General features: G+C 34.1%; 114 protein-coding genes, 4 tRNA genes, 1 pseudogene and 4 other annotated features (1 of these 123 only partly in view). Of the genes and pseudogenes, 19 read left to right on the top strand and 100 right to left on the bottom strand.

Translation table 11 applies throughout. The features are described 5' to 3' along the window. Positions 1-267 precede the first annotated feature (267 nt). The 4 genes from A9CBEGH2_RS02330 to A9CBEGH2_RS02315 all read right to left on the bottom strand — a co-directional run bounded on the left by A9CBEGH2_RS02330 (position 268) and on the right by A9CBEGH2_RS02315 (position 2,601). On the bottom strand, positions 268-960 hold the full coding sequence (locus A9CBEGH2_RS02330; protein ID WP_118278016.1) for a transglycosylase domain-containing protein: 693 nt from the start codon (positions 958-960) through the stop codon (positions 268-270). 100 nt (positions 961-1,060) lie between these two features. After that, on the bottom strand, positions 1,061-1,276 hold the full coding sequence (locus A9CBEGH2_RS02325; protein ID WP_115714632.1) for a YneF family protein: 216 nt from the start codon (positions 1,274-1,276) through the stop codon (positions 1,061-1,063). A gap of 81 nt (positions 1,277-1,357) precedes the next feature. Next, the gene (locus A9CBEGH2_RS02320) at positions 1,358-1,684 is read right to left on the bottom strand and encodes a hypothetical protein (RefSeq protein ID WP_115714631.1); all 327 of its coding nucleotides are present in this window, start codon (positions 1,682-1,684) and stop codon (positions 1,358-1,360) included. Between the two features lie 44 nt (positions 1,685-1,728). Beyond that, entirely contained in the window at positions 1,729-2,601 is an 873-nt protein-coding gene (locus A9CBEGH2_RS02315) for a DMT family transporter (protein ID WP_118278017.1), read from the bottom strand. Positions 2,602-2,778: 177 nt separating this feature from the next. On the opposite strand from A9CBEGH2_RS02315, the gene A9CBEGH2_RS02310 reads away from it, so the two are divergent. Further along, positions 2,779-3,354: a xanthine phosphoribosyltransferase gene (locus A9CBEGH2_RS02310; RefSeq protein ID WP_118278018.1), complete on the top strand. Its 576-nt coding sequence runs from the start codon at positions 2,779-2,781 to the stop codon at positions 3,352-3,354. 97 nt (positions 3,355-3,451) lie between these two features. Here A9CBEGH2_RS02310 and A9CBEGH2_RS02305 read toward each other — a convergent pair whose 3' ends face one another. Together A9CBEGH2_RS02305 and traF are read right to left on the bottom strand one after the other, a co-directional pair. Continuing rightward, positions 3,452-3,973 carry an ECF transporter S component gene (locus A9CBEGH2_RS02305; RefSeq protein ID WP_163104179.1) on the bottom strand — a complete coding sequence of 174 codons (522 nt, stop codon included), beginning with the start codon at positions 3,971-3,973 and terminating at the stop codon, positions 3,452-3,454. Then, entirely contained in the window at positions 3,973-4,557 is a 585-nt protein-coding gene (traF, locus tag A9CBEGH2_RS02300; RefSeq protein ID WP_118278020.1) for a DUF6568 family protein, read from the bottom strand. Before traF ends, A9CBEGH2_RS02305 begins: the two co-directional genes overlap by 1 nt. 176 nt (positions 4,558-4,733) lie before the next feature. Between traF and A9CBEGH2_RS02295 the strand changes: the two genes are divergently transcribed. The 3 genes and pseudogenes from A9CBEGH2_RS02295 to A9CBEGH2_RS02285 form a co-directional block, all read left to right on the top strand. After that, positions 4,734-5,078, top strand: a complete 345-nt coding sequence (locus A9CBEGH2_RS02295; RefSeq protein ID WP_118278021.1) for an FtsX-like permease family protein — start codon at positions 4,734-4,736, stop codon at positions 5,076-5,078. A 114-nt stretch (positions 5,079-5,192) separates the two neighbouring features. Next, positions 5,193-5,909 (top strand): helix-turn-helix domain-containing protein, encoded by a 717-nt coding sequence (locus tag A9CBEGH2_RS02290; RefSeq protein ID WP_115714512.1) that lies wholly within the window; start codon positions 5,193-5,195, stop codon positions 5,907-5,909. Then, positions 5,903-6,853, top strand: a pseudogene (locus tag A9CBEGH2_RS02285) (IS3 family transposase); the annotation flags it as partial. The gene A9CBEGH2_RS02290 and the pseudogene A9CBEGH2_RS02285, both read left to right, overlap by 7 nt. Positions 6,854-6,941: 88 nt before the next feature. On the opposite strand, the gene A9CBEGH2_RS02280 reads toward A9CBEGH2_RS02285, so the two are convergent. The 7 genes from A9CBEGH2_RS02280 to A9CBEGH2_RS02250 all read right to left on the bottom strand — a co-directional run bounded on the left by A9CBEGH2_RS02280 (position 6,942) and on the right by A9CBEGH2_RS02250 (position 14,660). After that, positions 6,942-7,970 carry a threonine aldolase family protein gene (locus A9CBEGH2_RS02280; RefSeq protein ID WP_163104178.1) on the bottom strand — a complete coding sequence of 343 codons (1,029 nt, stop codon included), beginning with the start codon at positions 7,968-7,970 and terminating at the stop codon, positions 6,942-6,944. A gap of 330 nt (positions 7,971-8,300) precedes the next feature. Then, positions 8,301-9,851 carry an acyl CoA:acetate/3-ketoacid CoA transferase gene (locus A9CBEGH2_RS02275; protein ID WP_118277092.1) on the bottom strand — a complete coding sequence of 517 codons (1,551 nt, stop codon included), beginning with the start codon at positions 9,849-9,851 and terminating at the stop codon, positions 8,301-8,303. Between the two features lie 44 nt (positions 9,852-9,895). After that, positions 9,896-10,675 (bottom strand): short-chain-enoyl-CoA hydratase, encoded by a 780-nt coding sequence (locus A9CBEGH2_RS02270; RefSeq protein ID WP_115714623.1) that lies wholly within the window; start codon positions 10,673-10,675, stop codon positions 9,896-9,898. 100 nt (positions 10,676-10,775) lie between these two features. Further along, positions 10,776-11,615: a 3-hydroxyacyl-CoA dehydrogenase family protein gene (locus A9CBEGH2_RS02265; RefSeq protein ID WP_118277091.1), complete on the bottom strand. Its 840-nt coding sequence runs from the start codon at positions 11,613-11,615 to the stop codon at positions 10,776-10,778. 61 nt (positions 11,616-11,676) lie between these two features. Then, complete coding sequence (locus A9CBEGH2_RS02260) at positions 11,677-12,699, bottom strand: electron transfer flavoprotein subunit alpha/FixB family protein (protein ID WP_115714621.1); 1,023 nt, start codon at positions 12,697-12,699, stop codon at positions 11,677-11,679. A 13-nt stretch (positions 12,700-12,712) separates the two neighbouring features. After that, positions 12,713-13,501, bottom strand: a complete 789-nt coding sequence (locus A9CBEGH2_RS02255; RefSeq protein WP_118277090.1) for an electron transfer flavoprotein subunit beta/FixA family protein — start codon at positions 13,499-13,501, stop codon at positions 12,713-12,715. A gap of 19 nt (positions 13,502-13,520) precedes the next feature. Then, positions 13,521-14,660: an acyl-CoA dehydrogenase gene (locus A9CBEGH2_RS02250; protein ID WP_118277089.1), complete on the bottom strand. Its 1,140-nt coding sequence runs from the start codon at positions 14,658-14,660 to the stop codon at positions 13,521-13,523. 357 nt (positions 14,661-15,017) lie between these two features. On the opposite strand from A9CBEGH2_RS02250, the gene A9CBEGH2_RS02245 reads away from it, so the two are divergent. Further along, complete coding sequence (locus tag A9CBEGH2_RS02245) at positions 15,018-16,223, top strand: acetyl-CoA C-acetyltransferase (RefSeq protein WP_115714618.1); 1,206 nt, start codon at positions 15,018-15,020, stop codon at positions 16,221-16,223. 157 nt (positions 16,224-16,380) lie between these two features. Here A9CBEGH2_RS02245 and A9CBEGH2_RS02240 read toward each other — a convergent pair whose 3' ends face one another. The 25 genes from A9CBEGH2_RS02240 to A9CBEGH2_RS02120 all read right to left on the bottom strand — a co-directional run bounded on the left by A9CBEGH2_RS02240 (position 16,381) and on the right by A9CBEGH2_RS02120 (position 41,572). Next, positions 16,381-17,106 carry a TrmH family RNA methyltransferase gene (locus A9CBEGH2_RS02240; RefSeq protein ID WP_118277088.1) on the bottom strand — a complete coding sequence of 242 codons (726 nt, stop codon included), beginning with the start codon at positions 17,104-17,106 and terminating at the stop codon, positions 16,381-16,383. 114 nt (positions 17,107-17,220) lie between these two features. Then, positions 17,221-19,947, bottom strand: a complete 2,727-nt coding sequence (ileS, locus tag A9CBEGH2_RS02235) for an isoleucine--tRNA ligase (protein WP_118277087.1) — start codon at positions 19,945-19,947, stop codon at positions 17,221-17,223. Between the two features lie 36 nt (positions 19,948-19,983). Further along, positions 19,984-20,183 (bottom strand) — a binding site (T-box leader). Continuing rightward, positions 20,180-20,647: a DivIVA domain-containing protein gene (locus tag A9CBEGH2_RS02230; protein ID WP_115714615.1), complete on the bottom strand. Its 468-nt coding sequence runs from the start codon at positions 20,645-20,647 to the stop codon at positions 20,180-20,182. It overlaps the preceding feature by 4 nt. 14 nt (positions 20,648-20,661) lie before the next feature. Then, positions 20,662-21,258: a YlmH/Sll1252 family protein gene (locus tag A9CBEGH2_RS02225; RefSeq protein ID WP_232057301.1), complete on the bottom strand. Its 597-nt coding sequence runs from the start codon at positions 21,256-21,258 to the stop codon at positions 20,662-20,664. Between the two features lie 159 nt (positions 21,259-21,417). Then, the gene (locus tag A9CBEGH2_RS02220) at positions 21,418-21,819 is read right to left on the bottom strand and encodes a cell division protein SepF (RefSeq protein WP_115714613.1); all 402 of its coding nucleotides are present in this window, start codon (positions 21,817-21,819) and stop codon (positions 21,418-21,420) included. Between the two features lie 149 nt (positions 21,820-21,968). Next, a complete protein-coding gene (locus A9CBEGH2_RS02215) occupies positions 21,969-22,352 on the bottom strand; it encodes a NifB/NifX family molybdenum-iron cluster-binding protein (RefSeq protein WP_118277086.1) in 384 nt (127 codons plus the stop codon). A 16-nt stretch (positions 22,353-22,368) separates the two neighbouring features. After that, positions 22,369-23,292: a hypothetical protein gene (locus A9CBEGH2_RS02210; protein ID WP_163104177.1), complete on the bottom strand. Its 924-nt coding sequence runs from the start codon at positions 23,290-23,292 to the stop codon at positions 22,369-22,371. Then, the gene (thrS, locus tag A9CBEGH2_RS02205) at positions 23,289-25,022 is read right to left on the bottom strand and encodes a threonine--tRNA ligase (protein WP_115714610.1); all 1,734 of its coding nucleotides are present in this window, start codon (positions 25,020-25,022) and stop codon (positions 23,289-23,291) included. Before thrS ends, A9CBEGH2_RS02210 begins: the two co-directional genes overlap by 4 nt. A gap of 35 nt (positions 25,023-25,057) precedes the next feature. Then, positions 25,058-25,264 (bottom strand) — a binding site (T-box leader). Between the two features lie 85 nt (positions 25,265-25,349). Further along, positions 25,350-26,579 carry an aminopeptidase gene (locus tag A9CBEGH2_RS02200; RefSeq protein ID WP_163104176.1) on the bottom strand — a complete coding sequence of 410 codons (1,230 nt, stop codon included), beginning with the start codon at positions 26,577-26,579 and terminating at the stop codon, positions 25,350-25,352. A 128-nt stretch (positions 26,580-26,707) separates the two neighbouring features. Beyond that, positions 26,708-28,126, bottom strand: a complete 1,419-nt coding sequence (gene pyk, locus A9CBEGH2_RS02195) for a pyruvate kinase (RefSeq protein ID WP_163104175.1) — start codon at positions 28,124-28,126, stop codon at positions 26,708-26,710. A 47-nt stretch (positions 28,127-28,173) separates the two neighbouring features. Next, complete coding sequence (gene pfkA / locus A9CBEGH2_RS02190; protein ID WP_115714607.1) at positions 28,174-29,136, bottom strand: 6-phosphofructokinase; 963 nt, start codon at positions 29,134-29,136, stop codon at positions 28,174-28,176. A 58-nt stretch (positions 29,137-29,194) separates the two neighbouring features. After that, positions 29,195-30,100 carry an AFG1/ZapE family ATPase gene (zapE, locus tag A9CBEGH2_RS02185; protein WP_115716034.1) on the bottom strand — a complete coding sequence of 302 codons (906 nt, stop codon included), beginning with the start codon at positions 30,098-30,100 and terminating at the stop codon, positions 29,195-29,197. A gap of 11 nt (positions 30,101-30,111) precedes the next feature. Continuing rightward, positions 30,112-31,296 carry a DnaD domain protein gene (locus tag A9CBEGH2_RS02180; RefSeq protein WP_163104174.1) on the bottom strand — a complete coding sequence of 395 codons (1,185 nt, stop codon included), beginning with the start codon at positions 31,294-31,296 and terminating at the stop codon, positions 30,112-30,114. Between the two features lie 17 nt (positions 31,297-31,313). Next, positions 31,314-31,892, bottom strand: a complete 579-nt coding sequence (coaE, locus tag A9CBEGH2_RS02175; RefSeq protein WP_118277083.1) for a dephospho-CoA kinase — start codon at positions 31,890-31,892, stop codon at positions 31,314-31,316. Then, complete coding sequence (gene mutM / locus A9CBEGH2_RS02170) at positions 31,889-32,719, bottom strand: DNA-formamidopyrimidine glycosylase (RefSeq protein ID WP_118277082.1); 831 nt, start codon at positions 32,717-32,719, stop codon at positions 31,889-31,891. Before mutM ends, coaE begins: the two co-directional genes overlap by 4 nt. 7 nt (positions 32,720-32,726) lie before the next feature. Continuing rightward, positions 32,727-35,312, bottom strand: a complete 2,586-nt coding sequence (polA, locus tag A9CBEGH2_RS02165) for a DNA polymerase I (protein WP_118277081.1) — start codon at positions 35,310-35,312, stop codon at positions 32,727-32,729. Between the two features lie 60 nt (positions 35,313-35,372). Then, positions 35,373-36,335 (bottom strand): metal ABC transporter substrate-binding protein, encoded by a 963-nt coding sequence (locus A9CBEGH2_RS02160; RefSeq protein WP_115714602.1) that lies wholly within the window; start codon positions 36,333-36,335, stop codon positions 35,373-35,375. A 42-nt stretch (positions 36,336-36,377) separates the two neighbouring features. Beyond that, positions 36,378-37,094, bottom strand: a complete 717-nt coding sequence (locus A9CBEGH2_RS02155; RefSeq protein WP_456298102.1) for a site-2 protease family protein — start codon at positions 37,092-37,094, stop codon at positions 36,378-36,380. Between the two features lie 31 nt (positions 37,095-37,125). Continuing rightward, positions 37,126-37,698, bottom strand: a complete 573-nt coding sequence (locus A9CBEGH2_RS02150) for a M23 family metallopeptidase (protein WP_115714601.1) — start codon at positions 37,696-37,698, stop codon at positions 37,126-37,128. 51 nt (positions 37,699-37,749) lie between these two features. Next, complete coding sequence (gene minD / locus A9CBEGH2_RS02145) at positions 37,750-38,526, bottom strand: septum site-determining protein MinD (protein WP_115714600.1); 777 nt, start codon at positions 38,524-38,526, stop codon at positions 37,750-37,752. Further along, positions 38,505-39,083: a hypothetical protein gene (locus tag A9CBEGH2_RS02140; RefSeq protein WP_118361110.1), complete on the bottom strand. Its 579-nt coding sequence runs from the start codon at positions 39,081-39,083 to the stop codon at positions 38,505-38,507. Before A9CBEGH2_RS02140 ends, minD begins: the two co-directional genes overlap by 22 nt. Continuing rightward, positions 39,056-39,610, bottom strand: a complete 555-nt coding sequence (locus A9CBEGH2_RS02135) for a rod shape-determining protein MreD (protein WP_115714598.1) — start codon at positions 39,608-39,610, stop codon at positions 39,056-39,058. The genes A9CBEGH2_RS02140 and A9CBEGH2_RS02135 overlap by 28 nt, the downstream gene beginning before the upstream one ends. Before the next feature lie 3 nt (positions 39,611-39,613). Next, a complete protein-coding gene (gene mreC / locus A9CBEGH2_RS02130) occupies positions 39,614-40,444 on the bottom strand; it encodes a rod shape-determining protein MreC (protein ID WP_232057299.1) in 831 nt (276 codons plus the stop codon). Positions 40,445-40,500: 56 nt separating this feature from the next. After that, positions 40,501-41,178 carry a RadC family protein gene (radC, locus tag A9CBEGH2_RS02125; RefSeq protein WP_115714596.1) on the bottom strand — a complete coding sequence of 226 codons (678 nt, stop codon included), beginning with the start codon at positions 41,176-41,178 and terminating at the stop codon, positions 40,501-40,503. Then, the gene (locus A9CBEGH2_RS02120) at positions 41,156-41,572 is read right to left on the bottom strand and encodes an SPOR domain-containing protein (protein ID WP_118277078.1); all 417 of its coding nucleotides are present in this window, start codon (positions 41,570-41,572) and stop codon (positions 41,156-41,158) included. The genes radC and A9CBEGH2_RS02120 overlap by 23 nt, the downstream gene beginning before the upstream one ends. Positions 41,573-41,740: 168 nt before the next feature. Between A9CBEGH2_RS02120 and A9CBEGH2_RS02115 the strand changes: the two genes are divergently transcribed. Then, positions 41,741-41,828 (top strand) — tRNA-Ser (locus tag A9CBEGH2_RS02115). Positions 41,829-41,991: 163 nt separating this feature from the next. On the opposite strand, the gene A9CBEGH2_RS02110 is transcribed toward A9CBEGH2_RS02115, so the two are convergent. Together A9CBEGH2_RS02110 and A9CBEGH2_RS02105 are read right to left on the bottom strand one after the other, a co-directional pair. Continuing rightward, the gene (locus A9CBEGH2_RS02110; protein ID WP_115714594.1) at positions 41,992-42,714 is read right to left on the bottom strand and encodes a PHP domain-containing protein; all 723 of its coding nucleotides are present in this window, start codon (positions 42,712-42,714) and stop codon (positions 41,992-41,994) included. A gap of 10 nt (positions 42,715-42,724) precedes the next feature. Beyond that, positions 42,725-43,561: a DegV family protein gene (locus A9CBEGH2_RS02105; protein ID WP_115714593.1), complete on the bottom strand. Its 837-nt coding sequence runs from the start codon at positions 43,559-43,561 to the stop codon at positions 42,725-42,727. A gap of 112 nt (positions 43,562-43,673) precedes the next feature. Here A9CBEGH2_RS02105 and A9CBEGH2_RS02100 point away from each other — a divergent pair. Both A9CBEGH2_RS02100 and A9CBEGH2_RS02095 read left to right on the top strand, forming a co-directional pair. Further along, positions 43,674-43,749 (top strand) — tRNA-His (locus tag A9CBEGH2_RS02100). Positions 43,750-43,780: 31 nt separating this feature from the next. Beyond that, positions 43,781-43,856: transfer RNA gene (locus tag A9CBEGH2_RS02095), tRNA-His, on the top strand. Between the two features lie 186 nt (positions 43,857-44,042). On the opposite strand, the gene A9CBEGH2_RS02090 is transcribed toward A9CBEGH2_RS02095, so the two are convergent. From A9CBEGH2_RS02090 to A9CBEGH2_RS02065, 6 genes are all read right to left on the bottom strand, one after another. Beyond that, positions 44,043-44,744, bottom strand: coding sequence for an ABC transporter permease (locus tag A9CBEGH2_RS02090; protein ID WP_163051332.1), 702 nt, complete (start codon positions 44,742-44,744; stop codon positions 44,043-44,045). Further along, positions 44,745-45,596 carry an ABC transporter ATP-binding protein gene (locus A9CBEGH2_RS02085; protein ID WP_163051330.1) on the bottom strand — a complete coding sequence of 284 codons (852 nt, stop codon included), beginning with the start codon at positions 45,594-45,596 and terminating at the stop codon, positions 44,745-44,747. A 103-nt stretch (positions 45,597-45,699) separates the two neighbouring features. Further along, positions 45,700-46,446, bottom strand: a complete 747-nt coding sequence (locus A9CBEGH2_RS02080) for a LytR/AlgR family response regulator transcription factor (RefSeq protein WP_158572228.1) — start codon at positions 46,444-46,446, stop codon at positions 45,700-45,702. A gap of 11 nt (positions 46,447-46,457) precedes the next feature. Next, positions 46,458-47,825, bottom strand: a complete 1,368-nt coding sequence (locus A9CBEGH2_RS02075) for a sensor histidine kinase (protein ID WP_163104173.1) — start codon at positions 47,823-47,825, stop codon at positions 46,458-46,460. A gap of 321 nt (positions 47,826-48,146) precedes the next feature. Next, positions 48,147-48,752 (bottom strand): hypothetical protein, encoded by a 606-nt coding sequence (locus A9CBEGH2_RS02070; protein WP_115714588.1) that lies wholly within the window; start codon positions 48,750-48,752, stop codon positions 48,147-48,149. Positions 48,753-48,755: 3 nt separating this feature from the next. Further along, a complete protein-coding gene (locus A9CBEGH2_RS02065; protein WP_118361118.1) occupies positions 48,756-48,962 on the bottom strand; it encodes a hypothetical protein in 207 nt (68 codons plus the stop codon). A gap of 128 nt (positions 48,963-49,090) precedes the next feature. Here A9CBEGH2_RS02065 and A9CBEGH2_RS02060 point away from each other — a divergent pair, with 128 nt between their 5' ends. After that, entirely contained in the window at positions 49,091-49,384 is a 294-nt protein-coding gene (locus A9CBEGH2_RS02060; RefSeq protein ID WP_115714586.1) for a phasin family protein, read from the top strand. After that, positions 49,374-50,975 carry an ABC1 kinase family protein gene (locus A9CBEGH2_RS02055; protein WP_118361120.1) on the top strand — a complete coding sequence of 534 codons (1,602 nt, stop codon included), beginning with the start codon at positions 49,374-49,376 and terminating at the stop codon, positions 50,973-50,975. The genes A9CBEGH2_RS02060 and A9CBEGH2_RS02055 overlap by 11 nt, the downstream gene beginning before the upstream one ends. Before the next feature lie 53 nt (positions 50,976-51,028). Here the strand turns inward: A9CBEGH2_RS02055 and A9CBEGH2_RS02050 are convergent, their stop codons facing one another. The 14 genes from A9CBEGH2_RS02050 to A9CBEGH2_RS01985 form a co-directional block, all read right to left on the bottom strand. Continuing rightward, positions 51,029-51,757: an NAD-dependent protein deacylase gene (locus A9CBEGH2_RS02050; protein WP_115714584.1), complete on the bottom strand. Its 729-nt coding sequence runs from the start codon at positions 51,755-51,757 to the stop codon at positions 51,029-51,031. A gap of 5 nt (positions 51,758-51,762) precedes the next feature. Then, positions 51,763-54,792 carry an AAA family ATPase gene (locus A9CBEGH2_RS02045; RefSeq protein ID WP_163104172.1) on the bottom strand — a complete coding sequence of 1,010 codons (3,030 nt, stop codon included), beginning with the start codon at positions 54,790-54,792 and terminating at the stop codon, positions 51,763-51,765. Further along, positions 54,782-55,906: an exonuclease SbcCD subunit D gene (locus A9CBEGH2_RS02040; RefSeq protein WP_118361126.1), complete on the bottom strand. Its 1,125-nt coding sequence runs from the start codon at positions 55,904-55,906 to the stop codon at positions 54,782-54,784. Before A9CBEGH2_RS02040 ends, A9CBEGH2_RS02045 begins: the two co-directional genes overlap by 11 nt. A gap of 47 nt (positions 55,907-55,953) precedes the next feature. Beyond that, positions 55,954-56,730, bottom strand: coding sequence for a hypothetical protein (locus A9CBEGH2_RS02035; protein ID WP_118277073.1), 777 nt, complete (start codon positions 56,728-56,730; stop codon positions 55,954-55,956). Between the two features lie 123 nt (positions 56,731-56,853). Then, positions 56,854-57,672, bottom strand: coding sequence for a MetQ/NlpA family ABC transporter substrate-binding protein (locus A9CBEGH2_RS02030; RefSeq protein WP_321191707.1), 819 nt, complete (start codon positions 57,670-57,672; stop codon positions 56,854-56,856). A 131-nt stretch (positions 57,673-57,803) separates the two neighbouring features. Then, positions 57,804-58,475: a methionine ABC transporter permease gene (locus A9CBEGH2_RS02025; protein WP_118277071.1), complete on the bottom strand. Its 672-nt coding sequence runs from the start codon at positions 58,473-58,475 to the stop codon at positions 57,804-57,806. Then, entirely contained in the window at positions 58,469-59,497 is a 1,029-nt protein-coding gene (locus A9CBEGH2_RS02020) for a methionine ABC transporter ATP-binding protein (protein WP_115714578.1), read from the bottom strand. Before A9CBEGH2_RS02020 ends, A9CBEGH2_RS02025 begins: the two co-directional genes overlap by 7 nt. A 40-nt stretch (positions 59,498-59,537) precedes the next feature. Then, positions 59,538-59,788, bottom strand: a binding site (T-box leader). A gap of 55 nt (positions 59,789-59,843) precedes the next feature. Beyond that, entirely contained in the window at positions 59,844-60,308 is a 465-nt protein-coding gene (locus A9CBEGH2_RS02015) for a DUF4352 domain-containing protein (RefSeq protein WP_115714577.1), read from the bottom strand. Positions 60,309-60,366: 58 nt separating this feature from the next. After that, positions 60,367-61,095 (bottom strand): imidazolonepropionase, encoded by a 729-nt coding sequence (locus A9CBEGH2_RS02010; protein WP_118361130.1) that lies wholly within the window; start codon positions 61,093-61,095, stop codon positions 60,367-60,369. A gap of 296 nt (positions 61,096-61,391) precedes the next feature. Next, positions 61,392-61,967: a DUF2238 domain-containing protein gene (locus A9CBEGH2_RS02005; RefSeq protein ID WP_456298101.1), complete on the bottom strand. Its 576-nt coding sequence runs from the start codon at positions 61,965-61,967 to the stop codon at positions 61,392-61,394. A 76-nt stretch (positions 61,968-62,043) separates the two neighbouring features. Continuing rightward, positions 62,044-63,531: a nicotinate phosphoribosyltransferase gene (locus A9CBEGH2_RS02000; protein ID WP_118361134.1), complete on the bottom strand. Its 1,488-nt coding sequence runs from the start codon at positions 63,529-63,531 to the stop codon at positions 62,044-62,046. Then, a complete protein-coding gene (locus A9CBEGH2_RS01995; RefSeq protein WP_118361136.1) occupies positions 63,531-64,160 on the bottom strand; it encodes a cysteine hydrolase family protein in 630 nt (209 codons plus the stop codon). The genes A9CBEGH2_RS02000 and A9CBEGH2_RS01995 overlap by 1 nt, the downstream gene beginning before the upstream one ends. 362 nt (positions 64,161-64,522) lie before the next feature. Then, complete coding sequence (gene feoB, locus A9CBEGH2_RS01990; protein WP_118361138.1) at positions 64,523-66,601, bottom strand: ferrous iron transport protein B; 2,079 nt, start codon at positions 66,599-66,601, stop codon at positions 64,523-64,525. Then, entirely contained in the window at positions 66,598-66,825 is a 228-nt protein-coding gene (locus tag A9CBEGH2_RS01985; RefSeq protein ID WP_115714571.1) for a FeoA family protein, read from the bottom strand. The genes feoB and A9CBEGH2_RS01985 overlap by 4 nt, the downstream gene beginning before the upstream one ends. Positions 66,826-67,008: 183 nt before the next feature. Here A9CBEGH2_RS01985 and gdhA point away from each other — a divergent pair, with 183 nt between their 5' ends. Continuing rightward, on the top strand, positions 67,009-68,340 hold the full coding sequence (gene gdhA / locus A9CBEGH2_RS01980) for an NADP-specific glutamate dehydrogenase (protein ID WP_115714570.1): 1,332 nt from the start codon (positions 67,009-67,011) through the stop codon (positions 68,338-68,340). A 69-nt stretch (positions 68,341-68,409) separates the two neighbouring features. Here the strand turns inward: gdhA and gmk are convergent, their stop codons facing one another. Further along, positions 68,410-68,976, bottom strand: coding sequence for a guanylate kinase (gene gmk / locus A9CBEGH2_RS01975; protein ID WP_115716031.1), 567 nt, complete (start codon positions 68,974-68,976; stop codon positions 68,410-68,412). Positions 68,977-69,168: 192 nt separating this feature from the next. Here gmk and A9CBEGH2_RS01970 point away from each other — a divergent pair, with 192 nt between their 5' ends. Then, the gene (locus tag A9CBEGH2_RS01970) at positions 69,169-70,830 is read left to right on the top strand and encodes an Rqc2 family fibronectin-binding protein (protein WP_115714569.1); all 1,662 of its coding nucleotides are present in this window, start codon (positions 69,169-69,171) and stop codon (positions 70,828-70,830) included. A 75-nt stretch (positions 70,831-70,905) separates the two neighbouring features. On the opposite strand, the gene A9CBEGH2_RS01965 is transcribed toward A9CBEGH2_RS01970, so the two are convergent. Beyond that, positions 70,906-71,319: an FMN-binding protein gene (locus A9CBEGH2_RS01965; RefSeq protein WP_115714568.1), complete on the bottom strand. Its 414-nt coding sequence runs from the start codon at positions 71,317-71,319 to the stop codon at positions 70,906-70,908. 278 nt (positions 71,320-71,597) lie between these two features. On the opposite strand from A9CBEGH2_RS01965, the gene A9CBEGH2_RS01960 reads away from it, so the two are divergent. Continuing rightward, positions 71,598-72,863, top strand: a complete 1,266-nt coding sequence (locus A9CBEGH2_RS01960; RefSeq protein WP_118318219.1) for a cation:proton antiporter — start codon at positions 71,598-71,600, stop codon at positions 72,861-72,863. Between the two features lie 86 nt (positions 72,864-72,949). On the opposite strand, the gene asnA is transcribed toward A9CBEGH2_RS01960, so the two are convergent. The 8 genes from asnA to A9CBEGH2_RS01925 form a co-directional block, all read right to left on the bottom strand. Beyond that, positions 72,950-73,966 (bottom strand): aspartate--ammonia ligase, encoded by a 1,017-nt coding sequence (gene asnA / locus A9CBEGH2_RS01955; RefSeq protein ID WP_115714566.1) that lies wholly within the window; start codon positions 73,964-73,966, stop codon positions 72,950-72,952. Between the two features lie 71 nt (positions 73,967-74,037). Then, complete coding sequence (locus A9CBEGH2_RS01950) at positions 74,038-74,358, bottom strand: (Fe-S)-binding protein (RefSeq protein ID WP_115714565.1); 321 nt, start codon at positions 74,356-74,358, stop codon at positions 74,038-74,040. A gap of 17 nt (positions 74,359-74,375) precedes the next feature. Beyond that, on the bottom strand, positions 74,376-74,540 hold the full coding sequence (locus A9CBEGH2_RS12320) for a hypothetical protein (RefSeq protein WP_164503356.1): 165 nt from the start codon (positions 74,538-74,540) through the stop codon (positions 74,376-74,378). A 3-nt stretch (positions 74,541-74,543) separates the two neighbouring features. Beyond that, a complete protein-coding gene (locus tag A9CBEGH2_RS01945; protein WP_118276717.1) occupies positions 74,544-75,125 on the bottom strand; it encodes an electron transport complex protein RnfA in 582 nt (193 codons plus the stop codon). 3 nt (positions 75,126-75,128) lie between these two features. Next, positions 75,129-75,788 carry an electron transport complex subunit RsxE gene (gene rsxE / locus A9CBEGH2_RS01940; protein WP_115714563.1) on the bottom strand — a complete coding sequence of 220 codons (660 nt, stop codon included), beginning with the start codon at positions 75,786-75,788 and terminating at the stop codon, positions 75,129-75,131. 13 nt (positions 75,789-75,801) lie between these two features. Further along, positions 75,802-76,320 (bottom strand): FMN-binding protein, encoded by a 519-nt coding sequence (locus tag A9CBEGH2_RS01935; RefSeq protein ID WP_118276718.1) that lies wholly within the window; start codon positions 76,318-76,320, stop codon positions 75,802-75,804. Between the two features lie 12 nt (positions 76,321-76,332). Continuing rightward, a complete protein-coding gene (locus A9CBEGH2_RS01930; protein WP_115714561.1) occupies positions 76,333-77,853 on the bottom strand; it encodes an RnfABCDGE type electron transport complex subunit D in 1,521 nt (506 codons plus the stop codon). 15 nt (positions 77,854-77,868) lie between these two features. Beyond that, positions 77,869-79,161 carry an RnfC family protein gene (locus tag A9CBEGH2_RS01925; RefSeq protein ID WP_115714560.1) on the bottom strand — a complete coding sequence of 431 codons (1,293 nt, stop codon included), beginning with the start codon at positions 79,159-79,161 and terminating at the stop codon, positions 77,869-77,871. 215 nt (positions 79,162-79,376) lie between these two features. Here A9CBEGH2_RS01925 and A9CBEGH2_RS01920 point away from each other — a divergent pair, with 215 nt between their 5' ends. Beyond that, a complete protein-coding gene (locus A9CBEGH2_RS01920) occupies positions 79,377-80,492 on the top strand; it encodes an FAD:protein FMN transferase (protein WP_157964915.1) in 1,116 nt (371 codons plus the stop codon). A gap of 74 nt (positions 80,493-80,566) precedes the next feature. Here the strand turns inward: A9CBEGH2_RS01920 and A9CBEGH2_RS01915 are convergent, their stop codons facing one another. The 3 genes from A9CBEGH2_RS01915 to A9CBEGH2_RS01905 all read right to left on the bottom strand — a co-directional run bounded on the left by A9CBEGH2_RS01915 (position 80,567) and on the right by A9CBEGH2_RS01905 (position 84,663). Beyond that, positions 80,567-83,191, bottom strand: a complete 2,625-nt coding sequence (locus tag A9CBEGH2_RS01915; protein WP_118361142.1) for a valine--tRNA ligase — start codon at positions 83,189-83,191, stop codon at positions 80,567-80,569. Then, a complete protein-coding gene (locus A9CBEGH2_RS01910; RefSeq protein ID WP_118361144.1) occupies positions 83,175-83,732 on the bottom strand; it encodes a GNAT family N-acetyltransferase in 558 nt (185 codons plus the stop codon). Before A9CBEGH2_RS01910 ends, A9CBEGH2_RS01915 begins: the two co-directional genes overlap by 17 nt. A 27-nt stretch (positions 83,733-83,759) precedes the next feature. Beyond that, positions 83,760-83,969: a binding site (T-box leader), on the bottom strand. Between the two features lie 115 nt (positions 83,970-84,084). Continuing rightward, entirely contained in the window at positions 84,085-84,663 is a 579-nt protein-coding gene (locus tag A9CBEGH2_RS01905) for a LysM peptidoglycan-binding domain-containing protein (RefSeq protein ID WP_115714556.1), read from the bottom strand. Positions 84,664-84,751: 88 nt separating this feature from the next. Here A9CBEGH2_RS01905 and A9CBEGH2_RS01900 point away from each other — a divergent pair, with 88 nt between their 5' ends. Next, positions 84,752-85,387 carry a hypothetical protein gene (locus tag A9CBEGH2_RS01900; protein WP_118361146.1) on the top strand — a complete coding sequence of 212 codons (636 nt, stop codon included), beginning with the start codon at positions 84,752-84,754 and terminating at the stop codon, positions 85,385-85,387. A gap of 44 nt (positions 85,388-85,431) precedes the next feature. Here the strand turns inward: A9CBEGH2_RS01900 and yihA are convergent, their stop codons facing one another. From yihA to hpf, 6 genes are all read right to left on the bottom strand, one after another. Continuing rightward, positions 85,432-86,022: a ribosome biogenesis GTP-binding protein YihA/YsxC gene (yihA, locus tag A9CBEGH2_RS01895; RefSeq protein WP_118276723.1), complete on the bottom strand. Its 591-nt coding sequence runs from the start codon at positions 86,020-86,022 to the stop codon at positions 85,432-85,434. Continuing rightward, a complete protein-coding gene (lon, locus tag A9CBEGH2_RS01890) occupies positions 86,019-88,343 on the bottom strand; it encodes an endopeptidase La (RefSeq protein WP_118361148.1) in 2,325 nt (774 codons plus the stop codon). Before lon ends, yihA begins: the two co-directional genes overlap by 4 nt. A gap of 60 nt (positions 88,344-88,403) precedes the next feature. Beyond that, entirely contained in the window at positions 88,404-89,681 is a 1,278-nt protein-coding gene (gene tig, locus A9CBEGH2_RS01885; RefSeq protein ID WP_163104171.1) for a trigger factor, read from the bottom strand. 39 nt (positions 89,682-89,720) lie between these two features. Further along, positions 89,721-90,449 (bottom strand): DUF3196 family protein, encoded by a 729-nt coding sequence (locus A9CBEGH2_RS01880; RefSeq protein ID WP_118276726.1) that lies wholly within the window; start codon positions 90,447-90,449, stop codon positions 89,721-89,723. Positions 90,450-90,625: 176 nt separating this feature from the next. After that, positions 90,626-90,702 (bottom strand) — tRNA-Arg (locus tag A9CBEGH2_RS01875). Positions 90,703-90,822: 120 nt separating this feature from the next. Beyond that, complete coding sequence (gene hpf, locus A9CBEGH2_RS01870) at positions 90,823-91,356, bottom strand: ribosome hibernation-promoting factor, HPF/YfiA family (protein WP_115714550.1); 534 nt, start codon at positions 91,354-91,356, stop codon at positions 90,823-90,825. Positions 91,357-91,507: 151 nt separating this feature from the next. Here hpf and A9CBEGH2_RS01865 point away from each other — a divergent pair, with 151 nt between their 5' ends. Continuing rightward, complete coding sequence (locus A9CBEGH2_RS01865; RefSeq protein WP_118276786.1) at positions 91,508-91,912, top strand: DUF1893 domain-containing protein; 405 nt, start codon at positions 91,508-91,510, stop codon at positions 91,910-91,912. Positions 91,913-91,943: 31 nt separating this feature from the next. Here the strand turns inward: A9CBEGH2_RS01865 and A9CBEGH2_RS01860 are convergent, their stop codons facing one another. From A9CBEGH2_RS01860 to A9CBEGH2_RS01850, 3 genes are all read right to left on the bottom strand, one after another. Then, a complete protein-coding gene (locus A9CBEGH2_RS01860) occupies positions 91,944-92,132 on the bottom strand; it encodes a hypothetical protein (RefSeq protein ID WP_163104084.1) in 189 nt (62 codons plus the stop codon). A gap of 268 nt (positions 92,133-92,400) precedes the next feature. Beyond that, a complete protein-coding gene (locus A9CBEGH2_RS01855; RefSeq protein ID WP_163104170.1) occupies positions 92,401-93,339 on the bottom strand; it encodes a dipeptidase in 939 nt (312 codons plus the stop codon). Beyond that, complete coding sequence (locus tag A9CBEGH2_RS01850) at positions 93,336-94,331, bottom strand: zinc dependent phospholipase C family protein (RefSeq protein ID WP_163104169.1); 996 nt, start codon at positions 94,329-94,331, stop codon at positions 93,336-93,338. Before A9CBEGH2_RS01850 ends, A9CBEGH2_RS01855 begins: the two co-directional genes overlap by 4 nt. A gap of 114 nt (positions 94,332-94,445) precedes the next feature. On the opposite strand from A9CBEGH2_RS01850, the gene A9CBEGH2_RS01845 reads away from it, so the two are divergent. Then, positions 94,446-95,048, top strand: coding sequence for a peptidoglycan-binding domain-containing protein (locus A9CBEGH2_RS01845; protein ID WP_163104168.1), 603 nt, complete (start codon positions 94,446-94,448; stop codon positions 95,046-95,048). Here the strand turns inward: A9CBEGH2_RS01845 and A9CBEGH2_RS01840 are convergent, their stop codons facing one another. The 10 genes from A9CBEGH2_RS01840 to A9CBEGH2_RS01795 all read right to left on the bottom strand — a co-directional run bounded on the left by A9CBEGH2_RS01840 (position 95,049) and on the right by A9CBEGH2_RS01795 (position 106,959). After that, on the bottom strand, positions 95,049-96,899 hold the full coding sequence (locus A9CBEGH2_RS01840; protein WP_163104167.1) for a YgiQ family radical SAM protein: 1,851 nt from the start codon (positions 96,897-96,899) through the stop codon (positions 95,049-95,051). A 235-nt stretch (positions 96,900-97,134) separates the two neighbouring features. Further along, positions 97,135-98,055 carry a CorA family divalent cation transporter gene (locus tag A9CBEGH2_RS01835; RefSeq protein ID WP_118361160.1) on the bottom strand — a complete coding sequence of 307 codons (921 nt, stop codon included), beginning with the start codon at positions 98,053-98,055 and terminating at the stop codon, positions 97,135-97,137. Between the two features lie 12 nt (positions 98,056-98,067). After that, entirely contained in the window at positions 98,068-99,525 is a 1,458-nt protein-coding gene (locus A9CBEGH2_RS01830; RefSeq protein WP_163104166.1) for a DUF2779 domain-containing protein, read from the bottom strand. A 34-nt stretch (positions 99,526-99,559) separates the two neighbouring features. Further along, on the bottom strand, positions 99,560-100,525 hold the full coding sequence (locus tag A9CBEGH2_RS01825) for a helix-turn-helix transcriptional regulator (RefSeq protein WP_115714541.1): 966 nt from the start codon (positions 100,523-100,525) through the stop codon (positions 99,560-99,562). A 12-nt stretch (positions 100,526-100,537) separates the two neighbouring features. After that, positions 100,538-100,894, bottom strand: coding sequence for an ankyrin repeat domain-containing protein (locus A9CBEGH2_RS01820; protein ID WP_163104165.1), 357 nt, complete (start codon positions 100,892-100,894; stop codon positions 100,538-100,540). Positions 100,895-101,030: 136 nt separating this feature from the next. Next, complete coding sequence (locus A9CBEGH2_RS01815) at positions 101,031-101,612, bottom strand: hypothetical protein (RefSeq protein WP_163104164.1); 582 nt, start codon at positions 101,610-101,612, stop codon at positions 101,031-101,033. 70 nt (positions 101,613-101,682) lie between these two features. Next, positions 101,683-103,044 carry an MATE family efflux transporter gene (locus tag A9CBEGH2_RS01810; RefSeq protein WP_118361166.1) on the bottom strand — a complete coding sequence of 454 codons (1,362 nt, stop codon included), beginning with the start codon at positions 103,042-103,044 and terminating at the stop codon, positions 101,683-101,685. Between the two features lie 70 nt (positions 103,045-103,114). Continuing rightward, positions 103,115-104,053: a Gfo/Idh/MocA family protein gene (locus tag A9CBEGH2_RS01805; RefSeq protein WP_163104163.1), complete on the bottom strand. Its 939-nt coding sequence runs from the start codon at positions 104,051-104,053 to the stop codon at positions 103,115-103,117. A gap of 110 nt (positions 104,054-104,163) precedes the next feature. Next, positions 104,164-106,236 carry a sensor histidine kinase gene (locus A9CBEGH2_RS01800; protein WP_163104162.1) on the bottom strand — a complete coding sequence of 691 codons (2,073 nt, stop codon included), beginning with the start codon at positions 106,234-106,236 and terminating at the stop codon, positions 104,164-104,166. 9 nt (positions 106,237-106,245) lie between these two features. Then, positions 106,246-106,959 carry a response regulator transcription factor gene (locus A9CBEGH2_RS01795; RefSeq protein WP_163104161.1) on the bottom strand — a complete coding sequence of 238 codons (714 nt, stop codon included), beginning with the start codon at positions 106,957-106,959 and terminating at the stop codon, positions 106,246-106,248. Positions 106,960-107,436: 477 nt separating this feature from the next. On the opposite strand from A9CBEGH2_RS01795, the gene A9CBEGH2_RS01790 reads away from it, so the two are divergent. Continuing rightward, positions 107,437-107,826 carry a hypothetical protein gene (locus tag A9CBEGH2_RS01790; protein ID WP_163104160.1) on the top strand — a complete coding sequence of 130 codons (390 nt, stop codon included), beginning with the start codon at positions 107,437-107,439 and terminating at the stop codon, positions 107,824-107,826. Continuing rightward, positions 107,819-108,895: a peptidoglycan-binding domain-containing protein gene (locus tag A9CBEGH2_RS01785; RefSeq protein WP_163104159.1), complete on the top strand. Its 1,077-nt coding sequence runs from the start codon at positions 107,819-107,821 to the stop codon at positions 108,893-108,895. Before A9CBEGH2_RS01790 ends, A9CBEGH2_RS01785 begins: the two co-directional genes overlap by 8 nt. A 117-nt stretch (positions 108,896-109,012) precedes the next feature. Here the strand turns inward: A9CBEGH2_RS01785 and A9CBEGH2_RS01780 are convergent, their stop codons facing one another. The 8 genes from A9CBEGH2_RS01780 to A9CBEGH2_RS01745 all read right to left on the bottom strand — a co-directional run. Then, positions 109,013-110,230: an FUSC family protein gene (locus A9CBEGH2_RS01780; protein ID WP_118276793.1), complete on the bottom strand. Its 1,218-nt coding sequence runs from the start codon at positions 110,228-110,230 to the stop codon at positions 109,013-109,015. A 24-nt stretch (positions 110,231-110,254) separates the two neighbouring features. After that, positions 110,255-111,106, bottom strand: a complete 852-nt coding sequence (locus A9CBEGH2_RS01775) for a DNA/RNA non-specific endonuclease (protein WP_163104158.1) — start codon at positions 111,104-111,106, stop codon at positions 110,255-110,257. Continuing rightward, a complete protein-coding gene (locus A9CBEGH2_RS01770; protein WP_115714530.1) occupies positions 111,099-111,506 on the bottom strand; it encodes a hypothetical protein in 408 nt (135 codons plus the stop codon). Before A9CBEGH2_RS01770 ends, A9CBEGH2_RS01775 begins: the two co-directional genes overlap by 8 nt. 275 nt (positions 111,507-111,781) lie before the next feature. Next, on the bottom strand, positions 111,782-112,531 hold the full coding sequence (locus A9CBEGH2_RS01765; protein WP_115714528.1) for a copper homeostasis protein CutC: 750 nt from the start codon (positions 112,529-112,531) through the stop codon (positions 111,782-111,784). Between the two features lie 15 nt (positions 112,532-112,546). After that, positions 112,547-113,101 carry a serine O-acetyltransferase gene (gene cysE, locus A9CBEGH2_RS01760; protein ID WP_118361174.1) on the bottom strand — a complete coding sequence of 185 codons (555 nt, stop codon included), beginning with the start codon at positions 113,099-113,101 and terminating at the stop codon, positions 112,547-112,549. 1 nt (position 113,102) lies between these two features. After that, the gene (gene cysK / locus A9CBEGH2_RS01755) at positions 113,103-113,987 is read right to left on the bottom strand and encodes a cysteine synthase A (protein ID WP_118361176.1); all 885 of its coding nucleotides are present in this window, start codon (positions 113,985-113,987) and stop codon (positions 113,103-113,105) included. Between the two features lie 115 nt (positions 113,988-114,102). Continuing rightward, positions 114,103-115,098 carry a nucleoid-associated protein gene (locus A9CBEGH2_RS01750; RefSeq protein WP_118361178.1) on the bottom strand — a complete coding sequence of 332 codons (996 nt, stop codon included), beginning with the start codon at positions 115,096-115,098 and terminating at the stop codon, positions 114,103-114,105. Positions 115,099-115,213: 115 nt separating this feature from the next. Then, positions 115,214-115,343, bottom strand: partial view of a DUF4176 domain-containing protein gene (locus A9CBEGH2_RS01745; RefSeq protein ID WP_115714524.1) — the final stretch only. 164 nt of this gene lie beyond the right edge of the window; the window shows 130 of its 294 coding nt (coding positions 165-294); the start codon falls outside the window, past its right edge; the stop codon is at positions 115,214-115,216.

Here is a 115,343-nt window from a genome sequence, read left to right as displayed (position 1 = left end):
TCTACCCTCTCTAAGAAATGAAAAAAGTTCATAGATGTCATATTATAAAGTTTACACACATTATAAAAGAAACCTCTATGAACACTATTACTCTATCACAAAAAACAAATATCTTTCTTTCCTACATTATAAATACATCATCAATTCCTGCATCAAACTCAATACGGAACACTCTTCCTTCAAACAAAGCATCAGGATTTTTTTATTTTTCTCTACTTAGCGATATGCAGTTACATAGAACAAAATATAAAATTATTAGCTCTTGTTTTAATCGTTTTCTAAACTATAGACTTCACTTTTATCAATATAACCATATTCTACCATTGCTTCTAATACATATTTTTGTCTATTTCGTGCAGCATCCAAATGATTACTTAATTGATAATTACTTGGAGATTGTGGCAATCCTGCCAATAGACTTGCTTCATCCAATGTTAATTTACTTGGATTTTTTAAAAAGTATCCCTGACTTGCTTCCAGTATCCCTATATGATTATCACCATAATTTATAATATTTAGATACAGCTCTAAAATTTCATCCTTTGACAACTGTTTTTCTAAATCATACGCAACAAACAATTCACTAACTTTCCGTATGTAATTCGCACTGTAATCAAAATACATGTTTTTTGCCAATTGCTGAGTTATGGTGCTTCCTCCTCCCACAATACCTTTAGATATAACATTTTGAACTAGTGCTCGTAACATTGAAATGTAATCAACACCTCCATGTTCATAGAATCGATGATCCTCTATGGCAACAGTTGCTTTTATTAAATATGGACTAACTTCTTCTAATGTTACATAATTCTCATTACTTCTTATTTCGCTTACCTGTTCTTTAATCGGTGTTTCTTTGATTACCTTTCTATAATTCATATATCCAACACCCAAAATAAAAACACCACACATTAACAAAAGCACAAAAATAAATGTTAAGCTCTTTTTTAATACTTTCATAAAGAATACACCTCATGTGTATTATAACATAATCATTTTTAACCAATCTTACAATACTGTTATAATTTGTAAACAAAAAATACGGTTTCCCGTATTTTTATTATCTATTTGCATTAACTGATTTCATTATTTGCTTAATTTGTGCTTCAGAAGGTTTTCTTCCCATCTGTAAAAACATTGCACGAATCATTTTTTCATTAATTGGTGGGTTTTCTTTTAATTCTTTCTCAAATTTTTTCTTTGTGAAATAGAAACCAAGAAAGCCTCCTATAACTAAACCTACTAAAGTAAACATTATTGAAGTCAAAAAATCCATAGATATGATTCCTCCTAACAGCAAACCTATTTTACTATTTTTATTGAAAATTTACAATAGTTTTATAAAAAAAACAATTTACTACACCATTACAGAGTAGGGATACTTTCTTTTAATACACTCTATACATGGATTATTATTATCCTCCGTATAAAATACCCCCTCTTTTATATAAAGAAAATACCTTTTTTTCTCTATACTATCTTCAAAACAAATACAATCATCTTCATAACATATGATTTCATTAGATAAGAAACTTTGTAAAGATTTAACAAATGATTTTGCATCTATAGTCATCAAAATCATTTCCTTCTGTTCCTTTTCCATCCCCATAATCTGCTTAAGTAATATTGGATATTTTTCAAACACTTCATAAAAGCAGGGATTTAATGGATAAATATAAGACATATAATCACCACTTTCATTCTAATAAAAAACGCTCAAAAAAAATGTCAGTTTTTGATATTTTTATTTTTTTTAGGTCTATATTCCAGAAAAATCACACTTAGGAAAATGAGAATTGCTCCTAACATCATCAATGGTGTCATCACTTCGTGTAACAACAAATAAGAAAATAATGATGCAAACAAAGCTTCCATAGAAAGAATTAGCGATGCACTGTTTGCACTTGTAAATTTTTGTGCATATGTCTGCAATAAGTATGCCAGCAATGTAGATACGAAAATCAAGTACGCAATATTACCCATAGCACGTAAAGGAATCGTACTTGGAGCTGTTTCAAATAAAAATGCACAGACACTAGATATAATTCCAGCCGTTATCATCTGAAGAGCTGTCATACAAATTGCATCCGTATGTGCTCCATATCTTTCAAGAGAAATAATATGCAAAGCGAAAAACACCGCACATATTATAGAAAGAATATCTCCTAACCCTAGAAACAAAGCATTCGGTTTCAATGTTAACAATGCAATTCCTATAACACAGATCATACTCGCAAAGATTTCTTTTCTAGTCGGTTTTTTATGATAAATAAACCATAACAAATATGGCACAAACACCACATTTGTTGCTGTCAAAAATGCATTTTTACCTGGTGTAGAATACACCAGCCCAAATGTTTGAAATGCAAATGCGAAAAATAAAAAAAATCCCGTTATAACTCCTTGCTTAATTTGTAAAGCAGACAATTTCTTTAATTTCTTCCAGCCCAAAACCAAAGGGAAGATAGACGCACCTAAAAATCGTATCATCATTACATAAAAAGGAGAAATCGTTTCCAAAGCACCATCCGTGGCCAAAAAACCTCCTCCCCAAATGATTGTTACCACCATAAGCAATAAATTAGCATATCTTTTTTTCATATATCCACCTCATGGGTAATATGATATCAAGTATAGTTACATGTTTCAATGTATTCTTTTCAATTAACACAATATTGTTATAAAAATATAATCAAATATTGATTTTAATAAATTTGTTCTTTATTTTCTGTATTTATATGCGTTATAATATTCTTTGTACAAAAAAGGAGTAGAAGTATGAAGCTGTTAGAAAATTATATTCAAACATATGGCGAAGCAATCAATAAAGATGTTTTAAAAGTAGATGCTTTTATCAACCATCAAATAGACCCAAAACTAATGATGGAATTGGCTAAAGACATACAAAATCACTTTCAAAATAAAACTATCACAAAAATTGTAACTATTGAAACTAGTGGAATTGCACCAAGTTTATTTTTAGGTTATTTACTTAATGTTCCTGTTGTTTATTTGAAAAAAAATCCATCTAAAATAACAACTGATGAGTGTTATCAAACACTTGTCCATTCCTTTACAAAAAACAAAGACTATACTGTCACATGCAGCAAAAAATATTTACACCAAGATGACAAAGTTTTATTTATAGATGATTTTATGGCGAATGGCGAAGCATGCATTGGAGCTATAAAAATTATAGAGGAAGCCCAAGCTGAATTGTGCGGTATTGCTATTATTATAGAAAAAGCATTTCAGAGTGGAAGAAAAAAAGTGGAAGAACTCGGATATAGTGTTTATTCCCTAGCTCGCATTCAGTCTTTAGATAATGGTAAAATCACATTTATAAGTGAATAATCCTAATATCTTTTATAACCTTTACACAGGCCTTTAGGCCTTTTTATTTACAAAATACTTGTGTTATACACATAAAAAGGATCTGGAACAGATCCAACTAATTATCGTTATGCTTTACTTGTAAATGCTGTACAACTTTAACAAGCATTGGTATTAAAATCAATTGTAATACAATATCTGGTATCGCTTTTACAAAAGCTGTTGTTAAAAATATTTCCAATGCATATGGTTTCCCTAAATAATCTAATAAAAGTAAGTTTGCAATACCGCTCACAGCACGTCCCAACAACATTGTTATTGGTAATGCGATATAAATATTAATCTTTTTCAAGAGCATTCCACTTATAAAACCATACGTCATCAATTCAAACATCATCGCAACGCCAGTAGGCATTAAAACTGGCATTCCTGTTAAAGAACTACTTATCAAAGGCGTGATTACTCCTAATAAAGCTCCATATGTTGGTCCACAAATAAAGCCGCATAACAAAACAGGAATATGCATAGGTAAAAAAACAGAGCCGGCTGATGGACCAAATATGTGAAATGCACTTGGCAAAATTAAACCAAGAGCTAAAAATAAAGCTGTTAATGTTAAGTTTCTTACTCTGTTATTCATTATTTATCCCCCTTTAATACAATTTTTTTATAAATCTGCATAACCTCTTCTTTCTCTTCCTCATTCATTTTTCTTTCATGAGCATCATGACCCTCTACTGTCCCCAAATGACCATCCACCACTTTTCCATTTTCAATACGAACAACAAGTGGCACATATAACTTCAAATCTCCACTTTCATCTTCCTTCATATAATCTTTCAGATATAAGCTTAACTCTTTTCTTTCTTCATCTGTATATAACAATTCTTTTTGACTGTCTCTTGTTTGCACATAGTATATCTTATCATGAAATTGTTTAGCAACTTCCTTTAAGATTGGAACTGCTTCTTTGCACCATGGACAATCTGGATAACCAAAATAAAATACAGCCGTTTCTTTTTCAGACATTTTATGAATCGCCTCTTCCATAGAAATTTTCATCATAAAATCCGTATCCACTAGATTGTCATTTTTATTTTCAAAGCCACAGATTCCTGCATTATCATCACAATAATTGTTTTTAGAAACTTCATCTTTTCCTTTTGAAGAGCAACCACTAATTAATATACATAACAATATCATCAATACTATTCTTTTTTTCATAAAGCACCTCTTTTTTTATGTATATTTTATTGCTTTTTCTCTTATTTGTCTATTTTCTTTATCTATAAATAAAAAAATTTAACCTTATTCTTCAAACAAAGACATTATCTGTATTCTAAAACTATAAATTGGCATACTACAACGTAAAACCATTTACGTTTCAATAGCAGAATCTATTGATTAAAATCCCTAGTTTTAATTTCAAAATTATCAATATATTCATCACAAGTGCAGAAACACGTAAAAAAGAATTGGCAATCCTGCAGGCAATTGGAATGACAAACAAACAACTATTTAAAATGTTACTATATGAAGGTTTCTATTACATTTGCATTTCAAGTATCGGTACGATGATTATCAAAGCACTTTTGAATATCATTCCTAACACCCTATATTATTTTATATATGTCTATCCTTTAAATAGTCTGCTGCTTCTAACTATCTTATTAATTTTCCTTTGTACAATAACAACAATGCTCATCTATAAAACATCACAAAAGAATCTATTAGTAAAAATATAAATATCAACATAAACTAGAGTTAAAAAAAACACATCCTTTTCAATTCTGATATGATCCCACTAAAGTAGACACACGAAATAAACAAACGTGTATCTATGGAGGTGGGATTTTTCTATGGGAAGAAAGCCAAAGTTATCAACAAAAGAAAAAGTATATATTTGTGAACAATATTTAAACAGAGAGAAAAGTGTAAGAGAGCTTGTCAATGATTTTAATATCGATAAGAAGACAATAAGTACATGGATAAAGATGTATCAGTCATTGGGACCTAGATGTTTCAACCATAAAACACATAATGCAAAATATACTAAAGAGTTCAAACAACAGGTAGTTCAAGCATATTTTGCAGGAGAAGGTTCTCTCGTAGATATTGCCATCAAATATGAAATTCCTTCATACAGTACTGTCAGAAGCTGGATTAAGAAGTATAATAACCTTGAAGAACTTAAGGATTATGATCCTAAGCCGGAGGTTTATATGAAAGATCGCAGCAGAAAAACAGCAAAAGAAGAACGTATTAAAATCGTAAATTACTGTTTGGAACACAACAAGAATTATAAGGAGACAGCTGAACTATTTGATATTTCATACACGCAGATATATCAATGGGTTAGAAAATATCTATCAGCTGGAGAGGAAGGTCTTATCGATCGTCGCGGACAGCACAAGACTGAAGAACAGCTAAGCGAAACAGAGAAACTGCAACGTAAGGTAAAACTTCTTGAGCATCAGCTTAAGGAAATGGAAATGGAGAATGAGCTCTTAAAAAAAGTACAGGAAATCGAAAGGAGGCGGTATTCTCCAAAACGAAAAACGAAGCGAAATACTTAGCTATCAGAGAACTTCATGAAGCAAAGAAATATAGTATCAGCTGGATGTGCAAACGATTAGGTGTTAAACGTTCAGCCTATTATAAATGGCTGAATCGCTCTATTACAGCCAATGAACAGGAAGATATGAAACTAGCAGAAATCATCATGGAATATCATCAGAAATATGGTGGGATTTTAGGTTATCGCAGAATGCGTATCTTCATCAATCGTAAATATAATAAGCACTATAATACGAAACGTGTTCGTAGAATAATGAGGATTCTTGGGATTCATTCTGCAATCAGAGGAAAAAGAACCTGTTGTACGGTTTCAAACAAGCTGAATCAAAAAGCTGAGAATATACTCCACCGAGAATTTGAAGCATCTGGACCAAATGAAAAATGGACAACCGATGTAACGGAGTTCAAAGTCCCACATTCGCAAGAAAAACTATATCTTAGTGCATTTTTCGATCTGTATGATCGTTCTATTATCGCATGGTCTATTAGTAATCGAAATGATAATGCACTTGTGTTAGACACCTTCAATCAAGCAATCAAGCTAAATCCAGATGCTCACCCGCTATTTCATTCAGATCGGGGTTTTCAATATACAAGCCCGGTATTCCAGCACAAGCTGAAGGAACAAGGAATGACGCAGTCCATGTCAAGAGTAGCGTGTTGTCTGGATAATGGTCCAACAGAAGGTCTATGGGGAATCATTAAAACAGAAATGTATAAGATATATGATATCCATAATAAAGAGAGCTTGGTGGAAGCAATTAGCAAATACATCGATTTCTATAATCATCAACGTTATCAAACGAGATTTGATTCAAAAGCACCAATGGAAGTAAGAATAGAAGCTATCAATAATGAAAAACCAAAACATTATCCAATCGCATTTAATCCAAGAATCGCAAAATATAAGGAGTCACTCAAAAACAAAACCCAATCAGCATGATGCCAATTGGGTAATAAATTTTACTTATTTAGTGTGTCCACTTGACAGGGACCAGATCATTCCGATGTGTTTTTTTGATTTTTGCTTTTTAAGCTTCCAGGCGTAAAATATCTTGTATACATTCTTCAACAGCTTCTTCTTTCGTCGCCCAGGAAGTCACAAAACGAACTGCAGTATGTTCATTATCCAGCTTTTCCCAAATCTGAAATGCGTATTTTTTTGAAAGTATATCCATTTGTATATTAGTTAAAATAGGAAATATCTGATTTGTTGTCGTAGATATAAACAATGGTATCTTTTTTTGTATAAATGCATTTTGCAACTTTCCAGCCATGTTATTTGCATGCTTTGCAGCCTTTTCAAAATTTTCATTTTCAAAAAGGCCAAGAAATTGAATTCCTAAAAGTCTTCCTTTTGCAAGAAGTCCTCCTCTTTGTTTGATCATATAGCGGAAGTCTTTTTTCAATTCTTCATTTACAATTACAAGTGCTTCTCCAAAAAGTGTTCCATTTTTTGTTCCACCAATATAGAAGACATCACATAATGAACAAAGATCTTCCCATGTGATATTATTATTCTGTGCCATTAGTGCACTGCCAAGTCTTGCTCCATCCATAAACAAATAAAGACCTAATTCTTTGCAGGTAGCATACAATTCCTGCAATTCCTCTTTTAAATACATTGTACCTATTTCTGTAGCATTTGATATATAGACCATAGTAGGTTTCACCATGTGTTCATCTTCATGATCTAAAACAACTTTTCTGACTGCTTCACTTGTTACTTTTCCATCTGTACCTTTTACTGTTAAAACTTTATGTCCACTCGCTTCAATAGCTCCTGTTTCATGCACATTAATATGTCCTGTATCTGCTGCAATAACAGCTTCATATGGACGCAATGCACTTGCTATAACGGTAAGATTTGTCTGTGTTCCTCCTACTAAAAAATGTACATCACAAGCTTTATATTGCAATCTGTCTTTTATTTTCTTTTTTGCTTCTTCACAAAAATAATCTTCACCATATCCATTTGTCTGTTCACAATTGCTTTTATTTAACAATTCCATAATAGCAGGCAGTGCACCTTCACTATAATCATTTTTAAAACTATACATCATTTCCATCTCCTTTATAGGTAATATTATACGTGAAATACATAAAAAAATACAACTGTCGTTTTCTTTTCAACAGCTGTATTTTTCTTTGTCTTTTGTTTCCACATGCAATTTGTGAAGCATTGGGAAGTATTTATTTTCCAAGATACAAAAGACGATTGACTTCCAAAACAAATCTCACAGATTTTATATCTCCACTTGTTTTTTCCATCATATATGACATCATATGTCATATCTTATCTATATAATAACATTTCCTCTAAAATACAAAATAGATTTGTCTTTTTTGGTAAATAAATGGAAAAGACAGCATTATCGCTGTCTTTGTACCTAATTTTCTTTTAATCCCATAATTTCTGGAGCAAACAATCTTGCGTCCATTTCTTTCAAATCCTCTGCAATAACAGGTTTGAATTCCATATGCGCCAATACATCTTTTTCAAGATCAATTCCTGGCGCTATTTCCGTTAACGTCAACACTCCATTTAATAGTTCAAATACAGCACGTTCTGTAATATACATAACTTTCTGTCCTGTTTGTGTTGCGTATTCAGCCGCAAACGTAATTTGTTCAACATCATTAATAAATTTCTTTACACGACCTTCCTGAAGAATATGCAGTTTGCCATCTTCTACAGAAATTTTTAACCCACCTGCAGTAAATGTTCCACAGTAAACAACAACAGGTGCTGTTTGTGTGATGTTAATGAATCCTCCACATCCAGCAATCTTAGGTCCGAAACGAGAAACATTGATGTTACCAAAACGATCACATTCTGCAAGTCCTAAAAATGCCTGTCCAAGTCCTCCACCATCATAGAAATCAAACTGATATGGCTGATCAATAATAGCATCTGGGTTCGTACAAGTACCGAATGCAGTTCCAGCCATTGGCACTCCGCCAATTCCACCAGCTTCTACTGTAAGTTTCAAACCAGGAAGTCCTTCTTCATTTGCAACATTGGCAATTCCTTCTGGCATACCAATACCAAGATTAATGATTGCATCTGGATCTAATTCCATTGCGGCACGACGACAAATGATCTTTCTTTCATTTAATGCCATAGGTGCAATAGAATCTACTGGTACTTTTACTTCCCCACACAATGCAGGATTGTATTGTCCAGCATATGTCTGCCAATGATTTTCAGGACGAGAAACAACAATACCATCTACATAAATTCCAGGAATCTTTACTTTTCTTGGGTCTAATGTACCATTCTGTACTACCTTTTCTACCTGCAGTAATACAATACCGCCTGAATTTTTAGCTGCCTGTGCAATAGACAAAGAATCCAAAGTAGCAGCTTCTTTATCCATAGTTGCATTTCCATCTTCATCACAATATGTTGCTCGAATCAAGGCAACATTAACAGGGAATGGTTTATAACGAAGCCATTCTTCCCCATCAATTTCCATAAGTTCAACTAAATCTTCTTTTGTTCTTTCATTCATTTTTGCCCCTTCCAAGCGAGGATCAATGAATGTTTTTAACCCTATCTTTGTAATTGTTCCAGGACGATGTCCAGCAATATCTCTAAACAACAAGGAAATGGTTCCAAGTGGAAGATTATATCCTTCTACTTTATTTTCAAATACAAGTTTCTGCAATGCAGGAATCAATCCCCAGTGTCCACCGATAATTCTTTTTAACAAACCTTCATGCCCTAGTTTATTTAGACCAAGTTTGTCAGTTCCATCTCCAATACCGGCTGAAAACATAATGGTTAGATTATTGGGATGTCCACTCTTCAAAAAGGATTCTTCAATACCTACTGAAAATTCTTGAGGATGTCCTGAACCAATAAATCCACCAATACCACAGGTAGCTCCATCAGGAATCATAGAAACAGCCTGCTCCAAGCTAATTACTTTACTCAAAATGATTACCTCCTAACAATGTATAAGTATATCTATATTAAATACTATTTGTTAGAGAAAGTCTTTTCTTTTGCTTTTTCTAAGAAACAAGTCATTCCATATGTCTGATCTTCCGTAGCAAAACAGTTAGAGAATTCTTCTACTTCAATGGCAATACCACTATCAATGTCAGTCTGTAAACCATTGTTAATTGCTTTTTTAGAATAAGCTACTGCGATTGGTGCATTCGCTGCAATACCATTTGCCATTTTCACTGCAGTTGCCATCAATTCTTCAGCAGGTACTACTTTATTAACTAAACCAATTTCATAAGCTCTAGGTGCTTTGATGTTACGTGCAGTATAAATCATTTCTTTAGCGATACCTACACCAACAGTTCTAGCTAAACGCTGTGTTCCTCCAAATCCTGGAGTAATCCCTAAACCAACTTCTGGCTGTCCAAAAACAGCATTTTCACTTGCTAATCGAATATCACAACTCATTGCAAGTTCACATCCACCACCTAATGCAAATCCATTAACAGCGGCAATCACTGGACATCTGAAAGTTTCGATTTTACGGAATACAGCATTTCCAAATCTTCCATATTCAGCAGCTTCTTCTACTGATTTGTCTTTCATTTCTGCAATATCAGCACCAGCTACAAAAGATTTTTCTCCTGCACCTGTGATAATCACACAATATACATCTTTATTTTCATTTACTTCATCCAAAGCAGTATTTAATTCTGTTAATACCTGTGTACTTAAAGCATTCAAAGCTTTTGGACGGTTAATTGTAATCGTAGCTACATGAGCTTCTACATTTACTAAAATAGTTTCCATGTGTATCTTCCTTCCTTAAACATTTTTAAAAAAGTGAACCCACAATTTCAATGGTAGTCATGTGAAATTATAGATTCACTTTCGTTACTTAAAAGACTTCTTATTTAGAATAGTCGTAGAATCCTACACCAGTTTTCTGACCTAGTTTTCCACCACGAACCATTTTTCTTAATAATGTACAGCAACGATATTTGCTGTCGTGAGTTTCAGCATATAAAACATCCATGATAGCAACTACAATATCAAGACCAATCAAGTCACCTAAAGCCAATGGTCCCATTGGATGATTAGCCCCAAGTTTCATAGCAGTATCGATATCTTCAATAGAAGCAATACCTTCCTGTAAAATAGTAGCAGCTTCATTGATCATAGGGATCAGAATACGGTTTACTACAAATCCTGGACCTTCTGCAACTTCAACTGGAGTTTTTCCTAATGATTTAGAAATTTCAATGATTGCTTCTTTTGTTTCTGCTGGAGTGTTAATTCCAGAAATAACTTCAACCAGTTTCATACGATCCGCTGGGTTAAAGAAATGCATACCGATAACTGGGTGTTTAATTCCCTTAGCAATTTCAGTAACTGATAAAGAAGAAGTGTTTGTACCAAAGATACAAGAATCTTTGCAGATACCATCTAAAGTAGAGAACAGTTCTTTTTTCGTTTCCATAATTTCAAGTACAGCTTCAACTACTAAATCACAGTCAGCTAAATCACTGTATTCACCAGCTTTTAGATTTCCTTTGATTTCACCAGCTTTATCAGCAGTCATTTTTTCTCTTGAAACTAATTTGTCAAGTTTTGCACCAATTTTATTAATACCATTCTGTGCCCATTCCAATTTAATATCGCATACAGTTACATCATAACCATTTGTAGCAAATGCATTTGCGATACCTTGTCCCATTGTTCCAGCACCAATTACACCAACTTTTTTCATGTTCATATCTCCTTTTTTTTATTATACAGAAAGGGCATTGCCCTTTCTGTTTCAACTAATGTTATGCTTTTTTAGCAGCAATAATTTCTTCTTTCAATAAAGGAAGAATTTCTTTTACATCACCTACAAATCCCATGTTGGCAATAGAGAAAATTTCAGCCTGAGGATCACGGTTGATAGCGATGATCATATCAGATTTTTCCATACCAGCTACGTGCTGACAAGCACCTGAAATACCGCAAGCAATGTATAGAGATGGACGTACTGTCTTACCAGTCTGTCCTACCTGAATATCTTTAGATGCAAATCCATCATCAACTACTGCACGAGAAGCACACATAGCTCCACCTAATTCATCAGCTACAGCCTGTACCATATCTAAGCAGTCTTCAGCACCACGACCAGCACCTACAAGAATATCGCATTTTGTAATATCAATACCTTCTACCACTTTAGCGATAACTTCTTTTACAACAACTTTTGCATCTGTATTTTCAAATTTTGGAGTAAATTCAATAACTTCTCCACTTCTTGATGCATCTGGAGCATCCATAGAGAATACGTTTGGACGAATCGTAGCCATTTGTGGACGAGTATCTGGACAAATGATTGTACCAAATAAGTTACCACCAAATGTTGGACGAGTTACCAAAAGTAAAGCTTCATCTTTCTTTTCAGGGTCCATTTCAATTTTTGTAGCATCTGCAGTTAAACCAGCATTCAAACGAGCAGCAACACGTGGTGCTAAATCACGACCTAATACCGTTGCACCAGTTAAGAAACTATCTGGTTTAAATTCATTGATAATCTGCGTTAATGTATCAGTATAAAACTGTGTAGAGTATCCTTCCAGCATAGCATCATCAGCTACGATAACTTTATCAGCACCATGTGCGATAACAGTCTGTGCCTGATCTTTGATGTTATGTCCAAGTAAAACACCAACAACTTTAAATCCCATGTGAGGAATGGAAGCCACTAATTTTCTAGCTTCGGAAATCAATTCGTATCCAACATTGGCAATAACGCCATTTCTTTGTTCAACGAATACGTAAATATCTTTGTATCCTTCAAATTTAGCCATTGTTCTTCTCCTCCTATTTTGTAATAATCTGTTTTTCTTTCAATGTTTTCGCAATTAGTTTTGCAGCTTCAGCAGCTGGCAGTTCATAAGTTTCAGTTTCTGCAGTTACATCTTTTGTAAATGTGTGATGTACTTTTGTTGGAGAACCTGCAAGACCAACTTTTTCTGCAGCGATACCTAAATCATTGAATGTCATGATTTTTACTTCTTTGGAGAAAGAATCAACGATGTCATTACAGTTCATGTAACGAGGAGAGTTCATTCCACTTAAAGTAGTTAATAGACATGGAAGTTTAGCTTCAATGATTTCTTCACTTTCTTCCAATGATTTTCTTACTGTAATTTTTTCATCATTGATATCAATGATTTTATCAACATAAGTTACCTGAGGAATGTCCAAACGTTCTGCAGTCTGAGGACCAACCTGTGCAGTATCTCCATCGATTGCCTGACGACCTGCAATAATCAAGTCATAACCAAGTTTTTCGATTGCAGCAGCAAGTGTACTAGAAGTAGCACAAGTATCTGCACCAGCAAATGCACGGTCAGTAATCAATACACATTCATCAACTCCACGACCATACAATTCTTTCAACATTCCACTAGCCTGAGGTGGACCCATAGAAACTACGGTAACAGTTGCCCCTGTTGTTTCTTTAATTTTAAGTGCTTCTTCAACACCTGCCAAATCATCTGGATTGATGATACTTGGAACACCGGCACGAATCAATGTACCAGTTACTTTATCAACACGGATTTCAGTTGAATCCGGTACCTGTTTTACAAGAACGATAATTTTCATGATCTTCATTCCTTTCCTACTATTTCAACATTGCTCCAGCGATAACCATACGCTGTACTTCAGATGTACCTTCATAGATTTCAGTGATTTTTGCATCACGGAACATTCTTTCTACTGGGTAATCACGAGTATAACCATATCCACCCATTAACTGGATAGCTTTTGTTGTAACTTCCATAGCTACTTCAGCTGCAAATAATTTTGCTTTTGCAGCTTCTACAGAGTAAGGTTTTCCTTCCTGTTTTTTACATGCAGCATCATAAACCAGCCATCTTGCAGCATCTACTTTTGTCTGCATATCAGCTAACTGGAACTGTGTATTTTGGAATTTTGAAATAGCACGTCCAAACTGTTTACGAGATTTTACATAAGGAACAACTTCATCAATCGCACCCTGTGCAATACCTAATGCCTGAGCAGCGATACCAATACGTCCACCATCCAGTGTCATCATGGCAATTTTAAATCCTTTTCCTTCCTGACCTAACAGGTGGTCTTTACTCAAACGCACATTGTTGAAAATCAATTCACTTGTTGCACTACCACGAATACCTAATTTCTTTTCGTGCTGTCCAACAGTAAATCCTGGCATACCTTTTTCTACGATAAATGCAGAAATACCATGGTTACCTTTCGTTTTATCTGTCATCGCAAAGATAATATATACATCAGCTTCACCAGCATTTGTAATGAAAATCTTTGTACCGTTTAAGATGTAGTCTTCTCCATCTTTCACTGCAGTTGTCTGCTGACCAGCAGCATCTGTACCAGCATTTGGTTCTGTCAATCCAAAAGCAGCTAATTTTTCACCAGTACATAAGTCTGGCAAATATTTCTGTTTCTGTTCTTCAGTACCGAATGCAAAAATTGGCCAAGTACCTAATGATGTATGTGCGGATAATACAACTCCTGTTGTACCGCATTTTTTACTTAATTCTTCTACTGCAAGAATATAGCTTAAATAATCAGCTCCAGCACCACCGTATTCTCTTGGGTATGGAATACCAAGCATTTTACATGCTTTCATTGTTTCTACGTTTTCACGTGGGAATCGTTCATCTTCGTCAACTTCTGCTGCAAGAGGTTTTACATCTTTTTCAGCGAATTCAGCGAATAGTTTCTTCATCATTTGTTGTTGTTCTGTTAACATGAAGTCCATAAGTGTTCTCCTCTCCTTGAATTTACTTGAACTAGTATAGGATTTATAAATGTAATTCCTGGAAGGAACCCATAATCCACTTCTCATTGTAGTCCTTTATCTGCCAGTAGTCAATACATTTGTTAAAAATTTAACAAGTTTTTATTTTTTTAAATTCTTACCGTGTACTTATTGTTTTCTATATAATTTATAATATAAAACATAACGAAATCTACTTTTTTATAACAATGAAAATATATGGAATTTCACTAATTATTTTTTTCACAAGATGTTGACATACAAATCTTTTTTCGCTATCATAATGGTGTGAAATACGTAACAACTACGTACACATAAAAGAAAGACAGGTAGAAGAATATGAAAAAAACTTATGTAATCAGTGCTAAACGTAGCGCTATCGGTAGCTTTCTAGGATCTTTAACAACTGTATCTCCTCTTGATTTAGGTACAACTGTTGTTAAAGCTTTATTGGAAGATGCCAAAGTAGCTCCAGAAAACGTTGACGAATTAATTTGCGGTAACGTTTTAGGTGCAGGACTTGGACAGAATATTGCTCGTCAGATTTTATTGGAAGCTGGTATTCCTGAAACTGTATGTGCACATTCTGTAAATATGGTTTGTGGTTCTGGTTTAAGAACAGTAATGGAAGGTGTTATGTCTATTCAAACTGGTTTTAACGATATCGTTATTGCCGGTGGTGTTGAATCTATGTCAGGTGCTCCTTACCTAATTCCTGCAAATACTCGTACAGGAAACAAAATGGGAGATTTCAAAGTTACAGACCACATGATTTATGATGCATTAACAGATGCTAAACACAAAATCCACATGGGTGTAACTGCTGAAAATATTGCGAAAAAATACAATATCACTCGTGAAATGCAAGATGAATTTGCTTATGCTTCTCAGCAGAAAGCTATCGCTGCAGTAGATGGCGGACGTTTCAAAGATGAAATTGTACCAGTGGAAGTAAAACTTAGAAAAGAAACTGTTATCTTTGATACAGATGAACACCCTAACCGTAAATCTACTCCAGAAAAACTCGCTAAACTTCGTCCAGCATTCATTAAAGATGGTACAGTAACAGCAGGTAATGCTTCTGGTATCAATGATGGTGCAAGCTTTGTTTTATTAGCTAGCGAAGAAGCTGTTGAAAAATATAATCTTACTCCAATTTGTGAAATTATTGGAATTGGACAGGGTGGTGTTGATCCATTAACAATGGGATTAGGACCTACTCCAGCAATTCGTAATGCTTTGAACTATGCTGATTTAAAATTACAAGATATTGAATTAGTAGAACTTAACGAAGCATTTGCTGCTCAGTCATTAGGAGTTATCCACGAATTAGTTGAAGAACATGGCATTGACCGTGAAGAATTCATGGCTAAAACAAATGTAAACGGTGGAGCTATCGCTTTAGGACACCCTGTTGGGGCTTCAGGTAACCGTATCCTAGTATCTTTAATTCATGAAATGGTTAAACGTGATGTTAAACTTGGACTTGCTTCTCTATGTATTGGTGGAGGTCAAGGTACAGCAGTTATCGTTAAACGTCCTTAATAAAAAAGAAACTGTGATGAATAAGAGAAAATTACTTCTCTGATAAATCACAGTTTTTTTATTGTATTCCATATAAAAAAACAGATGGTAATGGAACTAGTTCTCATTGATCATCTGTTTTTTATCGAAACATAGATTCATATCAATTTTTATATCGTTAATGATTGCATGTATACATACATATACCTGCCGCAACTGCTACATTTAAAGATTCAAAAGTTTCCATTTCAATTTTCACAAGTTTATCACATCTATTTAAAATCCCTTGACTTACTCCCTGTCCTTCATTGCCAAAAACAAAGGCATATGGCGATTTAACTTCAAGTTCCTGTAAATCTATTGCATTTTTTAAAGCAGTTCCATAGACTGCTATGCCCTGCTGTTTAAAATCAGTAAGAACTTCCTGTAAATCTTTTCGAAATACCGGAATATGGAAACATGCACCTTGTGTAGAACGAATAACTTTTTCATTATATACATCTGCACATCCTTTTGACAAGATAATACTATCATATCCAAAAGACAACGCACTTCGTATGATTGTGCCTAAATTACCAGGATCTTGTACATCATCTAGTATGATAATTTTCTTTCCATACGTTTCTTTTTGTTCTGGGTAATGACATAATGCCATAATATTGCTTCCAGAAACACTAGAAGATAGTTTCTTCATTATATCCGAAGTAATTTCATAGTGTTCATACATATCCCACGAAGTATTTTCTTCTACACTTATTACACACTCAATCAAACCTTCTTTATGTGCTTCTTGTAAAAGATGTTCTCCTTCAATTAAAAACTTTTTATCAATTTCCCTGTATTTCTTTTCTTTATATTTTGACCATTGTTTTACTTTGGCATTTGTTAAAGATGTTATTTTCATAAACTTCCCTCTTTCTATCGTAGCTATTGTACTTTAATTTTTAAAAATATTCAATTTTTATATGAGAGAATGTTAAAAACAGTGAATATCTATTTTATTCACTGTTTTTATACTTTATTTTAATACAGATGCACAACGTTCACACAATCCATCTTCTGCTGTAGAGTCTGTGATATTCCAGCAGCGTGGGCATACATGACCATTACATTTTTCTACACTTACCTGACATACATCATATGTTTTTAATTCTTCATTGCAAAGTTCAGCTTTAGAGACAATTAGCCATTGGTTAAAGTGAGCACCACAATACTTATTAATTAAAGTAGATAGCTCTTCATTCACATGCACTTTCACATAAGCTTCCAATGATTTACCTATGATTTTATCCGCACGTGCTTCTTCCAAAGCCTTAAAGACATCGCTACGTACTGCCATTAATTTTTCCATCTCAGCTTTAATTTCTTCATTTTCCTCAACATCAATAGATTCCAAGAAGCTTCCCAAGTGAATACTTTCATCTTCTGCGTGGAAGAAATCATTTACTTCTTCACAAGTGTGAACAAGAATTGGAGCCCATAAACGGACAAGTACATTTAAAGCATGATATAGAACAGTTTGTACCTGACGACGTTTTACATCATCTTTCTTTTCAATATACAAAATATCTTTTGTATAATCTAGATAATAAGAAGAAAATTCATTTGTCATCAATGTTGTCAACATACTTGTAACATCTGCAAAACGATATTCTTTATATGCTTTTTTAGCTTTTTCATTTACTTCATATAAACGAATCAGCATATATTTATCTAATAAACTTAACTCTTTTACATCTACTAAATCTTCTTTTGTAAAATCTGTTTCAGGATTGATGTTTGCTAGCAGGAATCTAAATGTATTACGTACTTTACGATAGTTTTCACTAACCTGTTTCATAATCTCATCAGACATACTGCAATCTGCCTGATAGTCTACACTAGCTGCCCACAAACGAAGAATATCTGCCCCATATTTCTTTGTGATTTCCCCAGGTGCTACTGCATTCCACTGAGATTTCGACATTTTAACCCCTTTGCCATCCATAACAAATCCATGGCTTAATACTTGTTTATATGGAGAATGTCCATGTACTGCAGTACCAATAATCAAGGAAGAGTTAAACCACCCTCTATACTGGTCGCTTCCTTCAAAATATAAATCAGCAGGATATCCTAAACCTCTATCCATCATAGCACCAGTATGAGAACTTCCTGAATCAAACCAAACATCCATTGTATCTGTTTCTTTACGGAAAATGTTATTTGGTGAACCAGGATGTGTATATCCTTCTGGAAGAAGTTCATTTGCTTCTTTTTCAAACCAGATGTTAGAACCATGTTCTTTAAATAATGCAGCTACATGTGCAAATACATTTTCATCCATAATTGGAGTATCATCTTCAGCATAGAAAATTGGAATTGGCACACCCCATGCACGCTGACGTGAAATACACCAGTCTCCACGATCTGCAATCATATTATGCATACGCTGTTCGCCCCATTTAGGAATCCAATCTACTTTTGCGATTTCATCTAACAACTGTGTACGAATTTTATCAATAGATGCAAACCACTGTGTTGTTGCACGGAAAATAATTGGTTTTTTTGTTCTCCAATCATGTGGATAGGAATGGGTAATAAATTCAAGTTTTAATAATGCTCCAAGTTCATCTAATTTCTGTGTAACAGTTTTATTCGCATCATCAACATATTGACCAGCTAACCATTCTCCACATTCTTCCATCATACATCCATGTTCATCAACATTACAATATGCTGGCAAACCGTATTTTTGTCCAATAAAGAAGTCATCTGCACCAAATCCTGGTGCTGTGTGAACACATCCAGTACCAGCGTCAGCTGTAACATGATCTCCAAGAATCACTAAAGATTCGCGATCATATAAAGGATGCTGGCAAGTAATCATTTCCAACTCACTGCCTTTATAAGTAGCAATTTTGTTTTTTACTGTCAATCCAAATTTTTCCCACAAAGAATCAACTAATTCATCAAGAACGATCAATTTTCCCTTTTCACTTTCTACAAGTGCATATGTATAATCTTTGTTCAAACAAATTGCCAAGTTAGCAGGAATTGTCCAAGGTGTTGTAGTCCAAATAACAAAAGATGTATCTGTATCTAAAACTCCTTTTCCATCTTTTACAGCAAATTTAACGAAAATTGTAGGTGATTTAATATCTTTATATTCAATTTCTGCTTCTGCTAAAGCTGTCTCACTAGATGGACTCCAGTATACTGGTTTTAATCCTTTATAAATCAAACCATTCATTGCCATTTTACCAAAAATATCAATTTGATGAGCTTCAAATTCCTTCTGCAATGTAATATATGGATGATCATAATCTCCTACTACCCCTAAAGATAAGAAACCAGCTTTTTGACGTTCTACCTGTTCCAATGCATAGTTATAGCATAATTTACGGAAATCAGATAATTCCATTTCTTTGCGGTTATGACCCAATTTTTGAATAGCTGTTTCAATAGGAAGTCCATGTGTATCCCATCCTGGAATATATGGCACTTTATATCCTGCCATAAATTTACTTCTTAAAATAACATCTTTTAAAACTTTATTTAATGCATGTCCTAAATGAATATCACCATTTGCATAAGGAGGTCCATCATGCAAAACAAATGCTTCACATCCCTCTCTTTTTTCCAGCATTTTTTCATAAATGCTCATTTCTTTCCAACGTTTCTGAAATCCAGGTTCTTTGCTTGGAAGCTTTCCACGCATTTCAAAACTTGTCTTTGGCATCAACAATGTATCTTTATATTCCATACTTAACATCCTCCTTATAAATAAAAAAAGCATCCATCTAAGGACGCTTAACGTGGTACCACCTTAGTTCTCTATACAGAGCACTCTACTTTTAACGATAAGTGTATCGAACTATCTTACTATGTTCAGATAATCAGCTCCAAAGTGATATTTTTGTATACTTCATATAAACTTACACCAACCGTTTACTCTCTTAAAATCCATAAACAAAAACTTGTCTTCTTCCTAGCTTTTACAATTCTTCTTTTTTCAATAGATTTAAATCCGGTATTGCAGGAGTCTCAAAATTTTCAAGAGCTTCCCTAATTCGTTCTAACTCCTCTTGCATATTTCCTTTCATATCTCTTGCTTCATTTCCTAATCTGGAAATATCCAAGAGAATTCCTCTTGCCATCATCAGCGCTTCTTTAATAATAGTTTCCGCATTCTGATTTGCCGTATCTACAATCATATTGGCTTCCTTCATTGCCATTCGTGCCATTTCTCCAGCAGCCTGCTCTTTAATATACAGGTTGTCACTTACTTCTTTGTACTTTTTTTCCAAATCATCTTTTTCTTTACTTAAACGTTCCATCATTACGTTGTTACATTCCAGTTTTTTTCGCAAAGATTCAATTTCCTCTGCCAAAGAATGTATATAGTCATCTACCTGATAACGATTATATCCATTTTTCATTGTGTCAAATACACGTTTTTCCATATCATCACCCTTGCTTACTGATATTTTCCCGTTTCGATCACTAAATGGTCTTTCTTCGTCCTCTTTATGACTTCCTTAAAATGAAAACGCCCATGTCCACGAATGGAAATAACACTATTATTATTGCATAAATATGAACTTTCATCAAGAACTATATGATTAACTTTTACATATCCTGCTCGAATAAAATCCTGTGCTTTTTTCCTTGATACATTAACAAGAGCAGAAACCAATACATCAAGACGCAAACTCGATACAATTAGATTTTTATAAATAATGTTTTGCGTATATTCAATTTTCTCATAATATGGCTGAAAATGCACACTGCATCGTTTTATTTTTGTTAAATTACAAACAATATAATTTTCTATTTCTGAATCAACAAATATATAAATTGCATTATCCTTGACCAGTAAATCCCCTAGAGTTTCTCTTTCTAACCCAAGATTTAATAGGGCACCTAGAAGATCACGATGCGATAAAGTTGCAAATTGTGAAGAATAAGTTGCTTTTAAACATGTAATTTTCATATCTGCATCTTCTTCATAAGGTAAAATTGCTATACGACAGCGTTCTGCTCCATCATACCCTCCATCAATTTTATAATACACCTGTTTTCCCAAAATCTGTTCACAAATAGAAATCTGATCTGGCGAAAAAAAGGGAGTAAGTATCCTTCGCTTCTTACGTTCACACTGTTCCAACAAGTCGTAAACGCGTTTGGCAAATTCCTCATTACCCCGAAAATGTTCCAGATATCTTTTCAGATATTAATCCTCATCTGCATCCAGACTGATTTCCCCATGAACGGCTACATTTTTAGGTGCACACAAAATAACATTATGTCCAATTTTCTGGATGGATCCATCTAATGCAAAAATTACACCAGTTAAAAAATCAATTGTTCTTTGTGCATAATCTCTTTGAAGTTTATGTAAATTGATAACAGCTGCTTTATTCTCTTTCAAGCGTTTTGCCACTTCTTCTGCTTCATCAAAAGATCTAGGTTCAAATAAAACCATTTTTGTATCGCCTGGCAAACGGTTTACTGCTTTCGATTTTGGCTGTTCATAAGCAGAAATAGAAGGAGTGTCCTCTTCCTGTTCTACTTCCAATACCTCATCTTCATCCATAGGTGCTATAAATTCTTTAAATTTCTGACCGATGCTCATTTGGCATACCTCCTATATATACTAAATATATTTTATCATAATTTTATCGTTATAAAAAGACTATTTCTATAATTTGTACACTTCGCACACAACATCCTATAAGTTTTGTATAAAAAAAGGAAAACAGCGGAAAACCGCTGCTTTATGTCTTAATGATCTGAACACTTATGTTCTCCGCAATTATGTTCTGTTCCATCATGATGATGGTTGCACATGCCACTTTGATCGTCTTTTAAAGTTCCTTTTATTAATTGTTCAATGATTTCATCTACATTTCCACTTGCCCCAGAAATCAAAGAAATACTATTTTGTGCAAGTGCATCTCTAGCTCCTTGTCCAATTCCACCGCATACCAGCATATCTACATTTGCTTCTTTTAGCAGTGTAACAAGTGCACCATGCCCACTTCCATTGGAAGACAGCAATTCTTTATTTACCAGTTTTCCATCTTCAATATCAACTAATAAAAATTCCGGACATTTTCCAAAATGTTGAAATACCATATTATTCATATAAGTTATTGCATATTTCATATTTAATTACCTTCCTTTATTTTGTATAAGCATCATCCGTAATATTAATATTAAACTGTTTCAAAAATGTATTTATATCATCTTTTACATCAACCGCTTTAACAACACGTATATTTTGACGTTTCCATGATTTTTGTGCAATTTCTGCATTTGGAATTCCTAACTTCTCTGGCGTTGCTTTTTGTACTGCTTCAACAATTGCATTTTCATCCTCTAGACTTGTTTTATTTGCGAATTCTTCCATCTTATCATAAGCAGAAGATAATTTTTCTTCGCTTCCTTTTTTAACAAACAAGGCTGCTTGAGGATAACCATATGAAGGTGTATTGTTCTTTTGCTGATATTCTTTTTGTAAATCTTTTAATACTTTTAATTCTATCCCCTGCTGTTTTGCCTTTGCAATTGTAGCTGTAACTGCAGGTTCTGCAAGTAGACCTGCATTTGCCTTTTTCGCAAGAAGAGTTCCAGATACTTCGTTCGCAGAACCAAAGTATTTTATCTCACCTTTAATCGTATCCATATCCATACTGCTCATCAAAACTTTTTGTGGTACTGCAGCCTCTCCAAAAGCTGCAAACATACCTTCTTCAGATAACGCAGATTCATCTGTTCCTACAATATACAAATTCCCCCAGGTAACTACACTATCTAATACATAATCCGTTTTTTCTTTTTCAATCAATGTTGCACCAACATTGATAGGAGCTACAACTGCATCATATTCACTGTCTTTTTTTGATAAAGCAGCAAGCAGCGCATCACTTCCCGCTACAGTTTCAACCGTTATATTTTCTTGTCCATATAAAGGCAGCAATGCTAAAGCTGGCGCCCCTTGCGGAACTAAGATTTTTAATGGATCTTCTTTTGTAGGTTCTTTAGAAGAGCAAGCAGTCATAGTCAATACAAGAGCTGCTGCAAGTACACCTTTTAAAAATCTCATAACTGTTTATTCTCCACTTCTTTTGTAAGCATTTCAATAAATTCTTCAACATTTACAGTTTGTGAATCTTTGCTTTGTGCACGACGAATCGTTACCGTATTATTTTCAACTTCTCCATCTCCAATTACCAGCTGGTAAGGAACTTTCGCAAGCTGTGCTTCACGAATACGATATCCTAGTTTTTCATTTCTAGTATCTGCTTTGCTTCTAAATCCTAAGGCAAGCAATTTTTCATTTAATTTTTCTGCATATTCTGCGTGTTTTTCATAATGTACAGGAATGATCATTACTTGTTGTGGAGCAAGCCAAGTTGGGAAGTGTCCTGCAAAATGTTCAATCAAAATACCGATGAAACGTTCAATAGATCCAAAGATCACACGATGCAGCATAACTGGACGAACTTTTGAACCATCTTTTTCTACATAAGTTAAATCAAAACGTTCTGGAAGATTCATATCCAGCTGGATGGTACCACATTGCCATTCTCTTCCTAAAGAATCTTTGATATGGAAATCAAGTTTTGGACCATAAAATGCTCCATCCCCTGGATTTACTTTATATTCTTTCCCTGCACTTACACATGCTGCCGCAAGTGCTTTTTCACTTTCTTCCCAGATTGCTAAATCACCAATATATTTTTCTTCTGGACGTGTAGAAAGTTCAATACGATAAGATAAACCAAAAATAGAATATACACGATCAATAAAACGAATGAGTTCTTTAACTTCGCTTTCAATCTGATCTGGACGCATAAAGATATGTGCATCATCCTGTGTAAATGTACGAACACGGAACAAACCATTCAAAGCACCACTTGCTTCATGACGATGTACCTGTCCAAGTTCCCCAATACGCATTGGCATATCCTTATAAGAATGTAAGCCGTTTTTAAACACAAGCATAGAGCCTGGACAGTTCATTGGTTTAATCGCAAATTCTCTATCATCTACCGATGTTGTATACATATTTTCACGATAATTTGCCCAGTGTCCACTTGTTTCCCATAATTCTTTACTCATCATGATCGGAGTTTTAATAAACTGATAGTTTTCTTTTGTATGCTCTTCATACCAGAAATTTTCTAACAAATTACGTAAGATCATACCATTAGGCAAGAAGAAAGGCATTCCAGCAGCGTATTCGCTCATCATAAACAATCCCATTTCTCTACCAATTTTTTTGTGATCACGTTTTTTTGCTTCTTCCAGCATTTCTAGATGTTCTTCTAAAGCTTCTGCACTTTCAAAACAAACACCATAAATACGCTGAAGCATTTTATTGTTGGCATCGCCTTTCCAATATGCACCAGAATGTTTTAAAAGTTTAAAGTTTTTCAACTGTTTTACAGTTTCAACATGAGGTCCACGGCACAAGTCAATAAATTCCCCCTGCTGATAACATGTAATTGTTCCATCTTCTAAATCAGAAATCAAATCAATTTTATATGGATCATCCTTAAACATTTCCAAAGCTTCTGCCTTAGAAATCTCTTTACGAACGATACGTTTTCCATCTTTCGCAATTTTTTTCATTTCTTTTTCGATTTTCGGAAGATCTTCATCTTTGATTACTTCATCACCTAAATCAATATCATAATAGAATCCTTCACTAACAACTGGTCCAACCCAGAATTTAGCTTGTGGATACAATCGTTTCACTGCCTGTGCCATCATATGAGCACAAGAATGATTTAAAACACTTAATGCTTCATTTTCTCTAATATCAATCATAATTTACCTCCCATACAACTAAAAAAAGACTGTCGTCAAAGGACGTCAGTCTAAACGCGGTACCACCTTTTTTCCTTATGAAACTCATAAGACTCTCAAAACCTATAACGCAAGGTATACGGCACACCTTTTCAGGGGCAACTCCAAGGTAGTAAAATCAGTATTTTTTCAAAAAGCTTTCACCAGCCGCTTTTCTCTCTGCATCAAAAATATCTGTTTCATGTCCTTTTCACTGTCTTTATCTGTATACTTTATACAACAAATATGAAGTAATGTCAATTAGTAACCTTTCTATTTTAAAATAGGAATCGCATTTGTATGCTATATTTAAAATACAAAATCTCCATCTTTGAATACAGGAATCTCTTTGCCATCCTTATTTCCTGTAATACACATATCTTCATTACCAAACATAAAATCAACATGTGTTAAAGAAGAATTCGCACCCGCCTGTTTCAATTCTTCTTCACTCATTTTAGTACCATTTTCTATATTCATAGGATATGCATCACCAAGTGCTAAATGACAAGACGCATTTTCATCAAATAAGGTATTGTAAAATAATATACCACTTTCTGAAATTGGTGAATGATATGGAACTAGTGCAACTTCTCCAAGATATGAACTTCCTTCATCAAAATTTATAAGTTCTGTTAGTGCATCCAATCCTTCTTTAGCATCAAATTCAACGGCTTTTCCATCTTTAAAACGAATCCAGAAATCATTGATCATTGTTCCATTATAAAGAAGTGGACGAGAAGCATATACAATTCCATTTACCCCATCACGTTTTGGCATAGAAAAGATTTCTTCTGTAGGCATATTGGGATTAAATTCTACACCACTTTCTGTTTTTTCACTTCCTCCTGCCCAAATATGAGTTTTAGGAAGTTCAACATATAAATCCGTTCCTAAAGAGTTCACGAAATGCAAAGAATCAAAATGATACGTATTAAGTTTCTGAATTCTAGACTGGAAAGAAGCATTTAATTTTGTCCATTCTTCAATAGGATCATTATCTTCCCTTACATGAACACTAGAAAGAATTCTATCCATAAGTTCTTCTTCTGCACCAATTTCTCCTTCAAATTCTGGGAATACTACATCTGCCCATTCCTTATTTGAAACTGCAATAATACACCACTGTGTTTTATTCAACATGGTGTATTCCTGTAAGTCTTTACTTAATATTGCTTTCGCCATTCTTGCTTTACTGATTTTAGATGCATCAACTCCGTTCATAATACCTGGAATTTCAGAAATGATATGAAGAATACATGCACCATCTTTCATCAAATCTAAGCGACTATCAATTTCCCAGGGATAGATATGCTGAAGTTCTTCATCACTCTGATAGAAATAGTTACTTCTATTTATATATTCATCCTGATAAAATACCTGTACCCTTTTCGCACCTGCTTTATAAGCTTCTTCTACACAAGCTCTTGTTAGTTCAACCGCATTGACAGAAGCATTAATAATAAGAATTTGTCCTTTTTGCAGATTAACTCCTTTACGAATTGCTAATTCTGCATATTTTTGAATCATACCTTTCATATCGAAAGCTCCTTCCTTTTTTTCTTATTTTATCACATATGTGATTTTCACTACAATATCAACTTCCTTCATTTCTAAATTCATATAATAGAAAAAATCCCGTTTTAAAACAGGATTTTCATAAATTATTAAACTTCAATAATTTTCATTGTATTAGTAGCACCGCATCCTACTGGATAACCTGCAACCAAGATGATTGTTTCTCCATCTTTGATTCCATGTTCTTTTGCAATAGTACGTGCTAACTCACATTCATTGTTCTGGTTGTTTGCAACTTCAGACAATACTGTTGTTACTCCCCAGTTCATAGCCAGTGAACGCTGTGTTCTTTCATCAAATGTAACAGCAATAACTGGTGCTTTTGGACGGTATTTAGAAATACGGCGTGCTGTGTTTCCACTCTGTGTAAACGCAATAACAGCAGCAACATCCAATGTCATAGAAGTATCTGCTACAGAAATAGCAATTGCATCATTTTTTGTTCTCTGGCTAGTTTTCATAGCATTTTTCAAACGTTCATGATATGGAAGTGTTGGTTCCATTGCTTTCGCAATGCGATCCATTGTTTGTACTGCTTCTACTGGATAATCACCTGCTGCAGATTCTCCACTCAGCATGATAGCATCTGTTCCATCTAATACAGCATTTGCAACATCACTTGCTTCTGCACGAGTTGGACGAGGATTCTGCTGCATTGTTTCCAGCATGTGTGTAGCTGTAACAACTGGTTTTCCTAGTTCATTCGCTGTTTTGATAATCTGTTTTTGATATAGAGGTACCAATTCAAAAGATACATCGACTCCTAAATCTCCACGAGCTACCATGACACCATCAGCCACTTCTAGGATTTCACGCAAATTGTCAAATCCTTCCTGATTTTCAATTTTTGGAATGATCTGAATATCTGGTCTTCCTTCTTCTTCCAAGATTTTACGAATTGCCAATACATCTTCTTTTCTACGAGTAAAAGATGCCGCAATGTAATCTACACCCATTTTACATCCAAAACGGATATCCGCATCATCTTTTGCGGAAACAAATGGCATGCTTAATTTAACACCAGGAAGATTACATCCTTTTCTGCTTTTCAATGTATGTGGATTTTCGATACGGCAACGCAACTCTCCTTCTTTCTTCTCAAGGATAGTTAAACGGCATTTCCCATCATCAATTAAAATTGTTCCGCCAACTTCAACATCGTTAAAAATTTCAGGACACTGAATATGGAATTTTTCATGAGTTCCTAAGATTTTTTCGCGAACAATTGTAACTTCATCACCTTTTTCATAAGTTTCCTGTTTGTTTTCGAAATCTCCTAAACGTACTTCAGGACCTTTTGTATCTAGAAGAATAGCTACATTTTTTCCAGTTTCTTTAACAACTTCACGAATATTGTTAATACGATTTCCATGTTCTTCATAATCACCATGAGAAAAGTTCAAACGAATAATATTCATTCCGTTTTCTACTAACTTTGTCATCATTTCTTTACTTTCTGAAACAGGACCAATCGTACAAATAATTTTTGTTTTTCTATTTTCAATCATACATACTTTCCTTTCCAAATAACTATTTCACTTCTACTATCCGATTTTTATACCAAACGTTCAAATAGATTTTGTAATTTCTTACGAGACTCTCTTGGCGTGTTCAAGGCTTCTTCAATCGGTACAGATATAATCTGGTTGTCCTTAATACTAACGCATTGTCCACCAATCCCCTGCATTAACAAGTCCACTGCTTTTTCTCCCATTCGACTTGCAAGCACTCGATCGGTTGGTGTAGGTGATCCTCCACGCTGCACATGACCCAATACGGTTGCACGACCGGAAAAACCAGTATTTAGACTAACTTTTTTAGCAAATTGATGTACATCTGTAATTTTTTCAGAAATTACCACGATTGCATGACGTTTTTTCTTAATCAAATCAAAATCGCGCAATCTTTCAAGTACTTCGCCTTCTTCAAAACCTGTTTGAGAAGTTATAACGATTTCAGCGCCACAGGCAATACCTGACCAGATTGCCAAATCCCCGCAGCGATTTCCCATAACTTCGACAATAGAACAGCGATGATGTGAACTGGAAGTATCTCTCAGTTTATCGACTGCTTCTACAATCGTTGTAAGTGCAGTATCAAATCCAATCGTAAAATCAGTACAGTTAATGTCATTGTCGATTGTTCCAGGTAAACCGATACAGTTAATACCCATCTCCGTCAATGCTAAAGCACCACGATAAGAACCATCACCGCCAATAACAACAATTGCTTCTATTCCTCTTTTCTTTAGCTGCTGAACTGCTTTTTTTCTAACTTCAACATCTTTGAATTCAGGAAGTCGAGCAGAACCCAAAACCGTTCCTCCGCGATCTATAATTTCCCCTACACTGGCTTTTGTTAAAGGTTCAATATATCCCTCTACCATACCTTTGTATCCATCATAAATACCGAAGACTTCGATTCCACTGTTTAACGCCACCCTGGTAACAGCACGAATGGCTGCATTCATCCCAGGTGCATCTCCACCAGATGTTAGAACTCCTATACGTTTTACCATATAAATTCCTCCATTCACGTCCTATATGATACCATTATCTGACAATTTTTACTAGCATTTATTTTCTTCTTGAACAACCTTTCACAAAAATTTCACAAGATAGTGCACATATTCTTTCAAGAAGACGCTGAGCTGCCATCGGCTCCTGCTTTTTGCTTCCAGCCATAGCCAATTTATCTTTTAATTCTTCTAAGCTGTAATTGCTTGTAAAAATTGTTCTTTTCTTGTTTTCCATTCTTGCATCAAGCAAAGGCAATAAAATATCATCCCTGCTCCATGAAGTAACACTTTCTCCTCCAATATCATCCAGCACAAGAACATCAACATGCTGAATCATTCGAATTCTTTCCTCCATGGCAGCTGGATCTTGAAACATCATTTTCAAATCTGCAATAAGTCTTGCTACATTCACAAAGGCAACTCCATACCCTTTTTTTGCATAGTAATTGCACATCCCTGCCGCAAGATAACTCTTCCCTACACCTGGTTTTCCCCAGAAGTAAAGCCCTTTTGTATCTTCTTCATCCATCAGTTTTTGTAGTACCTGCATAACAACGTGTTTATATTCCATACTTTCATTTCGAAGATCAAGCTTCGAAATATTTACCAAAAGATTTTGTTTAGGCATATCCATTAAACGATACTTTTTCTGATGTGCAAACAAGCTGTTTTCTTGCAGCTGATAGGAACAATTAACAAGTTCCTGAACCAAAATACCATCAACTCTTAACTCCATATATTTTCCATGCAAAGGCTGTCTGCAAAAACATAGCCCCTGACAATGCTTACATTTTTCCATGCTGTCACAATAATCTTGGAAACGTCCGCTATGATCATACACAAACGTATCATCCACAGCGTATTTTTTTCTCCATTCCAGCAAATACGGGTTTTGTAATAATTTTTGTACTCGCTTTTCTTTTGCACTTTGCTGCTCCTTGCTAAGCATAAAATTAAATTCCATTTTCTCCAAAGTTATTCACCTCCCAGCTGTTTCATTAAACGCTCTAATTCTTCCTCATCGACTTTTACATCATTAGACTGTACAAGGTCCTGATTATGATACCACTCAGGAAGTTTTTTCGATGAAACTTTATCAACTTTTTTCTGTTTATCATTTGCAATATGTTCAAAAGCTTTTTGAGAAGTATCAATTTGCAAGCGAACCCACTCTCCTGCAATTTTTTCTACATAAGATTTTGTAAGTTTCTGATTTGTCTTTTCTAATACATATTCTATCAAAACATTGACAACATCCGGCTGCATCTGAAAATCATGCAAAAGTGATTCAATTAATTTCTTATCTGTATTGCTGACAGCAATTCCTCTTTGCAGGTTTTGAAGGAAACGAACTGGTGGAAGTTTATAAATGTCTTTTTCCTCCTGTTTCCATTCCCCTTGAAAGCTTCTAGCCTTTCTTTTTAAAACCTCTAAATTTAAAGTATTATCTTTTAAATTCATGCTCTGTGACACTAACTTACGCATGGACATTTCATCAATTCCATGAATGGTCGCCAGCTCACCAATACAGCGAAGATTTTTTTCATTACGTGCCATTTGAGGAAATACCGATGTAGATAACCCTTGTAAAAAGCGATCATAATTAAATCGCAATGCGAATTCACTTTGGTATAATCCTTCTTCTTTCGGTCGGCTTTTTCGAAATGCTTCTTCTTCCTTTCCTTTCCATTCATCATCCAGAAGATTTTCAAAAGGAGCGGTTATTTCCAAATATTCGCTTTTATCTTCTACATTCAAGGCAAAACACAATTTATTAAACTCATAAACCTGCTTTCCCATTTTTTTCATATACAATCTGCCAAATACTTCGTGTCTTAAAAACTCATTTCCATTTTTTGGCACAAACAACTGATATACAAATCGATTTTCTTCTGCTTTGTAATATGTTTTCAACAACAGAAATTGTTCTAATACATGTCTGTTTTTTTCTATCAATGCAGCAGATAATCCACTGATTTTTTCAATTAATAAGTGATTTTTTATTTTTCTTGACCTTGTCGCAATCGCCATTAAAGTATGATACAAAACGGCGGCATCTTTTCCAATCAAAGGATAATACAGCATAGAAAAAGCAGCACTTCTCTCCATCGTCATTTCACCCATGACTTCTATACAGCACTTATCTTCTTTTCCAGCCATACACTTCCTCCTCGTCTTTACTTCTCCAGTATAGCACATATCTTTTGGTATAGGTCGTTTTTATTCCCATTATTCCATAAAATGACATCTCCACGCTTGATTTTTTCATCCTGCGATAACTGATGAGACAATCTTATCTTTGCCTCTTCTTTATCGACATGACGATATTTCACAAGACGTTCTAATAATACTTGTTCTTCACACGCAACAACCCATACTTCATCAAAAAAACTTTCCCAATGCACTTCAAATAAAAGGGGCACTTCAACAACTACAATTCTTTCCTTTTTTAAATCATTCAAAATTTGCATGATTCTTTTTTGAATCAAAGGGTGCAGAATTTTTTCTGCCTGTGTTTTGTTTAAAGGGTTTTTAAAAATCTCATGGCTCATCTTTTGTTTATTTATATTTCCATCATCATCTAATAAACCACTTCCAAAATGCGCTATAATTTGCGTATAACCCTCTTCTCCTTTTTCCAGCAAGGATGCATTGATTGCATCACAATCCAAAACAGGGATCTGTTTTTGTTTCAAGATTTCAATAACACTGGATTTTCCAGCTCCCATTACTCCTGTTAATCCTATTTTTTTCATCGTTTTCGCTGGCATGTCGGACAATAACAGGTTCCTCTTCCTGCTACAACAATCTTCTTGATTTCACTTTGACACACCAAACATTTCTCTCCTTTTTTCGCATGTACTTTTAACTTTAACTGAAATCTCCCATCAACTCCCAGACTGGAAGTATAAGAGCGAATCGTTGTTCCCCCTGCAGCTATTGCACCTGACAAGATTCTTCTCGCCTGATATAACAATTCTTCAAAATCTTTTTTTCGCAAATGTGAAATTTTTGTTTCTGGATGCATTTTCATCGCAAAACATATTTCATCGGCATAGATATTTCCAATACCAGCCATAATGTTTTGATCCAGCAGCACTGCCTTTAATACACTTGGCTTTTTATGCAAGAGGCGATATAGATACTGTGCATTTAATCTTTCATCAAAAACATCATAGCCAATTTTTTTAAAACAGGGATATTCTTCTATAGTTTCTTGTTTTTCATATAAATACATTTTTCCAAATTTACGTGTATCGTTATAATGCAGTTCTCTTCCATCATTCAAACTAAATACCACATGTGTATGCTTGTTTATTGGAGTATTTTGCTGCATCACATAAAATTTTCCTTCCATTCGCAAGTGAACGATCCACATATATTCACCTAAATCAAACATAAGGTATTTCCCATGACGAGAATAAGAATGTATGGTTTTTCCTTTTATCAATTTTGTAAATGTTGAAACATCCGGATAAGCAATGATATTATCCCATAATACTTTACAGTCAAGAATACTTACATGCTGCAACTGATGTTCCAATGTTCTTACAACTGTTTCTACTTCTGGTAATTCTGGCATAATTCACCTATTTTGCATCATACCATGTTTTTCCAATCGCAGCCTCTGCCACCAAAGGAACTTTTAACTTCATCGCATTCTGCATTCCTTCCTCTACAATTTTTTTCATAATATCAATTTCCTCTTCACATACATCAAAAATAAGCTCATCATGAATTTGTAATATCATACGTGATGTTACATTTTCTTCCTGCATTTTCTTATAAATCTGTATCATTGCAAGCTTAATTAAATCTGCAGCACTTCCCTGAATTGGTGCATTCATCGCTGCTCTTTTGCCAAATTCACGCATCATATAATTTTTATCATTAATTTCTTTTATATATCTTCTGCGATGGAATAATGTTTCCACATATCCATGTTCCTCACAAAAAGCAATTGTTTGATCCATAAAGGTTTTGATATTAGGATATGAAATAAAGTATTTTTCAATAAAATCATGGGCTTCTTTTCTAGTAATTCCCAGCTGTTCACTTAGACCAAAATCACTTTGTCCATACACAATCCCAAAGTTTACCGTTTTTGCACTTCGACGCATATTCGCATCGACATTTTCCTGCTCTACATCAAAAATCTGCATTGCCGTTTTGGTATGAATATCAATGTTGTGATTAAATGCATCGATCATTTGCTTTTCATCTGCCATATGGGCTAACATTCGCAGCTCAATCTGTGAGTAATCAGCAGACATCAAAACATGATGTTCACTCGCAACAAAGGCCTTTCTTATTTCTTTGCCTTCTTCATCACGTACAGATATATTTTGCAGATTTGGCTCAGAAGAAGATAAACGGCCAGTCTGGGTTTGTATCTGATTAAAAATCGTATGAATTTTTCCATCTGACAATACATGACGGCTTAATCCAACTGCATAAGTACTATAAATCTTCTGGTATTTACGATGTTCCAAAAGAAGAGGAATAATTGGATGTACATGTATTAGTTTTTCTAATACATCTGCAGCTGTACTTCTTTTCTTTCCTGCTTTTAACCCTAATTCATCATACAAAACCCCTGCAAGCTGTTTTGGAGAATTGATATTAAATTCCATACCTGCCAAATCATAGATTTGTTTCGCTAAATCTTCTATTTTTCTATTTGTTTCTTTCGCAATCTCATCCAGTGTAGATAAACTTGTAACAACACCTTCTTTTTCCATAGCATAAAGCACACGTGTCAAAGGAACTTCAATTTCTTCAAATAATTGTTTCATACTAGCTTCTTCCAGCTGTTTTGTGATATCTTCCACTAAGTCATACATCTGCATTGTCTGTGTACAAGCATATTCTATCTGTTCCTCAAAAGATGGAAGTTTTGGCTTTCCTTTTTTACCATAAACTTCATCTTTGCTCAATGTTTCATAAAATCCGTATTTTTCTTTTAACTTATCATAATCTGAAATTGTTCCATCAAGTAAAAATGCCGCAATCATCAAATCAAATACTACATCGCCACACTTCAATCCATTTTTATGACATGCATGATAAAAGTTTTTCGCATCATATACCATTAGTGCATCTTTCTGATTTAAATACGCTTTAAAAGTTTCATCCTTTTTCGCATCATCTAATTTTATATAAACACAATCCTCTTTATTGCATAATACAAAACCATATAACTGTGCATCATAATAGTTCTCATTATCATAATCAGCATATACAAAACCTGGTTTCTGACATAAACTTTCATCAATTTTCTGAACAACTCGATATTCTCTTTTTGCTTTCTTTTCTTCTTTTTTAGCTGTTTGTTTCGCAAACGTATTCATTTCATATTTCACAAAGAAATCATGAAGAGATTCTTCCTTTTCGCTTATCTTCATATCTTCTAGTGATAAAGGAATTTGCGCATCACAGCGAATCGTTGCCAAAAATTTTGACATAAAAGCATTTTCTTTGTCATTTTCCAGTTTTTCTTTTAACTTTCCTTTTATTTCTTCAATGTGAGCATATACATTATCCACCGTTTCATATGTATCCAGTAGTTTTAAGGCTGTTTTTTCACCAATTCCTTTTACGCCGGGAATATTATCGGCTGTATCTCCCATCAACGCTTTTAAATCAATGATTTGAGAAGGAAGAATACCTAAAGTTTCTTTCAGTTTCGCTTTGTCCATAACTTCCAGCTCACTAATCCCTTTTTTCATCAAGTATACATCTGTTGTATCATCAATCAGCTGCAGCAAATCTCGATCACTTGATAAAATATGTATTTGCACATCAGGATGCTGCTTTGAAATGGAGCCAATGATATCATCTGCTTCTATACCATCACATTCATAACGTGCAATCCCGCATGCATCCAAATATTCTCTTGCGATTGGAAACTGTACAATGAGCTCTTGATCGAGCTGTTTTCTTGTTCCTTTATAAGCATCATAGCTTTCATGACGAAATGTTGGTTTTCCACTATCCCATGCCACCATAACTGCATCTGGTTCAATCAAAGAAAGTGCCTTATTGATCATCGTAATAAAGCCATAAACTGCATTGGTTGGAATCCCATTGCTGGTTTTCATCATTCTTCCATATAATGTGGCATAATATGCACGAAAAAGCATCGAATTTCCATCTATTAACATTAATTTTTTCATAAATCTTCCTCCTAATACCCAGCTATTTAAAACGCACAAAGAAAGGTCCTTAGACCTTTCTTATGATGCGATAGCTTCCAGCGTTTCTAAATTTTCATACATGATAGATAAATAATCTTTTCCTGCTTCTTCATCTTCTTTACTTAACGAAGATAAATTTTTTAAATTCACAGGAATAAGCCCTAATTCATCAATCAGTTTTTTTCTTAACTTCACCATATCCTCAGGCAGATTATCTTCCATAGCTATATAACGCACATGATCATCTTTTATACGTTTCTTCATAACTTCCAGCTGATCTGCTGTAGGCAAAGCACCATATTTGCTTAGTACAATAGGGTAAACCTCAATACCATACGATTTTTGCCAGTTACCAAAACTTGGTGTCATAGAAACAAAGCTGATGTTCTCATTTGCTGTAGAGATTTTTTGAAAATCTGCATCTAAACGTGCAAGGTCCAATTCTAACTTATTATAATTATCATCAAAAATGGAACGATACTGTGGATATTTTGCATTCAGATATTCTAAGATATCACTTGCCATACTTGTCATAGCAACCGGATCCATCCATAAAAGAGGGTCATAATCATATGTCTCAATCGTTTGGAACAGCTCTCCATCATAATATGGTGTTTCCACACCTGTTGTCTGCCCGTTTACAACGGTACTTGTATAACGTTCAAATTTATAAATAGCACTTTTCGTAGCCAAATCTACCATATCAATATCATTCTCACGAATATCTTCCATATACATATTCATATAGGGCTCCAAGCCTCCGATATAAAACAAAGCATCACTGTTTTTTAAAATAGATGTATAGTTATCTTTGATCTGCGCACGCTGAATCATAGAATTTTCACTTATTGTTTCAACAGAAAGATTACTATAAGTTCCTGCAATACGTTCTACCAGATACTGTATCGGATACACTGTTGTCGCTACTTGAAAATGTTCTTTTTTACAACCACTCAGCAAAGTAAAACAAAGCAAAGAAATTAAAAACATTTTTATTTTCATACTCTCTGCCTCCTCACGGATTGATTATATCATAAATCTTATTTAATGCCTATTCTTTGGCACAAACTTCTCTAACAACCATGAGGTTTCTTCTATCCAGCCTCCCTTTCGATAAAACAAGTTATACCTTCCTCTATACAAGTCCTTTTTATGGTGCAGATACGGTTTTTCCTTGCAGGAATGAAGATAGCGGAAACGATAAAATTGAAGTGCTTGTAACGGAAGACTTTTCCAAGCTAAAAATAATTCTACAACTAAAAAAATAAAGACAATATATCCTGCATAAGCCTGAAATAAGCCTTTATACAGAAAAAACAACAAGACTAAAAAACTTGTCAAATACGTGCATTTTTCTGCTGTTTTATATATGCAAAAACAATGAAAAAAAACTTGTACCAGTCTTCCTCCATCCAAAGGGTAGATGGGCAAAAGATTAAAAAGCAAAATAGAAGCATTGATCATACATAAATATTCATAAAATATTTCTGAAATCATACCTGTACTGCATAAAAAGTCAAACAGCAAAGGCATGCAAACATGTGTTAGTGGTCCACTGCATATAATTAAGATTTCCTGTATCAAGTTTCCATAACCTAAATTTTTTATTTGTGCCGATAAGCCAAAAGGATAAATGGTAATTTTTTCAAATTGATAATGAAAAGCACACGCCATAAGAATATGTGCCATTTCATGAATACTTAAAATCAAAAAAATATAAAACATTAAATAAAAATATGCATAGTTTAAAAAAAGAAACAAATACACAACCCACAGCCAAGAAATATGAATCTTAGTTTTCTTTAAGTGCTTCATCATAAGCTATTAGTTTTTGATCTTTTAAAAAGTCAATGGTGACATAGGAGGTATATGTACCCAGTATTTTTTCTTTTAAAATCCTCTCTCCTTTTTTTACCTTCACTTCATCCAAATTCCCATATGTCGCAACGACTCCATTGTCCTGCTTTATACTAACACTTTGTTTATTATCTTTATTTGTTTGTACATGCAGCACAACCCCATGATAAACATTATAGGCAATGTTTGTTCCATTTGTATACTGATTTTCTTCTAGCGGAGTATACACAGGGGTTGTGGATACTGCCTCTTCCTTTAAGGAAAACCATTTTTCAAAAGGAATCCACTTTGAAAGATCATCCAGCTGTAATGTTTTTTCTAATACCGGAAGATCTAACAGATCCAATTTATTTGAAACAAGCAGCCCTAATACAAGCACACAGATACACATAGCAGCCATGATAACATGATAAAAAAAGCGAAAGAAAAAGACGGGTCTGTGTTTTTCTTCTCCATAACCACCTCGTCTTTTAGAAATTCGTTTTCGTACATCTCTTAATTCATCCATTTTCATCCCTCCTGCTCAAGTTTATGCAAGATAGAAAAGAAACATGTCTTTTTATCCAAACAGCTTTTGCAGAAGACTCTTTTCTTTATATTTAGGAAGTTCTACCCTTTCACCAAGCATATTTTTTACAATACTGTAATAACATGAATACAGTAAGGTGTCTCTTTTTAAAACAACTGGAGTTCCATGATTATTCGAACGCATAACTTCCTCATCATCAAAAACATAACCCAAAAATTCAACAGACAGCCATTTTTTTGCTTCCTCCAAAGGAACACTGATTCCTTTTTCAATCAAATGTACATTCATGCGATTCACAACAAAAGAAATTTCTTCCATCCCTTCCTTCATCAAAATTCCAATAATTCGATCACAATCTTGAAGTGATGTAACATCCAGTGTTGTTACCAGCACAGCCTTATTCACACAACGTATAGAGTATAAAAACCCACTTTCCATTCCAGCAGGAGTGTCCAGCAGCACATAATCAAAACTTTGTTTTAAAGACTGTACGATTTCTTCAAAATGATCTCCCTGAAAAGAAGCAATATGTATGGTTTTACAAGCTGGAATCAAATATAAATTATCCTGCTGTTTATCTTGTAAGATTGCACGTGACAATGTACATTTGCCATCCATAACATCTTTAAGATCATATAATACGCGGTGCTGCAGCCCCATCATAACATCCAGATTTTTAAGTCCCAGATCCATATCAATCATACAGACACGATACCCCATCTGTGCCAATATCATTCCAATACCAATAATCGTACTGCTTTTCCCTACTCCGCCTTTACCAGACGTTATTGCGATAGACTCACCCATAATTTCTCCTCCTTATACGACTTTGTTTTTAATTGTACTTCTTCATAATATACTTTCACAGGAGAGAAAAATGTCATATTTTGAAATTTCGAATCACATATGCGAACGTTCGCACATAAAGCTGATGCACAAAGAATATTATCTTCATAATATAAATCTATATTTCCTTCTACACATCCCAAAACATATAAACTACCTTTACAACAAACATATGCCTGAGGCTCAATATTTCCTAAAAGTAAAGTATCTTCGTTTAAAATATAACTTTGTCCATTTAAAAGCGTTTCTTCTCGTATATCTAATGTTTTGCTATTTCTGCAATTCCCCAAATCTATTCCTTCTATCAAGATTTCATGTTCACGACAAAAAGAAAATAAAGTTTGGATTTGTTTCTGTGCTGCATTTTCCAAATGAAAAAAGGCAGAAAACATCTTCTCTTGCTGAGAAGTAAATATTTTCAGCCTTGTGCTTAGTTCATTTAATTCTTCTTCAAAGTAAGAAGATGTCATATAAACATGAAATTTTCCATTTATTCCTTTGATTTTAAGTTGAACCATTGTATTTTTTCCCCTCTTCGTATTTTATTGGCTTTCTTTTCCAGATAATCCTCTTTGCTACGTTGAAGGAAAACAATCCCCAATACCAAAACCGCATTTCCAAGCAATGTTAATAATTCAAACTGTTCTGCCCACAAAAGAAATGGAATCTCTGAAATGCCTTGAAAGCTCATTACAAAATATACCAAAAGGTCTTTGACGAAAATTGTCACAATTGATAGAATTAACGATTCTATCAGTGTTTCTGTTAAATGTTTTGACCATAAGTGCAGTATGCAGGCAAGAAGTGTATAAATGATGGCATACAACAAAAACGTATTGGCAAAACAAAAATCATAAAACATCCCACATCCAAAAGCGAACAAACATTTATCTGTTAATGAGAACTTGCGAATCGTTAAGATCATCATACAAAATGCAAGATTTGGAATAAACAGCAGATCATTCACCAAAAATGTATTTGGAAACAAAACACTCAATATTTCATCAAATAAAGAACATACGAGAAACAAAACGACATGCGCCATATCTTATTCCCCTTTCTTACTTCCAATTACACGTACAATAGAAAATTCCTGCATATCATCAATTGGACGAACATAAATCGTTTGTCCGGTTTGATTATTCAAAGATTGTATAGAATCTACGGTTCCAACAAGAAGCCCGCTAGGATAAACACCGCCTTTACCGCTAGTAACAACCTGCATTCCTTTTTTCACTTTATCTGTATCATCATATAAATATACGACATAGACACCCTTTTTCACATCATAACTATACAATATTCCATCACTGCTATGCTTTTCATCAATATTTATTTTAATCGATGCATTGCTTTTTTTATCTTCACTTGTAAGAAGCTTTACAACACTTGTATAATCAGATGTACTTTCAACTTTTCCAATCATGCCTTTTACAGATTCAACAGCCATCCCTTCTACAATACCGTCTTTGCTGCCTTTATCAATTGTAATGCGATCATTCCATGTAGATGTATCTCTTGAAACAACATTTGCCGCAATACTTTCATAGCGTTCTTTCCCTTTCAGGTCCAAGGCTTCTTCAAGCTCTGTTATCCTTCTTTGTGCATCTTCATATTTTGCCTGATAAGAAGGCGCCTGACTCAATTCATAACGCAAAATATCATTTTCTTTTTTAACGCTCCAAAGACTCGCAAAATCATGTGTCCATTCTTTTATTGTTTCCACTGGATGATCAATTAAAGAATATTTCAGCATCGTAAATGCATCATACCCCAGATTGCTTGTAGTATTTCCATTTATACCTTGTAAAAGAAGTCCTATCATTAAAAAGAAAACAAGAACTCCTAAAATAATTTTCTGTAATCGATTCAACTTCACAACGACTCACCGCTCTCTTAAATTCTTTACTATTATACTTGTTAAACCAAAATAGTTCAATCAATAAGTCGCATTTGTCGAAAACTTATGTATGCATTTCTTGCGACAATAATATGATCCATCAAAGGGATTGCGACCATCTTTCCACTTTCTACAATATGATTTGTTAACTCAATATCCGCATTTGATGGTGTGGGGTCTCCTGAAGGATGATTATGAGCTACCATAATTCTTGCACAGCCCAAGCGCATAGCTTCTTTAAAAATTTCACGAGGATGCACACTGGCATTCGTTAAGGTTCCTGTAAACATCTGCTTATAAGATTGTATCTGATTTTTCTGATTTAAAAAAATCACATAGAAACATTCCTGATTACAGAAGCCAATTTCCTGTTGAAGCCAATCTACGACATCTTCCGGTTTTCCTATTTGTACTTTCTCTTGTATATCATCTAAAGCAATCCGCTTTCCTATCTCAAAAGCAGCAAGAAGTTCTACCGCCTTTGCTTCTTTAATACCCTTGATATGCATTACATCATGTATAGAAGCACTTCCCAAATCTCCCATCGTCTCAAATGTGCATAACAGCTCATCCGCAACCTCCAATGCACTTTTTTCTCTTGTCCCACTTCTTAGCAGCAGCGCTATAAGTTCTCTATTGCTTAAACTTTTTATTCCATTTAATAAAGCCTTTTCTCTAGGTCTTTCTTTTTCATTTAACTGTTTTACTTTCATTCCCAATTTTTTCTAAAGCCTCCTTATATTTTTTCTGTTTGATCAAGTCTGTAATTTCATCACTGCTTACTGTCACACTTTTTTCTATAAAACTGTAGTTTTTATCTGCTAATTCTTTTTGTTCTTCTTCAGTTTTCTTTTTATCCTCATTCACACCACATACCAAAGCTGTAACATCTCCCTGCTTCATTTGATAAACGTGAAAACCATCCTCCTCCAATTTCTGCTTTGCTTCCTCTAAGTTTTTTTCTTCTTTATACAATCCTACCTGATTCATATGTAATGTTTTTTGTGAAGAAGATGTTCCAATTACTGAAAACAACATATAGTAAAATGAAGAAAAAAGTATGGAAAAGAAAAGTGCAAGCAAGATAATAATACGTTTTCGATTCATATAAATACCTCCCAATACATTCTATGTATAGAGCATACAATTCATTCCCTCCATTTCTCCCTTATATTAATACGAAACAAAATACAGAAAATACAAAACATAATACAATTTTTTCAAAGAATTATTATTGACATTTAAAAGAATATCAGTAAAATAAGAGAAGTAATTGGAGACTTGTCCGAGTGGTTTAAGGTGCGATGTTGGAAGCGTCGTGTGGTTAACGCCACCATGAGTTCGAATCTCATAGTCTCCGCCATATAGTCATTTAAGCCTTTAAATAAAGGCTTTTTTTATATTTTTTCCACACTCAAAGAAAGCCCGTCATAAAAAGGTATGATCTTTATTTTTAACTTTTAAGACCTAAGACTATACGAAAAAAAAACAGCGTTTCCTAAACAAAACACTGTTAATCGAATATATTAATAATTTTCTTTTCCTAAATCATCAGGTTTTTTACTTCTGCTTACAGGCTTTAACACCACTCTGTAATGTGTACAAAGACTGCAGAAATCAGGATGAAGCATTGTATCATCTTCTACATATATCTGATTCTGCATTAATAGTTTTGCTAATTTTTGATAAGTATGTGTACGGCTGAATTTTGGCATCACACCAGCAGTACGAATATTATCAAATCCACTGATGCCATCAAACAAGTTTGATGTTAACATCGCATTCATCATTTCATAATATCTTCGATGCAGAAAATCCGCATTATACTTATTCCATAACATTTTATTTGATTCTTTCCAGTCAAAAGCCAGATTATCAACAAACTGAATACTTCCTACCTTTACATCATAAGGAAAAGCATTTAACATTTGCGATATAAAATGTTCATGCTGTGTAAAATAGCAGACATGCAATCCAAAATTTATCTTTATAGGAAACTCCTGTTTTTTCATATCTTTGATAAAGGCTTGATAGGATCCTATTGAGGTTTTTTCTATACGATCATACCATTCTTTCTGACAGGGATAAGAAGCACAAATTTCTCTATATAACAAGGAACATTCTTTAAATTTGTGTGTAGGTTGTAAAATCGTTATTTCATCTATACCATTATGTATAGCTGCTTGTACATACTCCATCAAATGCTCATAACTATACTCGCCTTGATATTCAATATGTGCATCTATCATAAGCAATCCCTCACTTTAATTTTCGAATTCTTCCAAATCCGATCGTTCCAGGTCCTGTATGAGTTAAAATGACAGCTTTAAATGTTCGCTGTTCTACCGGCTGTCCACATGCTTCTTCCAGAATTGGCTTTAATTCATCGCTCATCGCACGATTATCCGCATCAATAATCATCCAAATGTAATCTTCTGGATGAATATCTTTCGTAACTCTTTCAATACCTTCTCGATATGCTTTTTTTAAGGTACGAACTTTATCTACTAAATCAATAGCACCATGCTCCACACTTAATAATGGCTGAATTTTTAATAAACCAGCCAATGCTGCAGCGGCAGGAGAAATTCTTCCACCATTTTTTAATGCAGTTAAATTTTCAGGAATAATAACAGCATATAGTTCTCCGTCATCTTCAATCTTCTTCTTGACCTGTGCACAGCTATATCCTTCTTCCAGTAATTCTCTAGCCATTTTTAATACAGATACTACCGGATAACATACCAGCTCACTATCAACTACATGTACTCTTCCTTCAAACTTTTTCGATAAACCAATTGCAGTTTGGCAAGTTCCGCTTAATTTGTTAGAAAGTGGAAGATAAAAAACTTCATCATAATCTTTTAATAAATCTATCCACATATTCACCATATCTCCAATAACCGGCTGTGCAGTTTTTACCTGCTTTTCTGCCCGTAAGGCTTCTATAATATCGTTATCAGAAATCGTTTTACTATCAATATATTCCTTGCCATCAATTGTGATAGGCATTCGAAGAACATGGATATCCAATGCCTTCGCTTCTTCTTCTGTAATATCAGCACTCGAATCACACATTAATGCTATTTTTTTCATGGAATCACTCCTTGGTGAAATTATATCATTTTTATAAAAAAATTCAACAAAAGTATTTACAAACAAAATGAGATAAGATATAATATGACTCGCTCAAGCAAAGTCAGATATGGCGGATGTGGTGAAGTGGTTAACACAGCGGGTTGTGGTCCCGTCATGCGTGGGTTCGATCCCCATCGTCCGCCCCATATATATTATTTCTTTGTATGAGTATACATGGCGGATGTGGTGAAGTGGTTAACACAGCGGGTTGTGGTCCCGTCATGCGTGGGTTCGATCCCCATCGTCCGCCCCATATAGATAAGCAAATCTCCAGTAGGAGATTTTTTTATTCAAGTCAAAAAAAGTGGTCGTAACAGTTAAGTGATTTTTTAAAATTATCACTTAGGCTATTCGACCTTTTTCTTTTATTTTTTTCTTAGATTTTTATAAGGACAATTTACTGTTTTGGTTATTTTATCTGAATATGATACTTTTGAAATTAGGCTTCAAACCCATTTCTTTTGTATAAAATCAGAAATAACAGCAAAGTAATAATACATTCACTAGATAATATGCACCATTGTATCAGCGAAACGGAAATATTTGCATAAGATAATTTGTTAATTACGTTCATCACAATACCAGTAAATAAATACTCAGAGATGACTTTCATAAATGGAAGTAATTCAGAAAACATTGGAATCAACATTAAAATAATAACTGCTGGTGTGATAATTGAGCTCGTATTCATTTGATTTTTTGCAAAAATTCCAAATATCATCCCTATCATAGTACATGATAGCGTTGCCAAGGAAGTCATTAAAAGATAGATCATCCACACATAAGGATTCATCGTAACACCTAATAACAAAGCAAGAATAACATTGATAATTTCCACTTCAATAAGTATTGGAAATACTGTTCCTAAAAAATATTCAATGCCTCTAACAGAAGATGTCATAAGTACACGCAGAGTATTCTTTTCTTTTTCCTCGGCAAGTAATAAAGCAGTAACATACAATGCCATAGCGATATTAAACAGTACAGCCATTGATAATGCATACGTACTGACTTCCCCTATGATTGTTTTCATTAAATATCCATACCCAATTGAAAATAACATCATAATTAAAAAATTTTTACTCATTAACGCTTTGGCTTTCATTTCCATGATTGCCGATATTTTTCTTATACAAATCATTTAGTTTAACCCCCTTCCAGTAACATGTATAAACACATCTTCCAATGTTGGTTCACAGGAATGAAGTGCCTCAACCTTATCTTCCAACAGCCATTGCCTCATTTTTTCAATATCATTAGCCTTGTTTGATAAAATATGCTCACTGTCATCGTTTAAAATAACTTTATACTTTTTTTCCTGATTATGCTTGATACATAATTCTTTTGGACTTCCATACTCAACAATCACACCCTCATTAAGAAGAGCAACATGGTCACAAAGTTTTGTTGCTTCTTCCATGTTATGAGTTGTTAAGAAAATAGCCATTCCTTCATGTTTAAGCTCCAGCAATAAATTATGAATCGTTAAGGCCGTTGATGGATCCAATCCACTTGTAGGTTCATCAAGAAACAGTATTTTGGGTGTATGCAGGATTGCTCTAGCCAGGATCAAACGCTGCTTTTGTCCCTTTGATAATTGACTTGCCAACTTCATTTTATGCTCAAACAATCCTACTCTTTTTAGTAATACGTCAATTCTTTCTTTTGAAACATTCAAAATTTTAGAAAAATACTTCAAATTATCATATACACTCATTCTTTCATAAATTCCACTATTATCAGTAACAATACCAATTTGTTCATAAATCGTTTCATCTATGTTGTCACAATGAATATCTAAAACATATGCATCCCCTTTTGTTAATTTTAATTGGCCTGTTAGAATCTTAATGGTCGTTGTTTTTCCGGCACCACTTGGCCCTAAAAAACCTAGTATTTCTCCTTTATGTAAAACTGCATTTAAATCTTTCAGTACCACTGTTGAATGAAATTCCTTTGATATGTGTTGTATACGAATATATTCATTTTTCATCTTGTTCAACTCCTTTCACAATCATTATATTGTTTCCTAGAGTACAAAGCAGATTATTTCTTAAATGGTTCATTTATTTCCTAAACAGCATAAAAAAGGATCCCTATAAGACCCTGTTTAATGCTTCTAAAAGTTTTGATTTCATTTTTCTAGATACCAAACACATATTTCCCTGTATCCATACTCGATTATTTTTAAGATCAAGCTCATCAATTTTATCCAATGCGACTATGTAAGAGCGATGTATTTTTAAAAATCTGGGTTTGAGTTGCTGTTCTATATCGGATAGACTGCCAATGCATTCGATTCGATCATGTAATGCGTGAACAATCACAAAATGAGATCTCATTGAAGTTTCAATATACAAGATTTCATTTAAAGGAATATGGTGTATCTTTTCACCAGTTTTAAAAGTATAGTACTCTATAGGATCAATATTTTCCTGAGCTATCTGTGACACAATAGATTTCAAACAGTTACAAATAGATTCTCTTAATTTAAATTCACTGTCTTTGACAATATAATCAAATGCTTCAAGATGGTACTGAAACGTTTTGTATGCTAAATCCTTGTAACTTGTGATATAGACAATTGTGGCATGCGGATCAATGTTACGAATCGCTTTTCCCAAAAGAAAACCATCGTATTTCTCATTTTTTAGTTCAACATCTAAAAAATACAAGTTTCGCCTTGTTTTGCTGTTTGTGATATCCTTCATTAAATCAATAGGATTTGTATAACAAGAACAAACCATCATATCGTAATCTTGTATTAAAACTTGATTATCAATTTCTTTTTTTATGAAGTTTAAAATTTCGATTTCATCATCACAAATATAAATCTGTAACACACACATCTCCCCTAACTGTTAAAAATAATAATTTCCTGTATGAAACGATGATTACGACAGCTAACTTTATAAGAAATATTTGGATATTTTTCTATAATCGTTTCTAAACTTTGAAGACCAATTCCAGAATGGTCTTTTTTGGTTGTAAAACCACTATTATTTATATCATTAATATTTACTTCTTTTTCCACATAATTCTCTACAACAATTGTTAAAGAATTTTCTTCCTGTAATATCAGCAAGGTTAAATCATTATGATTTTGTTCCACTTCTTCTATTGCATTATCCATAAGAATCCCTAATATTCTTACTAAATCAATTGTTTGGATTTTGTTTTTATGCAGTGGGTACAACACTTCCAAATGAAAACTTATTTTTTTATGATAGATATCCGTAATCTTTTTAAATAGTAAACTTTTGACTTCGCTTTCGCGTATATTGGAAAGCTGCGTTGTTAATGCCATTTTTGAATCTATAGTATCATCAAAATCGTCAATCATACCCTGAATTAAGTTTTCAACCTTTTTGATATTCCCTTCCTTTGAATCAAGATAAAGACTAGACATCATATTCTTATAGTCATGTTTAAAAGCTCGCATGTTTTGCTGAATATCTTCTAAATCTTGAATATACAGCTGTTGCTGGTGTAATACTATTTGGTTATATTCATTCTCCTGCTTGATTTTTAAGAGATTATATGCATATTGAACTAAAACAATTGAAAAAGTGATGACCAGAAAAATTATCATAACTTCCTCTAATCGAAATTCTGCTTTGCCTTTTGGTATGATGATTTGTGTCCAGGCAAAAGCCATTATAATCAAAATAGAAATGCAGATGATAGATAAATAGGAATAATTTTTCTTTTCAAACTCTATCATGATTTCATTTAAATGAAGTTTTTTTGCTAAGAAATTTTGAAGAAGTGCGATCATAATTGCCATCAGTATTCCTAACAGAAGATAATATATTGATCCAGATGATGAAATCAAATATAAAAAGTTATTAAATCCAAATAATAAAAATGTATACATTGCCCATAAAATGGAAGTAAGAATTAGATTTATTTTTATATCTTTTTCTAAAAATAAATAGATTGATGATACTAAAACAATATAATTGGTTATATTAACATATGCCCATGACAAAATATCATTATTGCAATCATATAGAATCCATTGGGTTACTGGAGCTAATAGAATTTCAAAACAAAAAATATAAGTTATGACACAAAAAAGAATCGCCACTGCAAATTTAATGAAACTTATTTTTATATTTCTGACTTTCTGATAAACCCACATTATCCCAATAACACTTATTGAATTTACAAAATAAATTAAAATAGTATATAACATATCTATCAATGATTTTGTTAACATTAAATAGACCCCTCATTTCTTAAAGATATTGTAAAAGATGTAATTTTTATGAAGACATAACAATTCACAATTATAGTATATATACAAAAATATATGATTTTGAAAAGAAAAAATTAAATCCAGCTGTCAATATGGTCGATATGCGATACAATTTGATTGATAGATTCAAGCACTCGCCATACGAATGTAGTACAAAAAAACACCTCTTTCGCTTATGGAATCAGGTGTTTTTTTGGTATTTTTTACTTAAGAACTCTGATTCGTATAACTCATCCCACCTATATAATACTTTACATACACACTTGCCTATTTAATGTAATTTCATTCCATGTTTGTATACTGTAAAATATCTTCTATATTTTTTGTTAATGCCTTTTGAAGTTCTTCATTATTATCAGAAACTTTCCATACTCCATTTTGTTTTACTAAATTTACTTTCAAAGTAGTAATATGCTTGTCTTCACTTTTTTGCATCTTTTCAAACAAAATCTGTAAAACTTCTTGCTGTGCTTTTTCAGCTTCGTTCTTATTGCCTGCATTTTTCAATTTTTTCTCTGCTTCTTCTATTCCCTGTTTCAATGCATCCTTAAAACTATACATATTCAATTCTATACTAACTGCAGCATTATCTTCTTTTTCATAAACTTGCTCTATCACATAAGTGAATTGCATTACTTTATTTAAAACTTCTTCCTGCAGCTGTTCATCTATACCTGCTATATAATCTTCCTCTGTAACCTGATAAAGCTCCAGTTCTTCTTTTTCCCATAAAGAATACTCCTGTGCAACCGCAACATTATGATTTTGTAAAGCCTGTAAAAAAGCATCTGTAACCATCCTTGCATCTTTTCCTTTATTTCCATTACATCCGAAAAGTAAAACCATGACAAGACATAAAGCAACTCCTATTTTCCATTGTTTTCGCATAAATCACACCGCCTTTCTTTTTACATTTTTTAAGCGCTCTTCCATTTCCTCATACTCTCCAGTATAATTATGTCCAATCAAATACACACGATAAAAACATTTGTGATCTTCCCAAAGCAGTTTTTGATATTCCGCTTGTTTGCTGTATCGCACTTTATTATATAAGATACCCGCATGTTGAAGATATTTTTCAAAGGAAACAAATTTCATATATATCACCAAATCTATTGTAACAAAGAATAAAAGAAATGAAAATATCCATTCTAAAAATGAATGAAAGTGTATTCTTTTTTCAGAAAAGTGTTAAAATTAAAGTAAAGAAAAGGAGATGTCGTTTTATGACTACATTAACAGAAGATTTAAAAAAACTAATATTGGCAGGTATTGGTGCTGCCGCTGTAACCGCTGAAAAATCAAAAGAAATGATTGACCAGCTTGTAGAAAAAGGAGAACTTACCGTTGAACAGGGAAAGGTGTTGAATGAAGAATTAAAACACACCATTAAAGAAAAACTGACACCCGCACCAGACACAGAAACCATCTTACAAAATCTGGATACCATGAGTGTTGAAGATTTGGCAAAACTAAAAGAAAAAATCGAACAACTGCAAAAGGCTGACAATGAAGAATAAAGCTACTTCTACACTAAGCAGTAAAAAACGTCTTGCCCAAATCATCGGCATTCTAAAAAAGCATGAAATTAACAAAGGGATCGATCCTGTAAAGTTTCGTGAAATTCTAGAAGATCTAGGTCCAACATTTGTAAAAATCGGACAAATTATGTCCGCTCGACAAGACATGTTTTCCCAGCGATACTGCAAAGAGCTTATCAAACTTCGTGACAGTGTGGCTCCTATGGATATGGAAACAGTCATCGGTGTGATTGAGGATGAATATGGTATGAAGATGGACAAAGTATTTCAATCTTTTGAAACCACTCCTCTTGGAAGTGCTTCAATTGCACAGGTGCATAAAGCAAAATTAATGGATGGAAAAGATATCGTCGTAAAAATACAGCGTCCTCACATCTATGAAACTATGGAGCGTGACATTTCCCTTATTCGAAGAGCCGGCAACCTGCTTCACTTAAATGATATACTTGGAAGCGTTGTCGATATCAACATTGTATTGGATGAGTTCTGGCATACAGCAAAGGAAGAAATGGATTTTTTAAATGAAGCACAATTTGCCATGCGTTTTGAAAGCTTGAACGAAGATATTCGCTATATCTCTGCACCAAAGGTCATGATAGATGCTTCTACCAGCCGTGTACTTGTGATGGAATATATTGACGGTTTTGAAATTGATGATTTTTCTCTGCTAGAAAATAATGGCTATGACTGTAAAGAAATCGCAGTCAAACTGGCAGAAAACTATATTAAGCAAATCGTAGATGATGGGTTCTTTCATGCAGATCCACACCCTGGTAACATTCGTATTCGTGATGGAAAAATCGTATGGATTGATTTTGGAATGATGGGAGTGTTATCCAAACAGGATAAAGATTTAATGAAAAACGCCGTTATCGCAATTGCCAGTAATGATACGCAAAAACTTGTAGATGTCATCTTAACATTGGGTGTTCATAACGGACGAATTGACCATTCTCTTTTATATGATGATATTGAAACTTTTATGCAGAAATACTTGCATCTGGAATTACAGGATATCCAGCTCGGTGATGCTGTACAGGAAATTTTCTCTATTGCCCATCGATATCGTATTTCTATGCCAAAAGGTATCAGCATGCTTGCCCGTGGATTAGTAACCATGGAAAGCACAATGACACTTCTTGACCCATCTACGAATATTCTGGAAATTGCAGCGAACCATGTCAGTTCCCATATCCTAAAAAAAATAGACTTTAAAAAAGAACTTTCAACAAGTGGAAAACAGGTATGGGATGCCGCCAACCATTCTCTTCGAATTCCCGTCCAGCTATCTGAAGTATTTTCTACCATCATGAAAGGACGATTAAAAATCAATCTGGAAATCATGGATTCCACAGTACCTCTAACAACCGTAAATCATATGGTAAACAAATTAACTGTTGGCGTTGTCAGTGCAGGTTTGTTAATGGCAAGCAGTATCCTGTGCACAACACAAATGACACCTAAGATTTTTGGTATCCCTGCTTTAGGATTTATTGGTTATATTACCGCAATTGGTTTAGGATTATGGCTGCTTGCAACTGTTCTTTTAGAAAAGAGAAAACGAAAATAAAAAAATGTATAAACCCAACAGAAGACTATTTACTACTGTTGGGTTTACTTTTACTAATCTAACACAACTTCTTTTAATACTTCTCCAATTGGATCATGAATAATTATATCTGCTTTATGATCCATTGAAGTCATATCTTTATTAATAAGTATCAAATGTTTTCCTTTAAAATACTGTAACAATCCTGCTGCTGGATATACAACTAAAGAAGTTCCTCCAACAATCAGTGTATCCGCCTGAGCAATACAGCGAATACTTTCTTCTACAACTGCATTATCGAGCGCTTCTCCATACAGCACCACTTCTGGTTTTAAAATTTTTCCGCAATGTGGGCATACTGGAATTCCCTCTTTTCGATTTTCTTTCATTTCTTCCAATGTATAAAAACGATGACATCCACTGCATCGATTGCGATGAATGCTGCCATGCAGTTCTAAAACATGTTTACTTCCTGCTTTTTGATGCAGTCCATCAATATTTTGCGTAACGATCGCATCTAACTTTCCCATTTCTTCTAGTTTTGCCAGTGCGATATGAGCAGGATTGGGCTGTGCATTTTCATATACCATTTCACTGAAATAAAAATCATAAAATTCTTTTGGATGTGTTACAAAGAAATCATGAGAAATCATAACTTCTGCCGGATATGGATATGTTTTTTTACTGTAAATTCCACTTTGCGAACGAAAATCTGGAATGTTGCTTTCCGTACTTACCCCGGCACCTCCAAAAAATACAATATGTTCGCTTTCCTGTAAAACTCTTTTTAAATCTTCATACATCTTCCTCACGCCTTTCTAAATCGAATTGTACTTCCTTTTCTTGTTTTACATACTTCTATACCATCTGCAATATTTTCCTTTAATATCTCTACATGAGAAATAATTCCAACCATTCCTTTTCGCTTTGTCATTGTCTGCAAGATATGCAAAGCATCCGCAATACTATGTTCATCCAATGTACCAAATCCTTCATCAATAAACATCGCATCCAGCTGCATACCCCCATTTTTTGACTGCACAACAAAAGAGGTTGCCAGTGATAATGCAAGTGATACCAGAAACTTTTCTCCTCCACTTAACGATACCACACTTCGCTGTCCCATGGAATAGGAATCATAAATTCCCAGTTCTAATCCACTTTTTCGCACTCTTCCAATCGCTTCATCACTTCGATACAGCTGATATCTTCCATCATGAACCTGTCGCAACAGCTGATTTGCATATTGTAAAATTGTTTGCAGAAGCACACCTAATACATAACGTTCAATTCCCACTCCATTATCGCCACGCATTGCTTTTACAAAGTGCTGTTTCTTTAAAAATTTCGGCATCTGTACTTCTATAAGACGTTGTGTATCCTCTGCTTTTTTTAACGTAGCTCGATACAATTCCCATTGACTTCTTTGTTTTGCCGTATCTTCCTGCAGTTGTTTTAATCCATTTCTTGCCTGTTCACTTTCTTCTTCCAAAGCAGGAACATCCTTGCTTTCCATCTTTTGTAAACGTGCTTCTAACATTTCCTTTCGTGCACTTACTTCCACAACATTTTGTTCATAGCTTTGAATGCTCTCTTCCATTTTTAAAAGTATGTTTTCTTCTGGTATTTCTACAATTTCTTCTTTCTCTACTCCATATGTAAAACATTGTTTTACAAACCTATCTTCTGCCTGTTTCTTTTCTTCTTTTGCCTTTTTTTCTTCCTCTTGTGCATGTGCATAATTTTCTTTCACAGCAGCTTCCTGTAATTTCACTTCTTCAATTTGCTTCTGTAACATCTCTATTTCTTTTTCATACTGCTTTTGTTTTTGTTCTGTCTGCTGGTAGTGCTTCTTTATAACTTCCATAGAATCCTGAGAATGCAGCTGACTTGTTTTCTGTTTCAAAGTAGCACTATATGCGCTGTTTTCTTCTTTATATGTGATAGATTTGTTTTGATATTCACTTTTTAATACATACAGTCTTTGGATTTCGTTTTGTATATTTTGCTCATCCACCAGCAAGTTTTGCCACTGTTTTTCTTTTTTCTGCATTATTTGAAGATTATTTTGCACAGTCTCAAACTCTTCGTTCGTAAATGGTTTCTCCAATAACTGCAAAATTTCTTTATCAATCTGTATACAACGCTGTTTTTTCGTTTGTATAGAAAGGTTGATTTCTTTTAGTAAGTCCTTTTGTTTCTGATACTGTTCTTTCGCCTGTTCCAGTTTTTCTTTATATGTTTTTAATTCCTGTAAATCAACATACATATGAGAAACATGTGCATAGGAAGGATGATGCAAAGAACCACATACCGGACAAGGTTTTCCTTCTTCTAAATCTTTGGAAAGCTGCAGCGCAGCTGTTTGTAAATACTGCTGGTACACTTTTTCATGTTTTGCATCTGCAGTTTCAACTTCCAATTCATAGGATTTTCTCTTCTCTTCCTGCATCTGCTGGTTCTGGATTTCTTTTTCTAATGCTATATTGATACTTTGTTTTTCTTCATCCAGTATTTTTGCCTGTTCCAGCTTTCGATGTCTATTATCTATATCTTCTTTGCTCTGTAATTCCTGTTTTAATATTTGTATATCCTTCTGCATTGCATCTTTTTTTCTTAGCGTATCTTCCAAAAGCCTACTAACGTTTTCTTCTTTTTCCAGTATTTCTTTCTGCTGTTTTTGATGTTCTTCCCATGTTTTGTTTAGTATCTCTATTTCTTTTAAAAGGACCATATCTTCCTGTAAAGATTGATATGTTTTTCTGCATATTTCCTCATGTTTCTGTAAACTTTCTACCTGCTGTTTTCTCTCTTTCTCTAAAGAACTTTCCTCTTGTATCTTTTTTAGTTTTTCATATGCCAACTGGGATTGCTGCATCCTTTTTTCATATTGTTTTGCAGCTGTATCATATGCATGATAATAAGGAAGAATACCCTGCAGTTTTTTATAATGAGCCAGCTTTTCTTTTTGTGCATTGATGGTAACTTGTTTTTCTTGTAATGTATCCAGTTCTTTCCTGCACGTTTCAAATGCCTGTTCATCTTCATTTCTTTGTTTCTGTTCTACAAGTTCTTTCTCCAAACACGCTACCTTTTTATTTTGTTTTATGAGTTCCTTTTTCTTTTCTTCCAGCTCTGTTTTCAAAGAATCCATAGTTGCTTTTGCCTGTTCAATAGATTCTTCTTTTAACGTTTCCAGATAGATTTGCTGTTTTCCCTGCAGATCATCCAGTTTCTGTTTTTCTTGTTTTATGTATTCTACCAGCCACGCGTTGATATTTTCCCAGTGTTCCATCTGAAACAATGTCTTTAATATTTCTTGCTTTTCTTCACTTTTGCTTGTCAGAAACTGTTCAAATTTCCCCTGTGGAAGCACCATGACCTGTACAAACTGTTCATAGCGAAGTCCAATCAGTTCTTCTGCTTTTTCCTCCACATTTTTTAGTTTTGGATTCTCAAAAAACGGAAGAAATTCTCCATTTACAATTTCACCGGCATCGACACTGCTTTTCCATACTTTTTCTTTGTTTCGCTTTGTCTTTACCTCTACTTTTCGCACAAAACGATATCGTTTCCCTTTTAAAGAAAATATAAATTCCACAAATGTATGTATATCATCACTTGCAAAGCGAGAGCGCATCGCTTCCATACTTTCCCTTTGTCCACCACTGCTTTTTCCAAACAATGCAAAGGTAATCGCATCTAAAAGCATCGTTTTCCCACTTCCTGTTTCTCCCTGGATCAAAAACAAATGATGGCTGGAAATATCGGAAAAATCAATTTCCTGTTTTTCAACATAAGGTCCAAACGCCTGTATTACTAATTTTTCAGGAAGCATACTCTTCCTCCTTTACCGCTTTCTGTGCTTCATAAAAAAGCTGCATTTCTTCTTCATCTAGTTCTTCTTGAAACATATCCTTAAAAAACTGTTTCACAATACTGTCATCCTGCATGGTTTCCATTGTCTGTAAATCAACACCAATCCGACTTTGTGTTTCCTCGTGTATGCCGCTTAACTGTAAAATCCCTTCGTGAAGTTCTTGAAAATATTCCATCATATCGATCGTTGTCTGTTTATCTTCAATTTCTATTTTCACATAGCTTTGTGTGTCATTATCTTGTTTTAATTGTGTGATGACATCCTCTAATTTTCCACTGTATGTTTTTAATGAATGAAGAGGCTGTATACATTTTTCTTGAATTTCACCATTATCTGTATCATAAATTAATACTTTTTTCGCATAGGAAGCTTCTGAAAATGAGTAAGGAAGCGGAGAACCACTGTAATATGCGTTCTGTCCTGCTTTTTGATGACGATGAAGATGCCCCAAGGCAACATAGTCAAACTTATCAAATACCGTGGAAGAAACCATCCCACTCCCTCCTATCGTTGCGAAACGATCACTTTCACTCACGCTGGCATTTGCCATAAACGTATGCGCAATCGCAATATGACAGACATCTTTCTTGTTTAATTTCTCCTCTAAATCGTTTTGGATACATAAAAATGCTTCCTCTTCATCTTGGATTTCAACGCCATAAAGATTCGCAACTGTCTGCGGATGAAAGTAGGGGATAGGATAAAACCATGTATTTCCTAATATAAGAGGTTTTACTTTTTCTTCCAGTTTTCCATATACATGCAAACCCATTGGTGCCAGCAAAGCGGAACAGGATGATAAACGTACTGGTGAATCATGATTTCCCGCAATGACTATCACCTGTTTTTGTAACTCCATACAAAGCATATGCATGCACTTATCATAGAGTTCGATGGCTTCTTTACTGGCAAGTGTCGTATCGTAAATATCTCCTGCAATGATGATCACATCGATGTTTTCATCCATCACAATTTGTTTTAACTGTTTTATAAAATCATATTGATCTTCCATTAAACTTTGTTTATGCAATGCAATTCCCAAATGCCAGTCGGCAGTATGTAAAATCTTCATAAAATATGCTCCTTTCCTGGTAAAGAAAAAGCAGAGCCAATCTGCTTTTAATCATTTTCACTTTCTTTTGGAGTCGATACCGGTGTTTTATCAATTGTAAAATCCTGATTATTCTCGCTGTAATCTCCAAAAGACCATCTCACAGAGAATGTATTATAACTTCCAGACTCCTCATTCCAGAATATTTCATATACCGTTTTTGCGGTTATGATTCCATTTTCTTCTTTTCTAGTTGTTCCATTATATTGCAGATAATTAAAAGGAAGTTCTTCATCTAAAATCAGCATCTGTGGTTCTTTTACCGGATTTTTTTTCTCATAGGTATACGTCAATGTTATTTCCATTGAATTTTGTTTTGTTTTTATATCCTGATGGATATAAGTTACATAATTTACAAACACATTTGTACTCTTCTTTATCTGCTTTCCTTCTTCATCTGTTATTACTAAAGTAAATGTATTATTTCCAGTAGGAATTCCATACATCTCTCTAGACAGTGATTGAGAGCTATAGCTTGTAACATCTAATAGTTCACGATCTTCTAAAAATAATTTAACACTTTCGATTGCAGACTGATTGCTCGTATAACTCCAGTTAAAATTTATATTTTGTGTAATGTTATTGTATTTTCCTTCAAACATAGTAATAACAGCATCCTGATTTTCTTCTTCCTGAACTGGTGTATTTGGATTTGAAATCATTTGCTGTGGAGAGCGATTCTTTAAAAATGTATACATAAATAAAGATACAGATATCAAAACTAAGCTGCTCATTAAGATAATAAAAAATCCATTTTTCTTCCAAAAACTACGGGAATCTTTCAATTACATCCCTCCCTATTTTCTTTTATTATACTATCTTTTTAAAGAAATACCACTCTTGACATAGGAAATCCAAAAAGAAAAAAGCTCCTTCCCTAAACAAAGAGGAAAAGAGCATCTATATTCTTATTTTGCTGGCACTAAAGGAACTACAATTCCATCATATTCATCTTCAATGAATTTCTTAACATCTTCACTATTTAATGCATCAATCAAATCCTTGATTTTTTGATCATCTTCGTGTCCCTTCTGTACTGCAATGATATTTGCGTATTTCTGTGCAGCTTCACTTGTCTTATCTTCGGTAGCTAATACTTTATCAGAAATTTTGGCATTTAATGCATTATTTCCATTAACAACTGCATAATCCAAATCCTGAATATTTTTTGCGCAGTTTTCCGCAACCATTGGTTTTACTTCTACGTTTTTTGGGTTTTCCACGATATCATTAATTGTAGCATCAATTCCTTTACCCTCTGTTAATTTAATGATTCCATTAGCTTCCAGAAGTTTTAAAGCTCTACCACCATTTGTTGGATCATTTGGAATACCGATAACTGCTTTTTCTTTTACATTTAAATCTTTATGTTTCACAGAATAAATACCTAATGGTTCAAAGTGTACAGCAAATACACTTGTTAATTCTCCTTCTTTTTTCGCATCGCTCATCCATTCTTCAAGATATGGTTTATGCTGGAAATAGTTAGCATCTAAGCTTCCATCAGCTAAGCTTACATTTGGACGATTATAATCCGTAAACTGTTTAATATCTACGCTATATCCTTTTTCTTCTAAAACTGGTTTAATATGATTTAAAATTTCTGCATGCGGTGTTACACTGGCACCAATTGTCAAAGTTTTATCTTCTTTAGACTGTGATGATGTTCCTGAAGCACATCCTGCAAGCAATACTGCTGCACATAAAGTTACAAATAATTTTTTCATTTTCATTCCCTCTTCTTTCTTGTCTTTTTGTTTATCCTATATTTTCAAATATGCATATAAGCTGCACATTCGACAAATACGGGCATGTTGTTTAAAATGATGTTTCATACTTCTATCCTCTTTTCATCATCCTAATGTGTTGTTTTTCTTTCTAAATAGTTTCCAATACCTTGAATCAAAGATGTTATGATCAACAAGACGATGACACAAACAATTGTTGAATCTGTTTCATAGCTATAATATCCATAACGAATTGCGAAATCTCCAACTCCGCCACCACCCATGGCACCAACCATAGTGATATATCCAATAATCGCAACTAAGGTAATCGTAGTGGCACGTATTAATGATGGAATACTTTCTTTTAAATATACTCGAATAATAATTTCGAAAGGAGAACATCCCATTGCCTGACTAGCTTCAATCAAGCCTCCATCTACTTCCGATAAAGCAGATTCTACCTGACGTGCGAAGAAAGGTACAGAACCAACGATCAATGGAAACAATGCACCTCTTACACCAATGCTTGTTCCCATGATAGCTCTTGTTGCAGGAGTTAAAAAGGCAATTAAGATAACAAATGGAATGGCACGAAATAAATCAATAATCGTTCCTAAAATTGAATAAACAATTTTATTTTCTAAAATATTCCCTTTTTTTGTTATTACGAGAATGACACCAAAGAAAGTTCCAAAAATTAAAGAAAATAATCCAGTAACCCCAAGCATCACAAAGGTATCTATAATGGATTGAATAAATTCTGGCATTTTTTCAATCAAATTAGGAAATAACTGTTCTAGCATTTGTTAATCACCTCCACATCAACATCATGTTCCTTCATATAATGCAAAGCCTCATCTACCTGTTCTCCACCAAGAATCATAATCAAATCTCCTAAAGGGATGTGATGAAGTACTTCCACATTTCCAAAAATGATATTCGTATTTACATTAAATTTTCTGGAAATTTCACTAATTAAAGGTTTCCCTGTTCCAGTTCCTCCATAATGCAAACGAACCAGCACTTCTCCACTTTGTAAACGTGTTAGATCGGAACCTTGTTCTACCATTTCATAAATCTGACTTAAATTTGAAGTCGATGCAATGAAATTTCTAGTAACTTCTGCATGGGGATTTGTGAATATATCTACGATATTTCCTTCTTCCACTACATGTCCATTTTCCATCACAGCAACACGATCACAAATTTCTTTAATAACTGCCATTTCATGTGTAATTAAGACAATTGTAATGCCAAGCTCTTCATTTACTCTTTTTAAAAGCTTTAAAATACTTTTTGTAGTTTGTGGGTCAAGTGCACTCGTTGCTTCATCACATAGAAGAACTTTAGGACTGTTTGCCAAAGCTCTGGCAATCGCAACACGCTGTTTTTGCCCTCCACTTAACTGTGATGGATAAGCATCTTTTTTCTCTTTTAAATCCACCAATTCCAGTAATGATAGAATTTTTTTATCTTTTTCTTCTTTGGAAAGTTTACTGTCTTTTAATGGAAAAGCAATGTTTTGATACACTGTTCTGCTTTTCATCAAATTAAAGTGCTGAAAAATCATTCCGATTTTTTTTCGAACCTCTCTTAGTTCTTTCGCACTTAATGACATTAAGTCATCATCTGCAACCAGCACTTTTCCTTCCGTTGGTCTTTCCAGTAAATTGATACATCTTACTAATGTTGATTTACCTGCACCGCTAAAACCAATAATTCCAAAAATTTCTCCGTCTTTAATATGCAATGTAACATCTTTAACCGCATGTACATTCCCTGCTGTTGAAGAAAATGTCTTACTAACATGTTCCAGACTAATCATAGTTTCCCTCCTGCATCAGCTATAAAAAAAAGCTTTCATCCCATAGGACGAAAGCTGACTTCGTGTTACCACCTAATTTTATCTATATCTCGCAATATAGACCTCTTCAAGTACGTTTTCTAATGAAAAGATACTCTATCGCTATAACGGGCGAACACGTTGCAGCCTCCTGAATTTCATTCGACTGCACAACTCCAAGACCATTTTCAGCAAATTCCCTTTATTTCCTTTCACCAAACGGAAACTCTCTAGAAAAGTTCCAATGCCTACTCTTCTTTTCAACGTCATTTTATATCTGCTTTAGATATTACTCCTTTTTTATATATTCGTCAATAGATTTTTTCATTTATTTAATTTTATACTTCAATTTATAAGTTTTCCCTTCACTTTCATCATCAAAATACTCAGTATAGCTAAGTTTGATTTTCTTTGCAGAAGAGGAAATGATAAAAACCAGACAACCATGAATTTCTTCTTGCGGTTTCAATGCATACTCATCTTTCAACTGATACTTTACCCCAAAATTATTTTCTGCTTCAAACGGTCCATCTTCATCAAAAGTAATCATAAAATCATCTTTATACATCATTAAGATTTCATTCGTAATATTTTTAATAGATAGATGCAGCATTAAAAACTGTGCATCATCATCTACGACAAAATCATTTAATTCCTGCCCGCACAATTCGATTTTCATAAGCTTACATGTAAAAAAAAGCGTTTGAAATTCATTGATCATCGCAGGATTTGGACTATAATCTTCCGTTAACAATATATTTTGACGTTCATAATTATGCTGAAGAATTTCCATACCTATCACCTCTTTACCATACTATATGATAAAGGAATGGAAAAATGTCGAAACATGCTTAAATGATTAGATTTGGAAAAATATGAACTCCGCTTTTTATAATATGAGAAAAATGACATTCCTCCATAACGGAAAAGACTTCATTTATATGATTTCCATAAACAAGCAAAACATCGCCTTGCCTTCCTTTTTCTAAAACCCCGGTATTTACCCCTTTTAAACATCTGGAAGGATATAGCGTTAATGCTTTTAATAATGTCATTGCATCTGTTTGCGAATGCAGATGTAATAATCTTGCCATTAAAAGCTGATCCTCTCCTTTCATGATAGAAGAGGCACTGCTAATACAAAAGCGTTTCTTTTTCCATTTCTTTGATGAAACAACAACCTCTTTTACACTGCATAGCGGATATTTCATATTTTGTAAAGAAGTAAGTTTCCAGTAAACATCCTGGATATTAGAAGACAGTTGTTTGCATCCATAAGTTAATACCCCTTTTTTACTTGCCAGATATAATTTTTCGCGAAGTTTTCTTTCTTCATCAAAAGAAGAATAGTTAACATCTATATTACATTCTATAAACGCAGGAAAAGCAATTTGATTTGTGCCATCAATGATACGTGTATCACTGTCAATGTATCTAGAACCATCTTCCTCTCCTACATATAAGATTTCATCATGATGAAATGCAATGGCTCCATGTGTATAAATAACATCTTCTCCTTTTTTCCTCTGCATTGTATAAATCTTTTCGATATTTCGAATCAGCAATGTTGCTTTTTTCATTTTATCACCTAAACCTGCTGTACATTATAAGCGAAATATGTAAAAAAAGCTATGAAAAATTATTCGTTACTGCACATAAAAAGGACTACACGTCCTTTCCAGACCGTTGACAAAGTCGCTCTTTGAGCAGACTTTGTCATTCGGTCTTTTTTTATCCCCACTTTTGTATAAAAAACAGGTGATTTTAAGCTATCATTTACCAAAAATCACCTAGTAAAAGGAATCTTTCTACCACTTTTTTTAAATTGGTTTTATATATTTTCAAAATATATAGTTTGTCAACAACCTGAAAAGGACTACACGTCCTTTCTTTCAATATTTCGTACATAAAACTTTTCATATACATTCACAAAGAAATTGCTTTTCCCACTCTTATAATAGCGAACGATCATGATCGTCAACAAAATACCTGCGAATGTTGCACATAAACAATCCGTAATCGTATCATGAACCCCTTGAGAATAATGATTGATACAGTCATTATTAAAGAAAATCAGCATGGCATATTCATAAAATTCCCATAACTCTGCAACAGCGATATTAACTGCATTGATAAATACCAAAAACAGTGTAAAATATTTCTTTTCTTCAAATGCATTTGTTTTTCGTATCGCAAAATACAAAATAACGGCAAGTGTTGTAACAAACCAGCCACTTGTAAAATGCAGCACCTTATCAAATCCAAAATAACTATACCAGCCAAAACCACTTCCAATTAAAGAAGCAAAGTATACAAAAATAGTAGATATAATATAAATTTCATAAACCGGTTTCAACTTTAAAAGTTTAAATCCAATTGGTACGATTAATGGTGTTATACATGCGACCAATGTCATGCCAAGAGCTTCATAATCCTTTTTTACAAAATTCATATAAAATCCTGCTGCTAAAGTTAGCACATATATCACAGCACATACATATAAAAACCTTTTCAAAAATATTTCTTTTTTATTTACTGTCAACATGTTTTACATTCTCCAGCATCTTTAATTTTAAATCCAGAAGCTTTTTACTTAAATCAACATAGTATGTCTGCGGATATTCAAAACGCTGAATTTCATCCCAAATTGTTGTAAATTCCTGTTCACTGTATGCACGCACATCTTTTAAATTTGGTACATCATAGACAAGTTCTCCATTTACAAATATCGGTTCCAACAAGTTTTTTACTGTATAGGTTCCTTTCTCAATGGTTTTATTTTTCCAGCTGTTCATCTGATGATAAATTGTCAAATCTTCATTTGGATCAAGCACTTCTCCATGCAATGTCATCAAATCCGCAAGTGCTTTTCCACTTTCTTTATCATAAATACGATACAAGTCTTTATATGCTGGATTGGTTACTTTTTCAATATTTTCACTAACTTTGATTTTTGGAATCATTTCCCCATTTTCATAAATGGAACTCATTTTATAAACGCCGCCAAAAACCGGTGTTGATTTACTGCAGACAAGGTTTTCTCCAACTCCCATACTGTTGATTTTTGCCCCTTGCTGAATCAAAGATTGAATTAGGTATTCATCTAAAGAGTTTGATACAACGATATTGCAATCTTCCATACCAGCTTCATCTAATGCTTTTCGTATTTTTTTGGACAAATATGCCATATCACCGGAATCAATACGTACCCCCTGCATACGATAGCCATTTGGCTCTAAATATTCTTTTGCGACACGAATGGCATTAGGCAAACCACTTTTTAATGTATTATACGTATCCAGCAATACCGTACAGCTCTCTGGATATGTTTTCGCATAAGCTAAAAATGCTTCATACTCACTGTCAAAAGACTGTACAAAAGAATGTGCCATCGTTCCTAAAACCGGCATCCCAAACTTCTGTCCGGCATACGTTGTTGCAGTCCCTGCAACACCACCAATATAAGCCGCTCTTGCCCCATAGTTAGCAGAGTCAAAATTATGTGCACGACGTGCCCCAAATTCCATAATCGCACGTCCATCAGCTGCTTTTACGATGCGTCTTGCCTTGGTCGCAATTAATGTCTGATGATTTACACAAAGAAGCATTGCAGTTTCTAAAAGCTGTGCTTCAATAATTTTTGCACGTACTCGAATCAATGGCTCATTTGGGAAAACCGGCGTTCCTTCTTTAATCGCATAAATATCTCCTGTAAAAATGAAATGACGAAGATAATCTAAGAATTCTTCTGAAAACTTATGCAAAGAGCGAAGATAGTCGATATCTTCATCTTCAAAGTGCAGATTTTGAATATAGCCGATAATTTCCTCTAAACCTGCAAAAACTGCATAGCCTCCATTATCTGGATTTTTACGATAAAACAAGTCAAAAGTAACAATGCGATCCTTGTGATCACTGTTAAAATAGCACTGGCTCATCGTTAGTTCATAAAAGTCCATGACAAGACTTAGATTTCTTTCATCTCGAAAATCAAATTTATAATCCAAACTTTCCATTAACAATTTTCTCCTTTAAATCCAGCAACGACTTGAATTCCGTTTGCTTCCATATTTCGAATAGAAAATTCATTCCATTCAACTGCATCATGTACATCATCGATATGATACGTATCTATGCAGTCCATAGGAATTATCACACGCTTCTTAGTTTCATTATGCTCATTTAACCATGCATTCAAACATAAAGCAAACTGCATAATACAAATATCACTGCAGCATCCGCAAATCACAATATCCTGATACATAGGCATTCTTTCTTTTAAGAACTGCTGAAAATCGACACTTGTAAATGTATTCGTACTATTTTTATGAAACAGCTCGTGAACATATGGATAAAGTTCTTCTACGACTTCACTTTCCCTGGTTCCAATCACACAATGCGATGGATAGGATAGAAATTCTCTTGTTTTTGGCGGATGGGCATCTGCCACAAAGATTGCTCTTCCCACTTCTTTATCTAGTAAATCACATATTGGCTGAATGGTTTTCGAAATTGCTTCATCATGCAAAGCTCCTTCCTTAACAAATCCATTGATCATATCAACAACAAAGATAATCGGATCTTTTAACTGCGCAATATCCATCTTTGTATACTTTTGTATAAACGCATCACTTGTTCTTGCCATGCAATGACCTCCCTGTACTACACATTTTCTTCTATTATAGACTTTTTTTTTATGATTTAAAATAAAAACAATCAGAAAACACATATTTTTATGAAAGTTTTATATAAGATATAAGATTTATTTTTTACAGTGGCTGTATAAACAAAAATGAGAGATGCACCAAACACCAATGCATCCCCCAAATTTTTACTTGTGTAATAGAATTATTTTTAAGTTTTCCTACATTATTTACTTTATCTTATTCATATAACCTGAAAGCTCATTTTTTTCAAGCATAGTACTGGTACCAATTAACATGATAGATTAGATTAAATCGATCCATAACCATAGTTTATTTAACCAATACATATAAAGAAGAACATTCAATAAAACAAAGAGAAAAAATGGAAGATACAAAAAGATACGATATAAGGAATTACTAGCATTGCCACAATACTTGTAAGCATGACCTTTTTTCCATACGTATGATATAGTGCCTGTAGTGTCATAATGCAAGGCACACTTAATAAGATATAGACAAGAAAACTGAATGCTCGAAGATTTCTTCTTTCATCATGCCACAGATTTTGAATATAAGATGTATCTTTTTCCTGCGGTTCTTCTTTTGATAAAAACAGGGTTTGAGAAATACTGGTGGTTGTTCGTTCCTTAATATCTTCCCATCCAAGTTTTACATGTTCTTGTTTTTGCTGGGTTGATTGCAAAGAAGAAAAATAACCAACAATTGTTTCTTTCGCAAGAATACCACCAGGAAGCGAAGCCACACATTCCCAGCGATTGCCAAAGCCCAGCGGTTCAAAAAGGAACGACACCTGTTTTGCCCCTTTCGCAAGCAAACTATCTTCTATATGCTGTGTTGGGCTGTAACTAAAGCACCATAAAATACACATGGCAAAAAGGACGATGCCACATGCTTTTTTTACATAGGCCTGCACTTCTTTTTTGGCTTTTTTCCAGATAATTGACAACCGCGGCAATCGATAAGGAGGAACTTCCAATACAAAGATATCTTTCTCTTTTTTTCTGTCTCCATGATATAAAATAATACCAAATACAAGTGCAACTAGAATTCCTATACCGTATAAACAAACAAGTACAAATATTTCTTTATCTGGAAAAAAAGCTGCACAAAATAAAGAGTATACTGGAAGTCTTGCCCCACAAGACATAAATGGTACAAGAAGAGCACAGCGTTTTTTTAATCCTTCCCCATCCAGTGTCTTGCTGGCATAAATCGCTGGCACATTACAGCCAAACCCCATCAGCAATGCCACAAAGCTTTTTCCACTTAAATGAAACTGACGCATGATACGATCTAACAAAAAGGCAATGCGCGCCATATACCCACTTTCTTCCAATATTCCAAGGGCTATATATAAACATGCCATCAATGGTACAAAACTTAATACACCGGATAATCCTGCCAGTATACCATCCACAAATAATTGACGAATGAGCGGAAAATCTTGCAGAACAAACGAAAAAAACGCTCCTCCATACAGCTGCAGCATGTCATTGATCCAGTTTGTCCATGGCTTGCTGATATGAAAAATACAAACTAGAAAAACAAGCATAAACAAAAAAAAGATAGGCAATGCAAAGATGGGATGCAATAGTATTTTATCGATTTTCATACTTCTTTCATAGCGCTTCTCTACATCTTGTTTTACATATTTTAATAAACTGTCAATCACATGAAAACGTGTATTTTCTATGGTTTCAATTGGATATCCCTGCAGCATTTCTTCTATTGTTTCTTTATGGATACCCCAGCTATCTGCTTGTCTGATGGCTTCTTTTTTTCGATAGATCAAAGATAATGTCAATTGATGAAACTGTCTTTCCGTAAAAGATAAAGATACTGGTTTTGCCTTCTCCAATAGTTCTAATATCCGTATGTACACTTTTACCAAATCTTCATCAAGAAGCGGATAATATAATACATCTTTTCCTACCTGTGCCATAATGCTTTCTTTTACACGTGCATAACAGCTTTTATCAAAAGCACTGCATGCCAGAACCGGAATTTGCAATCTTCTTGCGATTTTTTGTGTTTCGATTACGATATGCTGCTTTTCTGCTTCATCCATAAAATTCAGCAGCATTACCATAGGAATCTGCAATTCTCGTAAATATAAGGTCAATAGCAGATTTCGCGCAAGATTGGTCGCATCCACTACATTAACAATAACATCAACATGATTTTCTTTTAAATACGTTGTCGTAATACGTTCTTCATTATAACCTTCATCTAATGCATAACATCCGGGTAAATCAATAAGATGATACATGTTTTGTTTCCAGATAAGTGTTGCCTCTTTTTTCTCTACCGTTACCCCTGCCCAGTTTCCTACCTGAAAATTGGAATGACTTAACACATTGATCCATGCACTTTTCCCCGTATTGGGATTTCCCGCAAACGCAATCGTATATTCTTTCATTGTCCAACCTCCACTTCTATCTGTTTCGCAATGTCTTTTCGAAGCAGCAGCCAGTTTCCTGCCGCCATAAAAAGCAATGGATCATAAAAAGGAGATGACATAATATAGCGTATTCTTCCTCCTTCATGTACGCCCATAAAAAATAGACGTTTTTTTAAGAATGGTTCCACATCAATATGTATGATCCTAGCGATTTCTCCTTTTTTTAACTGATCTGCTCTCATATTTATCACCGACTTAAGTATATAAAAACAGAAGTTGAAAAATCGTCGGAATCTTTTGATGAAAAAAGGTTCTTTTTTTATTTGATCATGAATATATTTTCAATAATTTGAAAATATGCGCTTTTTTGTTTTCATTTCATCCAAAAGCGAGTATAATGAAAAAGAATGAAGGAGGAGTTTCTTATGGCTAAACTTGATGCTATTAAAAAAGCGGTTGTCATGCGCAACCCAAACGATGCGGAATTTATTCAGGCAGTTGATGAAGTATTATTGTCTTTGGAAAGCGTGGTAGAAAAACATCCGGAATATTTGGAAAAGGGTGTATTTGAACGTATTGTTGAACCTGAAAGGCAAATTATCTTCCGTGTTCCATGGGTTGATGATCAAGGAAAAATACAAGTAAATCGCGGTTTTCGTGTAGAGTTTAATTCTGCGATTGGACCATATAAAGGAGGACTTCGTTTTCACCCAAGCGTAAATATTTCTATTATTAAGTTTCTAGGGTTTGAACAAATCTTCAAAAACTCTTTGACAGGACTTCCTATGGGTGGAGGAAAAGGTGGAAGCGACTTTGATCCAAAAGGAAAAAGTGATGGAGAAATCATGCGTTTCTGTCAAAGCTTTATGACAGAACTTTGTAAATACATTGGTGCAGATACGGATGTTCCTGCTGGTGATATTGGTGTTGGCGGACGTGAAATCGGTTATATGTTTGGACAATACAAACGTATTCGCAATGAATTCAGTGGTGTGTTAACTGGGAAAGGATTGAACTGGGGAGGTTCTTTAGTTCGTACACAGGCAACTGGTTATGGATTATGTTATTTCACAGAAGCAATGTTAAACGATAAAAACGATACCTTCAAAGGAAAACGAGTTGTTATCAGTGGAAGTGGAAATGTAGCCATCTATGCTGCTGAAAAAGCTATGCAGCTAGGTGCCAAAGTGATTGCCATGAGTGATTCCAGTGGATATGTTGTGGATGAAAATGGAATTGATTTATCGATTATGAAAGAAATCAAAGAAGTTCGTCGTGGACGTATTCATGAATATACAGATATTGTAAAACATGCATCTTTCCATAAGGAAGGAAGTATTTGGAGTGTTCCTTGTGAAGTTGCCCTTCCTTGTGCTACACAAAACGAATTACATAAAGAGGATGCTGAAATGTTAGTAAAAAATGGTGTCATTGCCGTTGCGGAAGGTGCTAATATGCCAACAACTCCAGATGCTATTGAAGTATTACAGGCAAATCATATTTTATATGCACCAGGAAAAGCAAGCAATGCTGGCGGTGTTGCAACAAGTGGGTTAGAAATGGCACAAAACTCTGCACGTTTATCATGGACATTTGAAGAAGTTGATTCTAAATTAAAACAAATCATGGAAAACATTTATAAAACCGTAAGTGCTACTGCCAAAGAATATGGCATGGAAGATAACTTTATGGCAGGTGCAAATATTGCCGGATTTATAAAAGTCGCTGATGCAATGATTGATCAGGGAATTGTTTAATATTCGTCACAAAAAAATACTATAAAAAAAGATGTTCTTATCCTATATCTGACAAGAGCATCTTTCTTTTTATTTCTCCATATTTCGTTTAATGATAGAACTAATTAAATCTGCAGCCAATTTTGGATCATCGTTGCAGACGATATATTTATAGTTATTCATCATCTTCATTTCTTTTTCTGCTTTTGCTAAACGCTGCTGCACAATTTCTTCCGGTTCGCTTCTTCGACCGCGAATGCGATTTTCCAACTCTTCCATGCTTGGTGGAATAATGAAAATTGATACTGCATCCGGACATTTTTCTCTAACCTGTGTTGCACCCTGCACTTCGATTTCCAAAAGAACATTTTTCCCTTCTTCACGAAGTTTTTCAACCTGAGCGATTGGTGTACCATAATAATTTCCTACAAACTCTGCCCATTCCAAAAGTTCTCCATTTTGAATTGCCTTTTCAAATTCTTCTCTTGTTGAAAAAATATAATCTACCCCATCCTGTTCTCCTGCTCTTGGAGATCTTGTAGTCATAGAAATAGAATATACAAGTTTCAAAGACTCATCATTCATAAAATAATTACGAACCGTACCTTTGCCAACACCGCTTGGTCCACTGATAATAATTAACAATCCCTTTTTCACGAGCATAGCCCCTCCTAATTCTTTACAAGAATTTTACTCGCAGCACCTGGGAATGTCAAGTATGTTTTAACATAAACATTAAATACATTCATATAACAAAACATTACAAACCTTTATTTCCAATAAAAGTATATACAGTCCCATAAAACAATGTTTTATATGGTATAATAGAAAATTGAAGGAGTGATTAAAATGGCAATCGATGGATTGTTGCTTCGACAGCTGTTTAAGCAAATAGATAAAACACTGCCTGCAAAGATTTTAAAAATCCAGCAGATCAGTGACAGTGAATTATTATTTTCATTGCGCACAAATAAAGGAAATAAAAAACTTTTAATATCAACACATAGTGTTTATAATCGTATAAATTATACGAATGCTTCTTATACCACAATGGAAGTACCAAATAATTTTGTTATGCTTTTAAGAAAGCAAATTGATGGCGGAATTATAAAAAGCATGGAACAGATTGGACTGGATCGTATTTTACATATGGTAGTTGAAGCTCGAAATGAAATGGGTGATATTCATGAAAAGAACCTTTATATAGAGCTGATGGGAAAATATGCCAATGTAATTCTGGTAGATGAGGATGGAAGAATTATTGATGCCTTAAAACGTATCCCCCCATTTGAAAACAACAAACGTACCATCCTTCCAAATGTAATGTTTCAGCTTCCTGCACCTCATCTAGATAAACAAGATCCATATCACTACGAAAGCATTGATGTAAATGAATCTTTCACAAAACAGTTTCATGGATTTTCTCCCTTATTATCTAAAGAAGTACAGTATCGCATGATGGAAGAACATACATCTTTTGATGATATTATGAGACAGATTGATGAATCCGATTGTGTATATATTAGTGATATACAGGAACAAACTTATTTTCACTGTATTCCATTAAAACATCTGCAAGTCGTACCAAGAACCTATCCACTAATGGAAGGAATGGATATCTTGTTTGCACAGAAAGAAGAAAAGGTGCGAATCAAGCAACAAAGCGGTGATTTGTTTAAAGCAGTAAGAAAAGAGCTTCATAAAAATGAGTCGAAGCTTCCAAAATTGAAACAAAGTCTTGAAGAAGCAATGGATTGTGATAAATATAGAGAATATGGAGATCTTCTGTTTGCTTATGAACATGAGATTTCTAAGCAGCCGATAGTAACGCTTCCCTCTTTTGAAACAGGAGAAAATATAGAAATTCCTATCGATATGCGTTTCGATATAAAAGGAAATGCAAATCGTTATTATCAAAAATATCATAAATTTAAAAGAGCACAAGTTATTTTACAAGAACAAATAGAGCTTTGTGAAAAAGAAATTACTTACTTTACTTCTATGGAAATGCAGTTATCACAGGCCACTATACAAGATGCTATGGAAATTCGTGAAGAATTGTCTCGTCAAGGATATGTAAAAGCACAAAAAACTCGTATTCGTAAAAAGAAAAAGCAGGAACTTCCTCATTATGCTACCTTCGTTTTTGATGACTATAATATTTATGTAGGTAAAAATAATTTACAAAATGATTATGTCACATGGAAACTAGCTAGAAAAACAGATACATGGATGCATACAAAAGATTTGCATGGTGCGCATGTTATCATTACGTTGGAAAATCCTCATGAAGAAGCACTTCGTCAAGGTGCTATGCTTGCGGCATGGTATTCAAAAGGTCGCTATTCCTCAAGTGTTCCCGTTAATTACTGCAGTGTAAAACAATTAAAAAGAATACCTGGGAATAAAGGAAGTTTTGTTTCTTTATCTACATACAAAACCATTTACATAGACCCAGAAGTTTCCATCATACAGGAAATGATTGATCATCATGAAAAAAAAGGTAAATAAAAGAACAGGCCAAATGCCTGTTCTTTTTTTCATACCCACTCTATAACATTAAAACTCTTTTTATTTATAAAATAATTATTTAGCGTTTTTCTGAGCTTCTTTAACTGCATCTACCATATCGCTAATGCTGATTGTACATCCAGTTACTAAGTCTTCGTTTGTTGCTTTTCCTTCGTTGTTTAACTTAATCGCATCAACACCGTTTTCTTTAATATAGTTTTCTAAAGTTAGAACCTGTTCATACCATTCTTTTTTGATAGGACTAGCTTTTTTCATGTTATACTGTTCTTTTAATTCTTTTTTAGTTTTGTCGCTGTCTTTCTGTTTTGTATCGATAGATACAGATGTGATTTTATCTCCATCAACTTTTACAGTAGCAGTTGTAACATCACCATTGCTTCCAGTTACGCTTGCGCTTCCTTCTTTTGCTGAACTACATCCTGCTAATACTACACCACATAATAATACTAATGCTGCTAATTTTTTCATTATTTCTCTTCCGGTACATTCGATTTCTCATCAAGAAAAATGGAATATACTTTTTCCTTTCCTTAATTCAAACTTTACTCTAATTCTTGCTGGAATCTTGTTAAAAGATATTCCAGTATATGAATGGGCATTAGGATTTTATCATTGTATAGCTCATATGTCAATAAGTAAATAAACTTCTAATAATAATCAGGTAATAATTTAATTTTTTTTAAAAAAAGGTTGTGTTTTTTTCACAAGCAGAGTACAATAACACAGTTTGAAAGGAGTTAACAAAAATGGAATATGGTTTTATTTTTGATGTGGCTTTAATTTTGGCTACTACCAAAATCCTTGGAATGGCAACTCGTCGTGTCAAACTTCCACAGGTCGTTGGTGCCTTGTTAGCTGGTTTGATTCTTGGTCCTGCCTGCTTAGGTATTCTACGTGAAACTGAGTTTATCAATCAGGTTGCTGAGCTTGGTGTTATCGTCTTAATGTTTGATGCAGGTTTGGAAACCGACATCAACGAATTGAAAAAATCAGGTAAAAGTTCATTTATTGTTGCAGCATTAGGTGTTATCGTTCCATTCGTTGGAGGATTTCTAGTTGCTCAGGCTTATGGATTAGGTACTGCAGATGTATTGAAGAGTGTATTCATTGGTCTTATCTTAACAGCTACTTCTGTAAGTATTTCTGTTGAAACTTTAAAGGAAATGGGGCGTTTATCTACTCGTTCCGGTAACATTATTTTAGGAGCTGCCTTAATAGATGATATTTTAGGTGTTATTTTATTAACAGTTATCACTAGCTTCGCAGACCCTAATGTCAATATCGCAATCATGGCATTAAAAATAGTTGCTTTCTTCGTTTTAAGCGGTGTTCTTGGTATTATGCTTCACAAAGGATTCCAGGTTTGGATGCAGCGTCATGACCGCGATTTAAGAAGATTTGCTGTTTTCTCTTTTGCTTTCTGTTTGCTTTATTCATTTATTGCAGAAGAATTCTTCGGTGTAGCAGATATTACAGGTGCTTTCCTTGCTGGTTTAATTATTTCCAATACAACAAGAGCAACTTATGTATCTTCTCGTGTTGGAATCTTGTCATATATGCTATTATCACCATTGTTCTTTGCAAACATCGGATTAAAGGTTGTTTTACCACAAATGAACTTTATGATTGTTTCCTTTACGATTGTCATTTGTATTGTTGCAATCTTATCTAAAGTTATTGGTTGTGGACTTGGTGCTAAACTATGCGGATGTCCAAATACAAGAGCCTTACGTGTTGGTGTAGGTATGATTTCTCGTGGTGAGGTCGCCTTGATCATCGCAATGAAAGGAATCGCATTAGGATTGATGGATGAACAATTTGTAGCACCTGTTATTCTTATGGTAGTAGTTACAACTGTTATTACGCCAATTCTGTTGAAAGTTGTATACAGTTCTAAATATGACTCTATTGACTATGAAAACAGTGAACTTGTTAACAGCTATGAAAAAGCTAAAGACTTTGAACGTGCTTCTCAGGCATTATTACGTCAGGATGAAGGTACATCAAAATAAAAATATTATAAGATAAATAAAAAAGGAAGATGAAAGATATCTTGGACTTGTCTACATATCTTGATCTTCCTTTTTTTAACTCTTGTTTACAGTAAATGAATGTGGTTTTCATCACATGCCTTTCGCATCTCATCGCTCCATTGGGAAACTTGAACCTCTCCAATATGTGCTTTATTTAAAAGAATTAAACAGATGCGAGACTGTCCTATTCCACCACCGATAGTTAATGGAAGTTCCTGCTGCAAGAGCATTTGATGAAATGGAAGCTTGATGCGATCCTCACATCCTGCTTTTTTTAATTGTTCTTTTAAAGACTTTGCATCAACGCGAATCCCCATACTGCTTATTTCAACCACACAATCCAAAATTGGATAGTAAAGTAAAATATCTGCGTTTAAATGCCAGTCATCATAATCAGGTGCACGTCCATCATGCGGTTTTCCACTCCTTAATTTATCACCAATCTGCATTAGGCATACTGTCTTATGTTCCTTTGTAATTAAGTATTCTCTTTCCTTTGGTGATTTATCTGGATATTTATCCTCTAACTCCTGTGTTGTAATATAAAATACTTCTTCATAAACAAAAGGTTCTAAATTTTCAAATACGATATCCAGTTCACGCTCAGTTTCTTTCAATGCTTTTAAAATATGCTGCACTGTAATCTTCAAATATTCCAATGTACGCTGATTTTTATCAATGATTTTTTCCCAATCCCATTGATCTACATAAGCAGAATGAAGATTGTCTAAAATTTCATCTCTACGTATAGCATTCATATCCGTATAGATACCTTTACCCACACCAATATTATAGCGTTTTAAAGCCATACGCTTCCATTTGGCAAGGGAATGAACAATTTGCATATCCTCACTGCTAATCTCTTTGATATCAAAAGATACAGGTCTTTCTGTTCCATTTAAATCATCATTTAAGCCACTGCTTTTTCTTACATATAATGGTGCAGAAATACGCATTAGATTTAAATGATGCGCCAATCGTTTCTCAAATAAATCTTTTACATATTTAATTGCGACTTCTGTAGATATAACATCTAGCTTATTTTCATAATTTTTTGGTATGATTAAATCTTTAACCGCCATATCATTCACCTCTTTGTATGTTATTATACCTAAAAAAAAAGAGATACACAATGCAAGTGTACCTCATTTTTTTATGCTTTAACTTTTAGACATGTACCATCAGGGCCAGGTGTCGTATTCAAATATTCAGCAATTGCAGCTTTCTGATCTGGTTTACAAGGTTTACATGTTCCTACAACAGTAACTTCCCCATTTACCAAAGCTTCTGCTAAGCCACTGCAGCCTGCATAACCACAGCCACCGCAGTTGTAGTTTGGAAGCATACTAGCTACAGTTTCTACACGTTCGTCTACTTCCACACTCAAAAACTTATCTGCAACTCCTAAACCTAGTCCAAGGATAGCACCTAATACAAGCATCAGTAAAAGCGCTGTTAATACTGCATTTAACATGGTGTCAAATCCCCTTTCTATAAATCATGTGCAGGGTTGTTGCAACAAGAAGTGTCATGACAACCCTCACATTCTGCCTTTAAATTTTCGCAACCTTTAGGTAATGGTGTTTTATGATTTAGATAGAATACTAATGCATATATACCACCAAGGATTCCTAAATAAATGACTGCCTGTACCATACCTTATACCAGCCCAGTTAATCCACTAAATGCTAAAGCCATAATAGCTGCTACAATCAGGGCAATTGGATTTCCTTTCCATGAAACTGGTGTATCGCATGCATCCAGACGCTCACGAATCGTAGAGAAGATATATAATACCATTGTAAATCCTAAAGGAATAGCAATAGAATATGTTAACATTTCTGCAAAATCATATTTGAAAGAAATATTATTTAATGTAACGTTTAATACAACACAGTTTGTTGTAATTAAAGGCAAATAAACACCTAATGCTTTATATAAAGATGGACTAGTTTTCTTGATGATCATTTCTACAAGCTGTACAAGCGCAGCAATCACAAGAATAAATGTAATTAAGTCCATATATTCAAGTCCAAGTGGTTCAAGGACTTTATAATACAATCCATATGTTACAAGAGATGCTGCAACGATTACAAAAGTAACCGCAGCCCCCATACCTAAAGCTGAACTACTTTTCTTTGATACCCCCATAAAAGGACACATACCAAGAAACTGGTTCAAAACAACGTTGTTGATGAAAACAAAAGTAATCAGCATGACAAATAAGTTACTCCAATTCATAAATTATTTCGCCTCCTTTTGTTTTTCTGCTGCCTTTTTCGTCTGATATGACTTATATGCTGCAAGTCCGGCAGCTAAACATGCAAATGTACAGAATGCTCCTACAGGCTGTGAGAACATACTAATTGTGAAATCATCTGGAATAATTTTTAAGGTAAAAATATTCTGAGCTGCATTGAATGGATTATCAAAAGATAAAGCTCCTGTTGCAAGCAACTGTCGAATACCAGACATAATAACGATAGAAACTGTATACCCAAGTCCCATTCCAAGACCATCCAAAGCAGAATCAAGCACTTTGTTTTTACTTGCAAATGCTTCTGCACGTCCAAGAATGATACAGTTAACAACGATCAGTGGAATAAATACACCCAAAGCTGTATCTAAGCTTGGCGCATAAGCCTTGATTAACATCTGAATAACCTTAACCAAAGATGCGATAATTACAATATAAACCGGAATACGGATTTCAGATGGTGTAATATTACGCATCAAAGAAATGATAACATTTGACATAACTAAAACTGCAATAACAGCGACACCCATACCAATCGCATTATTTAATGTAGTTGTAATTGCCAATGTGGAACATAGTCCCAAATACAATGAGAATACAGGGTTTTCACGTAAGAATCCTGCAGTAAAATTTTCTTTACGATTCATTCTGTTCCACCTCCTACTTTAATTTATCAGCTTGATACTGAGCTGCTTCTTTAATACCTTCAAGAACTGGCTTACTAGATAATGTAGCACCTGAAATTGTATCATTTAAGATTTCATCTGATGTAGCATCTTTTCCTTTTAAAGATTCACGGAAAGGTGCATCCAGTACCTGTGTACCTAATCCTTGTGTATCTCCATTGGAAATACCTACATAATCGATAACCGTACCTTTATCATCTAATGCAACAAGGAAAGTAGTTCCTTCTTTATACCCTGTTACCTTCATTTTAAAAACATAGCTTTTTCCTTCAACTTTGAAGATTTTTTGAATTGTATCTGATACATCCTTTTCTACCTGTTCAAATGCTTCATCAGGTACATCTGGATATAATACTTTTAAATTATCCTTTTCTGCTTCCAGTTCATTGCGTGCAATAACTGGTGCAGTTAAGCTGTTTGCAATTCCAAGCGCTGCTCCGGCAATTGCTGCTACTAACGCTAGAAATATGGTCAGATGTAATATTTTTTTCATACGCTAACCTCCTTACAGCCCTAATGCGCGCTGAACTTCGATCATAGCACGCATAGCAGATTTTGTTGTAAAAGTAGCACCTGAAACAACATCTTCGGTTGTATACTCAAATTCTTTACTTAAATCTGTATTTACAACATTTACTAGTTCAGGATTGCTTTGAACTGCTGTCTTAATAAAATCAGAATCATTACATTCAACAAAACTCATTTTTGTAATTTGATTATTTGTTTTATCTACTGTAATTTCAAACACGTTATAAACATCTGGATTTTCATTTGCTGTATAACCGTGTGCCTTTACCGTATAAACAACTTCATTTCCATTCTCTTTGGTATCGGTAATGCTTGCATCCATACTTAGCATATCTTCATCTGTTGATGTAACTAAAGTAGGCTGAGGTGCTTCTTCAACTTCTTTTGCCTTTGGTTCAATGACATTTGCTGCAAGCAATACACATCCCATGCCAACAACAGCTACACTGCCAAAAATAATAGATGCTTTTTTACGAAGTGCCAGCTGTTTTCCAGCCAAAGCCTGTTCAATCATAGGAGTTAGCATATTCATCAATAAAATAGAATATAAGCATCCTTCAGGAAGATTTGCTTTAATACGAATCAAAACAGTCAAGACTGCTGCTCCTAAAGCAAAGATACATTTTCCCTGTGCACTTGTTGGAGAAGTAACTGGATCTGTTAACATAAAGACAGCTCCAAACATAACTCCACCAGTCAATAGATGTAACAATGGATACCAGATAAATCCAGGAAGACTTCCATAAGAACCTACTCCTTTAAACAAAGCGATTCCCATTGCTAACACAAAGATACTTCCTAAATATACTACTGGGATTCTCCAGTCAATAACTTTACGAATAGATAAAATAATACCAACGATTAAAATAACAAGAGCACTTGTTTCTCCAATTGCCCCAGGATACATACCTGTAAATAAGGTAGGCAATCCACCAATTTCATCCATCATAGTTGTAATCATTTCAGGATCTACAACCAGCCAGTTATAACTGGAAGCTATTACAGTTGTTGGTGTAGCCATTGTGATAATATCAGTAGAAGCCCCAACAAATGTAGCGAAGATTACAGCTCTACCTACTGCTGCAGGGTTAAAGATATTGTTTCCAAATCCCCCAAACAGCAATTTAGCAAAGAAGATGGCAAAGAAAGTTGCTACTCCAAGCGCATAAAAAGAAATACTAATAGGACACATCATTGTCAAAATGATAGCTGTTATCCATCCAAAAGATCCACTTAAAAATTTCTTAATATATGCAAAATCAAATTTTTGTCCTTTTCTTGTAAAAAAGGCAAATGCAATTTCAGTAAGCAATGCAACAATTACAGATACTGCCAATAGTTTTATTGCCTGCAATACATAACTTGAGCCATATTCTGTTCCATAATAGAAAAGAGAAAAAGCAAATACTACTAATAAACCAATCATCAGCTCCAGCATGATTTGCTTTGTACTCTGTTTCTGGCGCAAGTTAGGTGATACGTTAAATGCAAACTTCATTTCTCTTTATCCTCCCTACTTTTTAGCCAGCTGCAGCTGACGTTTTGCTTTACGTACATTTTCTGTAACATCCAAACGTGATGGACATACATAGGTACATAAACCACACTCAATACAATCTACAGCGCATAATTTTTCCATTGTCTTTTTATCTGCGGCTTTTACAGCCTGTGCGATACGTACTGGCTGTAGTCCTGCTGGACAGTGATCACTGCACTTTCCACAGCGCAAGCAGGAAATACTGTCATAAGGCTTATTTGCCAAAACCGTTAAGGCATTCATATTGCGATCAATAACAAATGCATCATTAACAATTGTTTTTCCCATCATAGGACCACCGGCAATCAATTTTACAGAATCTTCTGTATATCCACCACAAGCTGCAATAATTTCACTTGCCGGCATACCTACAGGAACAATTACATTTTTTGGTTCTTTCACAGCAGTTCCTGATACCGTTACTGTTTTCTTAACGATAGCACGTCCATGTAATAATGCATCCCCAAATGCAATTGCAGTAGTTGCATTATTTACAACTGCTCCTACTTCTCCAGGTAAACGATCATATTCTTTATGCATGATTTCACGCACCAATACACGTTCCCATCCCATTGGATACACATCTGGTACAGCTGCTATTGAAACTCCATCCAGTCCTTTTACAGCTTCTTCAACAAAAGAAATCAAATCCTGATGTGTTTTTTTAATCGCAATGACAGCTTCTTTTGCCATTGCCATTTTTTTCATAGCCATTAAACCTGTTACAAATTCTTCTTTCTGAGCAAAGATCGTTTTGTAATCTGCTGTAATGAATGGCTCACATTCTACTGCGTTAATAATAAGCTTTTCTACGTCTTTCGCAAACTTATATTTAACAAAAGCCGGGAAACCAGCACCACCTAAACCGATGATACCCGCATTCATCATAAAATCAATCAAAGTTTCCCTATCCGCTGTTTCATAATTCAACGGTTCAAAAGAAGCAACCTCTTTATACTGCCCATCATTTATAATAACAAGATGAGGAACCGGCTTCAAAGAAGCGTGCATTCTTTTTTCAATTCCAGCAACTGTTCCGGAAACACTCGCATAAATTGGCACAAAAAAACGTTCTTTGCATTCGGCAATCTTTGTTCCTATGCAAACAGAATCTCCCTCCTGTACCAAAACTTCCAGATTTGTAGATGCTCCGCAAAACAAAGGAATATACACTTTTTCCCCTGCTTTCAACTCCTGTGCTTCTACGTGTTCTGTGAGCTCTTTGTGCCCTTGTATGTGCTGACGCATTGGTCCTTTAAACAATGACATCATTTTCACCTTACCTTTCTTATAAGCACTATTTTACTCCTGCAGTTTCTTTTTTTATCCAAGAAACATACCGGAACTATTATAACACTTTTATCTTTCCACTTGAAGAAAAAAATAAAGAATTTGATAAGAATTTCACTTAATTTTTTATCTTTTTTTCTATTCTTACATAGATTTTTTTTTAACTTTTGTCTATAATGATTGCTGGTGATAATATGAAAAACAAAAAATGGAAACTTCTTCTGTTCATATGCAGTTTATGTATTAGCAGCGGATGTACACAAAAGCAGAATTTAGAAAAACATTCTATGACAGCAACCAATCTTGGATTTGATACTGTTATTTCTTTTACTGCTTATACAAAAAATGAGAAAGAATTTAAAAAATATGAAAATGAGCTTTCAAAACAGATTTCCTACTACAACAAAATCTTTGATCGCTATAACTCTTATGAAGGTATCAACAACATTAAAACAATCAATGACAACGCCGGAAAAAAACCAGTTGAGGTAAACGAAGATATCATAGACCTGCTAACTATTTCAAAAGAATATGCAGAGTTAACCAATGGAAAGTTTGATATTACTTTAGGTAGTGTTATGGATTTATGGCGAGAGGCTAGAGAACAGGCAGAAAAGAATCCTGATAACACCTTTGTTCCTTCCATGGAAGACTTGGAAAATGCAAAAGAACATAGCGGCTGGGATAAAGTACAGATCGATAAAGAAAAAAATACAGTTTATTTAACAGATCCTAAAACAAGGCTTGATGTTGGGGCAATTGCGAAAGGATATGCGATTGATAAAACATCTCAGCATTTAAAAGAACTTGGCGTTGAACATGGATTTTTAAATGGAGGAGGCAATATTCGTCTTCTTGGCAATAAACCAGATGATTCAAACTGGGTTGTAGGCGTACAGATTCCCGATTTGACACAGCAGGCTACAGACTCTATTTCATCATTATCTTTACCTGGAAACACTTCTATTGTTACAAGTGGTGATTACCAGCGATTCTACGTATATGATGGAACCATCATGCATCACATTATTGATCCAGAAACTTTGCAGCCGGCAAGATATGCTAGAAGCGTGTCAATTGTATGTGATGATGGAACAGCATCTGATATCTTATCAACCGCACTGTTTACCATGTCACAGGAAGATGGTCAGGCACTTCTTGATAAAATAAACAAAGAAAAAGATATTCACGCTTCAGCTTTATGGGTATATGACAAGAACACACTTCCAAAACATTTGGAAAACAGTTATAAAAACCAGGAATATACGATTTCCTACAGCCCATCTTTAAAAGAAAAAATTGTTAAATAACATGTAATCAAAAACATAAAAGGAAGATAGATGTATGTAATCAAACAGCATCTTATCTTCCTTTTTATCATGTTTTATACTTTCTTTTTCATATCTTCTAATTGTTTTTCAACAATTGCATACTGCGAACGATAGCCTTCTAATTTTTCTCTTTCTGCATTTACTTTTGCTTCCGGGGCTTTATTTACAAAGTTAGGATTACTTAGCATTCCTTCCCCACGTTTAATTTCTCCTGTTAAACGTTTTAATTCTTTGCTAAGTTTTTCTATTTCTTCTTCTACATTAATAATGGAAGCTAATGGCACACTTAATGTTCCATTTAAAATTGGACGAACTGCCATTTCTTCTTCTGTTGTTTCACTTACCCAGCTTGCATGGCACATTTTCATAAGAATTGCATTAATACTTTCATCACATGGCACAAGTTCATCTTTTTCATTTTTGATGATGACCTGAATATCCATACTAGGTTTTAAGTTATAATCTACTTTTAAAGCACGTACTGCCTCGATCATTGTAATCAGCTGTTTTACAGAAGTCATTTCTTCTTCGCTCATCTCAACAGGAGCAGCAGTTGGCCAAGTTTCTAAATTGATACTGTCTTTTTCATGTGGAATGCTTAAATACAATTCTTCTGTTACAAATGGCATAAATGGATGCAGCATACGTACAATACCACTTAATACTGTAATCAAAGTAGATTTTGCTGCACTGCGAACAACTTCATCTTCGCTGTTTAAACCAGCTTTGCTTAATTCAATATACCAGGAACAGAAATCATCCCAAATAAAACCATACAACTCATTACCAACTAATGCATATTCATATTTTTCCATGTTTTCTGTTACATTTTTTAACACTTCATTGAAACGAGCTAAAATCCATTTATCAATCATAGATGCATGACTTAAATCGATATCATCAACCTGCATATCTTCCCCACACTGCATTAGCGCAAAACGAGAAGCATTCCAGATTTTATTTATGAAGTTCCAGCTAGATTCCACTTTTTCATCAGAGAAACGTAAATCCTGTCCTGGTGTAGAGTTTGTTGTCAAGAAGAAACGCAAAGCATCTACTCCATATTTATCGATAACATCCATAGGGTCAATTCCATTACCTAAAGATTTACTCATTTTTCTTCCTTGCGGATCACGTACCAATCCATGAATCAAGACATCTTTAAATGGACGGTTTTTCATACAGTAACGTGTCTGGAATGCCATACGTGCTACCCAGAAGAAGATAATGTCATATCCTGTAACTAACAAATCATTTGGGAAATAACGCTGTAAGTCTTCACTGTTTTCCGGCCATCCTAAAGTTGAAAAAGGCCATAAAGCACTTGAGAACCATGTATCCAATACATCTTCATCCTGTATCCAGTTTTCAATATCTTTTGGATCATCCATTCCTACATAAATCTCACCTGTTTCTTTATGATACCATGCAGGAATACGATGTCCCCACCAAAGCTGACGGGAAATACACCAGTCTTCAATAACGTCTAGCCACTGATGGAATGTCTTTTCAAAACGTTTTGGATAGAAGTTAATTTTCTGATCTTCAATTTCCTGATTTTTTAACACTTCTTCTGCCAGTGGTTTCATCTTTACAAACCATTGTTTTGATAAATAAGGCTCTACAATAACTCCTGTACGTTCCGAATGTCCTACCTGATGCATATGTTTTTCAATATGATCGACAACACCTGCTTTTTCAAAATCTTCTACTAAAGCTTTACGGCATGCGAAACGATCCATTCCTTCATATTTTCCACACATTTCATTCATCGTACCATCTGGATGCATACAAATCGGCATAGGTAAATTGTATTTTTTTGCCAACATGAAATCGTTAGGATCATGTGCTGGTGTACACTTCATAACTGCTGTACCAAAATCCATATCAATGTAATCATCTGCCATAATAGGAAGTTCTTCTCCATTGGCAGGATTAATCGCATGCATTCCTATAATATCTTTATATCGTTCATCATCAGGATGTACGAAAATTGCCTGGTCTGCAAACATTGTTTCTGGACGTGTTGTCGCAACAACAAGCTCCTGTCCTGTTTCTACCACTTTATATTTAAAGTGATACATTGCACCTTCAATTTCTTTATGAATAACTTCAATATTAGATAAAGCTGTTTTGGCTTCAGGATCCCAGTTAATGATGCGTTCTCCCTGATAAATCAAACCATCATTGTATAAGTCAACAAACACTTTTCGAACTGCATGTGATAAACCATCATCCAGTGTAAAACGCTCTCTTGTATAATCTAATGACAACCCCATTTTTGCCCATTGTTTACGAATGGTAGAAGCATATTCTTCTTTCCAGTCCCAAGCTGCTTCCAAAAATTTCTCACGACCGATATCATAACGGGAAACACCCTGCTCTTTTAAACGTGCATCAACTTTTGCCTGTGTCGCAATTCCTGCATGATCCATTCCCGGAAGCCATAACATATCATAGCCCTGCAAACGTTTATAACGAGCTACGATATCCTGCAAAGTCGTATCCCATGCATGTCCTAAGTGCAACTTCCCTGTTACATTTGGTGGTGGAATTACAACACAAAAAGGATCTTTACTTTTATCTCCTGCTGTAAAATAACCATTTTCAACCCAGGTTTTATAATGTTCCTGCTCTACTGTATTGTGATCATATTTCGCATCAAGTGTTTTTCTCATTTTGTTTCCTCCATTCTTTTTCACTTAATCGTTCTATCCACATATCGTACATTTTCCCATTTGATAGAATTTCTTTAACACATGTAATGTACTGAAACCCTAAAGATTCTAATAAAAATATGCAGTTTTTATTTTCTTTTCTCACTTTCACATACACATTTTGATATTTTAAGAAGGTATAGACATGCTGCAGCATCTTCATCAAAGCCTCTTTCATATATCCTTGTTTCCAGTAAGCTGGATGAAGAAGCATTTCCACAAAAAGGCATTGTTGTTCTTCATATAAACGAAGATGTCCAATTACCTTGCCGCTTTGTTTTTGTTCCATGACCCAGCATTGAAATAAACTTTTTTCAATATAGGGAAGATACTCTTCATATAAAAGATTCCATGTCTGATCAATATTTTGCTGCTGTTCTAAATCAAGAAATTCTCTTGTTTCTTCCATGGAAAGGTATGCATATATATCACATACATCTTCTTCCTCTAACCCTCTTAAATAAAGACGATCTGTTTCAACAAAAGGCATCTGTTTAATCATAAGACTCTCCTAACAAAAAAACGTCCTGTAAAGGACGTTATCAACGTGGTACCACCTTATTTCACATGAATCTACTTCATGCCTTATATCCTTAACGCTGGATGCCTGCGAATATTCCTACTATTTTCAGAATACCTACTCCAAGACTACCTTCCATTTCCTGTGATACTTTCTTACACCAGCCGAAAGTTCTCTTTGCTCACTCAGAAACGTACTCCTTCTCTTCACCGTATGTACCTGTATATTATAAACAAAACTATTTTTCTTTTCAACTATTTATTTTTGATGAAACTTAAAAACACAGATTTCTCTGTGCTTTGTAATATTATAGAATGATCTTTCAAAATATCTGTTATGGAAGTATTAACAAACTCTTAGGAACGATCTCTTTGTCATGATTATAAGTTCTTAATTTTGAAACATCTACATTATAACGTTGTGCAATCGTATCATATGTGTCATCGATTTTCGCCACAACCATGCGATAGGAAGTACAAGTGCAATCTGCATCTTCAAATAAATCTTCAAATTCTGCCACTTCATCATGTTCATTTTCTAAAACTTCTGTTTCTTCTTGGGGTTCATCAACATCACATGTTTTTTCTTCTTTTAACCCTTCTGCCATAATTGTAAGATACAAAAGAAGAGCTCCATCATGTACTTCACCTTTTACCTCTTGTATTCGCAAAGTAAATGCAATATCACCACTTAATTTATGAGAAGGTGCCAGTACATCCATATCTAATGTCTCATGAATCTCTTGCGTATTTCCATCTGCATCTATATAATTTCCACTTACATACATAGGGCCTTTCGCACGAATCCCCTGTTCTGTCTGCATATAAGATAATTGTTCATTCGCCTGTATAGAGATGAGTTGTTTTATTTTTGGTGTAAAGAAAAACTGTTTTTCTATCATCATTGTTTTCATGTTCCATCCTCCCAGTATCAATATATATGACAAAAAATATGTAAATATGATAGAATAAGTGAGAAAAAATAGAAATGAGGAGTATACAATGATAAAAATCGAGCGTACAAGTGTAATGAACTTTGAAAATGCGATTCGTGGAGCTAGAAATCCAATGAACAGCTGGAATCGCATGGATTCTAGTTATGATGAAAATGGAAATTTCATCTTCGGAGAAAATGATTTAAATTTAGCCTTACGTTTAGTAGGAGCTGGAACAGATCATCGAAAATTTATTCGACAAATATTTGTAACTGTTGATTTTACAGCACCGCTATACTGGTGGAAAGAATATGATACCTATAAAGTCGCAACCGTTGCAAACTCTACAAGTACAATGCATAAGATTGCAAGCAAGCCATTTGAACTAGATGACTGTTCTTATGACCATATGAATCAGAAAGCCTTAGCTTGTTTAGAAAATGTATTATATGTATTAGAAGAATTGCGTTTGGAATATTTAGAAACAAAGAACAAAGAAACCTGGTACAGTATGATTCAACTTCTTCCAAGCAGTTATAATCAGATGCGTACTTGTACATTAAATTACGAAACATTATTAAACATTTATTTTGCAAGAAGACATCACAAACTAGATGAATGGCATACTGTATGTGACTGGATCAAATCACTTCCTTACATGAACAAATTTATTGAGGTAATTGATAATAAATCAGCAAATTAACCAAAAAAGACAGATCAAATATTTGAAATCTGTCTTTTTTCATATTAAGATTCAAAGATAGGAATTAAATAATCCCAAATAGGTTCCATTCCTTCTTTTCTCTCACTGGAAAAAGGAAACAATGGTTCATCCTCTCTCATATCTAAGACTCTTCTAATTTCTTTTAACTGCTTATGTTTCTGTGATGGTTTAACTTTATCCATTTTTGTCGCAACTACACAAATAGGAATTTCATAATAACGAGCAAACTCCATCATGGTTATATCATCTTCTGTTGGCTTATGTCTTGCATCCACAAGTAAAACCATTCCTTTTTTTTGTTTTCGCTGTGAAAAATAGTCTTCCATCATCTGTCCAAACTTCAACAGCTGGGTTTTTGATATTTTAGCGTATCCATATCCTGGAACATCAACAAACATATATTTATCATCTAAATTGAAAAAGTTTAACAGTCTTGTTTTCCCAGGAGAATTTCCTACATATGCAAGTTTCTTTCTTCCGCACATCGTATTGATAAAACTGCTTTTACCTACATTACTTCTACCAGCCAATACAACTTCCGGCAGATCTGTATCTGGCCAGCTTTTCTTATCAGGTGCAGAAATTACAAGCTCTGCTTTTTGAAAAGTAATCATTTTACTAATGCTGCATCCAGTACTTGAGAAATTTTCTCTGCCGGTATAAAGGTAACAGCATCTTTTACTGCCTGTGGAACATCATCAAGATCTTTCACATTTGCTTTTGGAATCACAATAGTAGAAATACCACAGCGATGTGCAGCCATTGATTTTTCTTTTAAGCCACCAATTGGAAGCACGTTTCCACGTAATGTTACTTCTCCAGTCATTGCCAAGTCAGCTTTTACAGGAGTCCCTGTAAACAAAGATACAAGAGCTGTAGTCAAAGTAACCCCAGCACTTGGCCCATCTTTTGGCACCGCCCCTTCAGGAACATGAATATGCACATCCGTCTTATCAAAGACCTCTGGTTTTATCTTGAATTTTTTCGCATTTGCACGAACATAATCATAAGCTATGGAAGCAGATTCTTTCATCACATCTCCAAGCTGTCCAGTAATTACAAGTTTTCCTTTACCTTCAAACTGTGTAACTTCAATTTGTAAAACATCTCCACCAAAAGAAGTATAGGCAAGACCTGTTACTGTACCTACCTGATCTTTCTTTTCACGTTTTCCATATTCAAATTTTTCATGTCCAAGCCATGTATTTATCAATTTCTTCGTTACCTTTATAGAACGTTTTCCATCTTTTAAGATAGCTAAAACGCTCTTTCTGCAAACAGTTGCGATCACACGTTCTAACTGACGCACACCACTTTCTCTTGTATAGTAGCGAATCAGATAGCTAATCATGTCATCCTCTATTTTTAACTGCGATGATTTTAAGCCATTTTCATTCATCTGTTTAGGAACTAAGTGACGTTTTGCGATTTCAATTTTCTCAAGTTCTGTATAACTGGAAAGTTCGATGATTTCCAAACGATCACGCAATGCATTTGGAATGTTCTCCAAATAGTTTGCAGTTGCAATAAACATAACCTTGCTTAAATCATAAGTTTCTTCAATATAGTGATCTGAGAACATAGCATTTTGTTCAGGATCTAATACTTCCAGCATCGCACTTGCAGGATCACCTTTATAATCGCTTGCCATTTTATCAATTTCATCAATTAAAAATACTGGATTTATCGTACCGGCTTTTTTCATAGCCTGAATGAAACGTCCTGGCATACTTCCTAAATAGGTTCTGCGATGTCCTCGGATTTCAGACTCATCTTTTACCCCACCTAATGAAATTTTAACAAATTTGCGATTTAATGCTTTCGCAACAGATTTTGCAAGTGAGGTTTTCCCTACTCCTGGAGGACCTACCAAACAAATAATAGGAGCTCTTAAAGAATTTGTCATTTGTTTAACAGCAAGATATTCCAAAATACGTTCTTTTACTTTTTCTAATCCATAATGATCAGCATCTAAAATATCACTAGCTTCTTGAAGATTTTCATTATCTTTGCTTTCCTGCCACCAAGGAAGATCCATTACCCAGTCAATATAAGTTTTGATGACTCCTGTTTCTCCACTTGCTGCTGGCAACATTTCATAACGACTTAATTCTTCTTTAACTTTCTTTTTGATATTTTCCGGATAAGGATTTTCATCTAAACGTTTACGTATTTCATCTGCATCCTTATCTGCTTCCGCAACATCGCCAAGCTCTTCTTTAATAGCGCGCATTTTTTCACGAAGATAATATTCTTTCTGGTTTTCTTCAATACGATTTTTTACTTTATCGTTAATTTTATTTTCAATAACAGAAAGTTCCTTTTCACTTTCCATTTCCTGTAAAATCAAAATCAAACGATCATTAACACCAAATGTTTCTAATATTGTCTGACGTTTTTCAATTGAAAATGGAAAGATTTGTGCAATCTGGTCTGACAATCTTGCTGCACTCACACCTTTTGCAAGTTCATTGATCATTTCTTTAGGAATATTTTGAGATACTGCCTCAATTTCTTCAAACTGTCTGGCAATTTTACGTACCAAAGCAACCTCTTCTAAATGATCTTGTTCTATATCCTGCACAACTTCTGCAGTAACACTCATCATTTCATCATCATTAATTATCGTATGCAGTTTTACACGCTGCAAACCTTTAAATTTTACGCGCAGATACCCATCCATACGACGTATATGACGAATTTGACATAAAGTTCCAAAGGAATATAAATCGTTGATTTCCGGTGCTTCTACAGCCAAATCGCGCTGTGCTACCAGAACCACCTGACTATCGAATTTCTCCTGCGCCTCATCAACTGCACGGGTTGATTTTTCTCTTCCAACATCAATAATTACATCTTGATCCGGAAATACGATAACTCCACGCGTACATACTAACGGAAGTTGTACAATTGGATTTGCATCTTTTTCACTCATGTTTAACTACACTCCTTTCATAAGCCAAAAAAGACGCGCTTAGCGTCTTTTAAGACCACACTACTTACCTGCGGATTCTTCAATCAATTCCAATGCTTTACGGATACGTAAATCGTAAGCAATTGCATCACGTGAAATTAATTGTTTTACCTGTTCAGCAGGCATGCTGTACATATTCGCAATTCTTTCCACTTCAGCATCTACATCCGCATCTTCAATTGCAAGTTTTTCTTCAACTGCGACTGCTTCTAATACTAAACGAACTTTTACTCTGCTTTCAGCATCGTTTCTCATTTCTCCACGAATCATTTCATCGTTTTGTCCTGTAATCTGTTTGAACTGATCCAAAGAGAATCCCTGTGACTGAATACGCTGTTCAAATTCACGTACCAGATTATCTGTTTCATCTTCGATCATAACTTCAGGAATTTCTACTTCAGAAGCTTCTACAACAGCAGTTAATACATCATTTTCAAATTTCTGCTGTGCTGCTCTTTCTTTACTTTCCTGCAAGTTTTTACGTGCATATTCTTTATAAGCATCTAAAGTTTCAACATCTTTGATTTCTGCCTGTTTGATCAATTCATCATTTGCTTCAGGAAGAACTTTCGCTTTAATATCATGTACAGTTACTTTGAATACTGCTTCCTGTCCAGCCAATTCTTCTGCCTGATATTCTTCAGGGAAAGTAACATTGATTTCTTTTGTTTCTTCGCTCTTCATTCCTACAAGCTGTTCTTCAAATCCAGGAATAAATGATCCACTTCCGATAACTAATGGATAAGCTTCACCTTTTCCACCTTCAAAAGCAACACCATCTTTAAATCCTTCAAAATCGATAACTGCTGTATCTCCGTTTTCAACGCATCCTTCTTCTTTTACAACAAGTTCAGCGAAACGATCCTGTAAACGAGAAATTTCAGCATTTACATCTTCATCAGTTACATTTACTTCTTCTTTTTTAATATCTAACCCTTTATAAGCTCCCAGTTTTACTTCTGGTTTTACAGTTACAGTAAATTTAAAAGTAACTTTTTCTTCATCAATGCTATCGATTCCAAGTTCTGGACGAGCAACTAACTGAAGATTGTGCTCTTCAACTCCAGCGCTCAAAGCTTCTCCAGCAACTTCATCAATTGCTTCCATTAATATATGCTGTGTACTGATTTGTTTTCTAACTAATGATTCAGGAGCATGTCCTTTACGGAACCCAGGTAAATTTACATTTTTTGCAAGCTTTTTAAATGTTTTTTCCTGTGCTTTTTTCCAAGTTTCACCTTCTACAGTCGTTGTTAATTCACCAGTTGATTTTTCTTTTAATTCCCATGTTGAACTCATGTTCATACCTCCTACATACCAAGTATCGTATCACATGTCCTAAACGTCATGCTTACTTAATAATAATTCATAACCATAACTTTGCGCAAGCCCTTTTTCATTTAGAAACGCCATCAAACCTTCTTTGTCTTCATTTGCCTTAAATACATAACAGGCAATATCTACTGCCAAATCAAATGCTTCATCTTCTTCAATTGTAAATGGAAGTCGAAGGTAAGCTTCTTTGATCAAAGACTCTACACACATCATTGTAAAAGTTGGATTATCACTTTCAAACCACTCCTGCAAATAAGAAACAGCTTTTTCAACTCCATCACTTTCCTGCGGCATTTCAACAAAACACGGAGTAAAGGTTACTTCCAGTCCATCCATCTCGGTTGTAAACTCTTCACTTATATTTTGTTCCATCATCGCCTCAATCAAACAGGATCGTACAAAATAATGTGTATTCCCTTTCAAATAAGAACGAATCTCATCCAAATGGTTACGAATATTACTTTTCTTTAACTGTTCAACCGCAAGAAACTGCTCTTCCAAAGAACCATGAAGAAGTTCTCCAATTTCTTCCTCTCCATAACTTCTTGCTTTTCTGCTCTCATTTATTTGAGAGCGGCAATCATTATATAAGGAAATCAGTCGATCTTCATACGCTTTTGGAATATAGGGCATCGAAAGTTCTTCTTCTAAAATACAAAAAGCATTTTGAATATCATTTTCTGCGATTAGCTGCTCCACTTTATTTAGAATATCCTCATAATACGTATCCATGGTATCTCCTTTACGATTAAACACAAAATAATATAGCATATTCTTTGTTTATAATCAATTAAAACCTCTTTATATAAAGCTTTTCTATAAATTTTATAAACCTGTCACACAATCTTTTTTGTATTCTTTAAAAAGCAATAATAAAAAACCCGCATATCTGCAGGTGATTTATTAGATGGCGTCCACGAAGGGATTCGAACCCCTGACCGTGCGCTTAGAAGGCGCATGCTCTATCCAACTGAGCTACGTGGACATAACACATTTCTTAGTGCCAAATAATAATAACAAATATTCTATAGAATTTCAACTCTAATTTTATATTTTTTTCAAAAAAAGCAGGAAGACTTTCTTTAGAAGCCTTCCTAAATTTAAATTATTCTGTTTCAATCAAGCCATAACCGCCATCATGACGTTTATAAACAACAGCGATTTCTTTTGTTTCATCATCACGATAGATAAAGAAATTATGATTTAGCATTTCCATACGCATAATTGCTTCATCAAGTTCCATCGTATCTGCAACAATAGATTTTGTTTTAACTAATTCATCTCCCTCATCACCATTATCTAACACTTCTGCTTCTTCTATAAATGCATAAGCTAATTTTTCTTTGTGTTTTCTAGTTAAACGTGTTTTTTGACGACGAATCTGATCTTCTAATTTATCAATTGCCAAGTCAATAGCTGCATACAAGTCATCATGCACAACTTCTGTACGAAGAACCGCATATTTGGTTGGAATCGTAACCTCTATTTTCTGTTTGTTTGGATAAACTCTAACAACCACATTGGCAATAACGTTTTCATCAATCATAAAATACTTTTCAAGATGATTTAACTTCTTCTCAATTTTTTCAGCAATCGCTGGTGTTACTGTAATATTTTTTCCGTAGATCTGGACTTTCATATAAAATCCCTCCTTGTTTGTTTCTATACCTATATTATACGCAAAAATTTTATATTAAACAGTCTATCAATTCGTATCAATATGTGATAAACTGGATAGTGTAAGGGCGATGAAAATCCATCGCTTTTTTCTATAAGAGGAACAAGAAATTATGGATAGAAAATACAAACTATTACAAGATGAAAAACTCAGCTGTATCATTTATAAAAAAGAGCAAGTATACACAGCAAAAACAAGTGGAATCAAACCCATCATGGAATTTCTGGAAGAAGGTATTTTAGAAAATGCCTTTGTTGTAGATAAAGTTATCGGGAAAGCTGCTGCAATGTTAATGGTCTATGGACAGGTAAAAGAAATATATACGCCACTCATCTCTACACCTGCCTTATCACTCCTTCAGCAAAACAATATTCCTGTAACCTACGAAAAAGAAGTTCCTTATATCATCAATCGTAAAAAAGATGGTATGTGTATCATGGAAAAAGCTGTATTGAATTGTAACAACGTGAAAGAAGCTTATCATATACTAAAAGAAAAATTAGAACATTTGTCTTAAGGATCACTCCCTGTGATTCTTTTTCTATTTTTTATCCTATGTTTTTTTCAAGTTCTTTGAAGAATAACTCCTGTAGTTTCGATAAAACGTTATGTTCTTTCCAAATAATGCGCATAGAAGATTGTATGACAGGTGTAATTGGTCGAAAACATAAAGTACTGTTATCTCCAGTATCAATTAGCTTATCAAAACCAAGCGCACATCCAACACCTTCTCGCAATTGCTACTGGTGCAGTTGTAAATAAGGATGTAGCAAAAAACACGATAGTAGGTGGTGTTCCTGCATCATTCATAAAACATATTGAAGTAAAAACTGCAAAAGATAAATAAGGCTATGCTTTGAAATGAAACTAAAACCAAAATAGGAGATAACACAAAACTCTGTGTATCTCCCATAATGTATCCCCTGCCTGCAAAGGATAGGGGTTTTCTTATTCTATAAATATTAAAATTTATCTACTTTTATTAAAGTTGTATTTTCCTTTTATTTATAAATATCTATTAAAATAAGCAACTGAATTTTCATAAGCTATTGCTTGTATTTCTTCTTTCTTAAATTTGTGAAGTTCTAACTCCTTTACAAAATTCTGTGCCTGTGTACAATCTTTTAGCCCTTTACAATAGCCATGATATTCATCATAAAAATCCATAAAATCAAAGCCGCAGGCAATACCATCCACATTTCCTCTAAAATCTTTTATCCATTTCACATGATTCACAAGGTGTTCACAATCCCTTTCTTCTACATGTTCACTAATAAATGCAGGTGCACTATTCATCCCTATTAATCCACCTCTATCCAAAATAGCTTCTGCTTGTTGTTTCCATAAATTTCGTGGATGATTGCATAAATCACGAATATTAGAGTGTGTCGCAATAACATGTGCATCTTTATAAGACATAATATCCCAAAATGTTTTTTCATTTGTATGAGATACATCGATGATCATATTTAAAGAAATCATTTCTTCAACAACTTCTCTACCTAATGGATGCAGTCCATGTTCTAAATTTCCCTTGACTCCTGTAGCCAAATCATTTTCATCATTCCAGCACAAAGAGGCAAGACGAACTCCCTGCGCATACATCCAGCGAATCTTTTCTCTAGGTTCATCGTGAATTCCACACATTCCCTCTACACTCATAATAGCTTTCACATTTCCTGTATCTTTTTCTAAATCTTCTCTAGTTAATACAAGGTCTACAGCATCACAGTCATCAATTTCTTTTCTGGTAGAAGAAATCATATCTTTCATTTCATCCCATGTTTCTTTACCTTCAAAAAAACTTGCCATACATATAAAAGCGATTTCTCCTTTATGAAACTTTTCTACATGATAATTCTTAATAACATCTTTTGTGATTTTTTGTTTCTTTTTCTGAATAATGTCATATCCTATATCTGCATGCAAATCAAAAAGCCTCATTTCGTATCCTCCCGCTGTTTCTCAAAAATGATATTAAAATAGCGCATTTCCTTATTTTCTTTCATACCTCTTGTATATGTCTGATCATCAATAATATGCAGCAAATGATGAATTCCTGCTTTTCCCTGCAGGATCCAATTTGCCATTTTGATTACCTTTGATGCCGTAATAATCGCATCATCATACAGATCCAAAAACGATGCTGTACTTGTGATTTTATCATCACAGGGATGTTTCCACTCTTTTCTTTCTTCATTTAGAATATCCAGCTGATCTATTTCTTTATTTCTTACAATATTACCAGAAAGCTGCCATTCCTTATGCAAAATCTTTTCCACTCCATGGATACAGGCATATTTTATACAGCCAGGATCATATAGAAATTTTTGAACCTCATACCATGTATCAAGCGTTTCTCTTATATCATGAACTTTCAAATCTACATGATAGACTTCTCGAGATACCGCTACATAAATACGGGCAATTGCCTGCAGCATATTTACATCATATTCGCAAAGTTTATAGTAAGGATATTCTTTTATTGTTAAATCTCTTTTTTTCTCCAGTAATCTTGCGTCAATAATAGATTCTAGACGATGATGGAATGAAGAGTTTTTTTTCTTTCCTTTTCCAGTAAAATAATATATATAAGGGTGTGCTGTTTTATCCAGGGCCCAATGACATAGATGTCCAAACAAATACACGATCATTCTTTCCTGAATTTCTTTATTTGTCTGCTTTTGTATACTGTGCATAGCACATTCATAAAAATCATTGATATGCTCATTATGCATACGACTGCCTAAACGATTTAGCTCATGACTTTTATATACATCCCATGGCATCAAATGTGAAAAAAACAAAAAATCGGATCCTTGACTACCGATATAATATAGTTCTAAATTACGTTTGATCATACACTTTAATTGTGTATCATTTAGTGCATGATACACATCTTCCGCAAATAATTTATGAGTAATGATATTTGGCATATAACCTCACTCCTTCTTTATCAAGTAGTATAGCACTTTTTTTATATTATCTCTATACAGATAGGCAACTATACCAGTTCCTCTTTTATTTTTTTCATAACTTAATATAGGGAGGTGGCAACAATCGCAACCGCTTATCTTCAATTCATAACCTTACTGCAAGGAAAACCATCCTATTTAGAAAATATTCGTATACGTATTTTCCGTAAAGAAAAAGAAATACTTGTATATGAAGATTTTGATGTAAGCGATACTTGTGGTAAAAGCAGTTTATTTCCTCTTTATACACCAGAAGAAAAAAATCATACATTCTACTATCAGGCACAAATATCTTTTCCAGATTATCAAACTATTTTTATAGATAAAATTTATCTGCAACCTAACAAATATGTTTATATCCCTGTAGAAATGATACCTCTTTCTCCCACAACAAATTCTAAATATACATTTATGCCATTATATGATCAGACGATATATGAAAATAATAAAATTAAAGAAAAAATCTTAACACTACAAAAAAGACTGAATTTTCTTAGAACATACTATCCTTCTATCCTGCCTGTAAAAAATGATGGTATTTTTAAAACAAACACCAAAAATTCTATCATCTCTTTTGAACAGCTTCTTGGTTTAGAAGAAGATGGCATATTAAGTGAAACTATTTGGAATCTTACAGAAGAAATGGTAAGGGAATTAAAAGAGGAAGAAAGCAGATAATTATGCTTTTCTTCCTCTTTTGTACTCTGATTTTTTATTTCCATTGAAATTGTTTTTAGAATATCCATTTCCTTTTCGATAAGGAATTAAACATTTCGATGAGTTTCCAACCAAATCCAAACGTCCTGCTTTTTTCAAAGCTTTGTATACCAAATCGTAATTTTTCGGATATGTAAACTGCATCAAAGCTCTTTGCATAGCTTTTTCTTCGTATGTTTTCGCAACATATACTGGTCGCATTGTTTTTGGATCTAGCCCTGTGTAATACATACAAGTTGCCGGTGTACCTGGTGTAGGGTAAAAATCCTGTACCTGTTTTGGCGTATAATGAATTTTTTTCAAATAGCACGCAAGTTCGATTGCGGCATTTAAATCACTTCCAGGATGAGAACTCATCAAGTAAGGAACGATAAACTGTTTCATTCCAAATTCTTCATTTTTTTGTTTAAATTTATCAACAAATTTCAAATACAGCTCTTTTCTAGGTTTTCCCATTTTATCCAATACAGCAGCACTGATATGCTCTGGGGCAACCTTTAGCTGTCCACTAATATGATATTTTACAAGTTCATCAAAAAACTCATCACTTTTATCATACATTAAATAATCGTATCGAATTCCTGAACGGATAAATACTTTTTTGATATTTGGAAGACTTCTTACAGCTCTAAGCATATCCAAATAGTGACTGTGGTCAACGATTAAATTATTACATGGTTTTGGATGTAAACATTCTTTGTTTTTACAAGCACCAAATTCACGCTGCTTGTTGCAGGCTTCTTTGGAAAAGTTTGCACTTGGTCCTCCAACATCATGAATGTACCCTTTAAAGTTTGGCAGTTTCGTAATTGATTTTGCCTCTTCTACAACACTTTCTACACTTCTTGATGAAATAACTCTTCCCTGATGATGTGTAATAGCACAAAAAGCACAAGAACCAAAACATCCTCTATTTGATACAATAGAAAACTGTACCTCTTCTATCGCAGGTATATATTTATATTTTGGATGGAAAGTACGCTCATATGGTAAAGAGTATGTAAAATCCATTTCATCCTGTGTTAGTGGCAAAGGTGGCTGATTTTGAACTACATACCATCCATCATATGGTTCTACCAATATTTTTGCCGCAATAGCATCAATATTTTCATGTTGTATATGAAAACTTTTCGCATAAGTATACTTGTCATTTTTAACTTCTTCAAACGAAGGAAGCATAATATAATCACTTAAATATTCTAAACTTTTTGTTTTCCACACAGTTCCACGAATATAACATAAATCTTTTGCCTCTAAACCACTGTTTAAGGCATCTGCCACTTCCACAATGGTGTTTTCTCCCATCCCATACATTAACAAATCAGCCTGGGAATCCATCAAAATACTTCGTCTTACTTTATCATCCCAATAATCATAATGAGAAAGACGTCGTAAACTAGCTTCAATCCCTCCAATTAAGACAGGTTTATTTGGAAATAATCTTTTTAAGATTTGTGTATATACAGTTGTAGGACGATCTGGTCTTTTCCCCATGATTCCTTCATCGCTATATGCATCGTGATCTCTTCTTCTTTTATTAACAGAATAATGATTTACCATAGAATCAATATTTCCAGCAGATACTAAAAACCCCAATCTAGGTTCTCCAAACTGTAAAAATTCTTCATCCTTATGCCAGTCTGGCTGTGCCAGTATCGCACAGCTATATCCATATGCCTGCAGCACTCTGGTAATGATTGCACATCCAAAAGAAGGATGATCCACATAGGCATCTCCATTCACATATACAAAATCAACTTGTTCAAATCCCTGTTCCAGCATTTCTTCTCTTGTTGTAGGTAAAAAAGCCATCGTTTGTCCTCCTTTATTTGTGCTATTATCGTACCATACTTTTCTTTCATGTAAAGAAAAACTTTCATAAAAAAAGAACCCTGACAGGGCTCTGGAAGTCAGATGATAATGGTTGTAAAAGAATAGAAGAAAATACATAGATGCATTTCTTTTGTTAGGACTATCTAACTTCACACATAGTATATACAAAAAGTTAGTCTTTGTCAACATTTTTGTTTTATTTTTTTATACAGCTTTATAACAGTTTTTTCCTTTTTAGGTACAACAATAAACAACCTACAACACTAACAGATAAAAGAATAACGAAGAGATAACCATATTTCCATGTTACTTCCGGCATAGAGGTAAAATTCATGCCATACCATCCAACAATTAATGTCAAAGGCAAAAAGATAACTGTTACAACCGTAAAAACATACATTGTCTGATTTAATTTATAATCCTGCTGAAACTGGAATTCTTCTTTTAACTGTTCAATATATTCCTCCATCATGCGTACTCTTTCTTCTATTCGTACAGCTTTATCCTTTGCGATTTTTAACTGATGCAGATGTTCTGTGTGAAAAAATGTATTTTCATCCTCCAGCAAATTTTCACATACATCCAAAATCTGTTCCATAAAATGTGACATACGAAGCATAAGACGCCTGTATTCTCGAAATTCACTTGCTATTCCACGATCAAAGGAACTTATCTTCTCATCAAAAGCTGTCATTTCATTTTCAACCTCATCCAGTTGCCTCTCAACATGAAAAAGTACATATTCTAAAACCGCACGCAGTGTTTTCTCTAGAGTGCATACACCAGGATCCAGCTGAAGGATTTCTTTTTGAAGTTCCTGTAAACATGTTTCATCATCACATACAATAAGAAGCGTATGCAAGACAATATAAAAACTTATCTTAGGAGTATCTTGTTTGTATTTTGTAAATAGATACAAAATACCAAACACATATCCATAATAAGTATCTACTTTATTTACTTTTTTATCATCTGATTGTCCCAGTACTTCCTTAATCGTGTTCTTTGAAAACAAATGCATTTGTTTCTGCATGTATATAAGATCTTCACTTTTACAAAATCCAACAAGTAAATTTGTTGTATCCTTTTGCCATTCACAAGGCATCCAAGTATCTTTTGCTGTATAAAACATCATATTTTCCCTTCTTTACTTTACCAAATCTTTTAAAGCATGATAAATGATGTATTCGGCATAAGTATCCATAGCACAATACTCATATAATGCCTGATAAAGTTCTTCTTTTCTTTCTTTTTGAGACGTTTCATATTCTCTCCAGCATTGTACAGCTTCCATACCATGAGATACACTTAAGCTTTCATATGTATAATCAGAAAAAATAGGAACCAGTTTTTTTAATGAATACATCCCTTCCATACGAAGATCGTAAATATTCCCACTAGAAAAAGGCAAAGACAAGTCAACCATACGTTCCCATATTTGTTGAAGTTCATCTTTATATTGAGGAAATTGTTTTGCAAGCTGTATCAAGCGAAGTTTTTCTGCCCCCTCCATATTATAAACCAAAATACTTCCTTCTTTTGGAAGGTCGTTAATCAAATGACGAATAAAATCTTCTCGACAATCTTTTTCACCAATAAAACCTCGCTGTTCTAAATCCCCATTTTCTTTTTCTATATGCAAAGAATATTGAAATGTTAAGACATCAAAGGGTTTCATTCCTTTATAAGGAGGATAGGCAAGAGTTTCCCATTCAAAATCCAAATAAGAAATAGGATAGTGAATATGTTCCTTCATCCATATACGAATTGCTCCTTTATCAATGAAAAGCCCATTATTCCTATCAGCCATGATTTGTGCAAATTGAAATCTTGTTCCCTCAATACGATCAACATCTGCATCTTGTAATCTTGTTCTTCCTTCCTCAAACATTTCTAACTTATGGGAAGACTGTACCAAATGCATAATAGAATTAGAAGGCAACGTTTCTGGAAAACATTGTTCATAATATGCACATTTTCCTCCTCTTGTACATACAGCTGTTCTTTTTGTTTCAATCTTTTCCTGTATATCAAGTTTACGCAAAGCTTCCAGCAATGGTAAAAGATCTCTAGTATATTCTGCAATCAAATCTTTAATGCATCCATGCGGATGATTCTTCGAATTAAACAGATGATCATTCACAACTAGTAATTTTCTTACATCCAAAGTTTCTTCACGGATATAGTCAGCATTTAAATGAATTGCATATACTTCATCTACTTTAATATCACATTTTCCAAGTACGCTTAACGTATCCGCCATCATTTGTGCTTCACTTTCTTTTGGATAGCAGTTTACAAAAGGAAAATATACTTGTACGCGTTCTTCCTCCTGCAGTAGAATAGGAACTTTTACACGAAGGTCTTCATAGGAAAAACGTGCATTGACTAAATTTTTCTTATTTTTAAAAGCTTCTATCGCAAGTTCTTTAGGATCATTAGGCTGTCCTGTAAACACATTTTGTATCATTAACAATTCTATGGATAAAGCAATAATATCTTCATTATATGTAATATAGGGGACAAATTCCTTCTCTACTCGTTTGGATAACCAGTATTGTTTTGGACATCTTTCCAGCTTTTTAAAATCACTGATATGATACATATTCTTCTCCACACTTTCTATTTTCACAAGACAATTATAGCACACTTCTATTTTCATTCTGATACATTCCAGCCATATCTTGTACGATTTTTAAAATTTCTTTCTTTAATTCTGCTGGTTTTAAAATTCGTACATGATTTCCTAAAGACAGTAAAAACTGCATTGTTGGGATTTTACCTTCCATAATTGCCTGATAATGCAAAGTATTTTCATCTATCCATTCCATAACGACATCATAACCTGCAGGTTTCTCACTGACAAGCAAGGCACTTTCTTTATAAATATGCAAATCAAGCTTATAGTATTCATTTTTCATAAGACCCATTTGTCCTATATGATCTTTTATATGAAAAGAAGGATCTCTTTGAAAAGAAGCTTCCAATATTCTTAAATCCTGCATACGTTCTTCACTAAACTTAAATTTACGAAAATCTTTTGCTTTTAAAGAATACCCCAGGCAATAATAACTCCCCTTATCATTTAACAATTCGTATGGATGCACACGAACAGATGAAAAGCTATTGGCATGCATACTTTTATAAAGAATAGAAATCACGCGATGATCATCTCTGGCCATTTCCATACGCTGAATCATATCTTTTATATGTTTGCTTACATGAACCCCTTTGGTTTCCATATAAAAACCTTTTTCCTTTGAACTTATTGCAGTGGAAGCCAAAAGCTTATCACAGGCATTTTCAAATTCAGAATATAAAAGAAAATCACCATGGCTTTTCAAGTAACTTTGTGCTTCTTTTACTGCCTGCAATTCATCTTTACGCAAAGAAACAACTGGAAAAAGAGAATTAGGCAGCAAACGATATCCGCCATATTTCCCTGTCGTACTTTCAATACGATATCCTGCTTCTTCCAGTTCTTTCCTATATTCTGATATATTTCGTATATTCGTTTCTAACAATTGTGCAAGTTCTTCTTTTGTTAAAAAGCCTCTTGCCTTTAACAGAAGAAGCATTCGAATACAGTTTGCACTTTTTCCCATAAGTTTTCCTTTCTAGGCTAAAACAGTTTTTGTCTTTAAAGGAGAATAACGACTTGGATAGGATCCATATTTTCCATCAATCTTCTCCATTTTAGGAACAACTCCAAGATATGCCAATGGAAAAACCATTTCTCCAATACCGCGATCCAAAGCAAATCCAAGAGCTTCTTCCAGCCCTATAGCACCTGCTTCGATCAATGTCATAACGGTATCTAAATTTCGCATATAAATGGCATGCTGCAAAATAGGATAACCATTAAAAATCCAATTGGGATCTGCTCCTTCCCTTAAAACCTCTACAAGCAGATTATGGTCATCATTCCATACTGCATTTAATAATTGTGTAGCCAATTTTCTTTCACTCATCATAAAGCTCATCCTCTCTGTTTACAGCTCTATGATAAAACGTATTCTTACATTATTTATGTAAGAATATAAATATTTTACATCTTTTTTTAATTTTTGTATAGAAAAAGCCAGAGATAAACATACTCTCTGGCAAAAACTAACGATTACCCATGGAAGAATCTGTATTTCCATTCGTATCATTTGTCATATTATCGTTATTATTGTTTCCACTCATGTTATTGGTAGCATCATAACGATAAGCATCAAAAGCATTCAATGCTTCATCAATTTTCGCAGATGGATCATATAAGAATAAGTAATTTCCATTTACTCTTGCATTGTATTCCATTTCTTTTCCTGTAATACTAACTTTTACTTTTCCATTATTTCTAGCTTGTTCCATGATTTTTTTCATATTTTCATCGTCTTCTTTTACACGATATAAATATGCATTTTTTCCATCGATGGTAAAGGAACGACCTTCATGAGCCGCAAACTCCATATTGTCAAGTGTCTGCATATTTTCATATTTAATATTTTTCTGTGTGAAGAAATCCATCACATTATCAATGGAATCCTGTACAGCTTGCCCACTATCTTCTACTGCATTACGAATATCTTTTCCTACATTTGAATTGGACATATCATTTCCTGTCGTCCCTTTGTCATTCATACTGCAGCCACCTAAAAATGTTAAACTAAGGAAAACAGCCGCAAGCATTTGTTTACTAGTTTTCATTATCAATTCCTCCTGACATCACTAGTATTCACACCCTGATAAACTTTATACATTTAATATAAAAAACCAGCTATGCCTCAACTGGTTTTTTTAAATATGCTGGATTTTTTGCCTTTATGACAAACCATAAAAACAAAACAATTCCTTTCAAAATTGAACTCACTGTAATAGCCCACCAGATTCCATTTAGTCCAATAAACTGGCTGAATACATATGCCAATGGAATACGTATTGCGGTTAATGTAACACTTACAAAAGAGGGAGGAAGTGTTTTTCCTAATCCATTAAAACAACCTGCCGCTGCATATTCCAGACACATAAATGCCTGTGATATCGCAAGTATACGAAGATAATCCACCCCTAATGGCAATACCTGTTCATCATTTAAAAAGATATGGAAAATAGCTTGCGGGAAGAAAAATAACAGACACGTTGTAAAAACACCCCAGCCAAGCATAACACCTACCGATACATGAAAGCCTTGTTTAATACGTTCAGACTTCCCTGCACCATAATTTTGTGCCACAAAACTGTTTAAAGCAGCTGCATATCCTTCTGCACTCATCCAGGAAATAGATTCTATTTGCGAACCAATTTTTTGTACCGCAACAGCTCCATCTCCCCATCCGGCAATCATTCTTGCGATAAACATAGAGATACTGGAAAACAGCATACTTTGCAAAGCTGTAGGAAGTCCAATCATAAAGATTTCTTTTCCCTGTTTCGTATGAAAATTGGAGAATACATGTACCTCATGAAAAACAAGTGTATCTTTTCGAATAGAAAAAAGAAACAATATAAATACCATAAACTGTGCAAATACTGTTGCGATTGCAGCACCGCTTACACCCATAGGTGGAATAAAACCAAATCCAAAAATAAACAAAGGATCTAAAACAATATTTAACACCAAACCAATAGCAGTAACCTGAAAGGAAATACGGCTATTTCCCATAGCTGTCATGATTCCTGTAAGAATCTGATTCATAAAAGAAAATATAACAAGCCCGCAGGTAATCATCAAATAAATACGGGCATCCTCAATTACTTTTGCACTATTTAAATGAAAAAAAGCTATCATTTGATGAGAAAAGACAATCGATAAAAAAGAAAAAATAATTGCGAAAGCGATTCCCATTTGAATCGCACTTTGTGCATACATGGAAGCATCCTTATGTTTTTGTGCCCCCAAAGATTGCCCTACTTTAATTTGTCCACCCATTTTTGCTAATGTAGCCAAACCATTTGACAACCACATAAACATACCGGCAGCCCCTACAGAAGCAACCGCATTTGCCCCAATACGTCCAATCCATATCATATCTGTAAGATTATATGCCATCTGAATGAAACTGGTTGCCATAATAGGCAGAGCCAATGCACTCAAAGCAGGTAATATTTTCCCTTCCAGTAAATTCACATATGTTTTCATATAACACCTCATTTAGGATTTTAGTATAACATAATCCTAAAAAAATGCATAAGAAAAAACATCATTCTTCTTATGCTGCATGTTTTCTTATCATTTCAATTACTTCTTGAATGTATTTGGCATCTTGTAAACTGTGATACACATTTTCATGCAAATGCTGTTTTACATCATCAATAAATGTTTGAATTTCTAATGTCATATCATCTCCATGAAAGGGATACTTTCTTTCAATCGTTTCCTTTTCTAAACGAATTGTATATTCACAGATACGATTATACATTGGAATATAAATTTCCCCTTTTTCCCCTTTAATAAGCGCATATCTTTCTTTTTCCTTATCGATTGCCCCTTCACCTGTTGCGATAATTCCATTATCAAAAGAAAGTTTCGTAAAAAAATTCATTTCAATTCCATTTTCAATCTGGATGTTTGACTCAACTTTCTTAATAGGACTATTTGCCAAATCAAGAAGAAACCCTAATACATAAGTTCCTATATCATTAAGAGCTCCTCCTTGCTTTTTATCAAACAAATAGGAATGCTTATCAATATCTTGATTGTCAGAACAAAAATTTGCATTTATAGAATGCACTTTTCCTAAGCATTTGATATCTTGTTTTAGTGACTGATATCCAATATTAAGTTTTGTCTTCAAGGCTTCCATGCAATAGCCATCATATTGTTTTACAGCTTCTATGATATCTTCTATGTCTTTACTACTCAATGCGATAGGTTTTTCTGCCAGTACAGCTTTATGATGTTGAAGTGCCTTTATAATCCATTCCTTATGATCAAAATGTGGAAGTGCAATATAAACAGCCTCAACATTTGGATCTTCCAATAGCTTTTCATAGTCATGATAAATTTTTACTGAAGGATGTTTTTGTACATAAGAATCATGATCCTGAATACTTTTAGAAGCAATTGCATATACTACACCATCACTATAAGTAATACTTTTCACAAATTTTCTTGCGATATTGCCAAAACCCAAAATTCCAAATTTCATTTAATTTCCTCCATAATATGTATACTAATATCGAATATTATAACGTACTTCATAAACAATTGATACACTGTAAAATGAAAAAGAACTCAACTTTGAGCCCTCTTTTTCATTTATTCTGTTTTTTCTACATGTTTAGGAAGAACTACGATTGCCTTGAATAAATCCCCATCTGTTTCAATTTTAAAGTTTCCATTTTGTGCTTCTGTAAAGCTTTTTACAATAGCCAGTCCTAATCCACTTCCACTTGTATGACGAGATTTATCTCCTCTTACAAAGCGCTCTACAATTTCTTCTGTATTAAAATTTAATTGTTCTTCTGATACATTTTTAAATTGAATTTCGACTTTTTCTTCCTTTTCTACAATATCAACGTATACGCGTGTAGATGGCATTGCATATTTCGCAATATTGGTAAATAGATTTTCAAAGATTCTAAATGTTTGTCCTCCATCCAGTTCTACCATAATGGGTGCACTCGAATTTTTAAGGATTGTAAGCTGTTTTTCATCTAAACACTCACTGCATTCTGCCTGCGCCTGTTCCAGTAATGCATTCATATCCAACTCCATGATATCTAAATGGATGTTTCCACTGTTAACTTTACTTACTTCAAATAAATCTTCAATCAACGTACTTAAGCGATTCGTATACTGCTGCAGCATGCCAACATATTCTTTTTTTGTCGGTTCATCTAAATTTTCCTGTTGTAATAATTCTACATAATTACGTATTCCAGTTAAAGGCGTCTTTAAATCATGGGATACATTTGTAATCAGCTCTGTTTTCATATTTTGTGATTTTGTTTCTTCTTTTACTGCTTTTTCAAAACCGCTGCGAATATTTTTGAATTCATCATTTAAAGAATTAAAGATTCCTACATCAAGATCATTATCTACATCAAAATTACCATTTGCAAGGGAATGCGCGGCTCCCTGTAAATTTAAATAATCCACCTGAATCGCTTCATATTTCTTCTTCATCCAAATAAAAATCGCTATACTGTAAATTAAAGCAGGAATAAAAGCTGCTCCCCATAAAACAGCGCAAACTATAATCGCAATAAAATTCACAAAAGTAATCTTAAAAAACCATTTATCCATCGGTGTTTTCATATCTACATTTGATATCATATCAACCGAATTCTTTAACTTCATAAACAGCATTCCTATAAGGGTATCTTCTTTTAAATAGCGAACAAAGCCGCAGGCAAAGATATATTTAATATAGAACAGCGTCATTGCGATAATAACAAGATTTAGTATCCATGTTAGCATGTTTATAATAAAGACTAAATTTGGTCTATAGCCAAAGCCATATTTTTCTAAAAACATACTTAATACACCACTTATGGAATAGCCACTTACCATTACAACACAGGCGGAAGCAAACATGATTGCGAAAGTGAACAGGAAGAAAGCAATTTCACCTTTTATATGAGAAGTCGATTTAAATGGCTGTACTTCCTTTACAATTTGAATTGGATAACATAAAAGGAAAAGCGCCAGTATTACGGATGATACTAGTAATGTCACTAAAACAAAGTTTCCTGACCCTTCATAACTGTAGTATCGTGAAGCAATATAGCCTGAATTTAACACCGGTTTTTCAGGCACTCTAAAGTATACCTCGATATTTTTAGGACATTGTAAATTGGCTTCTGCAAAAATCTCAGTCCCATTATCTAGAGTTACATCAGTTTGCAAATTGTAATAACTATCATTTAAAAAGTCAAAATTTGCCATATTGATTCTATCTTTAACTGAATAATTACCATCTTCATCAAATACAATATGCATAAAAAGCAAACTATCTTTTTTAAAATCAGGAATGTTTTTAGAAGATTGATTTGTGGAAATTGTCCCTGTTTTTGTATTTTTTATCCAGTAATCAAAGTTTTCATCATTATATAAATTCTGATAACCTTGATAATCTATCTGATCTAAAAATGCTTGTTCAACTTCTTTTTTCCCCATCTCTGAAGAACCTTCTTTAAACACCAAAGGCTCGTAAGATTTATCCAGTTTCTCTGATTCCTTTATTATAAAAGAGCGTACTTCATCATCTATACTACTTTCAAGGTATGCTGTATTTTGCTTAACCTCATCATAAATACTGCAGATCATAAAACTCATGACAAAAAGCAAGGCAGCAAATACACCTGCAAATATTGTTTTTTTCTTCATGCATTTCACCTAAACTTTCTCTATTTTATATCCTACACCCCATACTACCTTTAAATAAGCGGGTTTTTTAGGATCCTGTTCAATTTTTTCTCTTAGTTTTCGCACATGGACCATGATTGTTTCTGTACTAATTGCACTCTCCTGCCATACATGTTCATAAATCTGGGCAGCAGAATACACACGCCCTGGATGACTCATCAGCATTTCCAATATAGAAAATTCTTTTGGTGTAAGTTTTACCGGCTTTCTATCTACACTCACTTCTTTTGTATAATAATTTAATTCCAATCCCCCTACAACATAGCTCTGTGCATCACTTTCTTCTACACTTTTAAGACCTTGTTTTAGTAAAAGAATTTGTTCATATCTTCTTAGTTGAGAACACACACGTGCAAGAAGTTCCATAGAGCCAAACGGCTTTGTTACATAATCATCCGCCCCCATGTTAAGTCCTGTAATCTTATCAATGTCTTCTGATTTTGCGGTTAAAAAGATAATAGGAAAATCATATTTTTCCCTCACTTTTAATGTCATGGTAATGCCATCCATAACTGGCATCATAATATCAACAATAGCTAAATGTATCTCATTTTCAGCAATCATCTCCAAACCTTCTTTACCATTTGACGCTAAACAAACCTGATATCCCTGATTCTTTAAATAAATCGCAATTGCATCGCGAATTCCTTTTTCATCTTCTACAACTAAAACTGTATGTTCCATATTTTCTCCTGCCTTTTTTATTTCTGTTATATTTTACAATGAAAGCAATCTATCAGCTACTCTTTACGAAAGGAATTTGTCAAATAATATATTCCTATTAACAACGAAACTCCTCCAATCCAAGATTCCATCAAATTTTTCTGCTTCATTAAATTTGCAATGATATGTATGCATCCAAGCAAAATAAATGTGAAGGATAAAATAAGCATCCGTTTAGAAAGCATCTTTTTTGTAATCCTTTTGTCTTATATTGATAGAAGCTAACATTTTATATCCCACCTTACATAACCATTATAGATAAAAAATCTTATAGACAACAAATTGAATTCTTAATAATTTCTAAAAAATATGTTTTTGTTTGTCCAGTATCAGTCATAATTTCAAAACTTTCTTGCTTTTACAACACAGTCCTTTTTGCTTTGAAACAGGATTATGAAAAGCTGCGTCAATCTTTTGTTTCCTTTTGCATACGATAAAATGGAGGTGGTTTATATCGCTGAAGGAACTTTAGTAATCCAATGCTTTGAAAAAGATAGAAATATTTCTGATGTACACATTTGTATTAGGGACGATAGAAAAATGGTTCCTATCGTTGATATCAAAACAGGAGTTGATGGAAAAACGGAAAAAATACAATTACAAACTCCTGAGAAAGAGAAATCTTTTCAACAAGGTCAATGCCCCTATGGAATTTTCCATATAGAATGTTCAAAAACAGGATATGCATGTGCGTGTTTTAAAAATGTACAGATTTTTCCTGGAGTAAATTCCTATTTACGTGTTGATATGAAAAAAGATGATAAAGGAAGTAAAGATGAAATTATATTCCCTCACCATCATCTTTTTGTGGAGGATAACAATGCTTGAAGAAATTATTATTCCCAATACAATTACTGTACATTTAGGAAGACCGGATTCTCCGGCTGAAAACTTAACGGTAGATTTCCTGTATTATGTAAAAAATGTAGCATCTTCAGAAATTTTCCCTACCTGGCCCTATGAAGCTTTAAAAGCAAATATATGGGCTCAAATGTCTCTGGTATTAAATCGTGTATATACAGAGTGGTATCGTGGAAGAGGATATCCCTTTGATATTACAAATTCTACTGCATATGATCAGGCTTTTGTAAAAGGAAGAGTCATTTATGATACGATTTCAGAAGTAGCAGATGAAGTAATCGGTCAATTCCTGCAAAAGCCATATTATCGAGAACCGTTTTATGCTGAATATTGCGATGGCAGGATTGCCTCATGCCCCGGACTAAAACAATGGGGGACCCTTGATTTAGCAAATCGCGGAAATTCAGCCATTGAGATTATACGGTATTATTATGGTGAAAGCATGCAGCTCCATGATACTGATAATGTACAGGACATTACTCCATCTTATCCAGGTTATCCTATCCGCTTAGGAGCTCAAGGACAATATGTATTTATTATTCAGGAATTATTAAATGGGATTGCGGTCAACTACCCTAACATTCCTCTGATTTATCCTCCTGATGCGATTTTTGGATCCTTAACAGAAAGTGCAGTTATTACTTTCCAAAAGCAATTTAATTTAGCTGCCGATGGCATTGTAGGGCCAGCAACCTGGAATCAAATTTCCAGAATCTATGTTGCAGTTAGAAAACTCGCAGAACTAGGCAGTCTAGGAAGACTGGAAGGATATTTTACAGGTCTTTTTACAGGTAAAGTCTTACGGCGCGGAGATGTTGGAATTGAAGTGCAGCAGCTGCAGTATTTTTTAAATATCGTAGCAGATGCCTATCCATCTATTCCTGCTGTACAAGTTGATAGTCGTTTTGGTTCTGGACTAGAACGTTCCATAAAGGCTTTTCAGCAGGAATTTGGAATTCCAAGCGATGGTCTTGTCGGAGCTGTTACATGGAATCTAATCTATGAAACATATGCAGCACTTATCCAGAATGCATAATTCCCATAAAAAAGTTCTATAAGATTGTTAATGTGAATCACTTATAGAACTTTTTTCGTATTATAAAAGATATATGATCCAGCTGATAAAGAAAAGCAAAAATAAATCTGATATTTTCTATTTACCTTTATAAAAAACATGTTTTAGTTCTCGAATTGCTTCTTTGCTTGTAGTTTTATCATTAGAGATACGATACACATCAGAAAGTTTTCTTTTTTTACATAGCATAGAAACGATGTCTTTTTCTGCAATTTCACTTGGATAAATTCGTAAAACTACATATTGTTCATCATATGGATATTGTACCCATGTAATTTGTTTTTGGTACTGCGATAAGATTTTATGTACTTGCTGCATTTCTTCCTTACAAAGATACAGTTCCATGGCAACAATAGAAACATCTAATTCTTCTGATATTAAATTTTGATGTGCATTATAAACGATTCCATCTTTTTTGCGCTTTGACATATACATTTGTTTCATCACTTCATTTTGAAAATGTTCATAATGTGCATATAACAACATATCTCTTACCTCATATACAAAAGGAAGATAGTTTTCTGCACGTAATGATAAATACAGAGATTTCCATACCTCTTTTTCTAATGTGTGAATTGCATAGGCATCTTTATTTTTTAAGTCAAAGCCCACTACACCATCCATCAAAATCATTCCTAACTTTCCACGAAGTCCCATAAGAGAAGATAAGGCCTCATCTGGTGTTTTACTGGAAGTAAGTAACAGATTCATTCCATTTTCCAAAAACTGATTGATATGTATTTTTGTATACGTATTCATTTTCCCATTTGCTTCCAAAAGCATAGAAAATGGCATTTCGATCAAAAGTTCTGTATGCTTTTTATGAGGAAGATGAAAAGCATTTACAAAAATCGCAAGAAAGATTCCTATTAAGGTGTCTAAAATACGATTACATCCAAAAATAAAAGCACTTTGATCCCCAATATGGGATACTGTAATACTTAAAAATACAACACAGCTTAAATAAGAACTTGAAGGTTGATGTAACGCAACAGGAATATACAACAATGGAATAATCATAATAGAGATAATCGTATATCTCAAAAAATCCTGCTGGTATGTAAAATAAGTTTGAAAAAAATATAACATAACCATACCTAAACATCCACCAATCAGTGTTGATATGATCCTGCTTTTTCCCTTTGACATAGAATCCGACACTTCCGGCTGCATACACAATACTGCCGCAATCGCAGAATAAAATGGGATTCCATTATTTCCCCTTATGATAAATACTACAAAGCATAGAAAAACCGCAATTGCCGATTTTACCATGCGCATTCCAACTTTTGGCATCTGTTTCACCTTCCTATATAATATTTACTGTTTGGCTTTTCGATAGCCGGCAGCTTTTGCTTCTTCTTCGCTACTAAATATTACCAGATTTTTTGAATCTTTCATGTCCTTATAAGCATTCTGTCCAGGACAATGATATATTTTTGATCGAGAATTTCCTCGTATTTCCATATTCGTATCACTTTGTATTTTTGTTTTTTGACTGGATCCATCACGATAATCAATATCTACTAATGGCTGCACGTTATAAACAAATACATGAAACTGAATTCCTTCTCCATTGTCTTCTATAGATTCCGCTTCCATTTCCACTCCATTTGCCACAAGATTATCCCCTTCATATATAGGTGTTACACGATATAACACATGGTTTCCTGTCTCCTTAATGTAATCTGCTACCATGTTTTCAAAAGGCAGCATTCCTTCTACATTCATATAACGCGTTCCTGTAATTAGATTTCTCTCATTCGCATTTTCAGCTGTAAGCTGATAACCAATCAAATGGCAGCGATTATATAAATATTTTCCATCAACAAAATTGTATTGGGTATTGTTCCATCCTGTTGGGTGCACACTTGATATGCTTCCTCTTTTTTCTTTAGGCATTGTTTCTTTCCCAATGTTGGCATAAGCTCCCCGTGCTCTTCCAAGCACATCTAGTTTTTCATAATGCTCAAAGGACTGTTTCGTTTTATCTTCTTCTGGAAAAGAAGGAATATTTCCATTCAATTCAACATAGGCTTTGCCTTCAAATTGTGGAATTGTTTCCAGTGAAACCGTATTTTCTTTATTTATATTGTTTTGTGTACAGCCAGTTAATAGTATTGTACACATTAGGGCAACTGTCAAAAGCAGTTTTTTTATAATATTATGCATCATGATTTCTCCTATAAACTTTTCTTGTAATCTTCTCATGAGAATATCCACGAAATTCTTTTACTTGTTCACATTGAAAGTTTTGTGGAATTTTAAAATAGGTATCTGCTGGATAATGACGATTCCAGCAATAAACAATAATATGATTCATTTTCTGAAGAAGTGTTTCTTCTAGCTCTTCTTCTGCGATACAATATCCTTCCATATGTGCTATTTTATAAAAGTCATCTATAACAACTATATTTTTATGTTCATATAAAGCCTCGCTTTTCTTTTTTATATATAAAGGCTGTTCTTTTATATATGCATACACATCTTTTCTTTGAAGGATATCTTGACTTACTCTTTTTTGATGAAACAACATACCATTTCTTTCATCTATACATACAATCAGATTCATGTTTCACTCCTCCAGTCTTTAATAATAGCATTTTTTAATTAAAATGTGAAAAGAAAACAGCAGTATTAGCCTGCTGTCTTTCTTAAAAATACATTGATTTGATCAAAGTCTACAATTTCTTGTTTATACAATATTCTTATTTTTTCTTCCAAATCATTGCCATATATTCTTTGAAGTTCTTTATAGGAAGATACATTATTTTTTTTCCATATATTTCAAGAATTCGTGAAAAAACAACATAAATTCAAATTCTTCATCGCTTACACACATATCCTTTATCCTTTTTCTACGTTATAAACGAGCTGATGAACCTTTTCTTCTTCAACTATATCATAATCATTTTGATGTGGTGAAGGCAGATAGGAATAAGTTACATCTCCTTTTGAAGTTGTTGGATCTTCTTTATATCCTTTGCAGGAAGAGTGGATTTGACAAATTCCTGTTTCTTCCATAAAGGATAGTGCATTTTGTGCATTCATTCCACTTCCAGCCAAAATTTCAATCTTATCTTTAAACTGCAGCTGCAGCTGTTTTAATAATTCTTTCCCCTGCACTGCCTTATCTTTCATTCCACTTGTCAATAAACGATCCACATGCAAATCAATCAGTGTCTGGATGGCGATAAATGGATCTTTGCATACATCAAAGGCACGATGAAAAACAGCTTCTTTTTTATAAGAATGGATAAGTTCTACCATAGCTTTTGTTTCTTCGATTGCGATACTTCCATCATCTTTCAAAAAACCAAAAGCTATCCCATCTGCCCCATTTTCAAGTAATAATTTTGCTTCATCCATCATGATGGAAACATCTTGTTCATCATAACAAAAACCACCGCCTCTTGGTCGAACCATACAGATTACATGTAATTGTGTCTCTTTTTTAACGCGTCTTAAAACAGCTACACTAGGAGTTAGACCGCCAACACTTAAAGCACTGTTCAATTCTACGCGACTTGCCCCCATTTTCTGAGCAGCTAGACAGTCCTGATAACTGCCTGCACAAATTTCAACAACTTTTTTCATATACAACTTCCTCTTTTACTCAATGCTTCCCATTAAATGACAATGGTGTTTTTCTCTTTTATCTTTTGCCGCCAAACCAATAAATGTAGCTTTGCTTGGAACATTACTGATTACTACAGCATTGGCTCCGATTTTCGCATAATCTCCGATTGTTATATTCCCTAAGCATTTTGCTCCTGCTCCGACCATAACATAATTTCCTAAAGTTGGATGTCTTTTCGCATGTTCATGACCCGTTCCTCCTAAAGTTACGCCATGATAGATTTGACAATCATTACCGATTACAGCTGTTTCTCCAATAACGACTCCCATTCCATGATCAATCAAAAGTCCTTTCCCAATTTTTGCGCCTGGATGAATTTCGATTCCTGTCCAAAATCTAGCAATATTGGAAACGAAACGTGCTAAAAAATACAAATGATGTTTATATAGGAAATGTGCCAGCCGATGAAATATCAATGCTTTTATATGAGGATACAACAAAAGAACTTCAGCTTTGGAATGTGCTGCCGGATCCATTTCCAACGTCCGATTTAAATTGTAATTTAAATCTTTTAGATATTTGAACATATTAATCAAACTCCAATACCGATAAATATTTTTCTCCGCCATCTGGGGCAATGGTTACAATTTTGCTGTTTGGATAATAGCGTGCCAATCGTCTAGCTAACGCAATATTGGCACCACTGCTGATACCGACAAGAATTCCTGTTTCTTTTGCGAAACGTTTTGTTTCCGCAATGGCTTCTTCTTCATCTACCAGCATGATATCATCACAATACGTATTATCAAAATTTACTGGAATAAAGTTCGCTCCAATTCCCTGAATCTTGTGAGGACCTGCCTTTTGACCACTTAAAACTGCACTTGTTCTTGGTTCTCCAGCAACACAGCGAATAGAAGAATTATATTCTTTCAAACGCTTTGAAACACCACTGAATGTTCCTCCGCTTCCAACACATGCTACAAAAATATCTACATCTGGCAATTGTTCCATAATTTCTTTTCCTGTTGTTTCATAATGAATAGCAGGATTTGATGGATTAGAAAATTGTTGTAAAGATACATAGTTTGAATTTTCATTCAGCATTTCCTGCATTTTATCCATAGCCCCCTGCATACCTTTACTTCCAGGCGTTAATACAAGTTTAGCACCATATGCACGAACCAGCTGTCTTCTTTCCACACTCATAGTTTCCGGCATTATAATTACGACCGGAATTTTATATACAGCACCAAGCATAGCTAAGGCAATCCCCGTATTTCCACTTGTTGCCTCGATTAATACACTTTCTGAAGTAAGAACTCCTTTTTTTATAGCATCTTGCAGCATTCCTAATACTGCACGATCCTTTACACTTCCACCTACGTTAAATTTTTCTAATTTTACATAAATATTTGTATCCTCAATTTGATATAGAGGAGTATTTCCAATCAATTCAATTGTATGTTTCATACGTTAACCTCCTATATGCCTATCGCATAGTTTAACTTATTATGACATAATCATGCGAAAACACAACTTATATGCCTTGTGTTCTTTAACAGTATATGAAACTTTTTTATTTTGTTTACTTGCTTGTAATATATGTTATATTTTTTAATTGTATGGATATAGTTCCATCTGGATGATTACAAAACTCTACATATTCTTTAGAATTCATATAATCTACTGGAATTATAATTTCAATTCCTTTATCTGTTTTTATTTTTTGAACTTTTTCTGCTTTTGCAGGCTTTACATACTCCATTTCTATTTTTTCTGGAATTCCCTGTTTTTTTATTTCTTCTTTAAAATCTGCCTGTGCTAAAGGAGAAGAAAATAAAACCTGCGCAACATCATCAACACTTAAAGACTGCTGCATAGAAGCACTATCTACCAGCATACTTTTCATTTTAGGTACAATTTCTACTTCATCCAAATCATATTTTTCACTCACTGCTTCACTTACTTTTGACAAGCATTTAAAAGTTTCTTTATAAGAAGGATTGGCATTGCTTTGTAAAATAATATCTGCCATGAAGTTTACTTTTTCTCCTTCAATTTCTACTTTGTTTTCAACACAATGAATACTGAAATCAGAAAGCTCAACTAAAAATGCACGATCTTGTTTTACAAGATTTGCACTTAACAATCCAAAGCAGGGAACAATTTCATTAACAGAACCATTTTCATTTACTTGTAAATTGTGCGTTATACCTTCCATATAAGAATTATCTAATACTAGAAAGTATCGTCTTCCTTCTTTTTTCAAGATCGCAATAACCAAATCACTTGACTGATACAAGGCATACTGCATTTTCTTTTCAAAAATTATATTGGCAATTTGTTCACTGCATTCTTCAAATGAAAGTTTTTCTTCTTTTAGCTCTGCCAGCCTTTTTTTCATCGTGCTTTCTTCTTTAAATATCGCTTTCTTTCTGCCTGCATTTTGAAAAACTTTCTCCGCTTTAGACAATAACATTTTTTCTGTTTCCACAGACATATTTTCCATGCAGGAAACAGAAGTAATACAATTGTTATGCTCACAATCTAACACATGGACAATTACTTTTTCAAATTCCATCTTATCCACTCCTTGACCGTATAATCATATCTTATTTTTAATGTTTTTAAAAGAATTACCATCAAAAAAAATCCTTTGTTATTTATAAAATGATAACAAAGGATTAGAAATAGTTTTATTCAAGTAAGTTCTTTTCTTTTAATTTTTCTTCTAAAAAAGTACGGAAAACAAATTCATCATTATCCTGCAATCCAACATGATACAATTTATCAATATCCTCCTGTTGAAATAAAAACAATTCATGT

The organism is Amedibacterium intestinale (assembly GCF_010537335.1).
Classification (GTDB): Bacteria; Bacillota_I; Bacilli_A; order Erysipelotrichales; family Erysipelotrichaceae; genus Amedibacterium; species Amedibacterium intestinale.
This window is presented reverse-complemented; position numbering and strand designations above follow the sequence as displayed.

Coding starts and splice junctions, on each gene's coding strand:
- A9CBEGH2_RS01815 (WP_163104164.1), bottom strand. CDS start 101,612: ATGAAAACTAGTAAACAAATGCTTGCGGCTGTTTTCCTTAGTTTAACA.
- A9CBEGH2_RS01960 (WP_118318219.1), top strand. CDS start 71,598: ATGGAATATGGTTTTATTTTTGATGTGGCTTTAATTTTGGCTACTACC.
- A9CBEGH2_RS02290 (WP_115714512.1), top strand. CDS start 5,193: ATGGGAAGAAAGCCAAAGTTATCAACAAAAGAAAAAGTATATATTTGT.
- A9CBEGH2_RS02010 (WP_118361130.1), bottom strand. CDS start 61,095: ATGAAAAAAGCAACATTGCTGATTCGAAATATCGAAAAGATTTATACA.
- A9CBEGH2_RS02265 (WP_118277091.1), bottom strand. CDS start 11,615: ATGAAAAAAGTTGGTGTAATTGGTGCTGGAACAATGGGACAAGGTATC.
- A9CBEGH2_RS02200 (WP_163104176.1), bottom strand. CDS start 26,579: ATGAAAGGTATGATTCAAAAATATGCAGAATTAGCAATTCGTAAAGGA.
- A9CBEGH2_RS02220 (WP_115714613.1), bottom strand. CDS start 21,819: ATGAGCATCGGTCAGAAATTTAAAGAATTTATAGCACCTATGGATGAA.
- coaE (WP_118277083.1), bottom strand. CDS start 31,892: ATGAAAAAAATAGGATTAACAGGAGTAATGGGAGCTGGAAAATCCAGT.
- asnA (WP_115714566.1), bottom strand. CDS start 73,966: ATGGCGGTTAAAGATTTAATCATACCAAAAAATTATGAAAATAAGCTA.
- A9CBEGH2_RS01865 (WP_118276786.1), top strand. CDS start 91,508: ATGGATAGAAAATACAAACTATTACAAGATGAAAAACTCAGCTGTATC.
- feoB (WP_118361138.1), bottom strand. CDS start 66,601: ATGAAAGAATATACGATTGCGTTTGCGGGAAATCCCAATACGGGGAAA.
- A9CBEGH2_RS02160 (WP_115714602.1), bottom strand. CDS start 36,335: ATGAAAATAAAAATGTTTTTAATTTCTTTGCTTTGTTTTACTTTGCTG.
- A9CBEGH2_RS02110 (WP_115714594.1), bottom strand. CDS start 42,714: ATGATAGATGCACATATTGAATATCAAGGCGAGTATAGTTATGAGCAT.
- radC (WP_115714596.1), bottom strand. CDS start 41,178: ATGAAAGTAAAACAGTTAAATGAAAAAGAAAGACCTAGAGAAAAGGCT.
- A9CBEGH2_RS02325 (WP_115714632.1), bottom strand. CDS start 1,276: ATGGATTTTTTGACTTCAATAATGTTTACTTTAGTAGGTTTAGTTATA.
- A9CBEGH2_RS01965 (WP_115714568.1), bottom strand. CDS start 71,319: ATGAAAAAATTAGCAGCATTAGTATTATTATGTGGTGTAGTATTAGCA.
- A9CBEGH2_RS02055 (WP_118361120.1), top strand. CDS start 49,374: ATGAAGAATAAAGCTACTTCTACACTAAGCAGTAAAAAACGTCTTGCC.
- A9CBEGH2_RS01925 (WP_115714560.1), bottom strand. CDS start 79,161: ATGTCATTGTTTAAAGGACCAATGCGTCAGCACATACAAGGGCACAAA.
- A9CBEGH2_RS02120 (WP_118277078.1), bottom strand. CDS start 41,572: ATGAATCGAAAACGTATTATTATCTTGCTTGCACTTTTCTTTTCCATA.
- A9CBEGH2_RS01935 (WP_118276718.1), bottom strand. CDS start 76,320: ATGAAAAAAATATTACATCTGACCATATTTCTAGCGTTAGTAGCAGCA.
- A9CBEGH2_RS02050 (WP_115714584.1), bottom strand. CDS start 51,757: ATGTATGAAGATTTAAAAAGAGTTTTACAGGAAAGCGAACATATTGTA.
- A9CBEGH2_RS01915 (WP_118361142.1), bottom strand. CDS start 83,191: ATGAGAAAAACACTTGATGCGAAATATGATCACAATACAGTAGAGCAG.
- A9CBEGH2_RS01920 (WP_157964915.1), top strand. CDS start 79,377: ATGAAAAACAAAAAATGGAAACTTCTTCTGTTCATATGCAGTTTATGT.
- A9CBEGH2_RS02090 (WP_163051332.1), bottom strand. CDS start 44,744: ATGATTTGTATAAGAAAAATATCGGCAATCATGGAAATGAAAGCCAAA.
- A9CBEGH2_RS02060 (WP_115714586.1), top strand. CDS start 49,091: ATGACTACATTAACAGAAGATTTAAAAAAACTAATATTGGCAGGTATT.
- A9CBEGH2_RS02135 (WP_115714598.1), bottom strand. CDS start 39,610: ATGGCGCATGTCGTTTTGTTTCTCGTATGTTCTTTATTTGATGAAATA.
- A9CBEGH2_RS01900 (WP_118361146.1), top strand. CDS start 84,752: ATGATAAAAATCGAGCGTACAAGTGTAATGAACTTTGAAAATGCGATT.
- A9CBEGH2_RS01765 (WP_115714528.1), bottom strand. CDS start 112,531: ATGAAAAAAGTTGTTGAAATTTGTGCAGGCAGTTATCAGGACTGTCTA.
- A9CBEGH2_RS01780 (WP_118276793.1), bottom strand. CDS start 110,230: ATGCCAAAAGTTGGAATGCGCATGGTAAAATCGGCAATTGCGGTTTTT.
- A9CBEGH2_RS02180 (WP_163104174.1), bottom strand. CDS start 31,296: ATGGCTGGAAAAGAAGATAAGTGCTGTATAGAAGTCATGGGTGAAATG.
- A9CBEGH2_RS02255 (WP_118277090.1), bottom strand. CDS start 13,501: ATGAAAATTATCGTTCTTGTAAAACAGGTACCGGATTCAACTGAAATC.
- A9CBEGH2_RS02070 (WP_115714588.1), bottom strand. CDS start 48,752: ATGCGAAAACAATGGAAAATAGGAGTTGCTTTATGTCTTGTCATGGTT.
- A9CBEGH2_RS02320 (WP_115714631.1), bottom strand. CDS start 1,684: ATGTCTTATATTTATCCATTAAATCCCTGCTTTTATGAAGTGTTTGAA.
- A9CBEGH2_RS01790 (WP_163104160.1), top strand. CDS start 107,437: ATGGAGGTGGTTTATATCGCTGAAGGAACTTTAGTAATCCAATGCTTT.
- A9CBEGH2_RS02305 (WP_163104179.1), bottom strand. CDS start 3,973: ATGAATAACAGAGTAAGAAACTTAACATTAACAGCTTTATTTTTAGCT.
- A9CBEGH2_RS02280 (WP_163104178.1), bottom strand. CDS start 7,970: ATGTATAGTTTTAAAAATGATTATAGTGAAGGTGCACTGCCTGCTATT.
- minD (WP_115714600.1), bottom strand. CDS start 38,526: ATGGGTGAGTCTATCGCAATAACGTCTGGTAAAGGCGGAGTAGGGAAA.
- A9CBEGH2_RS02330 (WP_118278016.1), bottom strand. CDS start 960: ATGAAAGTATTAAAAAAGAGCTTAACATTTATTTTTGTGCTTTTGTTA.
- A9CBEGH2_RS02140 (WP_118361110.1), bottom strand. CDS start 39,083: ATGGTTCAACTTAAAATCAAAGGAATAAATGGAAAATTTCATGTTTAT.
- A9CBEGH2_RS01805 (WP_163104163.1), bottom strand. CDS start 104,053: ATGAAATTTGGAATTTTGGGTTTTGGCAATATCGCAAGAAAATTTGTG.
- A9CBEGH2_RS01970 (WP_115714569.1), top strand. CDS start 69,169: ATGGCAATCGATGGATTGTTGCTTCGACAGCTGTTTAAGCAAATAGAT.
- zapE (WP_115716034.1), bottom strand. CDS start 30,100: ATGGAATTTAATTTTATGCTTAGCAAGGAGCAGCAAAGTGCAAAAGAA.
- rsxE (WP_115714563.1), bottom strand. CDS start 75,788: ATGAATCGTAAAGAAAATTTTACTGCAGGATTCTTACGTGAAAACCCT.
- pfkA (WP_115714607.1), bottom strand. CDS start 29,136: ATGGTAAAACGTATAGGAGTTCTAACATCTGGTGGAGATGCACCTGGG.
- A9CBEGH2_RS01995 (WP_118361136.1), bottom strand. CDS start 64,160: ATGGCAAGAACAAGTGATGCGTTTATACAAAAGTATACAAAGATGGAT.
- A9CBEGH2_RS01820 (WP_163104165.1), bottom strand. CDS start 100,894: ATGATGAGTGAAAGAAAATTGGCTACACAATTATTAAATGCAGTATGG.
- A9CBEGH2_RS02240 (WP_118277088.1), bottom strand. CDS start 17,106: ATGAAAATAACATCTTTAACAAATGCCAAAGTAAAACAATGGTCAAAA.
- A9CBEGH2_RS01985 (WP_115714571.1), bottom strand. CDS start 66,825: ATGAGAGCAGATCAGTTAAAAAAAGGAGAAATCGCTAGGATCATACAT.
- A9CBEGH2_RS02030 (WP_321191707.1), bottom strand. CDS start 57,672: ATGAAAAAATTATTTGTAACTTTATGTGCAGCAGTATTGCTTGCAGGA.
- A9CBEGH2_RS01910 (WP_118361144.1), bottom strand. CDS start 83,732: ATGATTAAACAGATGCCTTTTGTTGAAACAGATCGTCTTTATTTAAGA.
- A9CBEGH2_RS02260 (WP_115714621.1), bottom strand. CDS start 12,699: ATGGCTAAATTTGAAGGATACAAAGATATTTACGTATTCGTTGAACAA.
- polA (WP_118277081.1), bottom strand. CDS start 35,312: ATGAAAAAATTAATGTTAATAGATGGAAATTCGATGCTTTTTCGTGCA.
- gdhA (WP_115714570.1), top strand. CDS start 67,009: ATGGCTAAACTTGATGCTATTAAAAAAGCGGTTGTCATGCGCAACCCA.
- A9CBEGH2_RS02065 (WP_118361118.1), bottom strand. CDS start 48,962: ATGAAATTTGTTTCCTTTGAAAAATATCTTCAACATGCGGGTATCTTA.
- A9CBEGH2_RS02040 (WP_118361126.1), bottom strand. CDS start 55,906: ATGAAGATTTTACATACTGCCGACTGGCATTTGGGAATTGCATTGCAT.
- A9CBEGH2_RS02315 (WP_118278017.1), bottom strand. CDS start 2,601: ATGAAAAAAAGATATGCTAATTTATTGCTTATGGTGGTAACAATCATT.
- A9CBEGH2_RS01840 (WP_163104167.1), bottom strand. CDS start 96,899: ATGGCTTTTTTACCTACAACAAGAGAAGAAATGCTGGAACAGGGATTT.
- yihA (WP_118276723.1), bottom strand. CDS start 86,022: ATGATTACTTTTCAAAAAGCAGAGCTTGTAATTTCTGCACCTGATAAG.
- A9CBEGH2_RS12320 (WP_164503356.1), bottom strand. CDS start 74,540: ATGGTACAGGCAGTCATTTATTTAGGAATCCTTGGTGGTATATATGCA.
- traF (WP_118278020.1), bottom strand. CDS start 4,557: ATGAAAAAAAGAATAGTATTGATGATATTGTTATGTATATTAATTAGT.
- A9CBEGH2_RS01905 (WP_115714556.1), bottom strand. CDS start 84,663: ATGAAAACAATGATGATAGAAAAACAGTTTTTCTTTACACCAAAAATA.
- A9CBEGH2_RS02250 (WP_118277089.1), bottom strand. CDS start 14,660: ATGGACTTCATGTTAACAGAACAACAACAAATGATGAAGAAACTATTC.
- A9CBEGH2_RS01770 (WP_115714530.1), bottom strand. CDS start 111,506: ATGAATCTGATTGTATGTATAGATGAAAGAAATGGTATGTTGTTTCAT.
- A9CBEGH2_RS01810 (WP_118361166.1), bottom strand. CDS start 103,044: ATGAAAACATATGTGAATTTACTGGAAGGGAAAATATTACCTGCTTTG.
- pyk (WP_163104175.1), bottom strand. CDS start 28,126: ATGATTGAAAATAGAAAAACAAAAATTATTTGTACGATTGGTCCTGTT.
- A9CBEGH2_RS02210 (WP_163104177.1), bottom strand. CDS start 23,292: ATGAGATTTTTAAAAGGTGTACTTGCAGCAGCTCTTGTATTGACTATG.
- A9CBEGH2_RS02025 (WP_118277071.1), bottom strand. CDS start 58,475: ATGCTAGAACAGTTATTTCCTAATTTGATTGAAAAAATGCCAGAATTT.
- A9CBEGH2_RS01750 (WP_118361178.1), bottom strand. CDS start 115,098: ATGGAATTTGAAAAAGTAATTGTCCATGTGTTAGATTGTGAGCATAAC.
- A9CBEGH2_RS01830 (WP_163104166.1), bottom strand. CDS start 99,525: ATGTATCATATCAGTGATTTTAAAAAGCTGGAAAGATGTCCAAAACAA.
- ileS (WP_118277087.1), bottom strand. CDS start 19,947: ATGGAATATAAAGATACATTGTTGATGCCAAAGACAAGTTTTGAAATG.
- A9CBEGH2_RS02230 (WP_115714615.1), bottom strand. CDS start 20,647: ATGGAAAAACGTGTATTTGACACAATGAAAAATGGATATAATCGTTAT.
- A9CBEGH2_RS02105 (WP_115714593.1), bottom strand. CDS start 43,561: ATGAAAAAAATAGCATTAATGTGTGATTCGAGTGCTGATATTACAGAA.
- A9CBEGH2_RS02015 (WP_115714577.1), bottom strand. CDS start 60,308: ATGGAAATTCTTCAGCATAATTATGAACGTCAAAATATATTGTTAACG.
- A9CBEGH2_RS02270 (WP_115714623.1), bottom strand. CDS start 10,675: ATGGAAACTATTTTAGTAAATGTAGAAGCTCATGTAGCTACGATTACA.
- A9CBEGH2_RS01950 (WP_115714565.1), bottom strand. CDS start 74,358: ATGTTAAATGCAGTATTAACAGCGCTTTTACTGATGCTTGTATTAGGT.
- A9CBEGH2_RS02020 (WP_115714578.1), bottom strand. CDS start 59,497: ATGATTAGTCTGGAACATGTTAGTAAGACATTTTCTTCAACAGCAGGG.
- A9CBEGH2_RS02045 (WP_163104172.1), bottom strand. CDS start 54,792: ATGCTTCCTGAAAAATTAGTAATACAGGCGTTTGGACCTTATGTTGAA.
- A9CBEGH2_RS01795 (WP_163104161.1), bottom strand. CDS start 106,959: ATGGAACATACAGTTTTAGTTGTAGAAGATGAAAAAGGAATTCGCGAT.
- A9CBEGH2_RS01930 (WP_115714561.1), bottom strand. CDS start 77,853: ATGAAGTTTGCATTTAACGTATCACCTAACTTGCGCCAGAAACAGAGT.
- cysK (WP_118361176.1), bottom strand. CDS start 113,987: ATGAAACATACAATTGAATTGATTGGAAATACTCCTCTATATCAAATT.
- A9CBEGH2_RS01775 (WP_163104158.1), bottom strand. CDS start 111,106: ATGCATAATATTATAAAAAAACTGCTTTTGACAGTTGCCCTAATGTGT.
- cysE (WP_118361174.1), bottom strand. CDS start 113,101: ATGTTCAAATATCTAAAAGATTTAAATTACAATTTAAATCGGACGTTG.
- mutM (WP_118277082.1), bottom strand. CDS start 32,719: ATGCCAGAATTACCAGAAGTAGAAACAGTTGTAAGAACATTGGAACAT.
- A9CBEGH2_RS01855 (WP_163104170.1), bottom strand. CDS start 93,339: ATGAGGCTTTTTGATTTGCATGCAGATATAGGATATGACATTATTCAG.
- A9CBEGH2_RS02000 (WP_118361134.1), bottom strand. CDS start 63,531: ATGGAAAGTTTGGATTATAAATTTGATTTTCGAGATGAAAGAAATCTA.
- A9CBEGH2_RS01835 (WP_118361160.1), bottom strand. CDS start 98,055: ATGATGTTTTATACAGCAAAAGATACTTGGATGCCTTGTGAATGGCAA.
- thrS (WP_115714610.1), bottom strand. CDS start 25,022: ATGATTGATATTAGAGAAAATGAAGCATTAAGTGTTTTAAATCATTCT.
- A9CBEGH2_RS01825 (WP_115714541.1), bottom strand. CDS start 100,525: ATGGGAAAAAGTGCAAACTGTATTCGAATGCTTCTTCTGTTAAAGGCA.
- lon (WP_118361148.1), bottom strand. CDS start 88,343: ATGAGTGAAAAAGATGCAAATCCAATTGTACAACTTCCGTTAGTATGT.
- A9CBEGH2_RS02085 (WP_163051330.1), bottom strand. CDS start 45,596: ATGAAAAATGAATATATTCGTATACAACACATATCAAAGGAATTTCAT.
- A9CBEGH2_RS02150 (WP_115714601.1), bottom strand. CDS start 37,698: ATGGATGAATTAAGAGATGTACGAAAACGAATTTCTAAAAGACGAGGT.
- A9CBEGH2_RS01850 (WP_163104169.1), bottom strand. CDS start 94,331: ATGCCAAATATCATTACTCATAAATTATTTGCGGAAGATGTGTATCAT.
- A9CBEGH2_RS02245 (WP_115714618.1), top strand. CDS start 15,018: ATGAAAAAAACTTATGTAATCAGTGCTAAACGTAGCGCTATCGGTAGC.
- A9CBEGH2_RS01880 (WP_118276726.1), bottom strand. CDS start 90,449: ATGGATACGTATTATGAGGATATTCTAAATAAAGTGGAGCAGCTAATC.
- A9CBEGH2_RS01800 (WP_163104162.1), bottom strand. CDS start 106,236: ATGAAGAAAAAAACAATATTTGCAGGTGTATTTGCTGCCTTGCTTTTT.
- A9CBEGH2_RS01785 (WP_163104159.1), top strand. CDS start 107,819: ATGCTTGAAGAAATTATTATTCCCAATACAATTACTGTACATTTAGGA.
- A9CBEGH2_RS02215 (WP_118277086.1), bottom strand. CDS start 22,352: ATGAAATATGCAATAACTTATATGAATAATATGGTATTTCAACATTTT.
- tig (WP_163104171.1), bottom strand. CDS start 89,681: ATGAGTTCAACATGGGAATTAAAAGAAAAATCAACTGGTGAATTAACA.
- hpf (WP_115714550.1), bottom strand. CDS start 91,356: ATGAAAGTCCAGATCTACGGAAAAAATATTACAGTAACACCAGCGATT.
- A9CBEGH2_RS02075 (WP_163104173.1), bottom strand. CDS start 47,825: ATGTTAACAAAATCATTGATAGATATGTTATATACTATTTTAATTTAT.
- A9CBEGH2_RS01945 (WP_118276717.1), bottom strand. CDS start 75,125: ATGAATTGGAGTAACTTATTTGTCATGCTGATTACTTTTGTTTTCATC.
- A9CBEGH2_RS02005 (WP_456298101.1), bottom strand. CDS start 61,967: ATGAATTTTGTAAAAAAGGATTATGAAGCTCTTGGCATGACATTGGTC.
- A9CBEGH2_RS02310 (WP_118278018.1), top strand. CDS start 2,779: ATGAAGCTGTTAGAAAATTATATTCAAACATATGGCGAAGCAATCAAT.